This window comes from Aerococcaceae bacterium zg-252 (genome assembly GCA_016237705.1).
Classification (GTDB): domain Bacteria; phylum Bacillota; class Bacilli; order Lactobacillales; family Aerococcaceae; genus Globicatella; species Globicatella yangjingiae.
In genome coordinates, this window is record CP066204.1 from 1,942,672 (window position 1) to 2,058,014 (window position 115,343).

101 protein-coding genes and 3 pseudogenes (1 of these 104 running past the window's edge) are annotated in these 115,343 nt (G+C 35.3%); 18 read left to right on the forward strand and 86 right to left on the reverse strand.

Features of this window, described 5'->3' with window-relative positions; all coding sequences use genetic code 11:
- The 6 genes from JDW14_09135 to rpmG form a co-directional block, all read right to left on the reverse strand.
- On the reverse strand, positions 1 to 732 hold the 5' portion of the coding sequence (locus JDW14_09135) for a lipoate--protein ligase (GenBank protein ID QQD65422.1). 276 nt of this gene lie to the left of the window's left edge; 732 of the gene's 1,008 nt are visible here — the first part of the coding sequence; it begins with the start codon at positions 730 to 732; its stop codon lies beyond the left edge, outside the window.
- Between the two features lie 54 nt (positions 733 to 786).
- A complete protein-coding gene (locus JDW14_09140) occupies positions 787 to 1,530 on the reverse strand; it encodes an MBL fold metallo-hydrolase (GenBank protein ID QQD65423.1) in 744 nt (247 codons plus the stop codon).
- A gap of 10 nt (positions 1,531 to 1,540) precedes the next feature.
- Positions 1,541 to 2,623 carry a M42 family metallopeptidase gene (locus tag JDW14_09145; protein ID QQD66545.1) on the reverse strand — a complete coding sequence of 361 codons (1,083 nt, stop codon included), beginning with the start codon at positions 2,621 to 2,623 and terminating at the stop codon, positions 1,541 to 1,543.
- Positions 2,624 to 3,074: 451 nt separating this feature from the next.
- The gene (locus JDW14_09150; GenBank protein QQD65424.1) at positions 3,075 to 3,194 is read right to left on the reverse strand and encodes a putative metal homeostasis protein; all 120 of its coding nucleotides are present in this window, start codon (positions 3,192 to 3,194) and stop codon (positions 3,075 to 3,077) included.
- 42 nt (positions 3,195 to 3,236) lie between these two features.
- Positions 3,237 to 3,506 (reverse strand): 30S ribosomal protein S14, encoded by a 270-nt coding sequence (rpsN, locus tag JDW14_09155; GenBank protein QQD65425.1) that lies wholly within the window; start codon positions 3,504 to 3,506, stop codon positions 3,237 to 3,239.
- Between the two features lie 114 nt (positions 3,507 to 3,620).
- A complete protein-coding gene (gene rpmG, locus JDW14_09160; protein QQD65426.1) occupies positions 3,621 to 3,773 on the reverse strand; it encodes a 50S ribosomal protein L33 in 153 nt (50 codons plus the stop codon).
- 342 nt (positions 3,774 to 4,115) lie between these two features.
- Here rpmG and JDW14_09165 point away from each other — a divergent pair, with 342 nt between their 5' ends.
- Both JDW14_09165 and JDW14_09170 read left to right on the forward strand, forming a co-directional pair.
- The gene (locus tag JDW14_09165) at positions 4,116 to 4,721 is read left to right on the forward strand and encodes an NAD(P)H-dependent oxidoreductase (protein ID QQD65427.1); all 606 of its coding nucleotides are present in this window, start codon (positions 4,116 to 4,118) and stop codon (positions 4,719 to 4,721) included.
- Positions 4,722 to 4,731: 10 nt separating this feature from the next.
- Positions 4,732 to 5,979, forward strand: coding sequence for an NAD(P)H-dependent oxidoreductase (locus tag JDW14_09170; protein QQD65428.1), 1,248 nt, complete (start codon positions 4,732 to 4,734; stop codon positions 5,977 to 5,979).
- Between the two features lie 143 nt (positions 5,980 to 6,122).
- On the opposite strand, the gene JDW14_09175 is transcribed toward JDW14_09170, so the two are convergent.
- The 13 genes from JDW14_09175 to pgeF all read right to left on the reverse strand — a co-directional run bounded on the left by JDW14_09175 (position 6,123) and on the right by pgeF (position 19,972).
- The gene (locus JDW14_09175; protein ID QQD65429.1) at positions 6,123 to 7,052 is read right to left on the reverse strand and encodes an FAD:protein FMN transferase; all 930 of its coding nucleotides are present in this window, start codon (positions 7,050 to 7,052) and stop codon (positions 6,123 to 6,125) included.
- A gap of 56 nt (positions 7,053 to 7,108) precedes the next feature.
- Positions 7,109 to 7,465, reverse strand: a complete 357-nt coding sequence (locus tag JDW14_09180; protein QQD65430.1) for a YbaN family protein — start codon at positions 7,463 to 7,465, stop codon at positions 7,109 to 7,111.
- A gap of 153 nt (positions 7,466 to 7,618) precedes the next feature.
- On the reverse strand, positions 7,619 to 8,494 hold the full coding sequence (locus JDW14_09185; protein QQD65431.1) for an amidohydrolase family protein: 876 nt from the start codon (positions 8,492 to 8,494) through the stop codon (positions 7,619 to 7,621).
- Positions 8,495 to 8,508: 14 nt separating this feature from the next.
- Positions 8,509 to 9,906: an MFS transporter gene (locus JDW14_09190; GenBank protein ID QQD65432.1), complete on the reverse strand. Its 1,398-nt coding sequence runs from the start codon at positions 9,904 to 9,906 to the stop codon at positions 8,509 to 8,511.
- Between the two features lie 11 nt (positions 9,907 to 9,917).
- A complete protein-coding gene (locus tag JDW14_09195) occupies positions 9,918 to 11,330 on the reverse strand; it encodes a hypothetical protein (protein ID QQD65433.1) in 1,413 nt (470 codons plus the stop codon).
- 123 nt (positions 11,331 to 11,453) lie between these two features.
- Positions 11,454 to 12,146, reverse strand: a complete 693-nt coding sequence (locus JDW14_09200) for a helix-turn-helix transcriptional regulator (GenBank protein QQD65434.1) — start codon at positions 12,144 to 12,146, stop codon at positions 11,454 to 11,456.
- Between the two features lie 82 nt (positions 12,147 to 12,228).
- Positions 12,229 to 12,456 carry a hypothetical protein gene (locus tag JDW14_09205; GenBank protein QQD65435.1) on the reverse strand — a complete coding sequence of 76 codons (228 nt, stop codon included), beginning with the start codon at positions 12,454 to 12,456 and terminating at the stop codon, positions 12,229 to 12,231.
- 311 nt (positions 12,457 to 12,767) lie between these two features.
- On the reverse strand, positions 12,768 to 13,328 hold the full coding sequence (nrdG, locus tag JDW14_09210; protein QQD65436.1) for an anaerobic ribonucleoside-triphosphate reductase activating protein: 561 nt from the start codon (positions 13,326 to 13,328) through the stop codon (positions 12,768 to 12,770).
- 1 nt (position 13,329) lies between these two features.
- Positions 13,330 to 15,480 (reverse strand): anaerobic ribonucleoside-triphosphate reductase, encoded by a 2,151-nt coding sequence (gene nrdD / locus JDW14_09215; GenBank protein QQD65437.1) that lies wholly within the window; start codon positions 15,478 to 15,480, stop codon positions 13,330 to 13,332.
- Between the two features lie 170 nt (positions 15,481 to 15,650).
- Complete coding sequence (locus JDW14_09220) at positions 15,651 to 16,172, reverse strand: hypothetical protein (GenBank protein QQD65438.1); 522 nt, start codon at positions 16,170 to 16,172, stop codon at positions 15,651 to 15,653.
- A 283-nt stretch (positions 16,173 to 16,455) separates the two neighbouring features.
- Positions 16,456 to 18,144, reverse strand: a complete 1,689-nt coding sequence (locus tag JDW14_09225) for a hypothetical protein (GenBank protein ID QQD65439.1) — start codon at positions 18,142 to 18,144, stop codon at positions 16,456 to 16,458.
- Entirely contained in the window at positions 18,144 to 19,103 is a 960-nt protein-coding gene (locus tag JDW14_09230; protein QQD65440.1) for a hypothetical protein, read from the reverse strand. Before JDW14_09230 ends, JDW14_09225 begins: the two co-directional genes overlap by 1 nt.
- Positions 19,104 to 19,291: 188 nt before the next feature.
- Positions 19,292 to 19,972 (reverse strand): peptidoglycan editing factor PgeF, encoded by a 681-nt coding sequence (gene pgeF, locus JDW14_09235; protein ID QQD65441.1) that lies wholly within the window; start codon positions 19,970 to 19,972, stop codon positions 19,292 to 19,294.
- A 196-nt stretch (positions 19,973 to 20,168) separates the two neighbouring features.
- Between pgeF and JDW14_09240 the strand changes: the two genes are divergently transcribed.
- Positions 20,169 to 20,774, forward strand: coding sequence for a CoA pyrophosphatase (locus JDW14_09240; GenBank protein QQD65442.1), 606 nt, complete (start codon positions 20,169 to 20,171; stop codon positions 20,772 to 20,774).
- Between the two features lie 52 nt (positions 20,775 to 20,826).
- Here JDW14_09240 and JDW14_09245 read toward each other — a convergent pair whose 3' ends face one another.
- From JDW14_09245 to JDW14_09265, 5 genes are all read right to left on the reverse strand, one after another.
- A complete protein-coding gene (locus JDW14_09245; protein QQD65443.1) occupies positions 20,827 to 21,876 on the reverse strand; it encodes a DUF871 family protein in 1,050 nt (349 codons plus the stop codon).
- Positions 21,869 to 23,305 (reverse strand): PTS transporter subunit EIIC, encoded by a 1,437-nt coding sequence (locus tag JDW14_09250; protein ID QQD65444.1) that lies wholly within the window; start codon positions 23,303 to 23,305, stop codon positions 21,869 to 21,871. Before JDW14_09250 ends, JDW14_09245 begins: the two co-directional genes overlap by 8 nt.
- Before the next feature lie 21 nt (positions 23,306 to 23,326).
- Positions 23,327 to 24,223 carry an N-acetylmuramic acid 6-phosphate etherase gene (gene murQ, locus JDW14_09255; GenBank protein ID QQD65445.1) on the reverse strand — a complete coding sequence of 299 codons (897 nt, stop codon included), beginning with the start codon at positions 24,221 to 24,223 and terminating at the stop codon, positions 23,327 to 23,329.
- Between the two features lie 198 nt (positions 24,224 to 24,421).
- Positions 24,422 to 25,258 carry a MurR/RpiR family transcriptional regulator gene (locus JDW14_09260; protein ID QQD65446.1) on the reverse strand — a complete coding sequence of 279 codons (837 nt, stop codon included), beginning with the start codon at positions 25,256 to 25,258 and terminating at the stop codon, positions 24,422 to 24,424.
- A 118-nt stretch (positions 25,259 to 25,376) separates the two neighbouring features.
- Positions 25,377 to 26,267 carry a helix-turn-helix domain-containing protein gene (locus tag JDW14_09265; GenBank protein QQD65447.1) on the reverse strand — a complete coding sequence of 297 codons (891 nt, stop codon included), beginning with the start codon at positions 26,265 to 26,267 and terminating at the stop codon, positions 25,377 to 25,379.
- Between the two features lie 227 nt (positions 26,268 to 26,494).
- On the opposite strand from JDW14_09265, the gene JDW14_09270 reads away from it, so the two are divergent.
- The 4 genes from JDW14_09270 (at position 26,495) to JDW14_09285 (ending at position 32,658) form a co-directional block, all read left to right on the forward strand.
- A complete protein-coding gene (locus JDW14_09270; protein QQD65448.1) occupies positions 26,495 to 27,760 on the forward strand; it encodes an extracellular solute-binding protein in 1,266 nt (421 codons plus the stop codon).
- A gap of 108 nt (positions 27,761 to 27,868) precedes the next feature.
- Positions 27,869 to 28,747 (forward strand): sugar ABC transporter permease, encoded by an 879-nt coding sequence (locus JDW14_09275; protein QQD65449.1) that lies wholly within the window; start codon positions 27,869 to 27,871, stop codon positions 28,745 to 28,747.
- Positions 28,734 to 29,555: a carbohydrate ABC transporter permease gene (locus tag JDW14_09280; protein QQD65450.1), complete on the forward strand. Its 822-nt coding sequence runs from the start codon at positions 28,734 to 28,736 to the stop codon at positions 29,553 to 29,555. The genes JDW14_09275 and JDW14_09280 overlap by 14 nt, the downstream gene beginning before the upstream one ends.
- A gap of 121 nt (positions 29,556 to 29,676) precedes the next feature.
- On the forward strand, positions 29,677 to 32,658 hold the full coding sequence (locus JDW14_09285) for a glycoside hydrolase family 2 (GenBank protein ID QQD65451.1): 2,982 nt from the start codon (positions 29,677 to 29,679) through the stop codon (positions 32,656 to 32,658).
- Positions 32,659 to 33,243: 585 nt separating this feature from the next.
- Here the strand turns inward: JDW14_09285 and JDW14_09290 are convergent.
- The 11 genes and pseudogenes from JDW14_09290 to JDW14_09340 form a co-directional block, all read right to left on the reverse strand.
- A pseudogene (locus JDW14_09290) lies at positions 33,244 to 33,339 on the reverse strand (aldo/keto reductase).
- Positions 33,340 to 33,483: 144 nt separating this feature from the next.
- The gene (locus JDW14_09295) at positions 33,484 to 37,161 is read right to left on the reverse strand and encodes an LPXTG cell wall anchor domain-containing protein (protein ID QQD65452.1); all 3,678 of its coding nucleotides are present in this window, start codon (positions 37,159 to 37,161) and stop codon (positions 33,484 to 33,486) included.
- A 94-nt stretch (positions 37,162 to 37,255) separates the two neighbouring features.
- Positions 37,256 to 38,560, reverse strand: a complete 1,305-nt coding sequence (locus JDW14_09300; GenBank protein ID QQD65453.1) for a sugar ABC transporter substrate-binding protein — start codon at positions 38,558 to 38,560, stop codon at positions 37,256 to 37,258.
- A 307-nt stretch (positions 38,561 to 38,867) separates the two neighbouring features.
- Positions 38,868 to 39,698 (reverse strand): carbohydrate ABC transporter permease, encoded by an 831-nt coding sequence (locus JDW14_09305; GenBank protein ID QQD65454.1) that lies wholly within the window; start codon positions 39,696 to 39,698, stop codon positions 38,868 to 38,870.
- Between the two features lie 3 nt (positions 39,699 to 39,701).
- A complete protein-coding gene (locus JDW14_09310) occupies positions 39,702 to 40,634 on the reverse strand; it encodes a sugar ABC transporter permease (GenBank protein QQD65455.1) in 933 nt (310 codons plus the stop codon).
- Positions 40,635 to 40,636: 2 nt separating this feature from the next.
- The gene (gene uxaC, locus JDW14_09315) at positions 40,637 to 42,049 is read right to left on the reverse strand and encodes a glucuronate isomerase (GenBank protein ID QQD65456.1); all 1,413 of its coding nucleotides are present in this window, start codon (positions 42,047 to 42,049) and stop codon (positions 40,637 to 40,639) included.
- Between the two features lie 3 nt (positions 42,050 to 42,052).
- Positions 42,053 to 43,501: a tagaturonate epimerase family protein gene (locus JDW14_09320; protein QQD65457.1), complete on the reverse strand. Its 1,449-nt coding sequence runs from the start codon at positions 43,499 to 43,501 to the stop codon at positions 42,053 to 42,055.
- Positions 43,502 to 43,619: 118 nt separating this feature from the next.
- The gene (locus JDW14_09325) at positions 43,620 to 44,717 is read right to left on the reverse strand and encodes a glycoside hydrolase family 88 protein (GenBank protein ID QQD65458.1); all 1,098 of its coding nucleotides are present in this window, start codon (positions 44,715 to 44,717) and stop codon (positions 43,620 to 43,622) included.
- Positions 44,718 to 44,794: 77 nt separating this feature from the next.
- On the reverse strand, positions 44,795 to 45,634 hold the full coding sequence (locus JDW14_09330) for an SDR family oxidoreductase (protein ID QQD65459.1): 840 nt from the start codon (positions 45,632 to 45,634) through the stop codon (positions 44,795 to 44,797).
- 108 nt (positions 45,635 to 45,742) lie between these two features.
- A complete protein-coding gene (locus JDW14_09335) occupies positions 45,743 to 46,786 on the reverse strand; it encodes a mannonate dehydratase (GenBank protein ID QQD65460.1) in 1,044 nt (347 codons plus the stop codon).
- Between the two features lie 382 nt (positions 46,787 to 47,168).
- Positions 47,169 to 48,533 (reverse strand): MATE family efflux transporter, encoded by a 1,365-nt coding sequence (locus JDW14_09340; protein QQD65461.1) that lies wholly within the window; start codon positions 48,531 to 48,533, stop codon positions 47,169 to 47,171.
- 113 nt (positions 48,534 to 48,646) lie between these two features.
- Between JDW14_09340 and JDW14_09345 the strand changes: the two genes are divergently transcribed.
- Positions 48,647 to 50,884, forward strand: coding sequence for a helix-turn-helix domain-containing protein (locus JDW14_09345; protein QQD65462.1), 2,238 nt, complete (start codon positions 48,647 to 48,649; stop codon positions 50,882 to 50,884).
- Positions 50,885 to 50,932: 48 nt separating this feature from the next.
- Here JDW14_09345 and JDW14_09350 read toward each other — a convergent pair whose 3' ends face one another.
- The 8 genes from JDW14_09350 to JDW14_09385 form a co-directional block, all read right to left on the reverse strand.
- Positions 50,933 to 51,352 (reverse strand): hypothetical protein, encoded by a 420-nt coding sequence (locus tag JDW14_09350; GenBank protein ID QQD65463.1) that lies wholly within the window; start codon positions 51,350 to 51,352, stop codon positions 50,933 to 50,935.
- 23 nt (positions 51,353 to 51,375) lie between these two features.
- Positions 51,376 to 52,320: a pectin esterase gene (locus tag JDW14_09355; GenBank protein QQD65464.1), complete on the reverse strand. Its 945-nt coding sequence runs from the start codon at positions 52,318 to 52,320 to the stop codon at positions 51,376 to 51,378.
- A gap of 243 nt (positions 52,321 to 52,563) precedes the next feature.
- The gene (locus JDW14_09360; protein ID QQD65465.1) at positions 52,564 to 53,352 is read right to left on the reverse strand and encodes an alpha/beta hydrolase; all 789 of its coding nucleotides are present in this window, start codon (positions 53,350 to 53,352) and stop codon (positions 52,564 to 52,566) included.
- A 122-nt stretch (positions 53,353 to 53,474) separates the two neighbouring features.
- Positions 53,475 to 54,977: an extracellular solute-binding protein gene (locus JDW14_09365; protein ID QQD65466.1), complete on the reverse strand. Its 1,503-nt coding sequence runs from the start codon at positions 54,975 to 54,977 to the stop codon at positions 53,475 to 53,477.
- Positions 54,978 to 55,011: 34 nt separating this feature from the next.
- Positions 55,012 to 56,292: a glycoside hydrolase family 28 protein gene (locus JDW14_09370; protein ID QQD65467.1), complete on the reverse strand. Its 1,281-nt coding sequence runs from the start codon at positions 56,290 to 56,292 to the stop codon at positions 55,012 to 55,014.
- A 139-nt stretch (positions 56,293 to 56,431) separates the two neighbouring features.
- Positions 56,432 to 57,931: an extracellular solute-binding protein gene (locus JDW14_09375; protein QQD65468.1), complete on the reverse strand. Its 1,500-nt coding sequence runs from the start codon at positions 57,929 to 57,931 to the stop codon at positions 56,432 to 56,434.
- 15 nt (positions 57,932 to 57,946) lie between these two features.
- Entirely contained in the window at positions 57,947 to 58,597 is a 651-nt protein-coding gene (locus JDW14_09380) for a DUF624 domain-containing protein (GenBank protein QQD65469.1), read from the reverse strand.
- A 32-nt stretch (positions 58,598 to 58,629) separates the two neighbouring features.
- Entirely contained in the window at positions 58,630 to 59,607 is a 978-nt protein-coding gene (locus tag JDW14_09385; GenBank protein ID QQD65470.1) for a sugar ABC transporter permease, read from the reverse strand.
- A gap of 253 nt (positions 59,608 to 59,860) precedes the next feature.
- Here JDW14_09385 and JDW14_09390 point away from each other — a divergent pair, with 253 nt between their 5' ends.
- Both JDW14_09390 and JDW14_09395 read left to right on the forward strand, forming a co-directional pair.
- Positions 59,861 to 60,739 (forward strand): carbohydrate ABC transporter permease, encoded by an 879-nt coding sequence (locus JDW14_09390; protein ID QQD65471.1) that lies wholly within the window; start codon positions 59,861 to 59,863, stop codon positions 60,737 to 60,739.
- 137 nt (positions 60,740 to 60,876) lie between these two features.
- Positions 60,877 to 61,647, forward strand: a complete 771-nt coding sequence (locus JDW14_09395; GenBank protein ID QQD65472.1) for an IclR family transcriptional regulator — start codon at positions 60,877 to 60,879, stop codon at positions 61,645 to 61,647.
- A 99-nt stretch (positions 61,648 to 61,746) separates the two neighbouring features.
- Here JDW14_09395 and JDW14_09400 read toward each other — a convergent pair whose 3' ends face one another.
- The 26 genes and pseudogenes from JDW14_09400 to JDW14_09525 all read right to left on the reverse strand — a co-directional run bounded on the left by JDW14_09400 (position 61,747) and on the right by JDW14_09525 (position 90,107).
- Positions 61,747 to 62,646 (reverse strand): helix-turn-helix domain-containing protein, encoded by a 900-nt coding sequence (locus JDW14_09400; GenBank protein ID QQD65473.1) that lies wholly within the window; start codon positions 62,644 to 62,646, stop codon positions 61,747 to 61,749.
- A 77-nt stretch (positions 62,647 to 62,723) separates the two neighbouring features.
- Positions 62,724 to 64,019 (reverse strand): TRAP transporter large permease, encoded by a 1,296-nt coding sequence (locus JDW14_09405; GenBank protein QQD65474.1) that lies wholly within the window; start codon positions 64,017 to 64,019, stop codon positions 62,724 to 62,726.
- A complete protein-coding gene (locus tag JDW14_09410) occupies positions 64,020 to 64,490 on the reverse strand; it encodes a TRAP transporter small permease (protein ID QQD65475.1) in 471 nt (156 codons plus the stop codon).
- Positions 64,491 to 64,499: 9 nt separating this feature from the next.
- Complete coding sequence (locus JDW14_09415; protein QQD65476.1) at positions 64,500 to 65,492, reverse strand: TRAP transporter substrate-binding protein; 993 nt, start codon at positions 65,490 to 65,492, stop codon at positions 64,500 to 64,502.
- 313 nt (positions 65,493 to 65,805) lie between these two features.
- Complete coding sequence (locus tag JDW14_09420) at positions 65,806 to 66,918, reverse strand: glycoside hydrolase family 88 protein (protein ID QQD65477.1); 1,113 nt, start codon at positions 66,916 to 66,918, stop codon at positions 65,806 to 65,808.
- A gap of 18 nt (positions 66,919 to 66,936) precedes the next feature.
- The gene (gene rhaM / locus JDW14_09425) at positions 66,937 to 67,248 is read right to left on the reverse strand and encodes an L-rhamnose mutarotase (GenBank protein ID QQD65478.1); all 312 of its coding nucleotides are present in this window, start codon (positions 67,246 to 67,248) and stop codon (positions 66,937 to 66,939) included.
- A gap of 80 nt (positions 67,249 to 67,328) precedes the next feature.
- Entirely contained in the window at positions 67,329 to 67,598 is a 270-nt protein-coding gene (locus JDW14_09430) for a hypothetical protein (GenBank protein QQD65479.1), read from the reverse strand.
- Between the two features lie 283 nt (positions 67,599 to 67,881).
- Entirely contained in the window at positions 67,882 to 68,478 is a 597-nt protein-coding gene (locus JDW14_09435) for a hypothetical protein (protein ID QQD66546.1), read from the reverse strand.
- A gap of 216 nt (positions 68,479 to 68,694) precedes the next feature.
- Positions 68,695 to 69,372, reverse strand: a complete 678-nt coding sequence (locus JDW14_09440; GenBank protein ID QQD65480.1) for a rhamnogalacturonan acetylesterase — start codon at positions 69,370 to 69,372, stop codon at positions 68,695 to 68,697.
- 36 nt (positions 69,373 to 69,408) lie between these two features.
- Positions 69,409 to 70,248: a sugar phosphate isomerase/epimerase gene (locus JDW14_09445; protein ID QQD65481.1), complete on the reverse strand. Its 840-nt coding sequence runs from the start codon at positions 70,246 to 70,248 to the stop codon at positions 69,409 to 69,411.
- 119 nt (positions 70,249 to 70,367) lie between these two features.
- Positions 70,368 to 71,147, reverse strand: coding sequence for a 2-dehydro-3-deoxy-D-gluconate 5-dehydrogenase KduD (kduD, locus tag JDW14_09450; GenBank protein QQD65482.1), 780 nt, complete (start codon positions 71,145 to 71,147; stop codon positions 70,368 to 70,370).
- A gap of 258 nt (positions 71,148 to 71,405) precedes the next feature.
- Positions 71,406 to 72,245, reverse strand: a complete 840-nt coding sequence (kduI, locus tag JDW14_09455; GenBank protein ID QQD65483.1) for a 5-dehydro-4-deoxy-D-glucuronate isomerase — start codon at positions 72,243 to 72,245, stop codon at positions 71,406 to 71,408.
- Positions 72,246 to 72,273: 28 nt separating this feature from the next.
- The gene (locus tag JDW14_09460) at positions 72,274 to 73,251 is read right to left on the reverse strand and encodes a sugar kinase (GenBank protein ID QQD65484.1); all 978 of its coding nucleotides are present in this window, start codon (positions 73,249 to 73,251) and stop codon (positions 72,274 to 72,276) included.
- Positions 73,252 to 73,282: 31 nt separating this feature from the next.
- A complete protein-coding gene (locus JDW14_09465) occupies positions 73,283 to 73,918 on the reverse strand; it encodes a bifunctional 2-keto-4-hydroxyglutarate aldolase/2-keto-3-deoxy-6-phosphogluconate aldolase (protein QQD65485.1) in 636 nt (211 codons plus the stop codon).
- A gap of 352 nt (positions 73,919 to 74,270) precedes the next feature.
- Complete coding sequence (locus JDW14_09470; protein QQD65486.1) at positions 74,271 to 76,058, reverse strand: beta-hexosaminidase; 1,788 nt, start codon at positions 76,056 to 76,058, stop codon at positions 74,271 to 74,273.
- Between the two features lie 9 nt (positions 76,059 to 76,067).
- Positions 76,068 to 76,868 carry an HAD family hydrolase gene (locus JDW14_09475; GenBank protein QQD65487.1) on the reverse strand — a complete coding sequence of 267 codons (801 nt, stop codon included), beginning with the start codon at positions 76,866 to 76,868 and terminating at the stop codon, positions 76,068 to 76,070.
- A 188-nt stretch (positions 76,869 to 77,056) separates the two neighbouring features.
- Entirely contained in the window at positions 77,057 to 77,896 is an 840-nt protein-coding gene (locus JDW14_09480; GenBank protein QQD65488.1) for an SDR family oxidoreductase, read from the reverse strand.
- A 130-nt stretch (positions 77,897 to 78,026) separates the two neighbouring features.
- Positions 78,027 to 79,121, reverse strand: coding sequence for a mannonate dehydratase (locus JDW14_09485; protein QQD65489.1), 1,095 nt, complete (start codon positions 79,119 to 79,121; stop codon positions 78,027 to 78,029).
- Between the two features lie 32 nt (positions 79,122 to 79,153).
- Positions 79,154 to 80,548, reverse strand: coding sequence for a glucuronate isomerase (gene uxaC / locus JDW14_09490; protein QQD65490.1), 1,395 nt, complete (start codon positions 80,546 to 80,548; stop codon positions 79,154 to 79,156).
- Positions 80,541 to 81,173 (reverse strand): bifunctional 4-hydroxy-2-oxoglutarate aldolase/2-dehydro-3-deoxy-phosphogluconate aldolase, encoded by a 633-nt coding sequence (eda, locus tag JDW14_09495; protein QQD65491.1) that lies wholly within the window; start codon positions 81,171 to 81,173, stop codon positions 80,541 to 80,543. The genes uxaC (JDW14_09490) and eda overlap by 8 nt, the downstream gene beginning before the upstream one ends.
- 113 nt (positions 81,174 to 81,286) lie before the next feature.
- The gene (locus JDW14_09500) at positions 81,287 to 81,997 is read right to left on the reverse strand and encodes a FadR family transcriptional regulator (protein QQD65492.1); all 711 of its coding nucleotides are present in this window, start codon (positions 81,995 to 81,997) and stop codon (positions 81,287 to 81,289) included.
- 27 nt (positions 81,998 to 82,024) lie between these two features.
- Positions 82,025 to 83,824, reverse strand: coding sequence for a beta-glucuronidase (uidA, locus tag JDW14_09505; protein QQD65493.1), 1,800 nt, complete (start codon positions 83,822 to 83,824; stop codon positions 82,025 to 82,027).
- A 134-nt stretch (positions 83,825 to 83,958) separates the two neighbouring features.
- Positions 83,959 to 84,892 (reverse strand): annotated as a pseudogene (locus JDW14_09510) (sugar kinase).
- 301 nt (positions 84,893 to 85,193) lie between these two features.
- Positions 85,194 to 87,404 carry a hypothetical protein gene (locus JDW14_09515; protein QQD65494.1) on the reverse strand — a complete coding sequence of 737 codons (2,211 nt, stop codon included), beginning with the start codon at positions 87,402 to 87,404 and terminating at the stop codon, positions 85,194 to 85,196.
- A 31-nt stretch (positions 87,405 to 87,435) separates the two neighbouring features.
- Positions 87,436 to 88,725 carry a carboxylesterase family protein gene (locus JDW14_09520; protein QQD65495.1) on the reverse strand — a complete coding sequence of 430 codons (1,290 nt, stop codon included), beginning with the start codon at positions 88,723 to 88,725 and terminating at the stop codon, positions 87,436 to 87,438.
- Positions 88,725 to 90,107 carry an MFS transporter gene (locus JDW14_09525; protein QQD65496.1) on the reverse strand — a complete coding sequence of 461 codons (1,383 nt, stop codon included), beginning with the start codon at positions 90,105 to 90,107 and terminating at the stop codon, positions 88,725 to 88,727. Before JDW14_09525 ends, JDW14_09520 begins: the two co-directional genes overlap by 1 nt.
- 306 nt (positions 90,108 to 90,413) lie before the next feature.
- Between JDW14_09525 and JDW14_09530 the strand changes: the two genes are divergently transcribed.
- Complete coding sequence (locus tag JDW14_09530; GenBank protein ID QQD65497.1) at positions 90,414 to 91,559, forward strand: helix-turn-helix transcriptional regulator; 1,146 nt, start codon at positions 90,414 to 90,416, stop codon at positions 91,557 to 91,559.
- A gap of 104 nt (positions 91,560 to 91,663) precedes the next feature.
- Here the strand turns inward: JDW14_09530 and JDW14_09535 are convergent, their stop codons facing one another.
- Positions 91,664 to 93,214, reverse strand: coding sequence for an MFS transporter (locus tag JDW14_09535; protein QQD65498.1), 1,551 nt, complete (start codon positions 93,212 to 93,214; stop codon positions 91,664 to 91,666).
- A gap of 533 nt (positions 93,215 to 93,747) precedes the next feature.
- On the opposite strand from JDW14_09535, the gene JDW14_09540 reads away from it, so the two are divergent.
- Positions 93,748 to 95,670: a flavocytochrome c gene (locus tag JDW14_09540; protein QQD65499.1), complete on the forward strand. Its 1,923-nt coding sequence runs from the start codon at positions 93,748 to 93,750 to the stop codon at positions 95,668 to 95,670.
- 145 nt (positions 95,671 to 95,815) lie between these two features.
- Here the strand turns inward: JDW14_09540 and tnpA are convergent.
- From tnpA to JDW14_09585, 9 genes and pseudogenes are all read right to left on the reverse strand, one after another.
- Positions 95,816 to 96,280, reverse strand: a pseudogene (gene tnpA, locus JDW14_09545) (IS200/IS605 family transposase).
- Positions 96,281 to 96,495: 215 nt separating this feature from the next.
- Positions 96,496 to 97,971 carry an IMP dehydrogenase gene (guaB, locus tag JDW14_09550; protein ID QQD65500.1) on the reverse strand — a complete coding sequence of 492 codons (1,476 nt, stop codon included), beginning with the start codon at positions 97,969 to 97,971 and terminating at the stop codon, positions 96,496 to 96,498.
- A 241-nt stretch (positions 97,972 to 98,212) separates the two neighbouring features.
- Positions 98,213 to 99,052: a DUF1129 family protein gene (locus JDW14_09555; GenBank protein ID QQD65501.1), complete on the reverse strand. Its 840-nt coding sequence runs from the start codon at positions 99,050 to 99,052 to the stop codon at positions 98,213 to 98,215.
- A gap of 141 nt (positions 99,053 to 99,193) precedes the next feature.
- A complete protein-coding gene (ychF, locus tag JDW14_09560) occupies positions 99,194 to 100,294 on the reverse strand; it encodes a redox-regulated ATPase YchF (protein ID QQD65502.1) in 1,101 nt (366 codons plus the stop codon).
- Positions 100,295 to 100,366: 72 nt separating this feature from the next.
- Positions 100,367 to 100,594 (reverse strand): DUF951 domain-containing protein, encoded by a 228-nt coding sequence (locus tag JDW14_09565; protein QQD65503.1) that lies wholly within the window; start codon positions 100,592 to 100,594, stop codon positions 100,367 to 100,369.
- Between the two features lie 7 nt (positions 100,595 to 100,601).
- Positions 100,602 to 101,486: a ParB/RepB/Spo0J family partition protein gene (locus tag JDW14_09570; protein ID QQD65504.1), complete on the reverse strand. Its 885-nt coding sequence runs from the start codon at positions 101,484 to 101,486 to the stop codon at positions 100,602 to 100,604.
- Complete coding sequence (locus tag JDW14_09575) at positions 101,476 to 102,237, reverse strand: ParA family protein (GenBank protein QQD65505.1); 762 nt, start codon at positions 102,235 to 102,237, stop codon at positions 101,476 to 101,478. Before JDW14_09575 ends, JDW14_09570 begins: the two co-directional genes overlap by 11 nt.
- Before the next feature lie 14 nt (positions 102,238 to 102,251).
- Positions 102,252 to 102,971, reverse strand: a complete 720-nt coding sequence (gene rsmG, locus JDW14_09580) for a 16S rRNA (guanine(527)-N(7))-methyltransferase RsmG (GenBank protein ID QQD65506.1) — start codon at positions 102,969 to 102,971, stop codon at positions 102,252 to 102,254.
- 201 nt (positions 102,972 to 103,172) lie between these two features.
- Positions 103,173 to 103,928 (reverse strand): NADPH-dependent oxidoreductase, encoded by a 756-nt coding sequence (locus tag JDW14_09585; protein QQD65507.1) that lies wholly within the window; start codon positions 103,926 to 103,928, stop codon positions 103,173 to 103,175.
- A 291-nt stretch (positions 103,929 to 104,219) separates the two neighbouring features.
- On the opposite strand from JDW14_09585, the gene JDW14_09590 reads away from it, so the two are divergent.
- From JDW14_09590 to mscL, 3 genes are all read left to right on the forward strand, one after another.
- Positions 104,220 to 104,738, forward strand: a complete 519-nt coding sequence (locus tag JDW14_09590) for a folate family ECF transporter S component (protein ID QQD65508.1) — start codon at positions 104,220 to 104,222, stop codon at positions 104,736 to 104,738.
- A gap of 131 nt (positions 104,739 to 104,869) precedes the next feature.
- A complete protein-coding gene (locus JDW14_09595) occupies positions 104,870 to 105,994 on the forward strand; it encodes an FAD-binding oxidoreductase (protein ID QQD65509.1) in 1,125 nt (374 codons plus the stop codon).
- 92 nt (positions 105,995 to 106,086) lie between these two features.
- Positions 106,087 to 106,467: a large conductance mechanosensitive channel protein MscL gene (gene mscL / locus JDW14_09600; protein ID QQD65510.1), complete on the forward strand. Its 381-nt coding sequence runs from the start codon at positions 106,087 to 106,089 to the stop codon at positions 106,465 to 106,467.
- A gap of 155 nt (positions 106,468 to 106,622) precedes the next feature.
- Here mscL and efp read toward each other — a convergent pair whose 3' ends face one another.
- Positions 106,623 to 107,186 (reverse strand): elongation factor P, encoded by a 564-nt coding sequence (efp, locus tag JDW14_09605; GenBank protein ID QQD66547.1) that lies wholly within the window; start codon positions 107,184 to 107,186, stop codon positions 106,623 to 106,625.
- Positions 107,187 to 107,379: 193 nt separating this feature from the next.
- Between efp and JDW14_09610 the strand changes: the two genes are divergently transcribed.
- Positions 107,380 to 108,543 carry an aminotransferase class I/II-fold pyridoxal phosphate-dependent enzyme gene (locus JDW14_09610; GenBank protein QQD65511.1) on the forward strand — a complete coding sequence of 388 codons (1,164 nt, stop codon included), beginning with the start codon at positions 107,380 to 107,382 and terminating at the stop codon, positions 108,541 to 108,543.
- Between the two features lie 66 nt (positions 108,544 to 108,609).
- Here the strand turns inward: JDW14_09610 and JDW14_09615 are convergent, their stop codons facing one another.
- The 5 genes from JDW14_09615 to JDW14_09635 all read right to left on the reverse strand — a co-directional run bounded on the left by JDW14_09615 (position 108,610) and on the right by JDW14_09635 (position 112,402).
- Entirely contained in the window at positions 108,610 to 108,990 is a 381-nt protein-coding gene (locus JDW14_09615; GenBank protein QQD65512.1) for an ABC transporter permease, read from the reverse strand.
- A gap of 504 nt (positions 108,991 to 109,494) precedes the next feature.
- A complete protein-coding gene (locus tag JDW14_09620; protein QQD65513.1) occupies positions 109,495 to 109,719 on the reverse strand; it encodes a helix-turn-helix transcriptional regulator in 225 nt (74 codons plus the stop codon).
- Between the two features lie 278 nt (positions 109,720 to 109,997).
- On the reverse strand, positions 109,998 to 110,735 hold the full coding sequence (locus tag JDW14_09625) for an ABC transporter permease (protein ID QQD65514.1): 738 nt from the start codon (positions 110,733 to 110,735) through the stop codon (positions 109,998 to 110,000).
- Positions 110,728 to 111,492, reverse strand: a complete 765-nt coding sequence (locus JDW14_09630; protein ID QQD65515.1) for an ABC transporter permease — start codon at positions 111,490 to 111,492, stop codon at positions 110,728 to 110,730. Before JDW14_09630 ends, JDW14_09625 begins: the two co-directional genes overlap by 8 nt.
- A 1-nt stretch (position 111,493) precedes the next feature.
- Positions 111,494 to 112,402: an ABC transporter ATP-binding protein gene (locus tag JDW14_09635; GenBank protein ID QQD65516.1), complete on the reverse strand. Its 909-nt coding sequence runs from the start codon at positions 112,400 to 112,402 to the stop codon at positions 111,494 to 111,496.
- Between the two features lie 270 nt (positions 112,403 to 112,672).
- Between JDW14_09635 and JDW14_09640 the strand changes: the two genes are divergently transcribed.
- Entirely contained in the window at positions 112,673 to 113,371 is a 699-nt protein-coding gene (locus JDW14_09640) for a response regulator transcription factor (protein QQD65517.1), read from the forward strand.
- Positions 113,372 to 113,387: 16 nt separating this feature from the next.
- Complete coding sequence (locus JDW14_09645; protein ID QQD65518.1) at positions 113,388 to 114,743, forward strand: HAMP domain-containing histidine kinase; 1,356 nt, start codon at positions 113,388 to 113,390, stop codon at positions 114,741 to 114,743.
- A 145-nt stretch (positions 114,744 to 114,888) separates the two neighbouring features.
- Here JDW14_09645 and JDW14_09650 read toward each other — a convergent pair whose 3' ends face one another.
- A complete protein-coding gene (locus JDW14_09650) occupies positions 114,889 to 115,332 on the reverse strand; it encodes a YhcH/YjgK/YiaL family protein (GenBank protein QQD65519.1) in 444 nt (147 codons plus the stop codon).
- Positions 115,333 to 115,343 lie beyond the last annotated feature (11 nt).

Below are 115,343 nucleotides of genomic sequence, written 5' to 3' on the forward strand. Positions count from 1 at the left end.
CCAATCCCAATTACCAAAACGTTGCTCACGAATTTCATAAACTTTTTTCCAATCTTCTTCCGTCAACATATATTGTGGTACTTCTTCTTTTGATTGCACACCAAAAATTTCTAACAATAACACATCACGAAATTCTTCGATTGATAATGATTTATATTCATCGTTCACATACGGTGCAATATTCGTTACACGAGAACGAACTGATTTAATCCCTTTAGATTCGATTTTTTCTTTGCGTGGTTTCAAAGCATTATTTACTTCATCTAAATCTGAATTAAATAAAATAGTACCATGGGCTGTCATACGACCGTCTTTTGCATACATCGCATTGCCGGAGAACTTCTTACCGTCAATCAATAAATCATTACGTCCTTGTAATTCAGCACCTGTTGCACCTAATTTATGTAAGGCATCAATCACCGGTTTTGTAAAACTTGCAAAATCACGAAACGAGCCGTCATCATCTTTAATAAAGCAGAATGAGACATTTCCTAAATCATGATAAACCGCACCACCGCCAGACATACGACGTACAACTTGTATACCATGTTCATCTAAATAAGGCTGATTCACTTCTTCAATCGTATTTTGGTTACGCCCAATAATAATTGACGGTTTATTAATATAAAACAATAAAATCGGTTCGTCTACTAATTTATTTTCAACAAGATAAGTTTCTAATGCAATATTGACACTTGCATCATAATTATTTCCATTGTCAACAAAAATCATTTTATACACTCCTTATTCTGATTCGAGCTAAAACGCTCATCGTCGCACTATGTTTTAAAATTCCCATTCGATTCGTGGTAATGCTCTGGATACCTTAATCGTTGCATTCGCCACTTCTTTTACTTCTGCCATAATTTGTTCAGCATCTGCTTGTGGTGGAATATGCGTTACCACCAAGTGTTTCACTTTAGCACGATTAGCTAATGTCGCAACTTCTTCACTCGTCATGTGTAGGACATTTTGCCCAAATGAACGGCTAAAATTCGTATCTACCACTAAAACATCTGCACCCGTTGCAAACTCAACCAAAGAATCTTGCCAGCCCGAATCTGCTGTATAAACTAATACTTTGCCTGTCGACTCTTCTTCTAATCGAATGGCTGCACACTCCACTGGGTGAGTCGTTTGAATAAACTGCACTTTAAAAGGCCCAATCGTCATAGGTTCTTGAATACGATATGGTAACGCTTTTGTACTCGCATCATCCATCATAATCGGCCATAATTTCGAATTTTCGTTCAAATAAATTGGAATCATTCCGTGTTCACTGGCTGGTTTTTTCAAGAAAAACAAATGTTGAAAAATACCAATATCTGCACTATGGTCTGGGTGGTCATGACTTAACCAAACAGCATTTAATTGATTAACTGGCAAATAATGTTCAATCGCCAAGGCTGAGCCACTACCAGCATCAAGTAACAAATGAAACTGTTCGTCCGTTGAAGTAACAACATACGAGGTAGTCCCATTGTCACCCATTGGATAGCCACCAGCTGACCCTATACAATATAATTTCATGTCGTATCACCTACGCATTATCACGAATTTGTTGTACACTCTCATGATTTAAACGTTTAATAATCGCAGTTACCAAACGAATCGTATTTTTATAATCATCTTCATGAATCATTGAAGTATGTGAATGTAAGTAACGCACTGGAATTGTAATCGCAATGGACGGAATACCGTCTAAACTTTGATGTTGTGCCCCTGCATCAGTACCACCACCTGTAATAAACGTATATTGGAATGGAATGTTTTCTTCTTCAGCAATATCAATTACAAATTCACGCAAACCTTTATGTGCAATCATTGAGGCATCATAAATAATCACTTGTGGCCCTTTACCTAATTCACTATCCGCTTCTTTCGGTGTCATGCCTGGAGTATCACCCGCTGTACCTGTATCCAAAGCAATCGTAATATCTGGACGTAATAAATGTGTCGCAGCTTTCGCTCCACGTAAGCCCACTTCTTCTTGAACATTAGCACCAGAAAATAATACAGTGTCATGCCCTGAAACAACTAATTCACGCAATACTTCAATCGCTACGGCTACACCGATACGATTATCCCATGCTTTCCCTAATAAAAATGGCGTGCCGTTTAAACGGCGAGTTTCGATATAAGGTGTAATCATATCGCCTGGACGGATTCCCCACGATAATACTTCTTCTTTCGAGCTAGCACCTAAATCTACAAAAACATCTTGTAAATCTACTGGTTGTTTGCGGGCTTCAGCTGATAATACATGGGGTGGTTTTGAACCTGTTACACCATGGAATGTTTTACCATCACGTGTAGTAATCGTCACTTGTTGTGCTAATACCACTTGGCTCCACCAGCCACCGATTGGTACGAATTTTAAAAATCCTTTGTCAGTAATTTGGCTAACCATAAAACCAACTTCGTCCATGTGCCCTGCAATCATGACACGTGGGCCGTCTGCCTTACCAGTATGTTGTGCAAACACACCACCTAATCCGTCTTCTAAAAATGTTTCAGCAACATCTTTGGTTGCATCTTTAAATAGTTGACGAATTTGACCTTCATTCCCACCAATACCATTGGCTTGAGTTAATTGAACTAATAATTCTTCATTAATCGACACTGTAAAAATCACTCCTTGATATTGTCCATGCAGGAGAGTTATTTCGCTCATTTATCGGATACTCAACGCTTAAACGAAATCCTATCCCCTTGCATTTTCACTTTGACTTGCTGATTTTTATTATACTAAAGTTATATTCGTTTGTCATGAATATTAAAACAACCGAGTCTGTTGAACTTACTTCCATAATAGAATTAATTCATTGCATTTGAAAATTTAAACATATTACTCTAACAAATACCGTCTGTAACTATGGGGATATTGAAATCAAAATCTAGTTCCAACAAAAAAAATCAGGAGCATTCGATGATGCCCCTGAACTAGTGATAGTTGTTATCATTAATATTTTGGAGAGAGAGAGTTTTTGTTTGCTATCACTTTATACTGTAAGTATAATCCCACTACTTAAAATAAACTTAAAAGCACAAAAACTTTTTCACCCAATCTCGACTTATCGAATACCTTTTTTATTACGCTTAGCTTCCTTAATGACACGTCGTGCACGTTTACGTGTTTTTATATTTGGACTATCTAAGTAACGATAAGCATTTGATGTATTCATTGCAGTCATCAACTCACTCCTTTTTAGTCTGATTCGTTAGGATTGATGAAATTACCAGCTAGCTTTTTTAACACCCGGAATTAATCCTTTATGTGCTAACTGTCTGAAATTAACCCGCGATAAGCCAAATTTACGCATATAGCCACGTGGTCTTCCGTCGATTTTATCACGCAACTTCAAGCGATTCGGATTTGAATTTTTCGGTAAAGCAGCTAATCCTGCGTAATCCTTATTTGCTTTTAATTCTTTTCGAATTTCTGCATATTGTTCTACCAATTTCAATTGTTTCTCATATTTTGCGATTTTTGATTTTTTTGCCATTGAGCACTCCTTTTCTAACTCGCTTGAATCAGCTTGTTCCCATTTCAGAAAATTCCTTGTACAACGAGAATCTTCTCAAACAGACCAAACCAAAACACCTTATCATACACTCTATTATTTTTTCACTTCTCTAAAAATTGCACGACGTCTTAATTTTGGAGAATATTTTTTCAACTCTAAACGATCTGGATTATTACGTTTATTTTTACTTGTAATATAGCAACGTTCTCCTGTTTCTGTACATTCCATTAAAATATTTACTCGCATACTTAATACTCCTTTTCTTTTGTTAATCGTAACAATTATCATTATAGAGTAATGATTACGATTTTTCAACTATTTTTATAAAAATGTTTAACTTAGAGAATTTGTCGTGTTCTTGTCATGCTTGATTATAATTGTTATAATAACACTACAGGAAACGGATTCGTTGATATTTAGTCGAACAACATACTACCTACTTCAATCCATTACCTTAAAAGCAGTACCATAAAGTAAGTTGAAGCGAATACCATTGATGCTACTGTTAAGAATGATTGAGCACATCTTTCTTTGCAACATCGCACTTTTTCACTTCATACTAAACACAAGCAGAAAGGATTATATTACATGAAATTAATTGGACTCGTTGGTACAAATTCTTCTAAATCAACCAACCGACAACTATTACAATTTATGTCAAAACATTTTACTGACAAAGTAGAAATCGAAGTACTAGAAATTAGTCACTTACCCTTCTTTGACAAACCGCAATCGATGATTGTACCGGACATTGTGAAAGAATTAGCAGCAAAAATTGAAGAGGCAGACGGTGTTATTATTTCGACACCTGAGTATGATCACGCAGTACCTGCTGCATTAATGAATGCTTTAGCTTGGTTATCATACGGTATTCACCCATTATTGAATAAACCAATCATGATTACTGGTGCATCATATGGAACTCTTGGTTCTTCTCGTGCTCAAGCGCACCTACATCAAATTCTTAACTCCCCTGAAATTAAAGCTCGTGTTATGACCGGATCTGATTATTTATTAGCACACTCTTTACAGGCTTTTGATGCAAATGGCGACATGATTAATGAAGAAAGCAAAGAAAAATTATCGAAAGCACTCGATGATTTCCGTGTCTTTGTAAAAATTACACAACAATTATCAAATACATATGACTTATTAGCAAAAGAAGTCGAAAACTTCGATTGGGAAAAATTATAGGAGGCTGCTCATGAAAATTATTGGACTAGTAGGCACAAATGCTGAACAATCATATAATCGTCAATTATTACAATATATTCAACGTAAATTCAAAAACTTGTTCGAAATGGAAATTATGGAGATAAAAGATTTACCTCTATTTAACCAAGACGAACCAGGAGATGATTTTGCGATTCGTCTATTAGATAATAAAATTAAACGTGCCGACGGTGTCATTATCGCGACACCTGAACATAATCATACCATTCCCACAGCCCTAAAAAGTGCTTTAGAATGGCTATCATTCAAAGTTCATCCTTTAGAAAATAAACCTGTTATGATTGTTGGGGCTTCTTATTACGACCAAGGTTCTTCACGTGCCCAACTACATTTACGCCAAATTCTTGACGCACCGGGTGTTAATGCCTATGTATTACCAGGAAATGAATTTTTATTAGGTAAAGTTAAAGAGGCATTTGACGAAAAAGGTAATTTAAAAGAGCAACGTACGATTGATTTCTTAGAATCATGTTTACAAAACTTTGTTCAATACGTCAATGTAATCGCAGCATTGAGAAAACCACAACCAATTGCTGAAGAAGATTTAACTGTATCTGGTAAAATTGCGACAACCATTGAGGGAGTAGACCCAGATGATCCTGAATGGGTTGAAAAAGCTGCTAAAATTGTTGGGGCTGCTGAGGGTAATGATTATGTCAAATTAGATCGTGGTGTCTTAACAGTAGACCAATTAAATATGTTTATGCGTGCAATGCCGTTTGAATTTACTTATGCTGATGACAACAACCAATTCTTGTACTATAACCGTCAACATCAAGACCCAAGTCAAATGGTTGGCCCACGTGCTCCTGAACAAGCAGGTAATCGTCTATCTACAGTTCACCCACCGCATACTTATAAAAATGTTAGCTGGGTAATCGGAACATTACGTGCAGGTAATCAAGATCATGTGCGTGTAATTGTACCACAACCAAATAAAGAGTTAATTAATGTCCACAACTACCAAGCAGTGTACTACCCAGACGGGTCATATGCCGGTATTAACGAATTAATCTTCAACTTCAAACCATGGTTGGATTGGTATCTTAAAGAAACTGGTCAACGTTTAGTCGGTGGTGCAGGTTCTGTTGATGCAACAAGTAGTGCCAGCCAAAGTGGTGGTGACTATACGCCGGACGCAACAAGTGGTGCAAGCGAAAGCACACCAAATGCCGACGCAACAGCTGTCGATACAACAAGCGGTGCAAGCGAGCATTAATACATAGTGTGAAGTGGCCGCTTGCCAACCCACACGAACCAAAATATACATAGTGCGGCAAAGAGCTGTTTGACATCACTTCCTGTCTACTCTTTTCCACAAAAATTAAAAGCTCTGTACACATTGCGTGCAGAGCCTTTTTGCTATTCAATATATTGAGCCATACCTAATGACTGATGAACACCATATTGCTGGTCAATCACGAGTGCTTCAATATCTGGTTGTAGTGCCACTTCTGCTAAAGCAGCCATAATGCGTTTACCGAATAGTCGAGTCGTCCATATTTCGCCGTCACAAGACAATTTTGATACTATCGTAATACTTGCCATTGCACTATCAATCGGATACCCTGTTTCACTTGAAAAAATATGATGATACGTTTTGCCATTGACTGTCAGTTGTCGCTCGTAAATTCCACTTGTAACAACGGATTGATTTTTAATTTTCAATATCGCCACATGATTCCCCCTTGGCAATGTTGGATTTTGAATTCCTACACGCCAATAGCCGTCAGCTTGATTTGGATTCTCACCAAAAGTCAGCACATTTCCACCTAAATTAATTAAAGCTGCTTGAGCACCTTGCTGCTTCAAATAGTCAACTACTCTGTCTGCAATATATCCCTTTGCTAATGCACCTAAGTCTATTTTCATGCCTTTTTCTTCTAAAAATACAGATTGCTGCTCTGTATCTAACAAAATTTTTTCAGGTTGAATCAAAGATAATACTGCTTTTATTTGTGTATCCTCGGGTAATTTAGCGTCACTGAAACCGATTCGCCACAATTGAACTAGTGGTCCAATCGCAATATTCAATTGACTCTCATACGGAAGTGAATGCTTTTTCCCAATTTGAATTAATTCAAATAATTCGTCATTGACTACTACCGGTTGAACTCCTGCTTGATGATTGATTTCCATTAATTCAGAAGTCGCACTATTGGCAGAAAAACGCTGCTCGTACATTCGCAATAACTGATCTACTTCTTGAGTTTGCTGTTCAGCATTATCTGAAATAATCGTCATGGTAATATTCGTTCCCATTAATCGTAGGGAATGATGTGCTATGCTCATATTCTACTACTCCTTTTCGCTAACTCTTACTTAAGTCACTTATTGTCGTACTATATTTAACGTTTCCAGTACCAATTTAACCCTAAAAGATGTGCTAAATAAATACCAGCTAACATCACTTTAAGCCAATTTTTCGGAACGATTAAAATAGCAATTAGAAAGACGATTGTTAAAGAAAGATACACTCGACGTTTCTTTTCTTGGGTAATGCTCTTTTTCACAAATGGCTCGTGAACATATTCTTGGTAAAACTTAGTTCCAGTCACATAACGATATAATCTATCCGAACTGCGCCCAAAAAAGTATGCTGCTGCTAAATAAAAAATCGTCGTTGGAATACCTGGCACATAAACTGCTACAGTTCCAATCACCAAACTGATACTTCCAAAAATAAAATATATTAGTTTCTTCATAATTGCCTACCTATATTTATGTGTACAATTCATTTTTCATTAAACTAATAATTGCACAACGAAAAATCCTCTTAATTATCATTATCTAATAATTAAGAAGATTTTTCCATTTATTTTTCACACTAATATTTGGTGCCAGATAGCCAATCACTATTAATGCTTAGCTTCAGAACAGAATATGTGTTCAAAATTCTCGAATAAAATTTTATCAACTACTTTTGGTGCCAGATTATTTTCAACAACTAATTCATGCAAATAATCTAAAAGTGGAAAATGTAATTCTTTGCTATAAATATCCGTCCCAAAAAACAATCTATCTTGAAACTCTTCAATAAATTTAATGCCGTATTCTTTATCTCTCATAATCGCATTTCCACCACTATTGGCAGATAAATCACAATAAAGATTCGGATATTTTCGTAGTAATTCTTGTACTCTTCCCTCTTTAATAATACTTCCTTTAGGATATCCGTTTCGTTCTTCCGGTGTGGAATTAAAAGAATGTTCATCCATTTCATACCAAAAAGCCTGAGAATGACCAATCACTATTAATTGAGGAAATTCTTTTAATACTTTCTCTACTCCTGGGAGTTTTTCTTCATCAAACACACCGTAATACGTAGGCAATTGGGTACTAATATGGAAAAGTATCGGCAATTGTAATTTTTCAGCTGCTTTAAACAAAGTAAAATATTCCGCTGAATCAATCGGCTTATTTTCTGTTAATTCTCCAACACCAATAGCACCTAATCTCTTTTCATTCAATAAACGTTCTTCTATGCTATTCATATCTTCTAACTTAATGAAACACATATATTTAAAACGTTCAGGATATCGTTTGATAATTTCTCGGTTCATTTTATTTGAACCTAACTCGTTATCGATCTCTGACTGACTCATTAGCACTGAGCATTTAATCCCACGTTCATTCATTGAATCAACCATTTCCGATGCACTAATAACATCTTGTCCATTAATTTTATACCCTTCTTCATCAGCCACATGTACATGAATATCGTAAATCTTCATCATCTCACCCTTTATTACTTAATTTGAGCTTTGTTTTCTTTTGCAATTTGAATATTTTTTTCACTAGTCAAATTGAAAATAAAATAAACGCCGATAACCTCCATTACGGATGCAATCAAAGGAATAGCAGTTGCGATATAGCGAATATTTGAAACTACTTCAGCTGACTGTGCTTCACCCCCTGCAACAAAACCAATAATTCCTAATAATCCTGTGGCACCAAAAGAAGCAAGTGTCGATCCAATTTTTCTAGAAAAAGTATAAATTGAATATAAAGTTCCGTCTGGTCTAGTACCAAACTTATATTGATGAAATTCGATTGCATCTCCTACAAGAGCCCAAACCAACATAATAAATGACATTTGTCCTAAATTCCCTAAAGAGTTTAATAAGATATATAGCCAAATATTGTGAATTGGCACAAAGAATAATATTCCTGCTATGATTGCATTCCATATTAATATCCCTGTTAAAAATAATCTTTTATCTACTTTTTCTGTTATTTTTGGTACTAAAATAAACATGATAAAAGTGATGGGGATTTGTACATACATTGCGACTGATTGCATTTTAGGTAATTGGAAAAATTCTTTAAATAAGAAACCACCAAATTGTGAGTTACCTGTGATATAAATTAAAGAGCCTACTGATGCGAACATAATACCTAAAAGAGATCTATTTTGAAACGCTTGTTTCACCACATCAAAAAAGCGATACTGATTTTCAACATTATTTTGTACACTATCACCTATTTCAATTCGTGAATAACGTTCTTGTGTTAAGCGGAATAAAATAGTGTAACAAATAATACATAGTACAGCTGCAACAATCGCAACTAGCATATATCCTTTAGGATTCGCATTACCTGCTTTATCCCAAATAAGTGACGGAATGAAACCTAAGAAACCATATCCAACAATTGTTCCACCAATTGCTCTAGCTGCAGATAATTGACTTCTTTCATTTGTATCTCGTGTAATCGCTGACGCCATTGCACCAAAAGGCATCGACGTACCAGTATAACTCATACCGTAAAGAATATACGCTGCAGATACCCAAATTAATTTAAATGATTCACTAATATTCCAAATGGTAATATCAAAAAATCCCATTAAAATCGAAATAGCTAATGGCCACATAGCAATTTTTATCCAGGGTTTAAATTTATCTACTTTACTTAAACGAAATCTGTCTGGCAATGAACCAATAATTGGATCATTAATTGCATCGAATAATCGAGCAAATAAAAACAATCCTGACATAAATTTTGGATTAACTTTTAAAACATACGTTGTAAAAACTAAAAAGAAAGCATCAAACGTTAAATTAACAAAGCTCCCTGCCATATCACCTGCAATATATCCCATTTGGTCTTGGCGGCTAAATGGTCTTATTTCATTTTTCTCTTTCATACTATTCCCCTCTATTTCCAAATATTCATTGCCCATGCACATGCACGTTTGGCATCATTTTGAGTAATTAACCCTTGCTGCACTTGTTTTTCTATATATTCTTCAAATTTTACATAATAATTTTCTTTAGACCCATACAGTTGCTTGATTTCATCTTCAGTGAAAAATATCATCGTTCCATTCGTTGATGCTTTACCGTCATAAGACGCTTGATATTTTGCTTTAGGTACATCAATAAATGGACTGCGCACCCCACCTAAAGTATGTCCAAATTCATCTCTTAAAAATTCTCCTGCTTGATTTTTCATCAATGGCTCAATAATCTCAGGCGCTTCGCCTGTTACTACCCAGTGATGTAATTTATTCAATATCCCATTAATATAATAATCAAATGGTAAATCATTTAAACGATATTCATATTCATTATCTAAAATTCTTGGTGGACATTTTGTTTTAATTATTTCCGAATTAAGTGGAACAAGTGGACTTGCTGCATCGGTATGTGCAGCCCCAGTCATATCATAATATCGTTTCTTATTCGTTGGCGTATTACTATTTTCAATCGGTTTAACTTCGCCCCCAAACATTTTAAATAAATAATAATCATTTTCTGTATTAAACTGAATATATGGATGACTTATCTCTGCATTATGAGGTGCTCTCATCGCCATTGGAATAGTATTATCTGGCTCCTGTCTTAATGAACGTGTCAAACCACCAGATGCTAATGATAAATATCCGTCATAAGGATTACTTTTATTACTGATTTCGTAGTATGGATGCATATAATTAACATAAGTATTTAGATACATACCAGACTGTGATTGTCCTGTTAAATATAAGTACTGTACCTTTTTATTAATGCCTATTGCACTGCTATCCTCTTTAACATAAATTCCTAGCTGATGTAAAATATCCCAAACCAAGCCTTCCTCAGTGCCATCAATCGACATCGTAACAGGGTTAGCAACAGCAGGACTATTCACAACTTTGCCATTTGACCAATTTAATGATTGATAACGTTGATAATCAAAATTCTTTAATGATAATACATTAATAGGCTTTGTTGTGACACCAATATATAAATGATTATTTTCCATAATATGCAAATAACTACGACGCCACAAATCTTCAATATCATAACCATTTGAAGCATTCATAATATCAACATACCCAATACCCGAAAAAATATTATTATCAGCAGGACGTCTGACAATAATGCGAGTAGTATAATCTAAATTTTCTTCAAACACATTTACTTTCTGCTCAATTTCATTCCAATCATAAATATTCGATTGCCCTAAAATAAAATATTCTTCCTCAACAAAATCAAACTCTTTTATCTCAATAACTTTACGTGAATACTGCATCGATGAAAATAGATGTGATGTTGAGGTAACAGGAATAGGACCTGACACTTTCATAACATTAACCTCCTCATAATTAACAGCTCGAAACCTCTTACAGTCTGTATCATATAAAAAAACGCTACCATAATTCGTTCAAAATTATGACAGCATTGTATAAAATAATAACTTGTGTTTTAATTAACAATTTTTTCTATATTCCGTAGGAGAAAAACCACACATTTTCTTAAAGGTCGTTGAAAAGTATTGCGATGTTGAAAAACCTATACTCATCGCAATCTCCAAAATGCTTAAATGCGTATACTGTAAAAGTTTTTTCGCTTCTTGAATGCGTCTAATGGTAATTTTATCATGAATCGTCATACTCTTTTCTTTTTTATAGACTCGCATTAAATACTCTTTATTCATATTAAACTGCTGTGCAATTTGTGAAATAGTAATTTGATTCATAAATTCCTGTTCAATGAAATTATCTACTTTATCGCTTATTTGAACATCATTTTCTTCGATCACTCGATACTTAGAGTCACTATATGTTTCCAGCATCATAATCATAATTTCCTGTAAATCGATAACACTTTGGCTATCTTCAATCATCACGGCAAAGCTTTCAGCCAACCGATGAGCAACCATTATATCTAAATTACCTCTTAAACCAGCCATAAAATACTGTGTGTTATACGATAACATAAAATTTTTTACTGAACGTAATTGATTACTTTCAATGCGATTAATAATACCCAACCTCTTAATTGTTTCATCTTTTTCTAGTTGAAAAAATATTTTTTTAGCCAATTCTGCATTGCATTCTTGAACGGCAACTAACATTTTATCTCTTTCTTTATAGATTAATTGCAGCTCTGTTCGGTTCATATATTCATCTCCAATACAATCAATCATTTTTGCAGATAATATTTAACATTTCGATGTATCTTTACAACGGATTTCCTACTTCCTAAATCTTTTCCTTTTTCTTAGTCAGCCAGTCACGCACATTTAAAAACAACTCACATATCGATACAATGATAGCAATTGGCCCTCCAACTATGAAGAAATAACGCATCGCCGTTGGGTTAGCCCAAGTATATAAGAAGTAAATAGTCCCTAAAATAATAACCATTAGATGAAAAATGCGATTAAGTCGGCGTCTCAATAACCATTCTTTATCACTCATATTTCGCATTACTAGCACTTCCTTTCTATTCTGGCTCCAATATGCTGAAATGACATCCACTTCACAAAATCCCTCTGTGCGCTGCACGCACGCCGGTATTTTGCTCCAGTGGTTCATTTCAAATCGCACATTGTCGCACTATGTTTATTCTGGCTTCAATGTACTGAAATGACATCCACTTCACAAAACACTTCTATACGTCAGCATTCTGTTCTAGTGTACTGAATTCTCTCACAATTAGTCTTATTACTAATATCCTATCAATTTCACAAAAAATACGCAATAGATGTCCATTGAAATCTCTTGCGTATTATCACAGATTATTTTTCGTCACCATAGTACAGCACTACTTGATTTTGGACACGACTTGCTTTCACATCAATAATACGTTGATTCGAACTCCCACGAAAACGTAACGTTAAATCACATTTCGATAAAATAAAGCGTCCATCTACCAATACATCAACCATTGATAACAAGGTTTGTTTATCTTCCGTTTCCTGCATTAACTCCTCCCACGTATAGCCAGACCACACCCAAATATCCTTAGTATCACCATACGTTTGTCGCACACGTTGACATAGTTGAATCAAAATAGCCGTATTCAAAAAAGGCTCGCCACCTAATAAAGTTAGACCTTGGCAATAAGAAGCACCTAAATCATCAATAATTTTATTCTCTAATTCTGCTGTATAATACTGACCATAATTAAAGTTTTGAATAATTTTATTATAACAGCCCTCGCATGCAAAAAGACAACCACTTACATAAAGACTACATCGTACTCCCTCACCGTCAACAAAATTATACGGCTTATAATCTGCCACTTTATGCTGACTCCACTCTTCACTACGCCACTGTTTAGGTTGCATTGCTCTCATGTCAGTTAGCCCTCACATGTTTTTTGCGTGCTGAAATTTCTTTATGGCGTCCTTTCACCATTGGACGCAATTGAGGATTACCGAGATAACCACACGTACGTTTAACGACATCGCAAGTTTCTGGATTACGATTACCACAATGTTGGCATCGGAACCCACGCTCCGTCGGCATGAAATCACCGTCATATCCGCATTCATAACAATGGTCTATCGGTGTATTTGTTCCTAAATACCCAATCTTATCATAAGCAAAATCCCATACTGCCTCTAATGCTTTCGGATTTTGACGCATATTAGGATACTCACAATAATGAATAAAACCACCACTCGTGTACGGTAAATACTCTGCCTCAAATTGAATTTTCTCAAATGGTGTCGGTTGTTTACGCACATCATAATGAAACGAATTGGTATAATATCCCTTATCCGTAATATCTGCAATATCGCCATAATAACTAGTATCCATACGACAAAAACGGTCGGTCAAACTTTCAGACGGTGTAGCGTAAATACTGAAATGATAGCCAGTTTCCTCACCTTTTTTATCAGTATACTCTTTCATATGACGCAAAATATCTACCGTAAACGCTTTGGCTGCTGGATTATTTTCCCACTGCGAACCATAAAATACTGTTGCCACTTCATAAAGTCCGATATACCCCATTGAAATAGTAGCACGACGATTATTAAAGACCTTATCTACGGATTCATCGGCCGATAAACGCATGCCGAAAGCACCATGTTGATACAAGATAGGAGCATTTTCCGGCATCGCCTCTTTAACTCGTTGAATACGATACTCTAGTGCTTCAGCTACTACTGCTAAACGTTCCTCTAATAGTTGCCAGAATACTTGTTTATCGCCTCTCGATTCAATCGCAATTCGTGGCAAATTCAATGTCACCACTCCGAGATTCATTCGCCCCTCATTGACTTCATTACCCTCGTCATCATGCCACCCTTGCAAAAACGAACGACACCCCATTGGCACTTTAAAGCTGCCAGTTAAGTCGACAATTTTATCATACATTAAAACATCGGGATACATTCGTTTTGTCGAACATTCCAATGCGAGTTGCTTAATATCATAATTAGGATCTTCAGCAGAAAAATTAACCCCTTTTTTCAAAGTAAATACCAGTTTTGGAAAAATAGCCGTTCGTTTTTCTTGCCCTAATCCTAAAATACGCACATTGAGAATTGCTTTTTGAATTTCACGAGCATACCAAGAAGTCCCTAGACCAAAACCTAAGGTAGTGAACGGTGTTTGTCCTTGAGAAGTGTACAAAGTATTAATCTCATATTCCAAACTTTGCATCGCATCATAAATATCTTTAGCTGTACGTTCTTTGGCATAGGCATCTTGCTTAGCACTATCATCAATCCATTGCTTAGCAATCATTAGATGTTTTTGATAATTCTTCTCAGCATAATGTTCCAATAATTCGTCCACACGATTAACACTAGTGCCCCCATATTGACTGCTGGCAACATTCGCAATAATTTGTGCCATTTGTGCCGTTGCCGTTTGAATTGATTTAGGACTTTCGACTTGGGCATTCCCAATTTGAAACCCCTCTTCAAACATTGTTTTAAAGTCAATCAGACAGCAATTTGTCATTGGTGCGTACGGGTGATAATCTAAGTCATGATAATGAATTTGCCCTTTTAAATGAGCTTTTCTTACCTTAGGTGGTAACATTTTTAAACCGACTGCTTTCGCAATAACACCGGCACTTAAATCGCGCTGAGTATTGAACACACGACTATCTTTATTCGCATTTTCATTGACGATTGTTTGCTCTTTTTGTGTCAACTGTTGAATTTGATAATTCAAATCACTCGCTTGTGCCTCTAATGTCTGTGAAGTATGTGCATACCGAATATAATTATCTTGCCACGCTTGATGCAATTGCTCATTAACCACAATATCAGAGATGTCCTCTGCCTTAATCCTATTTTGTGTTCGATGTAATAGGGTCATACAAATAGAATCCCAAGTCTTCGTTTCTTCTTCATTCCAACCGGCACGAATTAGACTCCATTTTAATTTATGAGCATTAAACTTTTCTTGACGTCCGTCACGCTTTATGACAATCAATTGATTCAATTGCATAGTTTGCGTATGGACTTTTGACATTTTGTCACTCATAAAAACACCCCTCACACAATATATAGTAACTTAAAACTTATTTTAAACTACATATTGTGTAATGTCTATGGTTTAAATATAAATATTTTATATAGACAGAGATTGCATACGCAAAAAAATTACACCTATTATTAGTTTTACTAACAATAGGCGTCTTAAATTTAACGGTTTTATTGTGCTCTCTCTTCTGTCAATCGCTCGAATTCATTGCCAAATTTATCCACCACATTTTGCTCATCAGCTATTTGCAATTTAAACAATTGAACACCCCGTACTGACACAAACAACTGTCCGTCGACTAAATCATAGCGTGGAAATGCTGAACTTAACGAAATATAAGGATAACCACCTATCTGACTATGACTAAAAGTCATACGCCAAATTTCCTCATCTACTTTGTCTTTCGCTTGATTACCTTTCGTATCAATGACACCAAAAACATCACCTCGCATAAAGCGTGACGCAATCGTTTGCAAAAATGATGAATACTCATCATTCACACCGTCTGTTTGTGCCATATCTAAAACAATCTCGATATAATCTTTATCCAATCGAATACCACGAACTTTAGACTCACCTTTATAAGTATAAGTGTCGTAAAAATCTTCTACCGATTCTTCTGCCTGCACCATTGGGACGATACCCAAACTTAATAACAACACTAACACCAAACTCAACACTGATTTTTTCATATTATTCACCTCCTTTACTCTAGTTCGCTTGTGTTGATAACAAATTTAACTCCTTTTTAGACCGGCTATGGTACAAAATGCAACTGCATACCTACATGAACTTAGCGAAGATTTAACTATTTCTTTTTCTGTCTATATTATAATATATATCAAATTATCTTTGCAAGCGTTTAACTATTAAGTCTAATTTAAAATCATTCGCATAAATATACTATTACTCCATTCTCCCTTATTCAGCGATAGCCAAAAAAGAGCAGACACTCAGTCCACTCTCATTAGATGATTAAAATTCAGCTACAATAGCACCATTAACGTCACGTGCCACAATATGATAGCTCAGTGCAGCTAAATCAGCCGTTAAAACAGCCGTATGCCCCTCGTACTCCCAAGATAAAATAATCTCTTTGCCATTATGTTCCACCGTCACATTAGCGTCACTGTTAAACGCAGGATTGGTTTGACGGAATTGCAATAAACGCAATTGTGCTTGTACAGTTGGATTGTCAAGCATACTTTGTGCATGTTCTAACGAAATATTCGTACGATTGATTTCTTTATGCCCACCCTCACCTGCTCTCGCAACGGCATCATGGTCATTTTTCCCTAAGAATAAATCTAAATACCATACTTGTGGTTTACCCGGCATAAATAATTGTAAAGCTCTCGCCAATAACATTTTTTGGTCATCTTCACCTAAGGCACTGTAATACGTTGCATTCACTTGGTAGTATAAATTCTTTTTGCCATGCAAATTCTTCACATAGCCACCACGACCGACCACAACATTAATCAATTCAGCAATACGTTCTTCTGACAAAATACCTTTCAAATCTAGCAATGGAATGCCGTCATGGCACCCCAACATATTGACCACTTTCATATTTTTATCAATGATATCTTGTGCCCACGTAGCTAGATGTTCACTTTCGCCACTTTCTAATGCATCAATTAATAATCCTGGCAAGAAGAAATCATATGTCAAATACCCTTTATCTGCAATGATTTCATGTGATTTTTCAGCATAACTCGTATGAATTTCAGGTAAAACACTCAAACCATGTGCTGTTGCCATATGTTTAATCTTATCCAATAACTCCCATGTTTCTGGCTCATTCATAAAGTTTTTCTCACCTGGTGCTTTTGGTGCATAAGCAAAAGCATCTAAACGTACAATTTTTGCTCCATAGCTAGCGAGTTTTGCTAAGGTATCTTCGTAAAATTCCCATACTAATGGCGAATTCAAATTCAAATCCATTTGCCCCATATAACGGCGATTGGCTTCTAAATACGCTACAATCTGCCCTTGTTGTGCCTCAAACCCAGTAAAATCAATATCTCTTGGTGCAATACCTGCATCTAATGATTGATTCACACGCTGAGATATCACATCAGCTGCCCAATACTTCAAGTCTGTCCAACGAATCACATCGCTCGGCACTAAGCGTGGATATTGTATTTCATTGTAAAACGTATTCCAATACGGTTGGTCACTACCGTCTGGGAAACGCACCATTAAAATAGGTAACCCTGGTTTACGGAAAAACATTTTATCCAAATACATCGCATCTGGCTGAATATAACCTTGTGGTGTCATTTCACCATAGCCTTTCCAAAACTCATTCCAATTAATAAAGAAATCTTTGTACTTGGATTCATGCCCTTTTTCAATCATATCTTGAAATTGTGGCGATAATACAGATAAATGGTTCAATACAAAATCTAATTTTAAATCTAAACCTAAATCTTTTAACTGCTCTAAATCGGATTGTGTAGCCGTCAACTCATTCAAGCCGTAATCCAATACTGAAAATCCACGATCTAAGTCACTATTAAATACGCTCGGTAAAATATAAAAAGACGAAAATGTATTAGCCATTTGTGGCTCTTGCAATACTTGAATTAATCCTTTCAAATCGCCTCCGACACTATCCGGATAGGCATTTAACATCGGTCCAAAATTTAAGGTTGTCATTATTTACTATCCTCCACTGCACTTAAAACAGTCGCATAATCAATAAATTCACATTGATTGGATACAATTAATTTCGCATTGGCTGCTTGACGTGTTAATTTATCTTGTTCGATTTCGAGTACACGTGTCGTAAATGGACTATCAATTTTACCGTCACGATTACGAGCTAATCGATTTTCTAACGTTTCAGCTGGTGTACTATTTAAAAAGATTGGAATATCAATACCTTTTAATGCTTCATTGCTACCATGTGTCCATTCGATAATAAGAACATTAATATTGCTGAAGTCCATTTTATCAAAATATAACGACGTTTCCGTGCGACCCATACGTTTTAGCCAAATAGACGATTCTCCTGCTTTAAATTGTGCAATCACATTCGATAATTGTGCAAAATTGATTTCATTTTCAGTCCCTAAATAATCCACTAACCCATTAATACCACCTTGAATATAAGAAGACATCCATGGATACTCTGCTACCATTGCCCAATCAGCTTCTGTGTCATTATTTTGGAATTGCAATAACTGTTGTGCATGCTCTGGGCTATAAACATCGTCAGCCAACATTTGTAAAATCCCTTGTTCACGGAAAATTTTTAAGCGTTCAGCATCATTGTATACTGGAATACGTTTTGGATAATTATCTCCCGATAAAGTATAACTACCGATACCCATTTTTTCTAAGAAATAAGTAAATAGTGCAGCAACTCCTGTTTTTCCAACACCGGAACCACCACTTACCGAAATGACCACTTTATTCGAATCCGATGTTGTTAACTGCTCTAGCATCAGTTGCACTAATCTTGGGAAGATTAACGCAGCTTTTTCAATATGTGCCGGTACAATTTGAATTCGATCACCTGGCATATCCCCTTGCTTCATTTGTGGATCAATTTCTGGCAATTCCCAATTCGTTAACTGTTCTTGTAATCTATCAATAAATTGTTGTTTCTCCATGTTTATACCCCTCACACTCAGTAGTTAAACAGCACTACTTAAATGCTATTTGCTCTTATTATACACAAGAATGGATACCGTTTCCATAATTTTTAAAACTCAACTTTAATAAAAATCAGCTCAGCAAAAAATCAGAAATAGCAACTTTTCTATTCCTATTTAGAACTTCTTGCCCACACTTTGTTTAATTAAGGCAATTGAACACATAAAGCATTTAAGTGATAATTTATCCCCTCGTGCCTTGCAGAATGCAAGCGTTCACTAGTATACGTTGATTCTGTGGAATATTCTATCTGTTCATCTTTTAACCCAGCTAATTTTAATAAAGCAACATTCGCTTGAACCATATCCAAATGATATTTCTCGCCCTTTGCCATAAAATATTGCTCTCGATTCCCAATCAGTTCAAATGCCTCATAAACTTCTGCACCGACTTCATAATGCTGAGCATCAATTGACGGACCAACGTAGGCTACCACATCACGCACCTCAGTCTGAAAATGTTGCTGCATCAATTTCAATGCTTCAATACTAATTCGCTGCGCTGTACTTCGCCAACCAGAATGAACAGCTGCTAATACATGATTAACTGGGTCATATAATACAATTGGTGTGCAGTCTGCATGCCGAATTAATAGCGCTACTCCAGATTCGTTGGTAATCAAGCCGTCACAAGCCTCAATCATCGGATAACTTGCAAATGTTGTTGCATGATTATTCATTTGGTTCGACACAATCGCTACGTGATGCCCATGCACTTGATTAGCATGATATAACTGAGTTGGGCGAATGCCCATTTCTTGGAGCAATCGTTCTACTGCTTGTTGATACGAAGAATCTCCTTGTCCTAATTTAAAATTGTACGACATCCCACCAATAGCATGAGGGAGGTGGTGTTGTGTTAATTTTTCTGACGGCTGACTAATCATTGTATCATTCCTTTCTCTTTCGCTAACTAAATTACTTTCATTTTAACATGAGTTTAATATCACTGTCGATTTGACAGGTATCTATTTCATACGCTACTATGACAGATAAGAACGATAACAGAAAGGAACTCACCCCATGCACCGTACTCTGCACCAAATTATTCAACAATATCAACCAAAACCTATGGGCGTATCTAAAGAATACGCAGTTTTGATTCCATTGATTTGGGAAAATAATCAATACACAGTGCTCTATGAAGTCCGTGCCCAACACATTTCACAGCCCGGTGAAGTTTCTTTTCCTGGTGGACACATTGAAAGTGGAGAATCTCGCCAGGGTGCAGCCATTCGTGAAACATGTGAAGAATTAAATATACTACCTAATTCCATTCATTTAATTGGTGAAATTGATTATATGGTGTCCAATAATCGCACTATCTATTGTTTTGTAGCTCAATTAATGATTGATGATTGGCGTCAACTCACACCAAATGAAGAGGTAGAACGTCTATTTACAGTCCCATTAGCTACCTTAATCGCTAACCCACCGACTTATCATCGCCTACCTGTTCACATAAAACCGGACACTCCATTCCCATTTGAACGCATTCCAAATCAAACAAATTATAATTTTTCAAATTTGACACGTCATATTCCATTTTATGATTTGGATGCTGAAAATATATGGGGATTTACAGCACAATTAACACATCGATTAACGCAAATATTAACAAAAAATTAAGAGGAGGTCTTCGATGACCTCCCCTCCACTTTATATAAACCACAATCGCCTACTAATCATGCTCTTTTATAAACTGAACATTTAACCCTCGAATGTCTAATTCAAATATCGGTAAATACGCATCATCAATCCGTCCAATCACATTGACCCGTTCATTAGGCGGCAAACTTTTACCAATTAACTGTATCTCACCTGAATATCGTTTATAATTCACATTATCCAAAGTAATCGAGCCCTTTACACGCTCAGTACAATATCGAGGCATTAATACATCACCTTGCATGGTGCAACGAGCTTCACTCATTCGCAACAATGTACTTGGAGAATCAATCCTAATCTTATATATCTTATCATAAAGCTCATCATACGTTGACTTCAATACAACAGGCAATCGCAAAATTTCATTTTGAATAATCGATTCAATTGCCTTCCATTGACTGTTCGACAACTTTACATCTCCAATAAATACATCATCTATTCCACATCGCAACAATTTTAAGTATGCAAGTACAGGTGGCAAATTGCGTGTCATTTCAATTGTCGGTAATCCACTATACAATGGTCCTCGTAAGCATTCATCTCCTGCAATAAAAGCCATTGTCCGAATACCTACACTTGCAAATTTTTCCACAATCGATTGAACATCTGGACTGTCCAATCCTGTTTCCACCCGTGGATAATAATTAAACTGTGCGAATAATTGATAAGGTGCTTGTTGCGTAATCTTATCCCACTCGTCCAAATGTGCACCTTGTGTTGACGCATTAATGGTCACATCAGTCACTTCTAAAAATTGAGCAACTTCCTGAGTTGAAAAACCGTCGTCTAATCGAATATTATCAATTGGATAGGTAATGACTAATTCCTGCATCGACTGTATTGCCAACTCTTTCAGAACACGTGGATTAATATCCGTAATGATATATGCTCCACGTTCTTTTAACCACTTTAACATTGATAATATCTTCTCAGGCTGCAATTGTTCTTCTGGTATTTGCAATGACGTAAACACTTTTCTTCCCGGACAAAGTACTGTTTCAAGCCATTCCTTTTGTCGCTCAAAATGACTTAAATAGACAGAAATGCCGATTGCATTACGCATTTTGCAAATCCTCTGGTTTCATCATAATGCTTGTCACGATAAAACCACCGATATAAGCAATCACAAGCCCAATGATATAATGAATAATTTTAGTTGGAATCATCAACGGTGTCGCTACCAAACCAGATGGACCCCAAGCCGTAGCTTGTACATTCATCAACATCGCATAAGCACCACCAAAACCTGCTCCTAGACCTGCAGTAATAAATGGTTTACCTAATGGCAATGTAACCCCATAAATCAGTGGCTCACCAATACCTAAGAATCCAGCCGGTAAGGCACCTGCAATCACTTTTTGTAAAGATACATTATGTTGTTTTTTCGCCATTAAATAAATCGCAATCGCTGCTCCAACTTGCCCTGCACCAGCCATTGCCAATACTGGGAATAAAGTCACACCACCCATGGTTTCTAATTGAATCGCATAAATCGGAATCAAACCATGATGCAAACCTAATAATACCATTGGCAAGAAGACTGCTGATAAAATATAGCCAGATAACACACTAATCACTGGATTACTAGATGCAATGAACAGATTTAAAAAGGCAACTAACCAATCTGAAACAAATCCAGATGCTGGCATGACTAAGAAAACCATTACTAAAGCCGTACCTAATAAACTAAGCACTGGTGTAAAAATCAAATCAAGCACATCTGGCATCACACGACGAATCGCTTTTTCAAAGCGAGATAAAATATATACACCTAAAATAACACCAATAATACCACCTTTACCGGTTGTTAAAATTGATTTCAACGGTGTTTCTTCATTATATAAACCTAATAAAGTTGAAAACTCCACAATTTGTGCAGCAATGGACATCGCACCAACCATCCCACCTAATGCTTCGGTTGCCTTAAATTGTTTAGCTGCGTTGATACCTGTATAAATCGCAAAATACCCTAAAAAGCTTGTTCCGATTAAGGCAAAGATAATACGAGTTCCTTCCCAGAAATTTCCAGATAAAGTTCCTTGCTTAATCAATTGACCTAATAAACTACCAAATCCTTGGAAAATACCGGCTGCAATAATTGCTGGAATCAGTGGAATAAAAATATTGGCAATCAATTGTAACCCTTGTTTTACTTTACTTTTTGGTTGATTGGATTTTATTGCTTCTTTATTCAATTGCCAATCTTCTTTAGAATGATTTTCATCAATTGGTGCTCCTTGTGCAAAATTATAAAGAGCAATCATTTCATCTGCTACTTTTTTCGCTTTTCCTGGCCCAACAACAATTTGTACCGTTTCAGCATTAACGACACCTAATACTTCAGGTACAGCTTTTAATGCTTCAAAATTTACTTTTGTTATATCTTTTGGTGTAATCCGCACACGTGTCATACAATTTGTAACAGAATGAATATTTTCTGCACCACCAAAATGCGTGACAATTCCTGTAATTAAAGTCTCATATTTTGACATCTCTTTCTCCTCCTAACAAACTTATTCATTAATAACTTTTCGAATATAGCCATTTGCTTGTGCTAATTGCTCTTTTGCCTCTTCATAAGATAATCCAATCAATAACATAATAATAGCTATTTTGACTTCACCATGACTTGCTGCTAGTGCCTCTTTTACTTGTTCATCAGATGCACCAGTTGCTTCTTGAACAATATTTTCACACCGTTGCTTCAACTTATCATTCGTTGCAATCACATCTACCATGAGATTTTGATACACTTTTCCTTGCTTAATCATTGCAGCTGTTGAAATCATATTAAGAACTAACTTTTGTGCCGTTCCTGCTTTTAAACGAGTCGAACCTGTTAACACTTCCGGACCTGGAATCACCTCAATTCTAATATCGGCAATGTCACCAATTTTACTCTTAGCATTACATGCTAATGACACAGTAGTCGCACCAACCTGTTTCGCATAAGTCAAACCACCAAGAACGTATGGTGTACGTCCACTCGCTGCAATCCCAATCACAACATCTTTATCCGATAAATTCAGAGCCTGTAAATCCGACTGTGCCAATAATGTATTATCTTCAGCCCCTTCAACTGCTCGCATCATCGCTTCCTCGCCACCAGCAATTAAACCTTGCACCATTTCTGGGGATGTCCCAAATGTAGGAACACACTCAACTGCATCTAAAATACCTAAGCGTCCACTCGTCCCAGCACCTATATAAATTAACCGTCCACCTTTTTTAAAAGCAGCATCGACAGCATTAACTGCTAATTCAATGTCAGGGATAACCAAATCAATCGCTGCTGGTACTTTACTATCTTCTTGATTCATCGCCAGCAATATCTCACGAACTGAAAATTGATCTAAATTCATCGTTGCTGAATTACGTGTTTCGGTACTCATCCCCTTTAAATTTTCCATATTTCTACACCTCCTATATTCGATGCACTCAATAATGTCACATCTTACTAACTTCTATTATAATTCTTTGAAATATTAATACTATTAATCGTTTTCATTTAGGAACTTTGTTTCACATATTGGCATTATTATTTTAAATATCATATCGTTACACAAAAATACTGACACCTATTATCCCTAGATGTCAGTTACTTCAACTTATTTTTCAATACGAGTTCGTTCAATCAATAGCATTCCCTCATCATAATGACGCTGCAAATATTTTGAAAATAGAATATCAATGACAGTCATCTGTGCAATTCGTGAGGACATCGCACCACTACGCATACCAGCTTCTTTATCCGGAATCATAAGTGCGAGATGTGCAAGTTGATTAATCGTTGAAGTGCCCTCTTTTGTCAAAGATAAAACCGTTGCTCCCATTGATTTCGCCTCATTGGCACATTTAATCATCTCAGGTGTTTCCCCCGAGTACGAAATAACAAAGGCCAAGTCATGTGCCGTCATATTGCGGGCCATTAATAATTGCGTATGCCAGTCCTCACTCAAATGAACCATGCGATTCACACGTACAAACTTCATTTGGGCATCTTTGGCTACAATCAATGACGCACCTAATCCAAAAAATACAATCTTATCCGCATTTTCGATCGCCGTCACACATTGTTCAATTACATCGGTTACTAATAATAAGTGCAACTCTTGCAATATTTGAACATTATTAATAATCACACTCGCCATTAATTCATCTGTTTCACTTTCTCGTTCAACAAAATTAGCTTGCTGTTGAAAATACGTATCTCGCACTGCTTGTTCATAGACTAATGCTTTCATAAATGATTTATACCCGTCAAAACCAATATTTTTGCATAAGCGGATAATTGATGTTGGTGATGAATAAGTCTTACTCGCTAATTCATGAATACTCATATTCGATACATCTAATGGCGCATTTAAAATATAATCAATTATTGTTTTTTCAGTTTGACTCGCATTGGGACGATGCATTCTTAGTTTCGTAATACTTTGACTCATTCTACACTCTCACAATCTTTCCGTACGTCAAAATAATTAATCGTTTTCATCTATTTTTATTGTATCATTTCCTCCATACTCCCCTCAAATAATACAATAAATTCCAACACACTATTATCTAATTCAATTCATTCGGCCTTAAAATTTGATACGGTGTCTTATCTTTCGATTCTTTATAAGAATCATAGTCATGTTGTGCTCGAAATTTTGACGGACTCTTTCCATAATACTTAGAAAAACTTTTCGAGAAGTAGAGTGCATCTTTAAATCCTACTTTTTCTGCCACTTCAGCCATGCTCAAATCCGTTGTCAACAGTAAAGATGCAGCGATTGTCAAACGTCGGTCAAGTAAAAATTGTTGTGGTGAGAATAAAAATTTTTGCTTAAATAATTTATATAAATAGCTGCGTGAAACCCCAATGTATTCTGCAACATGATTAATGGTAATGTCCTTCATATAATTAGCATAAATATACTCATATGCTGTATCAGCCGCATTTTTTGCAGACAACGCTCGCTGATAATGTTGGGCTGAAAATTCTTTCGTCAATGCCTCAATCAGTAAAAATAATTGCCCCTTATACCAATACATACTTGGTAAATTCGCTTCTTTTTCTAATGTAGTATCGCAAATTGTTTGAATAATTTTTTGCGTTTCGCCTCCATTTTGATACGTAATAACAGAAGCTGTCATAATTTCGGTATTGCCAATATATTTTTCAAAATCATGACCACTAATCCCTACCCAGTAGGTTGTCCATGGATTAGAAAGCTCTGGGTAATATGTCACATACTCAGACGAACGGATAATAAATCCGTCCCCTGCTTTCAAATGATAACGGTGTTGATTAATTTCAAAATAGCCCTCTCCAGATTGAACATAATGTAAAACAAAATGTTGATACGCATTATACGAGTAACTTTCTCTTACACTAAATGCTTGGATACCACATTCATCAATGTTCAAGTCTGAATCTTCATTTTGAAAATAAACCCATAATTTTCGCATATCTTTCCCTCCTGGAAACATTTTTCCATATTTTTTACTGATTATAGCATACACAATTATCAATGACTATACTATAATTGCGTCAAGGAAAACGTTTTCTAATCATTTTTTATTATTGTTTGTCCGATGATAAACAAGACATTTGCGCCTATTAGCTAGGGCGTCAACCTTGTCAATCAAAATTATTTCAGTCCAATATCGTATATTCATATAAAAGGAGAGTTTACATGAAAAAAATATCAAATTTATTGGCATTGGGCGCAATTAGTGCATCCCTCTTTACAATGCCATCAGTAGCTGCAAAAGAAGAAATTTCAGTTTGGGCTTGGGATCCAAAATTTAATATTCGCGCTTTAGAAATTGCAGCTGAGCATTACGCCAAAGAAAATAGTGACGTTTCACTTAAAATTGAAGAAAATGCACAAAATGATATTATTCAAAAACTTAATACTGCAATGAGTGCGGGTGTAACGGATAGTTTACCTAACATTGTCCTAATTGAAGATTATCGTGCACAAAGTTTCTTAGCTGCTTATCCTGATACATTTATTCCACTAAATGAATATATCCATTCAGAAGACTTCGCCCAATATAAAGTAGAAGCAACTTCTGTCGGTGATCAACATTACGGTCTTCCATTTGATACAGGTGTTACTGGTTTATATGTACGCACTGATTTATTAAAAGAAGCAGGCTACTCAACTGATGATTTACAAGATATTACTTGGAATCAATTAGCTGAAATCGGAGCTAAAGTTAAAGAAAAAACTGGTGTTAAATTATTATCAATGGACTTAAATGACCTTGGTATGATTCGTGCTATGATTAATGGTTCTGGTTCTTGGTATACAAAAGATGACGGTGTAACACCAAATATCGCTGATAACGCTGCTTTAAAAGAAGCATTCACAACCTTTAAATCAATGTATGAACAAGACCTAGTGAATGTTCACAATGACTGGGCACAAATGTTAGAAGCTTTCAATACTGGTAAAGTATTCACTGTCCCACAAGGTAACTGGATTACACCGTCTGTCACACAAGCTGAAGATCAAGCAGGTAAATGGGCAGTTGTCCCTTGGCCTAAACAAGAAATTGAAGGCTCTGTTCATGCTTCAAACTTAGGTGGTGCATCATTCTATGTCATCAACAAAAAAGGATCAGAAGCTGCAGCAGATTTCCTAGCTAAAACATTTGGTTCTAGCACAGAATTTTATAGCGATTTAATCACTGAAATTGGTGCATTAGGAACATACTTACCAGTACAAAAAACAGATGTTTATAATACAAATGTTGACTACTTCGGAGGACAAGCAATCTATAAAGATTTTGCGACTTGGTCTGCGGAAATCCCGTCATTAAATTATGGTATCCACACTTATGCAATTGAAGATATCATGAAAGCTGCCTTACAACAATACTTAGCAGGTGGCGATTTAGACCAAGTGTTCAATGACGCTCAAGCACAAGCTGAAAGTCAGTTAAACCATTAATTTTAGTACATAGGGATTGGGCAATATTTGCATTTGTAAGTGGTTGCCCATTCCTTTCTTATTTTCTTAACCATTGAAATAATTATTTTACTTTGTGAGGTGTAAATTATGAACGTATTTCAACGACGAAAACTATTAGGATGGGCTTTTATCTTTATTCCCATCAGTTTAATTTTATTATTTTATTTTTATCCGATGATTGAAGCATTTAAAATGTCTCTGCAATCTGGTCATGGAGCGAATTTGGAGTATGTTGGATTAACAAATTATAAACGATTATTATCCGATCCTGTATTTATCGAATCATTAAAAAATACGCTCATATTTTTACTATTCCAAGTACCGATTATGATTGTATTAGCTATTTTCTTTTCAGTCATATTAAATAATAAAACACTGAAATTCAAAGGCTTTTTTAGAACGATTGTCTTTTTACCATCTGTAACTTCTCTCGTTGCATATTCATTAATCTTTAAATATATTTTTTCTAATAATGGGATTTTAAATCAATTATTATTATCAATTCATGCAATTGAGCAACCGATTTTATGGCTAGCACATCCGTTTTGGGCAAAATTCGTAATTATTTTAGCTATTACTTGGCGTTGGACTGGATATAATATGATCTTTTTCTTATCTGCTTTACAAAACATCGATCAAGAAATTTATGAAGCAGCAGATATTGATGGGGCTTCGGCTATACATCAATTTTTCAAAATTACTTTACCTTTACTAAAACCCGTTGTGTTATTCACATCGATTACATCAACTATTGGAACATTGCAATTATTCGATGAAACGATGAACATTACAAATGGTGGACCAGGAAATGCTACATTAACCATTTCTCAATATATTTATAACTTATCATTTAAATATACACCTGATTTTGGTTACGCAGCTGCTGTTTCTTACGCTATCGTTATTTTAGTTATATTCTTCTCTATTATTCAAATGAAAGTGGGGGCTAACAATGAAAAAAAATAATCTCTTTACCTATATCTTTTTAATTTTAATGTCCATTGTCTTTGCATTTCCCTTTTATTTTATGATTGTTTCAGCAACGAATGCGAGTGTCGATGTTACGAAAGGATCATTATTACCTGGAAATCAATTAATCGAAAACTTTAAAAATTTATTGAGCCAAACCGATATGCTCGTTGCCTTAAAAAACTCTGCAATCATCGCATTATCGCAAACAGCACTTGCATTATTAATTAGTTCAATTGCAGGTTACGCATTTGAAATTTATCGTTCTAAAGCAACAGATTTTATTTTCAATGTTATCTTAACCTCAATGATGATTCCATTCGCAGCACTGATGATTCCATTATTCCGCTTATTCGGAAAATTTTCTGCAATCCATCCTGCGATTGGTTTTAACTCATATGCATCTGCTTATTTACCATATATCGCAACAGCATTTTTAATCTTTTATTTTCGTCAAAACACCAAAATGTTCCAACAAGAACTATTGGAAGCCGGACGCATTGACGGCCTATCAGAAATTGGGCTTTTCATAAAAATTTATATGCCTACTATGAAAAACACTTATGCAGCAGCCGCAATTATTACATTTATGAGTGCATGGAATAACTATTTATGGCCTCTCGTTTCATTACAGACAAATGAAGTCAAGACAGTACCATTATTATTATCTAATCTAGGCTCTAGTTATGCACCTGACTTTGGCTTAATGATGATTGCTATTTTAGTCGCAACTATTCCAACTATTGCAATTTTCTTTATTTTACAAAAATATTTTGTTGCAGGTATGTTGGGTGCTGTCAAATAAAACTAACTTTACCGAAAACATATTGTACGCTCGAATATTCTGACTTTATCTAATTTGTAACGTAAACCTTGCAAATTAGATTTCAAGTCAGAATAAGCGTACTAGAATGAGGAGAGAAAATATGATAATTCCAAACTATTTTGAAGATTTAAAAACATTGCATATCAATACATTACCACGAAAAAACTACTATATTCCGTATGATAATCCAAATAATTTTAAGCGTTTACCTAATCGTTCGGATAGCGCTTACTTTCACTCGTTAAATGGCACATGGGATTTCCATTATTTTAATAATGTTCGCTCAATTGATAAAGCATATTGGCAAGATAATACATCATTATCCTATGATAAAATTCCTGTTCCAAGTTGTTGGCAATTACATGGTTATGATCAAATTATGTATTCGAATACGGAGTTCCCTATTCCATTCGATCCACCTTATGTGCCATTCGACAATCCTGCCGGATTATATCATCGTGTGATAGAGTTAGATAAAAAGGAAGATAAAACTTATCATCTAATTTTTGAAGGAGTCGATTCTGCTTTTTATGTTTGGCTAAATGGTGAATTTGTTGGCTATAGCCAAATTTCACATGCAACACATGAATTTGATATTGAACCTTACTTAATAAACGGTGAAAATCATCTGCATGTGCTAGTCTTAAAATGGTCGGATGCAACCTATTTAGAAGACCAAGATAAATTCCGTTATAGTGGTATTTTCCGTGATGTGTATTATTTAGAGCGTGACAAAAAACGAATCGAAGATTTTCGCATTACACAACAATTTAACGCAGATTTATCCCATGCAACAATCAATATTAAGCTAAATAAAACAGATGCTGATTTACCGATTACTGTAAAATTATTAGCACCTGACGACCAGCTACTTGCTGAACAAACAACGCTCGACCACCAAATTCAGCTTTCAGTACCACAGCCTCAGCTATGGAGTGCAGAAACACCCCTATTATATTCCATTATATTGTCAGCAGGGCATGAACACATTCAACAATTAGTCGGTTTGCGACTCATTGAAATGCGTGATAATCAATTTTGGGTAAATCATCGCTCAGTTAAATTAATTGGAGTCAATCATCACGATACGCATCCAAATACAGGAGCTACGGTTACTTATGAAAATCAATTACGTGATCTTGAACTCATCAAACAATTTAATTTTAACGCATTGCGTACAGCACATTATCCTAAAACAGGACAATTTTATGAATTAACCGATGCATTAGGGCTATACGTTTTAAGCGAAGCTGATTTAGAAGGGCATGGTGTTGTTGACTTATACGGTTTAGGTGGTAATGACAATTATAATGCCTTAGCAGAAAATCCAGATTTTGAACAAGCATTTGTCGACCGAATGGACGCTTCAATGCAGCACCACTTAAACTCAACATCAATTGTTATGTGGTCTGCTGGTAATGAAACTGGATATGGCCCAAATGTAGAAGCGATGCTTAAATACGCTCGAAGTATTGATTCATCACGTCCATTGCACTATGAAGCATATTATTACTATGATCGCAATAAAACCTATGATACGCAATATATGGACAGTTGGAGTCGTATGTATGCTTCTCCAACCGAAATTAAAGCCGATTACCTCGATATTCCCAATATTGAAAAACCGTTTATGTTATGCGAGTATGCTCACGCAATGGGAAATAGTTCCGGAGATTTACTCGAGTATTATGAATTATTCCAACAATATCCTGAATTTATTGGATTATTTGTGTGGGAATGGGCAGATCATGCAGTCAATATTAATCGCAATCAAACCGATGCAACACCTCTTTATCGTTATGGTGGTGACTTTGGTGAGTTTCCACATGCTGGTAATTTCTGTATGGATGGCTTAGTTTATCCTGATCGTAAACCGCATGTATTATTGCAAGAACATGCACAATTATATCGCCCCGTACGTTTAGTTGAAACTAATCATTTAAAACATCAGTATACATTCTTTAACACATTGGATTTTGTACATGCTGAAACACTTTTATCGCTACACGTTGAATTATATGCAATCAATGGACATTTATTAAAAACTATCTCTACGTCATTACCGTCTATCGCACCAAAACAGTCAAATGTACTAGACTTATCTGAATTATTAGAATCTGAGCTAGCATTATCCTACATTAAGTTTGTCTACTACGACCATGACGGAAACACACGTGGTTTTGATGTGCATCACATTGCACCGATTGCTGTACCTGAAATTTCAGCACCTCAACAAGCATTCACATTTAATGAAACAAGTGAAGTTTACAGCATTGAATCAACAAATATGATTATTCATATCAGCAAGGCAAATGCTGCTATTCAAAATATTTGGCTTAATGGTGAACCACAATTAGTAGCACCTAGCAAATGGTCAATTTGGCGTGCGCCGACTGATAATGACCGTAATATTAAAGCAGAATGGTATAAGGCACATTATCATCACGCAATGACACGTGTTCATCACGCTCTTGCAGAAGAAACAGATGCTGGATACACAATTTCATTAAAAGGTGTAATTAATGCACCCGCACGACAAACAATACTCGATTTTGAAGTAGATTATACTATTACGAATGAAGGTATCATTACAATCAATGGTCGTACTGTATTTAATCCGGTCATGCCTTATTTACCACGATTTGGTTTAACTTTACCACTTGATGTTTCTTACGAAAACGTACAATATAAAGGTCATGGACCATTTGAAAATTATCGTGACAAACACCACGCTTCACACGAAGGATATTTTGAAGATACAGTTACGGCTATGCATGAGCCTTATGTGACACCTCAAGAAAATGGTAATCGCAGCAATGTTCAGTATCTACTATTAGCTAACACACATCATAAGCTAACTGTTGCAACAAATGATACGTTAAATTTCAATGTTCAACACTATTCAATGGAACAATTAACAAATGTGATGCATCGTGATGAACTTCAAGTAGAAAATGTTACTTACTTACAATTAGATCCTCAACAATCTGGAATTGGTACAAATTCCTGTGGTCCAGAATTGTTTGAACACTATCGTTTAAATCATGATTTTGAGTTTGAGTTTGAGTTATTGTGGCAATAGAGGAAGATTAAACCGACCAGTGGCATAAGTGCCACTGGTCGGTTTTAAGGTGGATGCTGGGTAGTCATACTAATAATTTCCTCAAATAAACGAATGTACTTTTTCTTGATAAATGCTTTCTAGTGTATTAACATTTTTCAGAAAACGGTGCAGCAAATTATGAACTAAGATTATCTCAAAACTGTTCAACAATTTTAAATCCTGGAATCACTATGGTTGCTGCATAATCCATTTTAAAGCTACTTGCGACAAAGCTTCACCCACTAATTCTATTGCTTTATCAAAAGATAGTTTTCTAAAGGTTTCGAAGTCATTAATCTATTATAGTGACGATGCTCATCCTCTCTAAGCATACTGTTAATATTGTATTTTCTAGATAATAATCCGCTCTCAAGAGGCACATGAGCAATAATCCCAACCTCATGTTCTTTTGCTACTTTAAACGCTCTGATATTCCAAAAATTAAACCTTCTTTGATTCTCTCAAAAGTTGGGCAATAGATTTGGTATAAATCAATTGCTTCTTTTTGTAGATTTTTCAAACTATCCTCACAATATTGGCGTAGCCTCTCATAAGAATAGATACTTAAATCTGAAAAATCATCCGCCCGTTTTTTAGAAACTGACTTAATAGCATCTCACTCTTACCCATTCCATATACATCTGCTGTATCAAAAAATTGACGCTCTCATCAATCGCAGCATTTATTACCCGGATTACTTCATCAAGGGCAACATCTCCCAACTACTACCTAAAGCACATGTTCCAAAACTTAACTCACTAATGTATAAATCTGTATTACCCCTTCGTTTATATTTCATATACCCTATTCTTCAACTTCATCTTCGGATTTTTTCTTAAACCACAAAATAAAAGAACTACACAATGCTAATACAGCTGCCATCAATGAATTTATCTGACTCTCTCCTGTCGCTGGTAATACAGGTGTTGATTTCGCTGCTTTAATATATATATTAGTTTCTTTTTTATCTACCATTGCAACATCTTCTTTTTTAGTTTCTACTTCGTTAGAATTAATCTCCTCAGTTTCACCTTGTCCCTTGTCTTTTTGTGTAGAATCAACAGAGTTATCTAACTCATTGTCTTCGAGAAACTCCGAGGTTTTGCTATCCAAATTCTCCTCTTGCATTTCTGAAGAATCCCCTTGATTCGCATTCTCATTGTCGGAAGCATTCACAATTGGTACATTATTATCTTTCTCTTCACCTTGACCATTATTGTTAACGTCATCTATATCCGTTTCTTTTTTATCTACTGTTGCAACATTTCCTTTTTTAGTTTCTACTTCGTTAACATTAACCTTCCCAGTTTCACCTTGTTCCCTATCGTTTTGTGTGCAATCAACAAAGTTATCTAACTCATTATCTTCGTGAGACTCTGAGGTTTTGCTATCCAAATTCTCCTCTTGCGTTTCTGAAGAATTCCCTTGATTCACATCTTCATTGTCGGAAGCATTCACAATTGGTACATTATTATCTTTCTCTTCACCTTGACCATTATTGTTAACGTCATCTATATCGGTTTCTTTTTTATCTACCATTGTAACATCTTCTTTTCTAGTTTCTACTTCGTTAGAATTAATCTCCTCAGTTTCATCTTGTCCCTTGTCTTTTTGTGTAGAATCAACAGAGTTATCTAACTCATTGTCTTCGGGAAACTCCGAGGTTTTGCTATCCAAATTCTCCTCTTGCATTTCTGAAGAATTCCCTTGATTCGCATTCTCATTGTCGGAAGTATTCACAATTGGTACCTTATTATCTTTCTCTTCACCTTGACCATTATTGTTAACGTCATCCCCTGGTGCAATTGGTGATACGTGTTCATTCGTATTTGGTAAATCATCTGTTTCACCAGGCAATCTAAAGGCTGGTAATAATACTTTACTTATGACAGGACGAATACCAAATTCGCCTACTTGACCTTTCGTTAAGACAAATAATCCATTCAAATTAATACTGCCATCTTCATTACGAAGAGGAACTCGAGACGTATCAGTATGGACGAACCAATCATCTAAAACTTTTTCTCCTTTAGGGTTAACACCATTAATATAATTGCGTTCACCAGCTAACACTTCATCATTACCATAAACATCTTTCTTACCGGCATCTAATGTAATTAACCCATTAACTTTTGAAGTGACGGTAGCTTTACCTTTTCCGTATAAACTTAAATTGGTTCCTTTATTTTTAACAGAAATTGTATTATAAACATTAACTGCAGGGTTACTATTACTTGTGACACCATCTGCATCATTATCAAATGATAAAGAATGACGTAGTATATGTGGGACAGCAATGCCATCGCCACCTAATTTAAAGCCATTACCATCCGCTTGAACCGTTCCTTCTAAGTTAGAACCATTACGATAGGCAATACTATCTTCAATTGTCACAACACCAATAACACCATTTTCTAATTTTGCAAATAAGTCCCAGCCATCATCAATGTTATTGTATGCCATGTCTCCACGGAAAATATTTCCTTCACCAACCGTAATTTTTGCGGCAAAACCATCCGCATTGTTATGACCTGAGTCCACATTGTTATACGATGTACTATTTTCTACAATATTATGTGACGGCCAAAAATCAGAATGTTCACTCGCTGAACCAGAAATTTGAATACCTGTGTCACCGTTATTATACGCTTCTACTCGCTGAATTAAATTATGATGTCCACCAATAGTCATCCCCTTCGTATTATCTGGAGTATTACGAACATGAATATTATCAATTTGCCAGTGATTACCATTCACATTAAAAGAGCCGCCTTTTGAAAAATCAAAAATAGCTGGTTCTTTACTCATGGTTCCCAGTGATTTTTTCAATGTTTCAGTCCCATCGTTACCACGTTGAATCGTAACGCTACGCTCCATTTCATAGACGCCGCTTTTTAATTCAATCATCTGTCCAGGTTGCAAGTAGTCAATTGCTGTTAAAATGTCTAACGGATTTTCTACCGTTCCATCACCTTCTGCAGTACCTGTCGGTGATACATTTAAGTAAGTTCCGATGTTATCTTTATAATAACCTTCATAGGTTTTATGGTGAATAACAGAAGTTTGAGTAATCGGTGTCGCATCAGTCACAGTTTCCGGATTTTGTGGTGTGAAAACTGCACGATAATGATTATCTCCTTTAGTCAACTCTATCGGAACGAATTTTGCATAATTCGCTTCTAAGTCTACCTCTGCTACTTGATTATTATTTATATCATAAACTTTTGCTGTTCCCGGAACATTTGATTCTAACTCCAATTGATAATTTTTATTCCCTGTTCGATTATAATTTTTAATATTAAAGGCTGGTTCAATTAATGCAACAGGTTCTTTTTCCGCAGGTGCATCTGTTTTAGGATCTGTAACCGTTAACTTCATATCTGATACTGTAACAACCACTCCACGCGCAGCAGCTACTCCTAAGTAAACTTTTTCAGTATCTAATTGCAACAATTTATCAACGCCGTACAAGATGTTTTCATACGTTTTACCATTATGTGTATAACTCGCATGATAACCTGTGTTAGTTTTTTTCAAATTAAATGTATATTTTTCACCTTGCTTAACAGGGAGGGGTATATCTTCTATAAATTTCGGTTGAGTATTTTTACCATTGGCTGCCATTGCAGTTGCTCCTTCTGCAATCACTTCTGGCGTCAAACCTGTAACGAATCGACTAGTTACACCTGGTTTTAAATCAACTTTTTTTCCTTCAGCATCAGTCATTCGAACTCTCATTGCCATTGTTCCCGCTGAATTTGATGGAAATTGTTGATCACCTGATGCAATTTCACCCACACTGTCACGGACAATCACTCCAAAACCTTCTTGGCCATCTGCATTAGGATTCAAATAATCAACATTAAATGTTGCACTGAAATCAAAATTCTCTGTCTTAGCATCAATAGTTGTATAATAATATGAAATACCATCATGATAAGCAGTAAATTTCCCACCTTTATCTTTAATCAATTTTGTATCTGGATCAAAATTGGCTGCTTTTAAGGTGACCGAACCATCTTCATTTACGGTCACACTATTTTTATTTGCATTCGTTGATTCGCCGAAGTATGTTCCTTGCCAATCATGTTGCTCTGTCACATTATTTGTTTCGATTACGGTAGATTTCACTGCTTCAGCACCTATATTTTCTTTTTCATTTTCTCTAGCTACTATTTCCTCTTTATCGTTCATACCATTAGTTTCCTGCGCTGCTAATTGAGCGGGTTCAGGGGCATCCGATTTTGATTGTTTTTCTAGATTCATTTCGTCTCCTACTAGTTCAGCGGTTTCTGATATCAAATCGCTTTGTCCCAATTGTTCCACCGGTTCGGATTGATCATTATTCTGCATTTCCATCGCTTCGATAGTTGAATTATCCATATCGTTCGCTGCTTCTTCTGCTGATACATTGATTGAATTTAATAACGCCACACAACTCAAAATAGTAATACCACATACTGTTATATCATTACGTTTCATGTAGAATCTCCTTACTTTTAAAAAAGCGCTGTCAATTTCTGCTTCAAGTAGAGGCTAGAATCGCAATGCGCTACTAGCCCCATCTATTATTTAATTAATCTTTAAATACTTCTTTGTACTTAGCATTTGATTTTTCTAGTGCAGATGCCCATTCGTCTAAGAAATCATCAACTGACATATCGCCTGCTAATAATTTTTGAATGTTCGGATCTACTAAGTTATCTAAAGTAGAACGATAATCTGGTAGATAAAATGGCGGTTGGTATAATTTAGTTTCTGGATTGTTATACACATCAAAAGCAACAGAAATGTGTTGTGCATTTTGAATCCACTCATCATCTAATGTGTCTTTATGTGTTGGAATTTGACCTACTGCCTCGTTCCAATGACTTTGACTTTCTTCACTCGCTAAAAATTCTAATAAACGGAATGCTTCTTTTGGATGTTTTGTATTTTTGAAAATAGATAAACCAATCGCATTACCACCTTCTAAAACATAGTTACCTTTCAATGACGCTGGTAATGGTACGGCTTCAAATTGTTCTGGTTTTAGCGCTTCGCTATGCTCACCAAATGATCCAATATTGTGATGAACAATCGCAGCTAATCCAGAGTCAAATGTTGCGACCATTTCTTTATAACCATTTGAAATATCACTTTGCGGTGTATTAACATTGTATAATGCGATATAACGCTCTAAAAATTCTTTGTGCAATGGATCGTTAATCGTAATTTTCCCATCTTCAGTAATATATTCTTCAATACCAGAATACGCATACATTAAGCGTTGCAAGTGCAAAGCACCACCAGCACCACCACGTAAAGTATATCCATACATATCATCTTTAGTAAGTAATTCAATATCTTTAAAGAAATCATCCCAAGATTTTGGTGCTTCTAAATTATTTTTAGCAAAAATATCTGAACGAATCCAAAGCACATCCAGATTTTGTGTATAAGGAATTCCGTATAGCATTCCATCTTGAACAATTGATTGATTAAACTCCATTGCTTGCTCATTAATTTTATCTTTTAAAACTGAAGCTTCATACATATCATTTAATGGCAATAATGCACCACGAATTGAAAACTCAGGTAACCATGTTGACTGTAAGGAAGCAACATCCGGTGCATCATTAGCAGCAATCGCTGCATCAATTTTTGCTTTCGCTTCATTTTTTGGTAATCCAACATATTCTACATCAATGTCTGGGTTTTCTTTTTCAAAGCGTTCAATTAATTCTTCCCACAATGGTGTCCGTTGTGGACCAGCATTTTCATCCCAAAATGTTAATTTTACTTTTTCTTGGGCGAAAACATTTGCCGTTAAACTTGGTGACGCTACCCCAAATAACAATAAGGCTGCACTTGCTGCGCCGATAAATCTTTTCATATTCATAGTTATTATCTCTCCTTTTTTCAGTTGGCCTGGGTTAACTTGACGTCCACTTCACATAGCACTTGAAATATTTTTTATACCTCTACTATTTCACTTTAGTGATTTAAATCAAAGCACCCTCATTCACATTATTTTTATCAACTGATGATGATTATATTGACAGGATAATTTAACTGCCACTCACACATTTCACTTAACATCAACTTCCAACATATTCATTATGTCTTTTGATAAAAATTCAGTCATCCTGCTATATACACTCCATTGACTAAAACAGCTTCTACACTCACTTAACAATAATTTCTTTCTACCCTTTAACGGCACCTCCCATACCATTAACTAATTGTTTCTGAGCAATCGCAAATAAGATAATTGATGGAATTAACGCAATAATACTTCCAGCAGCCAATGCCCCATAATTAACATTAAATTCGCCCATCATGAAGCTTAGCCCTACTGGTAATGTAAATTTCGCTTGATTATTCGTTAACATAAGTGCTAACAAAAATTCGTTCCATGCATAAACAAAAATATTAATCGATGTAGCCACAATACCCGGTAGCAATAACGGTAAAATCACTTTAAATAGTACTTGATATTGTTTTGCACCATCAATTGATGCTGATTCCTCTAACTCTTTTGGAATGTTGCTAATAAATCCACTCATTAAAATTGCAGCAAAAGGTATCTGAACCGTTGAATAAATCAAAATTAACGATAAAGGATTACTAATCAAACCTAATTTACTAAAAATTACGAATAATGGGATAATCAACATCGAACGTGGGATGAACTGAGTCATAAGTAAAATTAGCATAAATACATTTTTCCCTTTAAATTGATAACGTCCAAGTGCATACCCAGCTAACAACGAGACTAAAGTTGTTAATAGCACTGTGAAAATAGACACAAAAATACTATTCCCAAAATAGGTATCAAAACCTACATCCTTCCATGCATTGATATAATTTTCCAATGTGATATTGTGCGGAATATATTGGATAGTCCGTTGCACAACATCTCCTTCAGGCTTTAATGATGTATTCAATGTCCAATAGAGTGGAAACACAGTCCATAACATCATCAATGCGACAGGGATATAAAATAAAAATGTTTGGTTCTTTTTACTTGATGCCATGTATTATGCCTCCTCATTATATTTTGAAAATTTTAAATATAAAAATGCAACAACCGTTAAAATCATGAATCCTATTGCCGTTAATGCTGACCCATAACCAAAATTGGATCCTTTAACGGCAGTTTTTGCAATATACATTGCATAAGTCATTGTTGAGTTAGCTGGCCCTCCGCCAGTTAAGTTGTACAGCAAGTCCACATTATTAAATTCCCATACAATACGAAGTAATGTTGTCAACACAATTGTATTTTTTAATTGTGGCAATGTAATGCTTTTTAACTCATCCAAACGTGTCGCACCATCCACTTTGGCCGCTTCATATAATTCTTCCGGAATATTTTGCAAACCAGCCAATAATGTCACAGCAAAAAACGGAATACCACGCCATAATTCCGCAATAATAACTGACATAAAGGCTTGATTGGTACTCGACAAGAACGAGATATTTTTCTCAATTAATCCTACACGCATCAAAATATCATTAAATACACCAATATGTTCATTGTACATTAACATCCACATAACAGATGTCAGCACCCCTGAAATTGCCCACGGTAAAAAAGTAATCGTCCGTGCTAATCCTCTAAAACGGAATTTTTCATTTAGTAATAGCGCAAACATTAATCCAATAATTAATTGCAAACCAACCTCTGAGATAACCCATTTAAATGTATTCAATAAACTAGAGTAAAACAACTTATCTTTTGTAAAAATATCAACATAGTTAGAAATTCCAGCAAAACCATCATAAAATGGCGCAGAAATATCATAGTGTTGAAAACTATAGTAAAACACCGTCGCCATCGGATAAAATAAGAATGCAACGATCATAATGATACTCGGCAACAGCAATAAATAAGGTGTTGCCTTTCTCATACGATTTTTTCGATGTTGCCTTTTAAGTTGTGGCGTTGGTGCAGCAATTGCTTTTTCCATTCCTACACCCCTTTAGTGAAATATCGCTCTGCATTTTTATAACAAATGTTCTCAATCAACTCTTTTAGCAACCCTTCATCATTCGGAATCTTACCATTATCTACCTCTTCACCAATAAATTGACATAACACGCGACGGAAATATTCATGCCGTGGATACGATAAGAAACTTCTAGAGTCCGTTAACATCCCTACAAAGTTCATCAATAACCCTTGATCAGCCAACGCTTTCATTTGCGCAAGCATTCCTCTCTCTGTATCATTAAACCACCAACCTGAACCTAGCTGGATTTTAGATTTAATTCCTTCTTCATTCGATTGAAAATTCGTTGCAGCACATGCAATCACGTCAAATTGAGTCGGATTTAATGGATATAAAATCATTTTTGGTAGTGTTTGCGCTGAATATAAATGATTAAGAAATTGATTTAAAGCAACTGCATCATTACCCACATCACGAATACTATCAAAACCAGTATCTGGACCTAACTTATCATACCAATATTGATTATTATTACGAAGAGCTCCAAAATGCAGTTGCATTACCCAGCCCTTTTCATGATAATACGATGCCAAATCTAATAGCACTCGAGTCATATAAGCACGCACTTCTCTCTCAGTTAAAACTTCTTCATTCAACCTTTTCTCGAAAATAGATTCTATTTCATCATCACTTACAATTTCATAAACGATGGTCTCTAAAGCATGGTCAGAGGCTACTGTTCCACGCTCATCGAAATAGTCAATGCGTTGTTTTAGCACTTCGAGAAAATGAGCATAAGTTGAAATACTTTTTCCCACTATCGCTTCCAGTGATTTTATCAAATCAATAAAGCGGGATTGATGAATATGCGTAGCGGCATCTGGTCTAAATGATGGTACAACTTTAGTATTGAACCCGTTATCTGCTGCAATCGCTTCATGATAACGCAAATCATCTTCCGGATTATCCGTTGTTCCAATTAAAGCAACATTTGATTGTTTAATTAAAGACTGAGTCGAAATAGCTTCTGCTTTTATTTTTTCGTTTGCCGTTTCATAGATTTCATTCCAATTATCTTCTGATAATATATCCTCTATATCAAAATAGCGTTTTAACTCTAGCGCTGTCCAATGGAATAATGGATTACCAACAGTTGATTTTACGGTTTTAGCCCATTCGCTAAATTTTTCTTCATCAGAAGCTACACCTGTAATCTTCTCTTCTGAAACACCATTCGCACGCATAGCACGCCATTTATAATGGTCTCCATGCAACCAGATTTCAGTAATATTATCAAAATGATAATCTTCAGCAATTAATTGTGGTGATAAATGACAATGATAATCAAAAATAGGTTGATGTTTTGCATATTCATGATATATATGTCGAGCTGTCTTACTCGTTAATAAAAAATCATCGTGAATAAAAGCCATAATTTACTCCTCCGGTACATCTAGTTTGCTTAAATGTTTTCCAATATGATCTGCTAGCAATGCTGCATAATCTTCTAAGTGTTCATGCATCAATTGATAGAATCGATTTTTAAATACATAATTGCCTTCAACATCTTTTTCAGTTAATAACAAGCCATAGGTGACATGTAATAATTGACGTGCATTATCGTCATTTAAGTATTCAGGCAATTCTTCATCACCCACCGTGTCAATAGGTTTAATTTTTGATAAATCAGGTGTAATATGATAATATTTCTGCGCTTCGGGAAAATGTTCATCTGCAAAAGCATACATTTCTCTAAAGAATTTTGGATCTTTTTGTGCAACTAAGCGCACTGCTTCTAACCAATTTGTTCCAGCTGTTTTAACATGGAACAGTCCATTTGTACATTTTGCTACTACGGGAAACACACTGAATTTATCGCTTCCAGAATGAACACTTACCTTATAGCCAAAATGTCGTGCAATACGTGCATGTGCATCAAAATCTGTTTCAAATGCTTCTACTTCTCCAATATAGTCAATTCCTTTTTGAAACTCACCTACAAACCGTGGTGCTAAACTTGTTACAACTACATCATGGTGATGCAATTCGTTCGCTACAAAGAAATGTGACTCTGGGGAGGTAACAGTCATTGTTTCATCAATTGAAATTTCAAAGTCAATCGCACGATCAACTGTTTTAACATATGTATTATAGACATGAATCATATACTCGATAGCACGATGATATTGAACAGCGTTATACAATAACGCTTCACGGCTAAATTCAATAACTTGTCCTTCTACATCAAATATTCGATTCAAATACGTTTCTTCATAATGCTGACGTATTGCTTCATCAACTAACTCTACGTATTTTTCTTCTAACATCTCTAATGAATACTCAGGCACTTCATTATCGATGTAATCTGAGCAATCTAATGTTAACATTGACATGCCGACTCCAATGGCGTATTCAATATCTTTTTCCAATTTTAAATGGTCACCATCCGCACCGAATCCTTTAGTATAACCTGCTTGGTAAACCGCAAATGCTGCTGCATCTAATACATCCTCAAACTTACGTTCAGTTAAATCAAGTTCGCGAATACTTTGTTGGGCTAAAATTGGACGTATTTTTAAATCAGATACTGCTTGTAATTGACCAAAACCAGCTAATCCAAGACGGTCGCCTAAACCTATCGTTGAAATACTTGTCCCAAACGCACGAGGATTTGTGTAGTCGAAATAACGATTCAATACTAAGCGATTGGCATGATTGGTTGGTGCTATTTTTCGTCCTGGCTCAATATCTTCTCCTTCAAACTCATCGTAAACAGCACCTTCACCGGTCACTTCTAAAAAAATACCCTCTTTCGTTAACACTGTTACAATTTCAACTTCTTCAACCTTATTTCGTGATTGTTCAAAATACTTAATAATTTCCATTCCATTCTTCTCCTTCTTCTGACTCGCTGAGGATTAACCTTATCTTACCTCTACAGAGCACTTAGAGTGTCATACTACTTCGGCGAGACAAGAGTTAATAGGCTTACTCACTCTTTACTTATTCTTCAATTTGCAAATGGTAACACGCCATAAGAGCAAATAAATAGGTCCCTACACCATGCAAATCATCTTCTGATTGTGGGCGGTTTACGTAGTAATCATATACCCCGGCAGACGTTCCGATACAAATTCCATTCAAATGTGCAATAACCTCTTCTTCGACAATAAATTCTTTAATCATTCCTGTTAAAGCGTCGTCTAACACTGATTCAAATTCCGTGCTAATATAGCCTTTGCTGATTGCTTTGGCGATTGTATAGATATACAGTGCTGTTGATGAACTCTCAATCCAGTTATCTTCTCGTTCACCTTTATCAACAATTTGATACCAAACATGCTTTTGTGAATCTTTAAATGCTAGAATACTTTCAACATACTCTCGAATACTTTGTTCCAAATGATGTTGACCGTATTCTCCACCTTCCAATTCTGTTAAAATATCATGCAACGCAGCACCGTACCAACCAACAGAACGACCCCAAAATTCTGGGGAACAACCTGTTTCTTCATTCGCCCATGGTTGTTGTCGTTTTTCATCCCAAGCATGATACGGTAACCCTGTTGTCGAATCAAACATATGTTTGCGCATTAGACGCTCTTGATATAACACTTGTTGGATTAATTCAGGTCGATGAAAAAACTTAGCAGCTCGTAGCATAAACGGTCCTGCCATAAATAATCCATCTAGCCACATTTGGTACGGATACTTATCCTTATGCCAAAATCCGTATTCTGTTGTCATGTTTAATGTGTCAATCATTGCTGCTAATTTTTTGAGTGCAATCACATAACGTTGGTCTTGTGTAATTTCAAACAAGTCAAATAATAAAAAGCCCACTTGCAGTGTGTCTAATTCTTCGCGACGATATTCAAAATTACCATTCTCATCAATAATGTTATTGAAATAAGCAATGATATATTCTAAGTATTCCTGTTTTTTTGTTATTTTATATACGTCATATGCCCCCATCAAAAAGACGCTTTGATGATAATGGAAACGTCCAGCAGGCGGCAATTCTTGCGGCGTAAATTTTTGCATAATCGCTCGAACCGATTTTTCTGCTAATGACAATATTCTTTCTTTATCTTTTAACATATCTTACTCCTCGTTTAATTAACATTAATATTAGGGCACATTTCACCGCATGCCCTAATATCTTCCTTCTTAACTAACTACACGCCCGAATATGCGGAGAAACCACCATCAATAGGAATAACTACCCCATTAACAAAACTCGCTAAGTTTTCATCTGCTAAGAAGAACATTCCACCTACTAATTCTTCCGCTTCCCCAAAACGCCCCATCGGTGTATTATTCAAAATTTTATTTGCGCGTGCTGTTGGATTCCCCTCTTCATCAAATAACAGTGAGCGGTTTTGATTTGTCACTAAAAATCCAGGTGCAATCGCATTACAACGAATTCCTACTTTTGAAAAATGTACAGCTAACCATTGAGTAAAGTTACTAATCGCTGCTTTGGCTCCAGAATATGCTGGAATCTTTGTTAACGGCATATAAGCATTCATACTTGAGATATTGATAATATTTGCACCTGGGCGTCCTACCATATCGCGTGCAAATACTTGAGTTGGTAATAAGGTGCCTAAATAATTCAAGTTAAAAACAAATTCAATACCTGCTTTATCTAGCTCAAAGAAGCTCTTCGTTCCTTCTGGTAATTCAACTTCATGGAATTCATTATCTGTGGTAGCCTTAGGATTATTGCCACCTGCTCCATTAATTAATATATCAGTTGCTCCTAAATCAGCTAAAACAGCCTGTCTTACTTCTTCTAAATTTTCCTTTTCTAGCACATTTACTTTATACGCTTTAGCGATACCACCAGCTTGTATAATTTCGTCTGCTTGTGCCTGAGCTGCTTCCTCATTTAAGTCCAATAACGCTACTTTTGCGCCGGCTTTAGCAAATTCTCTTGCTAAAAAACCACATAACACACCGCCTGCTCCTGTAACAACCACTACTTTATCTTTGAATTGAGTTAACTTTGTCATTGTCTCTGCCCCTTTCAGCTTTTTCTTATATTTAATAAGGCTAACATTGACAACAGTTTGGTTTCTGCTGTCAATATCATTACCTTATTTGAAGGTTATTTAAGCCAATTAACTTAGCTTATCAATCGCTTCCCACAATCCAGATAAATACGTTGCCCCTAAAGCTCGATCATATAAACCGTATCCGGGACGTCCTGTTTCTCCCCAAATCATTCTTCCGTGATCTGGGCGAATTGCGCCTTGCCAGTTATAATCATGTAACGCTTTTACTACTTCAAACATGTCAATAGAGCCGTATTCTGAAGGGTGCGCTGTCTCTTTAAATGATTTACCTTCTTCTAATTTTATATTACGAGCATGCATAAAATTCACGCGATTACGTCCTAAAGCATAACGTAAAATATCGAGCGCATCATTTTCAGGTGTGGAAGCGTATGAACCAACACATAAAGTTACACCATTATACTCACTATCGTATAAATCTAAAAATCGTGCGACAGCCTCTTTACCAGTAATAATCCGTGGTAAACCAAAAATTGAGTACGGCGGATCATCGGGATGAATTGCTAATTTTACTTTTACTTCTTCAGCCACTGGTATTACTCGCTGAATAAAGTAATTTAAGTTTTCCCATAATGTTTCTTCATCAATAGTTGCATATGCATCCATTACAGCTTTCATACCTTCTTTTGTATAGGAAGCATCCCAGCCTGGCAATGACAATTCGCCATTTACAGGGTCCATCTTTTTGGATACTTCTTCATCAAAAATAAGCGCTGTGGAACCATCTGGATAGCGATAGGCCAAATCTGTCCGTGTCCAATCAAACACAGGCATAAAGTTATAACATACTGTGTATACACCTTCTGCTGCTAAATTACGGATGGTTTGAATATAATTAGCAATTAATTTATCTCTTGTATTACGACCTAACTTAATATCTTCATGCACCGGTACACTTTCAATGACTGATAATTCTAATCCATTAGCTTCAATCGTATCTTTTAATTGTCTAATTCTTTCTCTAGACCACACTTCACCAACCGGCACATCATAAATAGCAGAGACAATCCCACGCATAGTTGGAATTTGTCGGATGTTTTCTAACGTAACTGGATCATCTTCTCCGTACCATCTAAATGTCATTTTCATAAAATCTTCCTCCTAATTCATACAGCGTTATGTAAATCCTTACGTTTTGTCAAAATGACTTATTAATAAAATTTACGTTCGCACTAATTTGTAACTTCATAATATCGAATGGATTTTGCAAAATAAAGCGTTTTCTGCTGTTTGATAATATAGTGATTATCCTTCGAATTCTAAAATTCAGTACAAATAACCCAGTATAAGAAAATGATTATTTACTGTATTGGATGATTATTTACCAGAAACAGCTGCATTTTGATTCCCAAATGCGTCTTATGAGTATTTAGTAGGTACGCTCCTGTCTATCCATAACAAAAAACCTTCATTGACATCAGCCACAATGAAGGTTAATGAATATCAAAAAAACGTTGTTTAGCAACTCTATTTATTTAATTACTCTATTCGAATCTTTAAATTTTTGTTGCAATACCATCAAGTAGAGTAAAACAATTACAGTAGCTGCTAAACCATTACTGAAGACCACACTATACCAAACAACACGAATACTCTTTCCGAATATCAAACTGTATAGCTTCAATGAAATAATCCGAAAAATCCAAATTCGACATATGTCTACTATTACTGAATATACTGGTTTAGATACACCATTAAATACTGCCATCGTAGTATTATAAAAACCATTGGCAAAACAATATAGCGCCAAAATACGAACATAGTCTATAGCTAATTGTAAGGTCGCATTGTCTTGAATAAAGATTGCGGATACCCAATGCGTTACTGGCTGCCACGCTAATATCAAGCCCATAACCAGTAAATAAGCTACTGAAAAAAACATTGCCTGTCGATAAGCCTTTTTTATTCGTCCAAAATATCCTGCACCAAAATTTTGACCGACAATAATTGTTAAAGCATTACCAATTGAGTTGGATGGTATAGTAACTAGACTACTAATCCGATTTCCGATTCCATATGCTGCCATCGCAACATTTCCATATTGAATCACTTCACGTCCCATTACCATAAATCCCAATTGAATTGTCGCACCTCCTAAAGAAAGTGGGAATGCTATTTTAAGAATATCTTTTACACGTTTCCAAGATAAACGCCAGTTTGAAAACTGAATATAAAAACGATTAGTATGCTTAAATAATCTTGGAATAAACAGCAAGCCTGGTATTAAGCGTGCAATTAATGAAGCAGCGCCCGCCCCCACAACCGATAAATTCAATTGGACAATCAAAATTGGTGAAATAATCAAATTAATAAACAATCCAATTACATTTGCATAAAATGATATTTTGGCATTTCCCATCGAATTTTGTAATGCAACGTATATATTCGTCACAAAGTGAATTTCAATTCCAATAAAAACTATTAATAAATAGTGCATTGACAATTGTATGATATCTCCTGTAGCACCCAATAAAACCAAGATTGGCTTTATAAAAATACCTACCAATAATAAAATACTTCCACATCCAACTACAATTAAAATAAACACATGATTCAAAATACTTTTTACCTGTATTTCATCTTTACGTCCAATGGCCTGAGAAATTAATATACTTGTTGCAGTACTTAATCCCATTCCAATATTAACCAACATTTGTACGATTGGATTCGATAAGGTTACAGCTGCTAACTCTAATGACCCTAATTTCCCGAGCCAATAAACGTCCACCAATCCATATAATGTTTGTGCAATATTTCCAACAACAATCGGCAAAGATAGTTTAAACAGAGCATTAAATATCGACTCTGTTAATATATTTACACTATTACGTTTCAAATACTCTCCCTCCATTTTTTCTATTTTTCTACCTTTCATGTACAAAATTATGATATAATTATACTTGCAAACGATTTATATTGTTCAAATATTAGAAAGGTAGTTTGTCTATCATGAGAAAAAACCGCTTATTTTATCAAATATTTATTCCTATTTTAACACTGGCATCGATATCCATCATTATCATTTCCACCTTTTTCTCGTTCCGTTCTTCACAAAGAATGCAACAAATTTTAGATTTATCGCTTCGAGATAATTTACAACAACTCATTTATAACATTGAAAATGATTTAACATTATTAGAGAGTACATTAACAGCTTTTAGTACATCCAGTAGCTACAATCAAATTGTTTCTAATCCGTTATTACCAAGTAATGTGACAGATTATAAATCTATGCTCGACCAAATTCAGTATTTAGAAGCGTTAAATGGAGACAATAATGTAACTTACAGCATCACCAGTCTTGACGGCAAATGGAGTATTCAAAATGGTTCATTGCGTCAACTAAACGATAATCAATTATCTAATTTTAAAACACAAGTAGATGCTATAAACTTATCCACACGCCAAATAAAATGGCAAAATGAAAATGGCAAAATTACATTTACTGCCTATTTACCTTATTTTTCTCGAAATAAAAATTCAATCGCTCAAGGTAGTATTAATGAACGCACATTACTACAATCTGTTGACCCAGACTCAATCGATAATCTCGCAATACTAAACAAATCTGGAGAATGGCTATTAACACTTGAAAACTTCCCAATGAGTTCAACTGAATTGCTAAAAACCATTCAAGAAACTAATCGGTCATTTGGAATACTTAATATTGGAAAGCATAATTATTATTTCTCACAAAACAAATCCAATAATCGTTATTATGTTATCCAATACGACACACTAGTTACTCAGATAAGAAATGAAAATAACCCATTATTATTGCTGCTATTCAGTGGTTTGGCAATTTTATTGATTAGTATTACTTCATTCTCAGTAGCTAAAAGTGTCGCTACCCCTATCACCCGATTAACTAATTCAATTGCTAATTTGTCCATCGGCAAAGACATTACTAATCAAGATGATTTGAAATACTTATCTGACTCATTTGAGGCTCTTATTTCAGAGCAGCAACAATTTTCAGAATTTTATGAAAATGATAAAGCTATCTTAAAAAATCAATTTATTATTAAATTACTAAACAACCAAGTATCCAGCCATGCATTACAAAATCGCTTAAGTCTCTTCGAATACGAAACACAGCAACATATGATGTATTATGTTTTAATCTCAAAATTAGATTATTTGCGTAATAGTGATAATCCTTCAGTTGACTTATGGTACTTTGGTATTAATAAATTAATCGAAGAAACAATTGACCCACAATTTATATTCGAAACTACCTTACTCAATAATGAAACACAAGTGACCATTCTTAATATTGATACGAATACTTTCGAAAATTCTAAAACAAAAGCCTTAGCTATTGCTCAAGATATTATGGCTAAAGTTTCTGAATTATTGAAATTACAAGTGAGTATCGGCATGAGTAGAGGGTATAACTCCCTTGACCAGTCGCACATTGCATACAAGGAAGCACAACAAGCTTTACAACAAAAACAAAATTTTGATGACAGTACGGTTGTAACCATCGAAGATGTAGCACCTAAGGGCTCTGACTTACTCTTATCATTTTATCCAGAAGATGTCGAAGAACGTATTCAAGAAGAAATTCTAGTTGGAAATTTGGATAAAGCAAAAGATTCGCTGAATCACTTCTTTAATCGTCTACAAGAATATGCTACAAATTCCGTAACCGTTGAGATAGCTTCTATTCGACTGATAAACAATTTGTTTATGCTGAATCAACAACTAGGACTCAATCGCGTCAAAGAAATTCAAGCACAAAAAAATAGTAGTATTTATCAGCGTATCACTGAATTTCCTAATATAAAATATATCAAGTTATTAATCGAAAAAGAATTAATTTCACCAATTATTATGGAAAACCAAGAAAATACAGATACTATCTTTAAAACATTATCTAACGAAATAAAGGATACAATTAAACAAAATTATGATTTAGATATTACGCTTGAGTCTATCGCTGATGAGTTACACTATAACCCTAACTATTTAAGTAACATCTTTAAAAAAGAAGTGGGCGTATCTTTTACTGATTATTTAAACAACTATCGCTTAAAAATGGCAAAAAAACTATTAGTAGAAACCGATATGCCAATTAAAGATATTGCCGAAAAACTTCGCTACACAAATTCACAAAACTTTATTCGTTTCTTTAAAAAGAACGAAGGAACCACTCCAGGTGCTTATCGTCAAGGCAATAAATAACAGTACAATAAGACACGCAACAATAATTTATGGTTGCGTGTCTTATTATTATTTTTCAACATCTTCCAACTGAATATTGCGCCGATACAAACAAAAGCCCATCGACATCCAGAAAAATAATGCATTGATTGATAAAATCCCTTGTGTTCCAATAAAGGTAATAACACCACATAATAAAAATGCACTCATCGCTACAAGTAAATAACGGTCGCGACTCAATAGATAATTGCCAATCATTAGGAAAATTAATGTCAGTATGAGAGCAATAGCAAAAGTGACTGCCATCGCTTTCACCGATTCAAAACTTTCTTTTAAAGTTAAGGTTTCGTTGATTTGGTTAAAAAATGGAAACAATGTTTTTTCATACGTCTCAATCGTTTGCTGATTAAAGATGCTCGCTACGCTTCCAATCAAAATCAGCATAATCGTCCAATTAATAATATTACCCCAGAAAAAAAATCGTTTCATTCTTTACTCCTCCATCTTTTTGCTTAAAATCGGTGTTCAATCAGTTCTGATAAAGTCCATTGTCTTGATTCAACTACTACCCATCGTGGTCGTATGTATGCTACCTGTTTTATCCATTGTGAATCACTATATGTCTCCCGATAACGTACTTCATCAACAGTAGGTGTATGTTGCGGCCAATCTGACCAGCCTTGATAATTGATATGGTCATCAAATGAACAATCAATCATTTCTGTAAATGCATATTGCCGCCACGGTCTACCCAAATAGACATTTTGAGCTCCTTCTTCTTTTGTAAACCAACATTGATAAAAGGTAAAGCCATACGCTTTGTCCTTCGGCGTCGAAGCAGCAGTAACATATCCTACATCTTGTGGATTGATACGAGCCAAACTTTTAATTTCACATTGATGGAATATCGCATTGCCGCCGCCAAAAATATAGTCTATCGTCCCCTCAATATAGCATTGATTAAATAATACACGATATTGTTCAAAATATCTTCTACTATTTTTTCTCGGAAAATCTTTCCCACTTGCTTGTTTAGCCGGTAAAGGCCCAATACACAACGTATCTTGATAGCCACAAAATCGACAGTTCTCAAATAATACATTATCTGCATGAACAAACACCGTAACTGCCTGTCCTACTAATTCTCCTGGCCCCGCGTTATTAACAAATGTAATATTTTCAAATCGTGCATTTTCACTTTCAATATAAACTGTAGGTGTAGCAAATGTCCCAATCATATCCCCATTTTCATCTAATTCTTGTGCATATCTTCCCGCAACTATTTGAACATTTCCTATTCCAATCATCGACAAATTATCTATTTGAATAACTAAACGTTCTTCATAGGTTCCTTCTAAAAGAATTAATTCTCTTTTCACTTTTGGATTTTCACCAAAGTATGCCAATGCTTCAGTAATTGTCCTAAAGTCAGCTATACCGCTCAATCCCACAATCATCTTCAATTCTCCTTATTTAGCTCCAACTCTTTAAAATGCATTCACTTCGACAATCGCCTATGTGTGCTCTGCAGATGCCATTGACTTTTTATTCCATGTCACTCTTAAGGCTGCCACAACGCCTACTTCGCAAATAGCTTGTAGTATTAGATCCCTTCGTTTTTTTACTTCAGCAGGTTGAGGCATATTACCAATGTTTGCAGAATGATTCCAGTGATTCATTTCAAAACGATCGTTGTCGCACTATGTTTTATTATTTCCTATTTGATGCTTAACAAATTCAATCCATTTCTTTCGCATTCCTGGAGTTTCTTCATGTCCCCCAGCATCAATAAATGTATCCCAATTTTGAATTGCTTGTTCGTTGGCATAAATTCTTTCTAAATATTGATGTAGAAAATGAACTCCCTCTATCGGACAATTACCATCTTGATTCCCTACTAACGTTAAACGTGCTCTGGGGACAATTTTTGCTTGGATTTGTTCAGTTGTAAAATATCTCAACAATCGTGGTACATAATAATAATGTCCGTGCTTGTTCAATTTTTTCTGTTCAACTAATGTTTCCAAATGGAGCTGGGAACCTATGTCCACCACCCATTCAATACGTTCATCAATTGCAGCAAGCCACCAACTCATTAAGCCTCCCATGGACATCCCCAGAGCCCCAATCTGAGACGGATTTATTAAATCCATCACTTGAATAAAGTCTAATAAATATTGTAAATCATATAACATCAGACCCCACAACGTTTGCCCGTAAAGGAGCGCTTCTTTAACCAACTCCGATTCTGTGAATTGGTGACGTGTACCAAATCCTCGTGCATCAATTGAAATCGTTGCACAACCTAATTTGGATAATTCTTCCGCGTAACTCTTCGGTTGTAAATAATGATTGCTTTCGATTATTTCACGCTTACCTAATGTATAATTTCCACCATGCGAATGTTGACATAGAACTAATGGTATCGAAGCTGTTAAATCTTTGAAAATTGGCATTGTTAGCTGTACAATTACATCTTCATTATTCAATAAATTCACTCGAAAATAATAGATGTCATAATTACTTATTCTGTTTTGACTTATCAAAGAATAGGAGAAATCACCCTTATTAGGGCGATCCCCTAATAAGTCATTCAATGTTAGAACTGAATTCATTGTTCTGATGATTGAGCCAACTTATAAGCTTCTTCATATTCTGAGATAATTTGTGTACCACCTTGGTCTCTCCAACGTTTTACAGCTTCTTGGAAACCGTCTTTGTCGATTTCTCCCATAATATATTGTACCGTCGCATCTTCGATTATTTTAGTTAATTCTGAACCACGTTCATTCATTGTCGCTGAATCTAATGGCACAGATGGGTCCATCACTGCAAATTTATCGTTTTCTCGTATCATTTCATCGGATAATCGTTTCCCTTCATATCCTGATTTTAACGTAATATCAATTTCATTTGGTCGTGAACCTGAGTATGGTTGTACTTCTTGTCCCCATAAGTCGGAATCAATAATTTTATAAACACCTTCATCATCAAACTCATAGTGTTTTCCTTCAATTCCTCCAGTCATTAACATATACGCTTCTTCATCCATTAAATCATTGACGAATTTTAATAATACACGTAAATCTTCTTCTGTCTTCACATTGGTCACCGGGAACGCTAATACTCCGTTTACACCATTTCCTTCTGACCAAATGTGGTAATTGCCATCACCCACACCGTCAATTTTATTAACCGGAATAAGTTCAAAGTTACCTTCACCCAATGCTGCTGCCATCTTATTACGGTGTCCATTAATACTTACAATACCGGTATACGCACCTGTTTTCCCATTGACAAATTGGTCATCTTGGTCTGCTTTACTTGTTACTGCAAAATCTTGTTGTAATATTCCCTCTTTATATAAACGATGTGAGAAATCCATAGTTTTCATATATTCTTCCGTTTCAAACTCAGGGATAAATTTACCCTCATCGGTTACTTTCCAACCATTCGGTGCTCCAAAGTATGAGGCAAATGTTTTAAAACTACTGTAACGTAAATCATTTCGGTCACCTAAACCAACGGTATCATCTTTCCCATTTCCATCTGGATCATCAAATGTGAACGCACGTAATACTTCGTATAATTCATCCATGGTTTTTGGTACTTCTAATCCCAAATTGTCCAACCAATCTTTACGTAAAGTCATTCCTCCACGTGCATAAGCTTTTTGGAAAGGAATACCATATAGCTTGCCTTCAATTGAAGCGGCTTTAATACGGTCTTCCGAAATTTTTGCTAAATTAGGGTAATCTTTTAAGTAAGGTTTAACATCCCAAAACATTCCTGATTTCATTGCGTTACGTACGGATGAATTTTTCATTAGTGTGATGGTAACGATATCTGCTAAATCGTTCGACGCTAAGGCTGTTGTTAATCGTTCTTCTTTCGATGCATCTGGTATCCACGTAATATCTAAGTTCGTTTTGGTATACTCTTCTAGTAATTCCTCAATCACATTGTTTGGTGGCGATGCGGTATGCAACATATTCATCCAGGTAATTGTTGGACGTTCTTCTGCTGCTAATACATTTTGTATATTAAACAATGGACCTGCAATTAATGTACTTAATGCTAACGCCATCGTTGCTTTTCTAAATTTTGATGCCATTTTCTCTTTTCTCCTCTATTATGATTATTGATAGTTACTGCACTGGCAAATTCACCTTTTCAGTATCAAATAGTTGATATGCTTCACCTTTTACATTGATTAAATTAACACCACTTAAATCGATATGTTTCGCATTTCCTACCCAAAATCCAACTTGCGACATCTTCGGCAAATCGGTCATCATCGCAGGAAAATCCGGTGTCCCCTCAGTCATCATCGTAATTTCAACATTTGAAAACTGAATGTTTTCTATGACACTTTCTGGCAGTCCATAAATAAATCCTGCCGCTGCAGTCGCATTAATCGCCTTAACATTGGAAACGGTAATATTCTGAATGCTAGGTGTTTCTTCTGTAACTGGATATGGATTTTTATCCCACACATATTTTTCTTTTCCACCCGGACCACAGAAATAATATAAATTCATAACAATCGGACACATGACACCGTCCATAATGATATTATTAAAAATAATATTCTTAATCGTACCACCACGTCCGCGACGTGTTTTCAATCTAATACCACGGTCTGTTTGATTAAATACACAGTTTGAAACGACAACATTTTTTACATCGCCACTCATTTCTGAACCAATCACAATACCGCCGTGTCCATGTAGCATGTTACAATTCTCAATCGTAATATTTTCACAAGAAATACGCTGTAAGGCACCCTCTGTTCCAGCCTTTATTGCAATACAATCATCTCCAACATCAATATAGCAATTTGAAATGCGAACATTTTTACATGATTCTGGATTTATCCCATCTGTATTAGGCGAATTGTTTGGATTAATGATTGATACACCATTTACAGAAACATTATTAGATTTTAACGGATGCACTGTCCAACTAGGGGAATTGTTAATTGTAATTCCCTCAATCTTCACTTTATCGCACTGGTTAAAACAAATTGTTGTTGGTCGAGGATATTTTAATTCTGTTGACTTCTCTCTAAAAACTTTCCACCAATCATGTCCATTTCCTTCAATTGTTCCTGTACCGATAATTGAGATATTTTCAGCGTGTTCTGCATATAATAATGAGCGATAAACCGCGCAATCAACACCTTCCCATCGGGCGTTTACCACAGGATAATCAAAACTATTAGTTTCAAAAAATAGCGTCGCTCCTGGAGAAATATAAAATTCAATGTTTGACTTTAATTCCAGAGATGTTACCTTAAACTTGCCTGCAGGAACTTCAATTCGTCCCCCACCTTCTTGACTAATTTTCGTAATCAAATCATTTATTGCAGCTGTATTGATTTCATGTGAATGCTTTGTAGAAGCGCCGAAATCAGTTATTTTTACCATAATTGCGATTCCTTTCCAATATACTAAAACATTATTTAAACAAGATAGGCAAAGAGGTGCTGACAGATTTGTTTGTTAACATCTACTACTCAGCACCCATTCCTGGCCTATCATCTATTTACTTTTCTTCTATTGATATTTACTCAGTTTCTTGTGATAACTTATAAGCTTCTTCATATTCTGAGATAATTTGTGTACCACCTTGGTCTCTCCAACGTTTTACAGCTTCTTGGAAACCGTCTTTGTCGATTTCTCCCATAATATATTGTACCGTCGCATCTTCGATTATTTTAGTTAATTCTGAACCACGTTCATTCATTGTCGCTGAATCTAATGGCACAGATGGGTCCATCACTGCAAATTTATCGTTTTCTCGTATCATTTCATCGGATAATCGTTTCCCTTCATATCCTGATTTTAACGTAATATCAATTTCATTTGGTCGTGAACCTGAGTATGGTTGTACTTCTTGTCCCCATAAGTCGGAATCAATAATTTTATAAACACCTTCATCATCAAACTCATAGTGTTTTCCTTCAATTCCTCCAGTCATTAACATATACGCTTCTTCATCCATTAAATCATTGACGAATTTTAATAATACACGTAAATCTTCTTCTGTCTTCACATTGGTCACCGGGAACGCTAATACTCCATTTACACCATTTCCTTCTGACCAAATGTGGTAATTGCCATCACCCACACCGTCAATTTTATTAACCGGAATAAGTTCAAAGTTACCTTCACCCAATGCTGCTGCCATCTTATTACGGTGTCCATTAATACTTACAATACCGGTATACGCACCTGTTTTCCCATTGACAAATTGGTCATCTTGGTCTGCTTTACTTGTTACTGCAAAATCTTGTTGTAATATTCCCTCTTTATATAAACGATGTGAGAAATCCATAGTTTTCATATATTCTTCCGTTTCAAACTCAGGGATAAATTTACCCTCATCGGTTACTTTCCAACCATTCGGTGCTCCAAAGTATGAGGCAAATGTTTTAAAACTACTGTAACGTAAATCATTTCGGTCACCTAAACCAACGGTATCATCTTTCCCATTTCCATCTGGATCATCAAATGTGAACGCACGTAATACTTCGTATAATTCATCCATGGTTTTTGGTACTTCTAATCCCAAATTGTCCAACCAATCTTTACGTAAAGTCATTCCTCCACGTGCATAAGCTTTTTGGAAAGGAATACCATATAGCTTGCCTTCAATTGAAGCGGCTTTAATACGGTCTTCCGAAATTTTTGCTAAATTAGGGTAATCTTTTAAGTAAGGTTTAACATCCCAAAACATTCCTGATTTCATTGCGTTACGTACGGATGAATTTTTCATTAGTGTGATGGTAACGATATCTGCTAAATCGTTCGACGCTAAGGCTGTTGTTAATCGTTCTTCTTTCGATGCATCTGGTATCCACGTAATATCTAAGTTCGTTTTGGTATACTCTTCTAGTAATTCCTCAATCACATTGTTTGGTGGCGATGCGGTATGCAACATATTCATCCAGGTAATTGTTGGACGTTCTTCTGCTGCTAATACATTTTGTATATTAAACAATGGACCTGCAATTAATGTACTTAATGCTAACGCCATCGTTGCTTTTCTAAATTTTGATGCCATTTTCTCTTTTCTCCTCTATCCTTTTTTATCTAGTACTTGTTCGACCGTTTCGCCCAATAATATATCCGCCTCCTCTTGCGAAACGTCCCATACTTGTTCCTTTATATAAATATTTTTTAAAAACATCATAATAATCCATTGGATACTTGAATATCCAATTAAGATAAAATAAGCCGGTAGCCATCGTAACATTACAGCTCCGTATGCTGCTAATGTAATACACATTACTATAAACAATAAAATATATCGTAAAAACAGCTGAAAGATTAAATGTATTTTTTCTTTAACATTTTCAACATTAAAATGTGCACTCACTGGATAATAAAGTAAAATAACCGGACTTGCTACAAAAATTGCTAAAAATATCCCGACACGAAATCCCCAATTTTTTACGAACAACAAATCAACCGTTACAATCATAATAAACAGAGTAATCATTATCCCACTTATTATGTTCTCCTTAAGATTTTGACGAAGATTTGCCATATATGTTTTTACAGGAGTTGATGATTCACCTATTTTTACCCATTGCCGTATAGTAGCACTCACTGCATAACTAGCCGGACCAATTCCAAAAATAACAAGACCCAAGATGATTGTTCCTAACCACAAACAATTCAAAATAATTAAGTGTAATATCCATGTGCAAAATTGATTCCATTTCATTCCTAGCATCTTGGATTCCTTTCTTTCATAAATTAATACACGCCATCTTCACCTAACATATTTGCTATCTTATTAGTAATTGAAACCATTATGAAGCCAACAACACCTTTGAACAATCCCATTGCTGTCGAAAAACTTAATTGTCCGTTTTTTAATCCCGCTGTATAAATATAAGTATCAAATATTTCAGTTCGTTCTCGGTTAAGCGGATTCACTAATAAATACATGTGTTCGAAGCCTAAATTTAAGATATTTCCGACTTTTAAGATTAATAAAGTCACGATTACTGGACGTATAGCCGGCAATGTAACATGCCACATTTTTTGTAATAGCGTTGCGCCGTCGATATCTGCCGCTTCATATAGTTGAGTATCCACCGCTGTAATAGCTGCTAAATAGATAATCGTCGACCAGCCTAACTCTTTCCAAATAATTTGTGCTGTATAAACGACACCAGCCCAATTCGCTGAAGTTAAAAATGGAATTTTATTAAGTCCCAAATAGGTTAAAGCTTCATTAATCATTCCACCGTCCATTGATAATAATACAAAACTGATAGAAACAATAATTACCCATGACATAAAATGCGGAATATAAATAATTGTTTGCACTATCTTTTTGAACGCTTTATGCCTAACTTCATTCAATAATAATGCTAATACAATTGGCAGCGGAAAGAAGAAGACAATATTCAACACAAAGAAATACAATGTATTCACAAGTAATGTTCTAAATGTTGGTTCTGTAAACAGACGAATAAAGTGCTTCATTCCTACCCATTGACTACCTTTAATCCCCAAGAATGGTTGATAATCTTGAAACGCAATAATGATTCCACCCATCGGAACATATTTAAATATGATAAAATATAATACCCCTGGCAAAATCATTAGATAAAGAGCTGCATTAGTCAAAACAGATTTTCTTTTTCTCAGTTTTAACTCTTTATCTAGTTGCTTTAGCTTTGCTTTTGATAACGGAGCAAAGGGTTGTGTTATAGAATTTTCCATAACTTGTATACCTCCTTGTAATTTTGAATTTAGTATAGCAAGCGTTTTCTATTTTGTTAATAATCATTTCATTGGATACATTGAAAACCCTTTAATATCAGCGTTTATATATGAAATTTTTTTACGGTGGTCATTTAAAAACTTTTGAATCTTCCGTCACCTCTCCTTTTATATCCACAAAATGATTGTTTCTGTAACGGCTTCCACTTGCTAAAATATAAGTATAAGAAAATAATTATGAGGAGGAATTCCTATGAACAATCGTTCAAACCAAAGTACTGGATATAAAATATTTACAGTATGCAATTATATATTTTTAACATTATTAGCCGCAGCGTGTCTATTTCCATTTTTAAATATTATCGCTAGTTCATTTGCTACGCCAGCTGAAATGGCTCGGAAAAAGTTTATACTATTTCCTGAAACATTTTCAATAGATGCTTATCGGTATATTTTATCAACACCAACTATTTTTAGATCACTGGCTGTTTCAATTGGAATTACCTTTTTCGGGACACTCACAAGTATGATTGTTACAAGTTTAATGGCTTACGGTTTATCCAGAAAATATTTATACGGTCGCAGTTTCTTCAACTTTATGATTGTTTTTTCTATGCTATTTAGCGGTGGTATGATTCCACATTTTTTAGTTGTTAAAAGTTTAGGATTATTAAACTCATATCTAGCATTAATTTTGCCTGTCACTGTCAATGCATTCAATTTAATTATCATGCGTAACTTCTTCCAAGCATTACCTGATAGCTTAGAAGAATCAGCTAAAATTGATGGTGCATCGCATTGGACTATATTTTCTAAAATTATGGTTCCTTTAGCATTACCATCCATTGCAACCATTTCATTATTCTACGCTGTTTCATACTGGAATACTTATATGCAAGCAATTCTATATATTAACGATTCCAAAAAATGGCCAATTCAAGTCTTATTACGTCAAATCGTCATTGTTTCAAGTGGCTTACAAGTCGATGGAAGTATGTTTGAGGTGGTACCACCCGCACAATCTGTAAAGATGGCAGTCATTGTTATCGCAACCTTACCAATGCTCATCGTTTATCCTTTCATTCAAAAATATTTTGTCAAAGGGGCCCTTGTCGGCTCGGTTAAGGGATAATAATTTTAGGGTCACGTAAAGAATTTAATTATATCTTTACATGACCCTTTTCTATTTTGATTTTTGACTGAAATGAAATCTCTGCCTATAATAGAAGTTGGAGCATTTTATACACGCAGTGTTATGGAGGAATAATTATGGCGAACGAAACCCCTGTTTACGGAACAGTATTATTAAAAGCATCAAATATCATCAATGTTATAGCTAAGTCATCTGAACCTCTAGCATTAAATACAATTGCTCAAGAATGTGGATACACTGTCAGCACCACATCTAAAATCCTTGATACCTTACAATTAATTGAATATGTACAGCGTAACCCTGTTGACAAAAAATTTTCACTAGGCATTGCACTCATTCAGTATTCAAACGCCGCCTTAATGCAGTTTGATATTATTCGCGATTCTTATTTTGCCTTAAAAGCATTATTTGACGAATTTCATGAAACTGTACACCTCGGGATGTTAAAAGATAATCAAATGCTCTATATTAACAAATTTAGCTCTCCAGAAAATAATAAGCAAATGCTCTCGCAAATCGGTGGTACAAGAGAATTGTATTGTTCTGCAATGGGAAAAGCAATTCTTAGTACATTCTCAATTGAAAGACAAAAGGCTTATATTGATACGATTCATCTAACGCCGTTTACAAATCAAACGATTACTGATAAATCGATACTTACACAAGAAATTCAGATTGTAAGACAACAAGGTTTCGCAACGGACAATCGTGAAATTGAAAATCATTTATATTGCATTGGCGCTGCCATCCATACAGCAAATGAACCAACTGCTCAGTATGCTTTTAGTGTCACTATCCCTTATTATCGCTTAACCGATGAACTAAAACAAACTCTTATTAACCGTGTTTTGGAGACAAAAGAATTAATCGAAAAGATGGTACTATAAAGAGAAGAAGGCCAACATTAGTACCATTCAAGGCATCATTTATAACTAGATGATAGTTCCAAGTGATGCCCCTAATTCTTATTACACCAGAAGAATTTTTTACATATGATTGATACGAATCATATCGTTTACGCTTTGTTTTAAAAACTCTTTTGGTGTCATACTAAATTCTTTTTTAAATGCTCGTAAAAAATTAGTGTAGGAAGCAAATCCACATTCTGAAAATACCTCTATAGCGGATGGATTCTTTAATAACAACTGTTTTGAAAGTAATAATCGTCTTTTTAAAACATATTGATAAAAGGATAGTCCTGTATATTTTTTAAATTCTCTAATAATATGATATTTATTTATAAAAAAATGAGATTCCATATCCTCTAAGGTCAATGAAGGTGAAATTAAATTTTCTGAAACATAATTAATCATTCCTTCCATTTCGCTATCTCTCTTACCGTTTATCTCCTCAACATTTTCCTGATCATTCACCCATCGATTAATCTCAACTATATAATCAACCACCCGATTTTCTAATGAAATTTCAGAGCCAAATTCTTGTTTATTCGCATTATTAGATGTTTCAGTAACAAAATGTAGTTGTTCTTTTAGCACTTCCAATGACACTTTAATCACTTTACTTCTATGATTATTCGATATTGAAGGCTTAAAAGCATTTTCTAAATTGCTCAATATCGTTGAATGTTTTTCTAAAAAATATGGTGTCACAAAAATATATACTCGCTCAAAATAATCTGAGTTTTGCTTTAAAATTCGATGCAAATCATTCGAATGTATTAATAGTATAGTTCCTGGCGATATAGTAAAAATTTCACCCTCAATAAAAAATTCTGCCGTCCCGGTAAGAGTAGCATGTATTTCATAGTAGTCATGATAATGATATATCGCTTTTTCGTTGGTCACTTCATCTTCAACATGCCATATTTCAAATTGATCAGAAATCATCGTATTAATCCTAGAACCTCTGATTTTTGTCATTTTCATACACTCCTCCTATCCTCTACAAAAAAAGTGAGACTACATTAACGATATAGCCCCACCCTCCTAAATATATTATACTACTACCCTGCCAAATTTGGTAACCACATGACAATGCTTGGGAAATATGTTATCAATAGCAATACTGTTAAGATTGCAACAAAAAATGGCACCAGTGGTTTTAACATTTGCTCTGGTTTCACTGAGCCAACGCTCGAACCAACATATAGTCCAGTTCCAACTGGAGGTGTGATTGATCCTGCACATAAATTCATAATCGCGAACAAACCAAAGTGAACAGGATCGACGCCAACACTTCTTACCACTGGTAAAAAGATAGGTGTGAAAATCATGATAGCTGGACCAACATCCATAAACATACCCACTAGTAGTAACACCAAATTTACAAGTAATAAAATTAAAAATTTATTTGTCGTTAGACCTAAAATAAAAGCACTGATTGCTTGAGGAATGCCAGTAAACGCCATGGCGAATGACATCATTGAAGATGTTGCTAACAAAAATGCTATTGTACCAGTTGTTAATACCGCTTCCCTTAACATTTTAGGTAAGTCATTTAATTTTACTGTCTTATAATAAAACATTGAAATTAGTAAAGAATAAGCTACCGCAATGGCAGATGCTTCTATAGCAGTAAAGATCCCTGTTAATATCCCCCCAATAATGATAACAATTAACATCACGCTAGGCAGTGCTTCTTTAATAATTGTCCATGCTTCTCCACGGTTAATTTTTGCTGTCACTGCGTAATTATTTTTCTTAGCATAGATATAAGCAACAATCATTATTGAAACTGCCCATAACGCTCCTACAAGATACCCACCTAAAAATAATGATGAAATGGATGCACCAGAAGCAACTAATGAATACATAATAAATGCTGAACTAGGTGGTATTACCATACCAGTTGGTGCTGAAGCAATATTCACAGCAGTAGCAAATTTACGATCGTATCCAGCGGCTACTTGTTGTGGTACCAATACTCCTCCAATAGCTGTTGAAGCAGCGATTGCTGAACTAGACATTGATCCAAATAAGGCATTTCCAAGTACATTCGTATGTGCTAATCCCCCTGGAATACGTCCAACAAATAGCATTGCAAATTTCACCAATTTATCTGCTATTCCTCCATTATTCATTATAATTCCAGATAGTACAAAGAAAGGTATAGCAACCAACGAAAAGCTATTTAAACTAGCTACCATCTTTTGTGCTGATGCAAATAATGAAATATCAAATGGAACTACTAATAATAGAGCAGCTATTGAAGATGCCGCTATCCCTATTGCTATTGGCATTCCTAAAACCAATAAAATTGCAAAGATTGCAAATAATATAATACCTGCCTGTAATGCCATTTACTTTGCCCCCTTAAGTACATCAGATAAATTTATCAAAGTGTATAAGAAAATTAAACATCCAGCTACTGGAACAGCTAAATAAACGTACCCCATCGGCAACCCTAGGGAAGGAGAGTACTGTACTAATGTAACAGATACAGATTTTAACCCCCCATAAACCATTATAAGTAATGAGAATACTAGAAATAGTATTTGAACTATTAAATCCAAGATTTTTCTATTTTGTAAATTCAACTTATCGCTGAGTAACGTTACTGCTAAATGGCTTCTCTTTCCAACAACATAAGCAGCTGAAAGCATTGATAACCACACCAGACTAAAACGTACAATTTCTTCTGTCACAGTATTCGGATTATTTAATACTACACGTGTAAATATTTGAAATAATACGATTAATACCATCACAGTTAAGATAACAGAGCATAGCACTTCTAAAATCTTATCTAGTAAATTTCTGAATTGTTCCATAATATCCTCCTATTTTGCTAATTCTCGAATCTTTTGATATAATCCACTGTATTTTTCATTATTTTTGAATTTATTGTGTAATGGTTGAACTGCTTCTTGAAATTCTTTACTATCAGCTTCATTATATTCAATATTATATTTTTCTGTTGCCGCTTTTTTCTCTGCTTCTACCGCTTCCTTAAAAATGGCTTTTTCAAATTGAGTTGACTCATAAGCTGCTTCTATTACCGCTTGAAACTGTTCTTCAGTCAATTGCTCTTTAACAGAATTACTCATCACAACAATATCAGGAATACGGGTATGTTCATCATATGAATAATATTTAGCGACTGCTCCGTGTCCAGCTGTAAATAATACAAACTCATTATTTTCAGCTCCATCAATTAAACCTGCTTGCAATGAAGTAAAAACCTCATTACTCCCCATTGGTACCGCCGAGCCACCTAATAACTCAATCATCTTAATGGCAGTTTCACTTTGCATCACTCGAATTTTTTTCCCTTTAATATCATCTAATGATGTTACAGGACCATTCTTCATGTAAAAACTTCTTTGTCCTGAATCATAATATGTGAGTCCTTGAAAACCTAAATTTTTAGTAGAAGCATATATCGGATTCATTATTTCTTCGTTTTCCATCACTTTAAAATAATGCTCCTCATTATCAAATAAATATGGAATCCCAAAGATTGAATAATCTTTGGAAAATCCTTCTAAAGCTGAGGCACTAACTTTAGTAAAATCAATAGCCCCCGTTTGTGTTAATTCTATTAACTCAACTTCCCCGCCTAATTGAGCATCTGGAAAATAAGCAACACTAACCTCACCATTTGTTTTTTCCTCTACCAGTCTACCAAACTCTTTCATAGACTCGATAACTGGTTGACTATTACTTGCATAAGCAAAACGTAATACTTTTTTACCTGAAGCATCCGCTTGTCCGCACCCACTTAAAAAAAGTGTAAATAATAACAAGACACTCAATATATATTTGTTTTTCATAATGTTCTCCTTCTGTACCTTATATGTATTACCAAACAAACATTAACTTTGTTACATAATAACTATCAATTGACTTAAAGCGATTTCATTAACAGATATTATGATAGCACTTTCTAGTAACCATTTGTATACTATTTATTGCTTAAAAGCTATCAATAATTGCGGTTTTCTATGCTGAATTTTTTCTGTGCTGATAAAATTCTAAAATTATTTATATTTTTTTACTGTAATTCAAAAAAAGATTGCAAAGATTGCAATCTTAATAATTGTAGCTCTATTGTAATCCTGTTGATTATTTACTCACTCTCAAATATTACACAAACGTATATAGATATTCTGTTAAAGCTAAAACTGACAGTGATTGACCGTAGGGCATTGCAGTTTTTGCTATATTTCGATAAAAGTCTAAGTCAGGTCCCATTCCTGTTCCTACAGATACATTTTGTACTTCACCTTTTTCATCAATCTGACTAATTAGCGCTTGTACTGCTTTTTCAGCTTTATCTAGGTATTGTTCAGAAACGTAACCTTTTCTTATCGATTTAAGGATACCATAAGTAAAACCGGCAGTAGCTGAACTCTCTAAATAACTATTTGGATCGTCTAATAAAGTCGTCCACAATCCTGACTCATGTTGACACTCCATTAATGTTTCTACTTGTCGATTTAGAGTTTCTAATAAAAATAGGCGTAAACCGTCATTAGGACTCAATTCTAAAATATCAATAATTTCTGGTATTGCAATTGTAATCCAGCAATTTCCTCGTGCCCATAACGCTTCTGCGAAATTATGATTTCCCTCAAACGTCCATCCATGGAACCATAAACCTGTCTTGCGATCTTGTAAATACTTAGCATGAATCATAAATTGTCGTTTAGCTTCTTCAATATATGCTTGATTATTAAATAGCATACCAATTTTAGCTAATGGCAAGACTGTCATCATTAATGTGTCATCCCACATCTGTTCTACATTTTCCGGACCATATGTTAAGTGTTCAAATCCTCCTTCTTTCGTTCTAGGCAACTTATTCATTGCCCAATCTGCCCACAATTCCAAATATGGTAAATATCGAGAATCTCTCGTTTCCTCATATAAATAGGCCATTACTAATAAAGGCGCCATTGTATTTATATTTTTGGGGGGTGCTCCAATTTCAAATTGTTTTTCAAACCAATCGGTAACAATTGTTAACGCTTTTTTATCATTTGTCAGTTGATAGTATTTAAAAATACCGAACAACCCCACACCTTGAGGCCAATTCCATACATTCCAGCTTTTATCATCAACCACTACTTCATCAAAATGTAGTAAAAATTCCCCCGAATCCTTTATTGTAGTTAAATTATCCATCATTAATTGAATTTTTTCTAATACAATCTTTTTTTCAACTAAATGTTCAACAATATTATGATCTCTCTGCATTATCTATGCTCCTTCTCATTATAAATAAAATACTTCTCGCAATGACTGTGTCTGCGGACTATTATCTTCGTTAGTCTCCATAATGTCTTTCATAAAAGCCCACCACTTTTTACATGCATCTGTCTTACTTATCTGAGCATATATTTTTATATCTTCAACTTCAAGATAGGCAAATAACTGTCCTGTTGATTCGTGTAAAAATATTGAATAGTTATGTACTCCATGTTTTTTTAATTCATCCACTAACTCTGGCCAAATTAAATCATGACGTCGTTTATATTCTTCATATTTATCTTCATAAACTTTCATTACCAATGCTAATCTCTGCATAAATCTTGTCTCCTCTTTACTCTCGCTCACTTCGGTTATCTTTACGACCATTCTGAAATATTGCCAGGCATGAGTACAAGTTAAACACTTCCACCATATTTTTTGGTTATTTTTATTAATTCATGGGTGAAAATTAAACCGCGCACACCCCATTCACTCATTATCATTAGATAAATACCCTTTAATCCCATTCCGAAATATACACCCACTAAATATCCCATTCCGATTCGATATAACCACATCGAGCTCAGTGAAATCATTGTAGTAAATGAGCCTTTTCCTATCACACGTAATGCATTCGAGACAATGAAACTCATCCCCAAAAAATACAATGGAATAATATCGCCCATAAATATATTTCATGAGCATTGTCAATGGCACTTTCTGACAAATTAAACAGCCACACTATTTTGCGAAAAAATGGTGAAATACATAAATCTGATAACAAAATAATAGCGGAACAAAGTCCTATAAATAATAATGTTTTATTTTTCTAATATTATACCAATCATCTTGACCTACTAAACGTCCAATAAAAGGTACAGTAGCAGACGAAAGCTCAATAGGAATAATGTAAGACAATTCCAATAATCGCATTTGCAGCGATTACTTGAGCCTCAAACTCAACAATCATTAATTGAATAATAATTTTGCCCCCATTAAAAATAAACCTTCTAGGGCAAACGAGACAAATGCTAATAAAATCGTTTTCCAGTCAACTAATGATAACATGTGTAATTGAGTTCTTGAAAGTCTAAAAAATTGACTAAATTTTCTGGAAATAAAAAACGTCATTATTAACCCCAAAATTCTTGAAAGCATTAAAGAAAAACAAAGTCCTATTACAGCAAAATTCAATATCCGAATGAAAATAATATTACCGACGACGTACATCGCATTAATTAATAATGATATCTTTAACGTCATCTTCGCTTGAGCAATTCCACGTAAACTACCATTTATTGCATCAATAATCGCTTGAAAGGGACAGCTCAGTATTGTACCGATAAAAAATATCTCCGCATAATAATAAACTTTTTCTCCTGCTGAATTTGCCATAATTGACACTATATTTCCTCTAAATAGTGATAAAAGTACCAATAAAACGAAACCAATTGTTATTGCCATTACTATTACATTTACAAAAATGCGGCGCATCGATGTAAAATTTTGCTGTTCTAAAGACCGAGCTATCATAACGGTTGCCGCGAAACTTAATGCCGCGAAAATTTGTGAAAAAAAACATTTAAAGTTCCAATTATATTTACCGCACTTATAGCATCTGCTCCTGCATCACTAATCATATATATATTAATAAAATTGAATGCCACCAAAAAACTGATTCACTACAATTGGAATAATGACGGTTACCATCTCTTTAAATGAAATTGTTTAAATTGAAAACCTTTTTCGTAAACCTACCAGCACTTGCCACTTCCTTCGTTATTAATAAGGTAGATATATATCCTTACCTAATTCTGTTTGTTTTAATAGTTTTGCAATTTCATATGCGTAAGTCCACGCTCCTAATGGCGAAAAATGCGTATTATCTTCAATTCCCTCTGGATAATTTGGATGTTCACCCGCTTTAATATGCAAATGTAATTTTTTTGACTCTTGGTCACCTATTTTTTTTAATAAAGCTTCTGAAAAACGATTGATATCCAATAATAGAACATCTTCATCTTGAGCTACTTTCCTCATAACATTTGGATAGGGACCAATATTATTTTCTACTAAAGTCCCATTTTCAAACATTCTTCTTGATATTGATGTTAATAGAATCGGCGTTGCGTTATGCTTTCTAGCCATATTAATGTACTTCACTAAATTTTCAGGGTATTCACTTGTTGGATCGGTATATCTCATTTCGTCATCTATTTTACCGTCATTATGACCAAATTGAATCAATAAATAATCGCCCGCTTCAATTTCTTTATCAATTTTGTCGAATAAACCGTCTGTAATAAACGATTTAGTACTCCGCCCATTGACAGCATAATCTCTCAATTCAATTCTATTCGATAACATAAAGCGAAAGGCCTCTCCCCATCCAGTCTCAGGATAAGCTTGTTTTTCCTTTATAGATGCTGTCGAATCTCCTGCTATAAATATTTTTCTCATATCTATCCACCTCAGTTTCTTGCTATTTTTACTCAATTAAACTTTTTCATACTCAGATTGGATATATTTCAAACTCTCGACCAAGTTAACTTCTTTTGTTTCTTCCATACTAATTTGAATCAGCGGACGTTGATATTTCGCATAAGCCAAAATTGGTTTAATGTCCATAATACCTTGTCCTAATGGGACAAATTTCACTTTATCATCTTCAATGACATAATCTTTTAAATGAAATACCGCTACACGATTTCCTAACTTTTCAATAGCTTCATTAGTTATTAAAACTTGATTTTGATGTGTCTTAGTTGTCAGCAGATTTACCGGATCTAAAATAAGTTGTAAATGTTGCGATGGGATACTCTTTAACAATTTTTCTGTTTTTTCAATATTATGCAAGGGATGATTGACTCCAGGCTCAATACCAACAGTTATTCCCCATTTTTCAGCTTCATTGACCATGCGTTTAACCGATGCCAACATACGTTCAAACGATTCCTCTTTATAATTTTCTAATGTATAACCATTACCCACTGAGCCAGTTTCTGTTCCAACCAATGTAGCACCAAAATTTTTTGCTAATCTTAATGCAGTAAAATACTTAGATAATTCTTCTTCCTTAATTTCATCGTCCAAGTGAACTATATTGATATAACAACCCAATACAGAAATATCTACTTCATTACGTTCTAATTGATGTCGTATATGATTTGCAAAGCCCGGTGACAACGAATTATGATTTTTTAATTCAGTTCCAAACTGTTTAAATGGAGCTAATTGCGCATGTTTTAATCCGTATCCTCGCATCATTTTTACTACTGTTTCAAATTCCCCATCTCTCATATCATGTGCTCTAATACCTAAATTTAATGGAAACATTTTACATCCTCCTCAAATTATAATTAAAGAGAGGCTGTCCACTTTTTCAGCCTCTCTTTTCACTCATTCGAAATAGCTAGAATAAGTCACTATTTGTAATCTTTCTTTACAGCATCCTACTAACGAACTAACCAACCGCCATCAACAGCTAAAATGTGACCATTCACGTAATCTGACGCACGACTTGCTAAGAATACAATAGCTCCCATTAATTCATGCGGTTCTGCCCAATGCCCTGCTGGAATACGGTCTAAGATTTCTTTATTACGTACTACATTCTCACGAATTGGAGCTGTATTAGCTGTCTTAATATAACCTGGTGCAATAGCATTTACTTGAATATTTAATGCACCTAATTCATTCGCAAAAGCTTTTGTAATTCCTGCTACTGCATGTTTACTTGCTGTATACGGTGGAACAAATTTTCCTCCTTGGAACGCTAACATAGAAGCCACATTAATAATTTTACCTGATTTTTGTTCAGCCATTACTTTTGCTACTGCATGGCTTAAATAGTAAGATGCATTCAAGTTAATATCCATTACGGCACGCCAATCTTCATCTTTATATTCTAATAATGGTGCACGACGGATAGTCCCTGCGTTATTTACTAATACATCAATTTTTCCATATACATCTAAACATTCTTTAACCACAGCATCTGCAGCACCTTCAGCGGTTAAATCAATTTGGAAAAAGTGTACTTTACGCCCTTTTGCCTCAATTAATTCACGAGTAGTCTCCCAATCTTTATCATAAGTTGTAATGAATAAATCGGCTCCTGACTCCGCAAATGCAACAGCATACGCTTGTCCTAGTCCAGTGTTGCCTCCTGTTACGATAATTACTTTACCGTCTAAATCAAAAAAGTTTCTAGAATATTGATTTAATTCTGACATATTTTTCCTCTCCTTATTCTGGTTCGTTTGGGCTGCCTCACCTCCACTTCGCAAAATCCCTCTGTGTGTTTCACACACGTCTGGATTTCGCTCCAGTGGTCCGAGGCAAATCACCCGCACTCACACCATGTTTTATTCTGGTTCGTTTGGGCTGCCTCACCTCCACTTCACAAAATCCCTCTGTGTATTTCACACACGATTAGATTTTTCCCAGTGGTTCGAAGCAGAACCCCACCCTAACACTATATTTTATAGTAACTATTTCAAATCCTTCATATCAACAAAGTCCATATCATCATAGGTGATATTTTCACCACACATAGCCCAAATAAAACTATAATTACTTGTCGCAACCCCTGAATGAATTGACCAACTTGGACTTATTGCTGCTTGCTCAGAAGACATTACTAAATGCTTGGTTTCGTCTGGTTTACCCATAAAATGGAATACACGAGTATCTTCCGCCATATCAAAGTATAAATATGTCTCCATACGACGTTCATGAGTATGACAAGGCATTGTATTCCATGAACTTCCTTCTTGTAAAATTGTATATCCCATTTGTAATTGACAACTTTCACAAATATTTGGGTGAATGTATTGGAATATTTTACGTTTATTTAATGTGATATCTTCTCCTGTTTCACGTGGTGTAATATCATCAATTGAGATTTTTACATTTGGATGTTTATGATGCGCTGGTACAGAAACCACATAAAACTTAGCCGGTTTTTTTACATCAGCAGACTCAAATACAACATTTTTTGTTTCTTTACCAATATAATATCCATCTTGCTTCTTCATCGATTCTTTTTGACCGTCAATAGTAATATAACCATCACCGCCGATATTAATCACACCTAATTCACGACGTTCTAGGAAGTAAGAAACACCTAATTCAGCAGATAAAATAATTTCTAAAGGTTCATTTGTCGGTGTTACCCCTCCAAAAATTTGTCGGTCATCATGCGTGTAAGTTAATTTCACTTCTCCGGGGACAAAAATTTCCTCTACTAAAAATTCACGACGTAATGCTTCCGTTGAATAATGACGAATATCCTCTGGTGAATGTGAATAACGTGTCTCATAAGTTGTCATAAAAAATCTCTCCTCTTTTATTAATATATTACCGAACAATATTCCCGCCGCTTGAACGGATAAATTGTTCAATTTGTTGCTCAGAAAAACGGTTGACATCTCCAAAAACAGTATGTTTTAATACAGAAGCTCCAACAGCAAAATCTACTAACACTTGGGCCGGACGACCTTTAATAATGCCATCCAGTATGGCAGCTGCGTAAGCATCTCCCGCACCTATACGATCATTAGCAAATTGAATTTTATATTGTTTGGAATGCGTCAATTCCAGTTGTTTTGCATCATAATAAAAGCCCGTTAAATCATATTGATTGGGCGTAATCGATATCCGATTAGTGCCATAAATCACCTTAACATTTGGATACTTTTGCGCTATTTGTGCCAAAAATGCTTCTGGATGACTATGTGTTTCAATATCAATGTCCATAAAATAGTTTGCATCTAAGCGATTGGCAGATAATATATCCACATACGGCAACACTTTTTGAAAGACAGCTTTAGCCTCAGCTTGCGTCCATAATTTCTGACGATAATTCATGTCAAAACTTACTATAATGCCTTTTTTATGTGCATACTGTATTAATTTAACTAAATACTCATGCCAAAACTTGCTTAATCCTAGAGTAATCCCTGTCGTATGAAAATGTGTGACACCCTTAAACAATGCCTCCATATCCCATATTGGTTCATCTAATATCGCAATAGCAGAAAATGCACGGTCATACAATACTGAGCTCGCACGTAAATCTGACCCTACTTCCACAAAATAACTTCCTAAACGACCTGTCTCAGTTTGTTTAATTTGTGAAGTATCAACACCAAAACTACGCATTTGCAAATAAATATTTTCTGCTAATTCATTATTAGGAATGACGGTTGCATAGCGAACATCATGATCTAGTTGGCTTAAATTGACAGCAACATTGGCTTCAGCGCCGCCAAATGTCACATCAAGACGGTTCAAAAAACGTAAACGTTCACTACTTGTTGTGGATAACCGTAACAAACTCTCTCCCAGTGATAAGACTTTGGTCAAATTATTCACCTCTAATTTCTTTTAATCTATCCATATATTGTTTAGCTAAAGCAGTTAGACCATCAAAATCGTCGCCTTCAACTTTGCTTAATGCGCCGCCAACACCTACCGCCACGGCTCCTGCTTTTAGCCATTTATCCATGTTTTCTAAATTAACACCACCTGTCGGCATCACATTTACTTGCGGTAATGGCGCTTTCACTGCTTTAATATAATCCGGTCCTACCAAACTGCCTGGGAATACCTTGATAATATCTACACCATATTGTAATGCAATCGTCATTTCTGTCATTGAAACACAGCCTGGTAAATACGGGATACGGTATAAATTACATAATTTAGCAGTCTCAACATCAAACGCAGGACTGACAATAAAATCTGCCCCTGCCAAAATTGCAATGCGTGCTGAAATTGCATCTAAAACAGTCCCAACACCTAATAGAGTATCTGGTAATTCTATCTTCAATTGACGTAGTACTTGATCAACATTTGGCGTGGAGAACGTCAATTCAATGGCCTCTACCCCGCCTTTTATAATCGCATGCACCATTTTATTTGCTAATATTTCATTTTCAGCTCGTAAAACAGCGATGACACCTGCTTGCATTAATCGTGATAATGTTTTTTCTTTACTCATATATTACTAACCTTTCTTATTTGGAAAATAACTTTCTAAAAGAGAAATATTTGTCTTTAGTATACTTCAACGAAAGCGTTATTTCAAGATATTCACCAATTATCCTAATAATCATTTTCTCATTATCTTCCCTGCACTCGATTTATTTACTATTGCTTACACGAATGTTGGTTAATAATAATCAACGTCAACCGATTAATAAATCTGGATTTTGACAATGAGCATTCAATTCAACTAATTCCAACGTATTGCATAAAATTTAAACAGACTAACATACCCACCATAAAAAAATAAAACTAAACAGCTTTATCAACTGTCTAGTCTTAAAAAATAGTATCCTTTTACGAAACGATTACTTACGCCAAATATGTGTATCAATCAAGCCACAGTAAGCATCAACTGGTGATACACCTGTAAATTCTGAGCGCCCAGCTAATTTTTCTACTAATGCAGCCATCGTACTCGGCATACCATCATAGGCATTAATATACGTCCCTACTTGTGGCATATCCGCTAATGCAAATGGATGGTTTACGGATACAACGATGGTTGGCACTTCATGAACATAAAACGGTTGGTCTGGAGTCCCTTTTGCCGCTGGCCAAATAATTCGTTGCGTTGTCCCACCAGAGTTAACATCGACTAGGTTGATAATTAAATCGTAACTATCAGTAATTTGAGCGATTGGACGCTTGGAAGCATAAACATTTTGAATTGCACGAGGACGTTCTTCCTCCGGCAGTTTTTTAATGCGCTCCTCTGTGTTCTCCCAAATTGATACTTCATGTCCTGCTTGTTCTAATAACTCTTTTAAGGTATCAGCCGCGCGTTTCTTACCTGAATTAATCATCGCACCAAATCCACCCTTATAGCCTTCTACTTCTACTAATAAGATACGTTTGTAGCGTTCTGGTGTCACCGGGAAGATGCCTTCTTGTTTTGCTTTAACCAATGTAATGGCTGTATCTGCAACTTCAGCTGCAACTACTTTTGCTTCTTCTGTGCCAATTAATTTCAGTGCTTCTTCTTTTGGTAACATTATTTCTTCGCGACGACCTTCGAATTGGTGAAGTCCAAGTTTAGCTTTTAAACCGAGTGTCCGACGCAATGCGTCATGCAGACGTTCATCAGATAGTAAGCCTTTTTCATACCCTTCTTTCATCCAATTCAAGTCTTCATCTGGATCATTGAAGAATAAGAAGAGGTCACATCCTGCTTCGATGGCTGTCGGTAATAATTCACGCCGTGGTAATGAAGCGGTCATTGCCACCATATGGGAAGCGTCCGTTACAATCGCTCCATTATAACCTAGCTCGCCACGTAATAACTCATCCAATAGTGTTTTGTTTAATGAAGCTGGTAGCATATCATCCAGTTCACGTTCAGGATGCATTTCTTTTTCAACATTAGGTAAATGAATATGACCAGCCATAATCCCTGGTAGACCCGCCTTCGCCATTTCACCATATATACGGCCAAAACTTTCCATCCATTCTTCCTTATTCATTGGATTTGATGCGTAAGAAAGATGATGGTCGCGTTCGTCAATCCCATCACCTGGAAAATGTTTCGCAAATGGCACGATGCCATGCTCCATGATACCACGCATATATTCCTTAGATAGATTTAAGACTTGCTCAACGTCAGCTCCCCAAGTACGGTTGGCAATAATTGGGTTGCGCCAATTACGACTAAGGTCCATAATCGGTGCAAATGACGCATTACATCCTACTGCAGATGCTTCAATTCCAGCTAAACGACCTAATTCATAGGCATACTTAGGATTATTGGTTGCTGCAATTTTAACTTCATCGCCAATTTTCGTTCCATCGGTCACAGCACCATTACCACCTGATTCAGTGTTTGCTGCAATAATCAATGGAATCTTAGACTTAGTCTGTAAAATATAGTTCTGTTCCCACACATCAGCAGCAGGTCCCGGAGCATAGCGAACCGCACCAATTTTGTAATCATTCAATACACCCGTTAAGTATTCTTCCGTACGTTGACTGCCCATATTAACAAATAACTGTCCAATTTTTTCATCTAAAGTCATATTTGCAATTGTCTCTTCAACCCATGCAATCGCTTTGTCATCCAAGTTATAGGGTGTTTTTCTTAAATCAACTAAATGTGCCATCTCATTCCCTCACAATTCTAAATTATTCCAAAATGCCGTTACTAATATTTCTTGATTGGTTTTAGTAAAAGTTTCATTTACAAATTTCTCAGCGACTGTTTCACGTAAATCTGTCCAAGACTCTACTTCTCGATTCACTAAAATTGGATAAAATGCCGTCCCATTTTGTTTTGCAGCATCGAAATCTCCCGGTGAATCACCTACCATCATAATGCGCTCTGGCGCATATCCGTTATGAATCAGTTCTGCGATTACATCTTCTTTCTTACCTTTATCTTGACAATACATTTCATCAATGTGATTGTACAATCCTTGTTCTACCCACTCTTCTTCGACAGCTTCCCGATTGGCTGAACTAACGACATAGACTCTTCCCAATTCATGTAGGGTTTTTAATCCTTCTAATACACCTGAAAACGCTAGGCTATCCCCTGTATAACCTTTAATCTGGCGATTCACTTCGTTGGACCAATCCAACGCTTTTTGTAAATCATCAGCCGGATGTTCTGCCAAAGCTTTTTCTAATGAAACATTTGACAAAGAAGTTGTCGTCTCAACCCATTGCTTAAGGTTATCAATTCCCTGAATTCCTGCAAAATCAAGGCACATCACTAACGCGACAAAACGGTTAACACCACGAGTTTTAGAGTATAAATTCACACGATTCCACTCCGTAAGGAAAATCTCTTTATCTGTTATTTCAAAAACATCTGCTGCAATCGGACCAAAAAACAACTCGTGCTTATAGGTCATCGTGTCCATTGCACACCCATCTGAGTCCACACAGAATACAAATTCATTATTTAGCATCGGAGTCTCCTCCCTAAAATCATCTGATGATTTAATTATATAAAAGCGATTTACATTTGTCAATCTATATTATATCCATAATTCATCTGATGTAATGTTTTCTCATAATTTATCTTTCTGCCATTCGCCAATACAAAAAAGGCTGGCAATGACTCACCAACCTTAACTGTTTTTGTTAATAGCGACGATTAAACACCTGAATAAGCTGAGAAGCCACCATCAATTGGTAACACCACTCCATTAACGAAACTTGCTAAATTTTCATCCGCAAGGAAGAATAGTCCACCTACCAATTCTTCTGCTTCACCAAAACGTCCCATCGGTGTATTGCGTAAAATTTTCTCCGCACGAGCTGATGGACTACCATCTTCATTGAACAACAACGCACGGTTTTGATTACTCACTAAGAAACCAGGTGCAATCGCATTACAACGAATACCTACTTGTGAAAAATGAACTGCTAACCATTGGGTAAAGTTAGAAATTGCTGCTTTTGCTCCAGAATAAGCTGGAATTTTCGTCAATGGTGTATAAGCATTCATTGATGAAATATTAATAATATTCGCACCAGTACGACCAATCATGTCTTTAGCAAAGACTTGTGTTGGTAATAATGTGCCTAAATAGTTAAGATTGAACACAAACTCGATACCTGATTTATCCAAGTCAAAGAATGTTTTGGTCTCTTCAGGAAGATTAGTTTCATGGAACTCATTATCTGTTGTCGCTTTAGGATTATTTCCTCCCGCTCCATTGACCAAGATATCTGTAGGACCAAGGTCTGCCAATACTGCTTGACGTACTTCTTCTAAATTATCTTTCTCAAGCACATTTGCTTTATATGCTTTAGCAATACAGCCTGCTGCTACAATCTCATCAGCAAACTGTTGCGCTGCTTCTTCGTTTAAATCTAACAAAGCTACTTTTGCGCCCGCTTTAGCAAATTCTTTGGCGAAAAAACCACAGAGTACCCCTCCTGCGCCTGTAATTACGACTACTTTATCTTTAAATTCTATTGTTTTTGACATGTTAAACCTCCGTATTCTGGTGTGCTCAGGCTGACTCGGCGTCCACTTTAAAAACTTCTTCTGTGCGTTATCCGCACGTCGTCAGCTTCCTCCAGTGGCTCAAGAAAGATCAACCTCGCCCTCACTATTACTATTCGTTACCTACCGTTTTTTCTTTTGTGCCAAAATTTGGTTCTTTTCCTGCTGCTCGCATATTTGCTTCATAAAGACCATTAAAATATGTTGCCCCAAGCGCACGGTCATACAGCCCATAACCTGGTGTTTTTGTTTGGTCCCCCCAAATACGGCGTCCATGATCTGGGCGTAAGCTACCTTGCCAATCATACTCAACCAACAATTTAATGACAGCATTCATATCAATATCTCCTGCTTCAGATAAATGTGCAGTCTCTTGGAAGCCCCAATCACCCACCGTCACATTACGGGTATGCATGAAATTAATCCGATGACGTTTCAGCGCATATTCAGTAAGCGCCAGCACATCATTTTTAGGGTCAGATGCATATGAACCCACACACATTGTAATTCCATTATATTCAGAATCATAAATATTTAAGAAACGTTCAACCGCTTCTTGACCAGTAATAATACGTGGTAATCCAAAGATTCCATATGGCGGATCATCAGGATGAATCGCCATCTTCACTCCAGCTGCCTCAGCTGTCGGCATAATTGCTTTAATGAAATATTCTAAGTTCTCCCATAAATCTTCTTCTGAAATATTTTCACGATAATTTTCGATAATTGCTTTCATTTCCTCTTTTGAATAAGATGAATCCCATCCTGGCAAGTTCAAATCATCCGCAACAGGATCAACCCCTTCTAAATCCGACTTAAGAAATGCCAGCGAGGTTGTTCCATCAGGTAATGAACGATTTAAGTCTGAACGCGTCCAATCAAATACCGGCATAAAATTATAACAAACAACCGGAATTCCTGCTTTACCCACATTGGTAATGGATGTTTTATAATTTTCAATCAACTCATCACGATTAGGTTTACCTTGTTTGATGTCCTCGTGAACAGGAATTGACTCAATAACAGTGATTTCTAATCCTGCTGATTCAACCATCTTTTTCAACTCAAGTATATTTTCTAACGGCCATGCTTGCCCCACCGGAACATCGTAAACAGCCGTAACAATTCCTTGCATACCAGGAATAGCTTTAATTTCTTCTAAACTGACGGGATCCTTTTTCCCGTACCAGCGAAATGACATTTTCATAAATTTAATACCATACTTTCTTATTTTTTTATTTAATTAAAATAGCGGACGGCATTACCATACGAGATAGCTTTAGCTACTGCACCAAGTGCATCATAATCTTCTGGAACTTCACCATCAACCATCCATTGACCGAGATAATTCGCTAAGATTCTACGGAAATAATCGTGTCGTTGATAAGACAAAAAACTACGCGAATCCGTTAGCATCCCAATAAAGTTCGCTAAAATACCTTGCTCTGCCAGTGCGTTCATCTGACTAATCATACCGAGTTTGGTATCAGCAAACCACCAGCCTGCACCAAATTGTAGATAGCCGGCGATACCTGCATCATTCGCTTGGAAGTTTTGCAATGTATTCGCAACTACAATATTATAAGCCGGATTGAGATTGTACCAAACCATTTTAGGTAAGCTATCTTTTTGCACCAGATTATCTAAAAGTCGGTTCATATTGATGGCTAAGCGAGTTTGGTCACCCATTGAATCAATACCAATATCCGCTCCAAGTTGTTGATATAATATCGAGTGATTGTTCCGCAACGCACCAAAATGCACTTGTGTCACAAAACCATATTGTTTATATAATCGACATAGTTCAGCAAATACAGCTGTTTGCCATTGATTTATTTCTTGTTGATTCGGCTCATATCCTTCAATTACTTTATTTAACAATTCATCCAATAATGCTTTATCCACTTGTTCAAACACAATTTCTGTAAAACTAATATCTGACGCCTTACACCCATGTTTAGCAAAATAGGCAATACGTTGTTCAAGCGCAGACATAAAATCAGTAAAATCAGTCACTTTTTTGCCAGTCACTGCTGATAAACGGGTCATAAAGTTTTTGAAATTAACATGTTCAATAAAGGCTTCATCTGGTCTAAACGTCGGTGCCACCACCGTTTCAAAGCTGTTATCTGCCGCTAACTTTTCATGCCATTCAAGACTATCCAATGGAGAATCTGTTGTGCCGATAAATGCAACTTTACTCGCCTTAATTAATTTACGCGGACTAATTTGGTACTCCACTAAATATGCATTAAGTTGGTGGTATAATTCTTCAGCATTTGCTGCCGTTAACGGTTCCTCTATACCAAAAACATTTTTCAACTCCATCGCAGACCAATGATAAACGGGATTACCGTAAGATTTCTCAAGTGTTCGAGCAAATGCCTTAAACTTATCCAACTTTGATGCGGAACCAGTTATTTCATTTTCAGCTATACCATTGGCACGCATCAAACGCCATTTATAATGGTCGCCGCCTAACCACAAATCTACAATGTTATCATATACCTCATCTTCAAAAATCTCTTGAGGGTTTAAATGGCAATGATAATCAAAGATTGGTTCTTCTTTAATCTGCTCATACAATTTCTTTGCCGGCTCATTATTGAGCATAAAGTTTTTATCATTAAACATTTGGTTCATCTCCTGCTGCTTTGACAAATGCTTCAGCTATTTCAGTGACACTATTATATCCATCAGTCGCTACTTTACTTGCTAAAGCTGAACCGATACCCACTGCGCATGCTCCTGCCTTTTTCCATGCTGCAACATTGTCTAACGATACGCCACCTGACGGCATCAAATTCACTTCTGGGATTGGACCATGAATATCTTTTATAAATCCTGGTCCCAAAACTCCTCCTGGAAACAGTTTAATAACAGGACACCCTGCCTCACTAGCCGTCACGATTTCCGTTGCCGTTGCACACCCAGGGAAGTACAAATTTTCGTGCACTTTAGCCACTATTTGTATATCTTGTGAAAAATGCGGACTCACCAAAAATTTCGCCCCCGCTGCTATCGCTTGTTCAGCCAATTCTGTATTCATCACGGTTCCAGCGCCGATAACAACTGATGAATCATCTGCAAATTCTTCTGACAACTGCGCTATCACCTTCGTCGCATTCGGTGTTGAAAATGTAATCTCAATATTTCGAATACCACCTTTAATCGCGTGACGAGCGATTTCTATCGCATCTTGCTCATCTTTTCCGCGAATGACTGCAAAGAAATAATTTTTTTGTAACTGTTCTAACATATCCATCCTCCATCAGTAAGCGTCATCATTTTATTTTATTATACAATTCATCTGATGAATTGTCAATGGTATTGCACTGAAAAAACAGGACTGTTTCGCCCTGTTTTTAATTATTATTTTCGTAATCCATGCGTTGGAATGTGTTTATTCGACCAGTCTGCAATAACTGTCTGTCTAACTTCAAGCACATGCCCCAACATACTATCATAAGCTGCAATTGGATGACGGTTTTGTACTGCATAAAGAATATTTCGATGTGCCTTCAAACTCGACTCAGTCATCCGATGACTCGCATAATCTTCATTAATCAGACGAATCGAGTCATTAATGATTGGCGCTAAGCTGGTCATAGCAATATTGCCACTCATCTCAGCAAGCATCGTATGAAATTTCACATCAAGTTCTTGGTGTTTGCCATCATTTAACTCAAATGATTTTTCAATTGCAATCACAACTTCTTCTAATTTTTCAATATCTTCATCTGTCGCAAATTGCGCAGCTCTCTCAGCAATACGCGGCTCCAATAGATAACGTAATTCAAATAAATCAGTAGTTAATTTAAGGCGATCTTTTACTAATGTAAAGCCGAGCGGATCTTCTGCAATCCCCTTCTTACTACTAATATACGTACCTGAACCTTGACGGACTTCTAAAATATTTCTACCTGCTAAAATTCTTACTGCTTCCCGAACTGTTGAACGTCCTACTTCCAAAACCTCAGCCAAATCGTATTCATTAGGTAGTTTTTCGCCAACTTCCATATTATTATCAATAATATATTGCCAAAGACGCTCCGCAGCTTGCTCAACACGTGGTTTTGCCATAGTAACCTCCGATTCTACTCGCTTCGATTATTTTGTTTTATAATTATAATGTGGTATCTCTGTCCAGCGCTTCTTGATTTCTCTAACAATCTGTTTTGGTTCCCGGCTACGTGAAAATAGTCCTTTATGATTACCTTTAACACGAATTAGCGCAACATTTGTTTCAAAATCTGCAAAATTCCATACTTGTTCACCGACAAGGTTTGAAATACTATCAAACACTTTATGATTCATATCATAATAATCAACTTGATACTCTTCTGTATATGGAATATCCCACATAGAGTGATAGCCTGGTAACGTGTCCGCACCATATTCAGTGATTAAAATCGGTTTTTCTGGATACAATGATTGCCATGTCTCTAATTCCTTACGCAATTCTTTTTCTGCCGCATCTAATTCACCATGAGATACATACCATCCATAATAACGGTTCAGACTGATAACGTCAACTAGATCCATAACTTCATCTTTATCAGGTGTTGCATGCATAATATTAACTAAAGTGACTGGTCGTTTTTGAGGATCGCGGTCACGCATGCGTTGAATCAGTGGTTCAAAGTATGCACGAGCACCTTTTTCATGTCCAGCAGGTTCATTAGCAACCACCCACATCACCACTGATGGATGGTTTTTATCACGTTGAATCAATTCATCAATGACTAACTCGTGTGCATCTTTTGTTTCCATAACTTCCCAGGTATTTTTAACTTCTCCTTCTTGCATTGTTATATTGAGTGCTGCAGTAAATAACTGAAAGAGTCCTACTGCTGGCACCTCATCAATAACCACTACGCCTAAGCGATCAGCCAAACGCATCATTTCTTCCGAGTATGGATAGTGTGATGTACGGAAGGAGTTTGCACCGATTTCTTTCAACAGATTCAAGTCCATCAAGTTTGCTGCTTCATTAAATCCACGCCCATTGATAAATGTATCTTCGTGTTTACCAAAGCCTTTAAAGTAAACAGGCTTATTGTTAATTAAAAATTGTCCATTTTCTACAGCTACTTTGCGAATACCGAATGTTTCAATATAGATATCGATAACTTTATCATCTTTAAGCAGTTCCACTTTCGCTGTATATAGATACGCATCTAACACTTCCCATAAACGAGGCGAATCAATCGTCATTTGACCGGCATCGAGTGTACCTAGTGTTTCTCCATCTTGATTAAAAATGGTAATTCGTGTATCTAATCCATCACCTACCACTTCAACGCTCACTGAAACGTGCGCTTTTGATAAATCATCGGATAATTCACTGACAATAACGATATCTTTAATGTGTGTTTTAGGACGTTTATAGAGATGGACATTGCGCTGGATACCGGCATAGTTGAAGAAATCAAAGTTTTCCTTAACCACTTTTTTCACTGAGCCATCTGCTTGTACTTCTTCAAAATAATTTCCAACTGGTAAGGTTGAATAATTTAATTCGTTATTTGCACAAACTGTTAAACGGAAACTTTCAGCTTGGTACAGTGTTTCTGGCACTAAACATTCAAACGGTGTAAAGCCTCCTTTATGCTCACCGATTAATTGCCCATCTGCGTATACTTTTGCTTGATGCGTAACAGACCCAAAGCGCACAACTAATTCTTCCTCTGAACTGATTTGTGGTAAAGAAACCGTTGTTTCATACCAGTTATCACCAATGAAAAGGCGTTTATCATTGTCAACAACGAGGTCGTTAAACGAACTCGGTACAACCATCACTTCATCCGTATCTAAAACAGACTCGACATCATTTTCCCCTTGATAAAAACTCCAAATACCATTTAAAGAATATACAGAGCGTGTTTTTGTTTGAATTGGGTATAACATAATCTTCCTCCTAGTAATTGCTTTCGGCTCGCTCGGGTTGACTTGACGTACACGTAGAACGTTCGAATCAGAGCCCCTTGCTCGCACTATCGTTTTATATCCATTTTTCCTTTATTCATTAATTGTTCCATATCCTATTTTACGATGATATTAATATCACCTTCAATGATGTGTTTAAATTTAAAGCAGGCTATCGCAATACCTAAGAATTCCTGCAAGTTTTTCTCTTCTAACAATACATATATGACACCAATATTATAAGCGTCTTCCGATTCTACACTTTAATTGATTCTAGATTCATCTGGTACAAAAGATAGTTGTTTCCGCCATAGAGATAAGTTTTTTATCGATATTCATCAGTCGCACCAATTTTTCTCTCAGTAAAAACAATTGTCTGTAAATTATTATGCTATGCTGTTTCACATAACACGCTCAACAACACCACAAAATATATATACGGTCTTAGTCCTCTCGACTTTGCCACTAACGAGAACGCCTTTAATCCCATACAGACATCTGCTAATGCACCCAGCTTGGATAAAGCATCATGAACTTGTTGAAAGAATTGTTAAAAATTTTCGCGCTAATTCAAATCAAAAGAAATCAGAATATCTTTTTCCTTTGCAATATTGTACATTTCTGGATTAATCACCACCATCATCCCACTAATATGAAGCCTGTCCACCTCTTCACAAATCACATCAATACCATAGTCTTCCAACTTATATTCATAAAATGTCGAATACTTTCGGTCATAGAGTACGTGACTCAAACGTGGCGAGAATCTTTTTGGTAATAATAAATCCTTAGCCATTCACCCACTTTCACCACATTTTCTTATTCATTTTGCTGTACAAACAAGAATGATTCCATCATTATATCTAAATCATTATCTAGAATCGCTGAAACGAGCAAAATAGAATAACCCAGTTGTCCTAAAGTTTACAAAATATTTAAATCAGAACCACCGAATGAACAATCAAAGGACTACGTCTGAATCATCTTTTAATGGTGAGATGGTGTTAATCGAACTCCGATTTCTCCGAAGTAACAATTTTCAAATAGCACCTCCTTTTCAAAAGTGGTTTATATTATTGATTATAAAATTCATCAGATGATTTGTCAAACGTTTAAGATTTTTCCTGAAATCATCTGATGTCGGATGCTTATTTCTATTATTTTAATCCCCACAGATACTGATAAAGCTGGGAATTACACTTGTTTTTAGTAAAACCTTACTCCCGCAAAAGATATCTAATGACTTTTAGGCAGGTAGTCTTTCCATATGCACAAAAACAGCAGAGAGGCATTTATGTTAAAAAAATACTTCTCTACTATGTAAACCATTTATTCTAATTAAAATCACTTGTCAATACTTTTTAATCTCATTTAATGCACTGTTAATAACTTGAACATCATCTTCTGTATAAGAACCTTTTAAATAATAGATGATTCTATGAAGTGGCAAGTTGCCACCACGTTTTTGCATATCAAGTAAATGTTCCGGCATATATTTTGCTAAAACGGATATTGTAGCTTCATTGTCCAGTAAAATCGATATTGAATCCATAATAGAATACGCATCTTCAGGAAAAAGTCTAGCCTTTTCCTCTTCGTTTTCAAACCAATTCTGGACATTGACACCTGGATTAGCATCTCGATAGATATATGTGGTCGGCAATTTTTTGACCCTATAAAAAACCGCTCTGTCTTCTAGCATTTTGCATCGAACCGAAACTTCAATTTGCAAATCAGTAAATGGAACTTCCAATTTAAAGACTCCATTATCTGAATTGATTAAGTAATGATTATCTCCAATAATAAATTCCACAGTAGACTGATTAGAATATGCTTTGAGACTTAATACATCTTCTATTCGACTAGCATAATTTTTTTCAGCAAGATGAACAAACGGAATAGATGACCACTGAGCTTTATAATAGTAAAAAGCATCTTTTTTTAATTTGCGATCATAAGTTACTAAGCCCTTCAAATTACGATGCTTAATGCCTCCTTCATCACGATGACTGCTAGAAAAATCAAACATATTCCAGATAAAACTACCCCAAAGAAAGTCTCTGCTTTGTATTTGTGGATAAACCGTCTCATGGAATAACGCTTGAAATTCCTCAGAATAATCTCTCACTTTAGGTTCTGAACTATGGAACGCAATATTTGCATCTACACCGTACTCAGACACACCCAAAGCTATTTCAGGTGATTTTTCATGACAATCATCCAGGAAATTGCCATAATCTTCCATTTTTCCGTAATACCATCCAAAATAGATATTATAACCAACCATTTTTGTTGTCTGATTAAGTGGACTTTCTGGTTTCACAGTAAAAAGATTTGCAACGGTATAAATTCGTGTAGCATCAATTGATTCTGCATACTGTTTTACTTCCTCAATAAAAGGAGCAGCCAAGATATCCTCTGTATAAATCGCCACCTCATTTTGTACACCCCAAAAACAAATACTTGGATTATGACAATTTTGCAAAAGCAACTCAGCCATTTGTGATTTTATATTCGCTTTAGCAGTTTCTGTAAAAGAAATTTTTAATAATGGAATCTCTGCCCAGACTACATAACCACGCCGATCTGCTTCCTCATATAATTCTTTAGAATGCTGATAGTGAGACAAACGTAGCGCATTAGCACCTATTTCTTCAATTAATTCCCAATCTTTTTCTAATTCCTCCTGAGTAAGTGCAGAATAAACATTCGCACTATCATTATGTCTTGCTATACCATTAATTTTCATTGATTGCCCATTAAGATAGAACCCAGTATTTTCAGACATTTGGATATGACGAAAACCTATTTCTCGATGAACCCGATCAAATATCTGTGTCTTATCTCGGTATAATACCTCTAGTGTATAGAGATAGGGATTTTCTTTTCCCTGCCATAACATTGGGTTTGAAACAATTGCATCTAAGTTTTTGTCAAACTGCCACGAAACAACACGATTCTGTTCAGTATCAAATAAATTAGCTTCAAAGAATGAATTATTATTCATATTCCCTTTTATTTGCGGTTCAATTGTCAGATGACCTGTAGTGAAATTAGCGTTTAACATGGTTCTAGCAATGACTCCATCTGTACCGAAATAGGTCACATCAAAGTGCTGTTCACTGTCAAAACTGATGAGCTCTACCTCTCTATGGATACCCCCGAAGATTGTAAAATCACCAGCAGAAGGAGAAATTTCATCCGATACAATATTAGATACAAAAACTTCTAATATATTTTCATCACGTAATAATTCAGTGGGTAAAGAAACAGTAAAAGCTGAATATCCTCCTTCATGATGTCCTATTTGTTTCCCATTGAAATATACAGTTGCAATTAAACTAACTGCTTGAAATCGTACGTAATGAAAGCCTGTTAGCAATTCATTGTCTGATAAACATTTAGAATAGTATCCATACCCAGAATTATCTTCTGCACCTTCACGATACCAAGTATGCGGAATTTTTACAGTTTCTAATTGAATAGAATTTTGTCCAGCATTATATTGAAATTTACTTAATCTTCCAAAGTTCCAATCATCTAATATTTTCGTTTTTCTCATTTTTACCACCTATCGAAATAGCAAACCAATGCTACATCATCTCTAATCTAGAATATATCATTTTATCATCTGTTATAATAAGACATTTTTCGTCTTCTGTCCCCCAATACTCTAAACCCTCGTGATTCGGATTCCCCGTTTTTACAAATTGAATAATATATGACTGTAGCATATTTGAGATAGTTTTATCCCAATTTGTAAATGGTCGCCAACACTTTTCAAAATTCCCTATCGTATACCATAAATCACTGGAATGCCATGCACCAACTTCATCACCAGGGAGATTGCGTGCAAAATAAAATTGAAATGCTGATTCTGGAAGTATCTTATTGCGTCGCTTACGCCATTTTGTTGCCATATCAAATAGCACATCAGTCAACATGTCATCCTTTGTTGTTCCTAAAAGATATGGAATATTTGGTTCCTCTATAGATTCCATCAGATTTTCATAAGTTACGGATAAAAGTATCCCATCAATACACGGAGAAAGATAATCAAGAGAGTTGGAAAAATTTCGCAGCTGTTCATAAACTTCTTTAAATAGCTCTTCACACGAAATATTTTTCCAATCTTTACCTTTTTCTGCCAGTTTTTGACGAAAGTTTTCCCAAAACGGAGCAACTAATTGAATCGGTTGAGGTTTAGCAAATTTTTCATTAATTCCACCACCACTTGTCATAATAGCCTTCGAAACATACGGCTTCACTAATTCAGAAGTCACCAATTGTTGAATACTCATCGCACCTGCAGATTGTCCCATTAGAGTAATGTTATTCGGATCCCCACCAAAATCATGAATATTTCTATGAAGCCATTTTAAAGCTGCTAATTGATCATAAAGTCCCAAATTAGCTATAGTTTTGCCTTCTAAAATTTGACTAGCAAAACCTAATGGCCCCAAACGATAATTACATGTAGCAAATATAATTCCCTTTTGAGCAAAGTGCTTCCCATCAAAAGGTAATTCATTCCCCGCTCCTCCTTGGAATGCTCCACCATGAATATATAAAATAACCGGAGCATTTTTTACGCCTTTTGGTGTCCAAATATTAAGATAATGACAATCTTCACTATAAGTAAATTCACACTCTCTCCGAAATTCTTTAAAGTAAAATGAATCTTCCGATTCCGGAGTAAAAGTTCTCCGCTGAATGCAAGCCGAACCATGTCTAGTCGCATGATATACTCCATCCCATTTTGTCACTAGCGAAGGCAATTCAAACCGATTCGCATTTGCATACTTAATGCCTAAATATGAATGATAATCCTTTCCATCTATTCCCTCGATAATCCCACACGAAGTTTTTAGTTGAATATTCATTACATTACCTCTCTACCCGCTTTTCTATTAGTCAATTCTTCTTGGATTGCCTCTGTCTTTTCACGACTAAGATTATAAACCAATCCCATCCCAATCAATTGAACGATACATGCTAAAACCGGAGCCAATGTCACCAAAGTACGGATACCTTCACCTACCCCAGGAGCCTGTTCTTGAACACCAGACACGAAGCCAATCACGCCAAGTAAAAATGTCATCAAAGTACTCGATAGAGAACTTCCTACCTTACGACTAAATGTATAAATTGAATATAATGTGCCATCTGCACGACGACCAGTTTTATACTCCTGATAATCGATAATATCTGTGACAAATGCCCATGTCAAAATCATAAATACCAAGGCCCCCGCAGAAGAAATATTCGATAGAATTAAATAAGTCATCGGATTTCCGATCGGAAAAATATATAAACAAAGTGAAAAAATCAAATTGTAGCACAATCCACCGATTACAACATTTTTTTTGCCATATTTTTTCGCTAATTTTGGAACAGCGAAGAAACAGATCAAAGTAATAGGTAAGCTAATTATCGAACTCATTGACATAATTCTTGGGTTTTGATAATACTCTCGATAAAGATACATTGACAATGTCCCCGCTGCTGAGGCACCAATCAATCCACCAATTGTCGTCAACATAATACCTAATAGCGGTCGATTATGTAAAGCATCTTTCATTACTTCACGAAAACTATAATCATCTGAAATTTTTTCCTTCTCAATATTTGTAGTTTTAATCCGTTCCGTACTAGTTGCTAGCATTATTGTATAGAAAAGTAATGATCCCAGCGCAGCAAAAATTGCCACCAAAAAGTAATTTTTTACATTAGGTGTCCGATCAGAATTCCATACAAGCATATTGATAATTGGCATAAAGAAAAGACCGACCGCTATACCACCAAAACTTCTGGCACGCGATAGCTTCATTCGTTCCTCTGGGTTATCAGTAATTACTGAAGCCATAGCGCCATAAGGCATAGATGTTCCCGTATAAGATAAATCATAAATTAAATAAGCAAATGCAACCCAAATTTGTTTAGCCGTCATCGCCCAACCAGATACATTCGCAAAACATATTAGCACAGAAAGCGCCAAAGGCCCCATCGCTAATTTTATGTACGGCTTAAATCTATCTCCGGATTTTCCTATCATATATCTATCAGGAATAGAACCAATCAATGGATCATTGACAGCATCCCAAAACTTAGCAAATAAAAACAAACCCGCCATATATTGCGGACTCAGCCCTAATACATAGGTACAAAATGTTAAGAAAAACATTCCAACGTAGGTGGTTACCATACTACCGGCTAAGTCACCAAAAACATAACCAACCTGATCCTTGACACCAAACTCTTTCATTTGAATAATCTCCTTTATTTCGGCTTGCCTGGATTAGCTCACTGCCATCTCAGAAGTCAACTCTGTGCGCTTCTCTCACTCCAGTGACTTACTATTGTGGCTCGAGCTGGGGTACCCATGCTCACACTATGTTTTAATATCCTCTACCTTGCAATCGATTACATTAAAAGTATACGTTTCTTCTCTCTTTAATTCTATATAATATTTAGCTGAAAATTTGTTAGGTATTACAAACAATAAATAATCATAAAATATTACTGTTGAACAGTAATATTTTATGGTATGCTATTCTAAAAGAGGTGCACTATGGTAGAAAATTTAACCTATTTCAAAAAAACATTACAGACACTTAAAATCCCATATCATCATTATTCGCTACAAATGGAGAATATCGAAACCATAGACAATGGGTTTCGAAAACATTATCTAAACTCAAAGGGATACGAACGATTCGTTGTCATCCTGCAGCGCTTTATTAAACCCACAGAATTAGTTCGTATTACAGACAATCATGATCTCACCTACTATTTATTTTATTACTTAACAGAGAATGATTCCTATATTACAATCGGACCACTTCTGACCAACTATACAGAAAATAATAAAAAAACTTTGCTTTACAAAGAGTTCTATGACAACCAAATAATTTTTAAAGATTTAAATCATTTAGATTATCTACTCGTTAGCTTGATAAATACGTTTAGTGAACGTGATATTCGTCTTAAAGTTCTACCAAATAAATATTTAGAAGAACCAAAAGCACATCAACACTTATCACAATACAGCGATACAATCGAGGACTATTATGCTTTAGAAAATAAAATTTTACTAGCAATTACGAATGCAAACGCCGAAGAAGCAATTTTTCTAAAGGATTATCAAGCAACATTATCATTTAATTCCCGGTCGAATGACCCCTTATCTGAAAAAAAACTGCGTTATAGTACATTTAATACACTCTGTCGAAAAGCTGTTGAAAAGAATCATATTCCACCTTTTTATATTGACAAATTGTCTTCACAAATTGCAAATACTATCATTCGAGAAACATCTATTGATAGGCTAGCAGATTACGATCATACGATTATTTACTTTTATTGTGACTTAGTACAACGTTATAGAACAATTTCGCAGTATGCACCACTGATACAAAAAGCACTCATGTACATTGAAGAACATTATCAAACGGATATATCTCTATATAAATTGGCAGAACATTGCCATATATCCAAAAACTATCTCAGTGCTTTGTTTCACAGAGAAGTTAAACAATCTTTATCCGATTATTTACAGCAATTTCGAATCGAAAAATCTTGCGAATTACTTGCCAATAAGAATTTAACTATAGCTGAAATATCAGAAAAATGTGGCTTTCAATCTAGTGATTATTTTTCTAAAGTCTTTAAACGAATTAAACAAGAAACACCTACTCAATATCGGCTAAAACTCTGAATTATACCCCGCAGGAGAAACAGGATACTTTGGCAAATAAGCTATTCATATAGAAAAATAAACCTATTAAAAGGATAGAATACTTTTAATAGGTTTATTTTTTATTATTCGTTTTCTTTAATTGGATATTGCGTTACATCAACATAATCCATGTCCGATAATAGTACATTTTTAGCAATATCTTGCGCACGACCTGCATCTTTAGCAGCTTTCATCACTTGAATTTTTTCTTGAATTTGAATCATTGTTTCACTATCAAGTTTATAAAACTTCATCAAACCAAGTGCAATGAGTGATGCAATTACTGGAATAATCGCAAATAATAAAATTGTTACGGTTTTTAATTCAGGACTTAGAGGGGTGTCAGCTGTTGGATATGCTTTCGCAAAACCAATTGCTGCAAGTACCCAACCAACTACCATTGGTGCAAATGACGAAGCAAGTGAATCAGTTAATGAGAAAATGGTTCCAATCATTCCTGAAACATAGCGACCTGAAACTGAAGTTTCATAGTCTGAAATATCTGCCCCCATCGTTAAAGCAAGACCTGAAGGTGTTGTTGAAAAATAGCGACCTACTGCATATAATACAAGAAATGCAATTGTATAAGGGCCAAATTGTCTTAAATTAAGACTACCAATATTACCAAAGTATAACAAACCCGCTATTAATAGCATAGCAATTGTCCCAATTTGCAAGGACATAATGTACGCACGGCGTAACCCTGATTTGCGAGCCACATTTGCATTGAATGTTGTAACTAAAATATTGGGAATAACCATCATCCCAGCAATAATACCAGATAATGCGTAATCACCAAATAAAATACCAAATAACATAACTGTTACGACTGAATCACCTAACAATGTAGCATTAAATTTTACGAACGCCGCAGAAAGAGAAAGAACTTGCAGTGGTTGATTACCTTTAATAATTTTCCAATAATCTTTAAAACTTGTCTTTTTCGTTTTTTCTTCTCCAAGACCAAAATATTTTTTATTATCTTTTTGCCAAATACCAATAACAGCTAACAACCCCAATACTGCTGAAATACTTATTACTAATGTAATCAATTCAATAAAGAAATTTTCAGTAAAACCACCATGCTTTGGTACAAGAATTCCAGAGATAACGATTTGGCTGCCCGAAAATAAAATAGCTGACATGATTCCATCAAAAATATTAAATAATGGACGTTGTTTTGGATCATTTGTCAAAGCAGTTTGTGCAGCTTTTGTAATCGTTTGTTGTAATGAATAACCAATTTTATGTACAATCAAAGCTATTACAAATAGCGGCATTGTCATCGCTTTCCCAAAATGATGAATATTGAATAGGAATACGAATGAAAGAGCTGTAATAAGATTACCTAAAATAAGAATTGGGCGATATTTCCCAAATTTAGTATCAGTCTTATCAATCAATACTCCAATTGCTGGGTCAATAAAACCATCAAAGATACGAATATACCCCATCAACTGACTAACAAAAATTGCAGCTAAGCCTAAAATACCTGTAGAGAAGTAAGTAACAAAACTAAAAGCTACCAAATAAATATTAGTCGATGAATTATTCGTCGAGAATAAAATTATTTGCCACAATTTCGCTCTATTATACGTAACATCTTCTATACGTTGATCAATTTGTTTCTCCATGAGAAAACCTCCTTTAAGTAAACCGCTTTCGCATTAATATTAATTACAATATATTATTCATCTGATGATTTGTCAATATTTTTCTACAATTTTTTTTAAATTAAGTGTTTTTTGTACGAAAGGTAAGATGATTTTTGTTTTGAGTATTTTTCATTCAACACTTTGTTGATGTCCTAAAGGGACACAAGGATACCATACCAATAAGGAGACTATCATTTTGCTCAGCCCACCATTTTATCTAATCTCTCTCATCATTTACTCTTTTGAATCTACTCAAGCATGCCTCATCTTAGCAATCCCAATCATCCATATATATACATCCATTATATTTATAACAAAACAACTAATCATGATTGTCACCGCATAAACATCTGTCGAATTAATATTATAATGCTTATAAATAATAATATATTAATCACATCATATACTTAATTTCATACTATTCATATAAAAATTTTAAAAAAATTATTGATTTTTATAATAGAAGTCGCTATAATAACATTGTGAAAAATGTATCAAAGGAGAGAAAATTTATGAAAAAATATTTTTTCACAGCTGTTACCGCCATACTATTGATTATGGCAAATATGTTAGTGCCTCTAGTTCAACCTACTCTAGCTGCTTATGCTCAAGAGCTCACATATACTCCCGGAACCTACGAAGCAGAAGTTGACGGCTTTCATGGAGAGGTCAAAGTAATCGTGACAGTTGATGAACATAGTATTAAATCGATTGAAGTAACTCAATCTGAAACAGAGGGGTTAGGTAAAGAAGCCGTTGAAGAAATTATTTCACGTGTTCAAGCCTCTCAATCTTTAAATATCGATGCTGTTTCTGGTGCAACATATTCTTCCAATGCTATTTTAGCAGCCCTTGAAGAAGCTCTTAAACAGTCAGGTGTTGATATTGAGGCGTTAAAAGCTGTTGAAACTGAAACATTTTCAGAAGAATTACAAGACCAAGAAACAGAAGTACTAGTTATCGGCGGTGGAGGTGCCGGTTTAGCAGCTGCTATTTCTGCACATCAAAATGGTGCAAAAGTTATTGTTATCGAAAAAATGCCACGTTTAGGTGGAAATACTATTATTTCAGGCTCTGCATATAATGCTGCCGATTCAAGTCGCCAACAATTAATGGAAATGACTGATTTAGAAAAAGAAACAATTGAAGGCTTAATCAACGAAGAGCAAGAAGACGAAATCGTTAAAGAATGGCAACAAACATTAAAAGAAGAATGGGAAGCCTATAAAGCGTCTGGCGAAACCTATTTATTCGACTCACCAACATTACACAAACTACAGACATATAATGGTGGAAGTAAGAAAGGTAATCCAAAATTAATTGACCGTCTAGCAGAAAATGCCTATCCAGCAATCCAATGGCTAGAAGAAAATGGTATGGTATTCAAAGACTATATTTTTACTGTATTAGGTGGTTTATGGTCACGAGCTCATAAACCTGAATTGCCATTAGGAACAGGTTATATTCAAACATATACTCATTATATCGAAGAACATTCAGAAGATATTTCTGTTTATACTGATACAAAAGCTAATAAATTAATTGTAAAAGACGGACGTGTTGTTGGTGTTGAAGCTGAAAACAATGGTAAAACTGTTACTTTTACAGCAACAAAAGGTGTTATTTTAGCAACTGGTGGTTTTGGAGCAAACGTGGAAATGCGCGACCAATACAATACTATTTGGCCAAGTTTAACAAACATTAAAACAACAAATCATACCGGTGCAACAGGTGATGGAATTAATCTAGCAAAAGATGCAGGTGCTCAATTATTTGGTCTAGAAGATATTCAATTATTACCAATGGGAGACCCTGAAACAGGTAGTCTAAGTGGAAACATTGAGCAAGGTGTACAAAATCGTTTATTTGTAAATAAAGAAGGTAAACGTTTTGTTGACGAAGGTCAACGTCGTGATGTCATGACCAAGGCTTTAATGGAACAAACAGATGCTTCAATGTGGGTTATCGTTGACCAACACTCTTATCCAACAGGTGACACTCTTAATAACTTCAATGAATCAATTGATTCTTTAGTTGAACATGGGCGTGCTTTTAAGGCAGATACTCTAGAAGAACTAGCCGAACAAATTGGGGTTGACCCTGAAGCATTTGTAGCCTCTGTCGAAGAATTTAACAAAGCAGTAGACGGTGAAATTTCTGATCCATTTGGTCGTACCTTATTCGATAAAAAAATTGATACTGCACCATTCTATGCTGGTGCACGTGTACCAACCGTTCATCACACTATGGGTGGGGTGGTAATCAATGAAAATGCAGAAGTTCTTGATACTAATGGTAATATTATTCCAGGCTTCTTCGCTGCAGGTGAAGTAACAGGTGGTATCCACGGAACTAACCGCTTAGGTGGTAACGCATTAGCTGATATTACTGTTTTTGGTCGTATAGCTGGTGAAAATGCTGCAAAAGCTGAGTAATAAATCATAACCACCCGTCTAACGGGTGGTTTGAACAGGGGCTATAAGCCCAAAAAGCCAGCCAGCGCCTAAAGACGCTGGCTTTCACTTTGTTCAAGCCTTATTGCTCTTGACCCGTCACTCGCCTCTCAAAGAGGCGTTTGTATTACTTACCACTATCCCTAAAGGGATTTTCATATTCCTTCACACTCAATTTATCCAAGGCTATATTATGTTTCTCTTGCTCTTGAATATATTTCTTTATCGTGGCTTCATTTAATCCCACCGTACTCACATAATATCCTTCTGCCTAAAAATGTCGATTCCCAAATTTATATTTCAAATTTGCGTGTTTATCAAACATCATTAACGCACTCTTACCTTTTAAATATCCCATAAAACTCGATACGCTTATTCTTGGTGGAATACTGACCAACATATGTACATGGTCCGGCATCAGATGTCCTTCTATAATTTCGACTCCTTTGTAACTGCATAATCGTCGAAATATTTCTCCTAAACTACTGCGATATTGATTATAGATGATTTTTCGTCTATACTTTGGAGTAAACACAATGTGGTATTTACACATCCACTTTGTATGCGATAAACTATGTGCCTTTTGTGCCATGCGTTTTCTCCTTTCACTTTACAGTTGGCTTGAACACCACTATTGTAGCGCGTTTGGAGTTTTTTTGGTATAACCGTCGTTGCGCACCCGCATAGCGGGTGGTTTATTTGTCACTCACCTTACGGTGCGTGACGGACTAAAGTCACAAATTAAAAAGGAGTTGAGGAAAGCCTCACTCCTTTATTTATTTTATAGCAAAATAATTTTTATATTGTTTAACGTGAATAATTCGGAGCTTCTTTTGTAATATGAACATCGTGTGGATGAGATTCGATTAATCCAGCACCACTCATACGAATAAATTGTGCTTCTTCACGCAAAGCCTTTAAATTTTTAGAGCCTGTATAGCCCATTCCTGAACGTAAGCCCCCTAATAATTGAAAGACAATATCAGCTACACTACCCTTATAGGCTACTCGTCCTTCAATACCTTCTGGCACTAATTTATTAGCTTCATTTTTAGATTGGAAATAACGGTCACTTGAGCCTTTTTCCATTGCAGCCAAACTTCCCATACCACGATATGATTTAAAGCGACGACCTTGATAAATTTCAAATTCACCCGGTGATTCATCAGTTCCTGCTAACATACTTCCTAACATTACAGCATGTCCTCCAGCAGCAATTGCTTTCACAATATCACCAGAATACTTAATACCACCGTCTGCGATAATTGCTTTATCATACTCACGTGCAACTGACGCACATTCATAGATTGCTGTTAATTGTGGTACTCCAACACCAGCCACTACACGTGTCGTACAAATTGAACCTGGGCCAATCCCAACTTTAACAATATCGACACCCACTTCAAATAAATCACGTGTTGCTTCTGCTGTCGCCACATTTCCCGCAATAATCGTCACATTTGGAAACGCATCACGAATTTCCTTGATTTTACGAATAACACCTGCACTATGCCCATGGGCTGTATCAATTACCAATGCATCAACTTGTTCGTTAATTAATGCTTGTGCACGTTCAAATGTATCGCTCGTTACGCCAACTGCAGCTGCTACAAGCAAACGACCATGTTTATCTTTTGCAGCATTAGGAAACTCAATGACTTTTTCAATATCTTTAATGGTAATCAGTCCGGATAATTTCCCTTCCTTATCCACAATCGGCAATTTTTCAATTCGATGTTGATATAAAATCTTTTCTGCTTCTTGTAATGAAGTACCAACTTCAGCTGTTACCAAATTTTCAGCGGTCATAAAATTAGCAATCTTTTGCTGATAATCACTAATAAAACGCATATCTCGATTGGTAATAATACCAACCAATGTCAAATCTTGTTCACTTTTTACAATTGGCACACCACTAATACGATAATGCGACATCAAATTTTCAGCATCTTGAACTAGGTGTTCAGGAGTTAAATAAAAAGGGTCTAAAATCACTCCATTTTCCGAACGTTTCACTTTCTGTACTTCATGTGCTTGTTCGTCAATACTCATATTTTTATGAATGACACCCAATCCACCTTGTCGTGCCATTGCAATCGCCATATTCGCATCGGTGACGGTATCCATACTCGCACTAATAATTGGAATATTCAATTTTAAATTCGGTGCTAATTGCACAGTTAAATCAACATCATTCGGCAAAACTTCACTGCGTGCCGGCACTAATAAAACATCATCAAATGTATATCCTTCACGTTGAAATTTAGATTCCCATTTATTCATTCTTCGCATTTCCTTTCCTTTTTATCCTTAACTGAATAAGATTAATTGTTTAATAGAGTACCATTTGTATCATAAAATTTCAATCATTTTATTTAAAGAAAACGAATTTTAATTATACTTTAATATATAGCATTCGTGATTTTCTCGGGTTGGCTTAATGTCCACTTCGCACACTTGTGATAACAGGATAAATATAAAATAAAAGGGCAAGCTGACACCTACCCTTTACTTTCATATTAAATTAAAAGACGCCACCACGAATATTTAAGCGACGTTTCAAATAGAAACGTGCCACAATCGTTACTAAACCAATGACTAATAATACCATTGGTGGCAAGACTGGATTAATGACTTTCGGTACAAACGCTGTTACTAAACTAACGGCTGCAACCCAAGCAATCATCGCTAATGATGACATTCCAAAATAACGTAAATAACCTCTTTGCCCTTTGGGAGCATCTGGTTTCGGCAAATTCCGAGCAATCATTAACATCGCAAATCCAGCCACAATATAGTTGACAATCAATGTAATCAAGCCAATTGTATTTTGAACTTTATTAGACGCATTTAATAAAGAAAATCCTGTCATAATCGTATAGATTGAACCTAATAATAAAGCTCCGTCTAGAGCAATTTTCCATGGTTCAGACGGTTCTAAATCTTCTTTAGGCTCTGTTGGAAAATGCTGTTCCTTAATAATGGCTGCACATTCTGTTGGAGTACCATATAATTGTTTAGCTGTTTGACCTGTCTTTTGCCCTTGAATTAAGGTATCAGCAATTTCTGCAAATACAGCTTGATAGGCTGATTGTGCCAATTTTTCACTTTCTAAATGCTTATCCACTGCCATTAAATATTGTTGATTTTTTTTCGTTAAACGATTAAATACATCAGTTGTCACAGCTTTCAATACAGACTCAGTTTGACTTGGCACTACATAGACATCTGCTTCTTTCGCATCATGACTATCGCTTTCTGCTGTTTCGACAACTTTCTCTGTCGCATCAGAAGTAGCAAGGTCTTCCAATACCTCAACATCAACTTCAACTGCTTCAACGGTTTCTTTTGATTTATCTGTCATATTCTCACTCTTCCTTATTCAAGTACTATTATCCTATGCTGACTTCAATGAACTGAAATGCCCCTACTTTGCAACACTCTAAATATTCCTATGCTCCGTTAATTCATTTCAACTCATTCATCGTCGCACTCCGTTTTATTACTAGACATTAAATCTGAATAACATAATGTCGCCGTCTTGTACTTCGTATTCTTTCCCTTCAGAACGATAGCGTCCTGCTTCTTTTGCTTTTGTCATACTTTGATAAGTCATTAAATCATCATACGACACCGTTTCTGCACGAATAAATCCACGTTCAAAATCAGAGTGAATCACTCCAGCCGCTTGTGGTGCTTTCATTCCTAATCGGAACGTCCACGCACGTACTTCTTGCTCTCCAGCCGTAAAGTAAGTGGCTAATCCTAATAATGAATATGCCTTTTGAATTAAACGATCTAAACCAGATTCTGTTAAACCATAATCTTCTAAAAAGACAGCTTTTTCTTCGTCATCCAATTCAGCAATTTCTTCTTCCAAACGTGCACAAACTGGTACAACTTCTGCCCCTTGCTCTTTAGCCAACGCTTCAACTTGTGCTAAATAAGGATTCCCTGTTGGATCAGATACTTCATCTTCGCCAATATTCGCAACATAAAGCATTTTTTTACGTGTTAGTAAAAATAAGTTACGGACGAACGGTAATTGTTCATCATAAAATTCAACCGAATTGGCTAATTGATTATTTTCTAATGCCTCTTTCAGTTTTTCAAGCACTTCCATTTCAATCATTGCATCTTTATCTTTTGACTTAGCTAATTTCGCTACACGTGCAATACGTTTATCAACTGTTTCTAAGTCAGCAAAAATTAATTCTAAATTAATCGTTTCAATATCTGAAATCGGGTCAACCGTTCCAGACACATGGGTAATATTCCCGTCATCAAAACAACGCACTACATGACAAATAGCATCCACTTGTCGAATATGACTTAAAAACTTATTCCCTAATCCTTCTCCACGACTAGCACCTTTTACAATACCAGCAATATCCGTAAATTCAAAGGTTGTCGGTACTGTTTTTTTCGGTTTAATTAATTGAGTAATATCAAATAATCGGTGGTCTGGCACCTCCACAATTCCTACATTTGGTTCAATAGTCGCAAATGGATAATTAGCTGCCTCCACCCCTGCTTTCGTTATTGCATTAAATAATGTCGATTTACCTACGTTTGGTAATCCTACAATCCCTGCTGTTAATGCCATGCTTTCACTCTCTTTCATTCTTACTATGCGTTAAATAAAGACTTGATACCTTTTTCAATTGTATCCTAACCTTTATTCCGCATTATTTTCTTCATATTTCTTTAAAATTTTCTTGATTTTCTTATCAAAATCTCGACGCGTCATGGTAACAATATGTCCACAATATTCGCATTTAATTTTGATGTCCATTCCCATTCGAATCACTTGCCAACGATTTGTTTGGCACGCATGTGGTTTACGCATTTCAACTATATCTAATTTATCATAGGGTTTGCGTTCCATTATTACCTCACCTCTCATTGCTCCATTATAAATGGATATTTAATAAATCTAAAATACGAATTAAATCGGATTGCGATAAAAATTCAATTTCAATTTTACCTTTTTCACCTTTTTGCTGAACAACAGCATGTGTGCCAAAATATTCTTGCATGCGATTTTCAATCGCTTTTAAATACGCTGGCTTTTCAATTGTTTTATCTTTTTCGCTAGTCGGCTTTTGTATTTCCGGTGTTTCGCTTAAAGATTGTACCAATTCTTCTAACTGACGAACAGTTAATTGCTCTTCAATCACTTTTTTCGCAATTTCGATTTGTTTATCTTTATTTTTAATCGACAACAATGTACGAGCTAACCCCATTGATAAGTCACCATTATTTACCCACTGCTTAATTTGTTCAGGCAAACTCAATAATCGTAAATAGTTCGCAATATACGGACGACTTTTTCCCATGCGTTCAGCCACTTCATTTTGAGTTAAATTTAATTTAACCATTAAAACATTGTAGGCTTCAGCCTCTTCCATAGGGCTTAAATCTTCACGTTGTAAATTTTCTAAAACAGCAATTTCAATCATTTGCTCTTCATCAATTTGACGAACAATGGCTGGGATTGTTTCTTTCCCTGCTAATCGACTCGCACGAACTCGACGTTCGCCTGCAATTAATTCATACCCTTTAACAGACGATTGTCTAACAATAATCGGTTGAAAGACACCGGATTGTTTAATCGAGTTAGCTAGTTCTTGTAAAGCTGCTTCTTCAAATTTTTTACGAGGTTGATAGGGATTGCTGCGAATCTCAGATAATGCTAATTCTTCGACGATTTCATTATCATTGAGCTGGTCATCATAATTAGAAAACAAGGCATCCATGCCTCGACCTAATCCACCTTTTTTATTTTTATTCGCCATTTGCTAGCACCTCCCTAGCTAAATCCATATACATTTCAGCTCCACGAGATTTTGGATCATAATCAATAATGGACTGCCCGTATGACGGTGCAACAGATAAGCTGACAGTTCTTGAAATAACTGTACGATACACTTTTTCTTGGAAATATTTGCGTACTTCTTCCACCACTTCACGTCCAAGATTCGTACGTGTCAACATCGTTAACAACACACCTTCAATACGGAATGTCCGATTATAACGGCGTTGAATCAAACGAATTGTATTCAATAATTGACTTAATCCCTCTAAAGCATAATATTCAGCTTGTACCGGAATCAATATCGTATCACTTGCCGTAAAGGCATTTATTGATAATTGCCCTAAAGACGGTGGACAATCTACTAAAATATAATCAAAATCATCACGAATAGGAGCAACGGCATTTTTTAAACGCAGCTCACGATTTTCAATATTCGCTAACTCTACTTCAGCTGCTGCTAATTGAATCGTTGCTGGAACAATATAAAGTCCTTCTCTTGATGTCGGTAATATACAGGGTGCCATTGGAATCTCATCTACTAATATTTCATATAAACTATTGATAACATTGACACGCTCAATACCCAAACCACTGGTTGCATTACCTTGAGAATCCGAATCAATAATCAAAACTTTTTTACCTAGAGCTGCTAAGGCAGCTCCTAAATTGACGGTTGTCGTTGTTTTACCTACGCCACCTTTTTGGTTACCTACCGCAATCATTTTTCCCATATCGATGCTCCTTTCTATTTAATTGGTTGTTTTATTGGTTTTCCTGCTTTACGGGGATATTTTTTTTGTGTTTCTAATGTCTTACGAATTTTAATAAAAGTTCGTTCACTGTCTTCGACAGGCAATAAAGCCACTTTTACTTCTTCTAATTTAGCACCTAGTACATGAATCGCTTTTTGAGCATCATCTAATTCCTCTTGACCTTTGGCTGCTTTAAGTGCTAAGAAATAGCCCCCTTTACGCACCAATGGTAAACAAAATTCTGATAATACATTCAATGACGCTACGGCTCTGGCTGTTGCAATATCAAATTGTTCACGGTATACAGGATTTTGCCCCGCATCTTCTGCTCGAGCATGAATCGCTTGCACATTGTCTAATTGTAATTCTTCACTAACAATATTTAGAAAATTAATACGCTTATTTAACGAATCAATAATCGTTATCTCCAACTCTGGTTTAACAATCTTTAACGGAATACTTGGAAATCCAGCTCCCGCCCCCACATCAACCAATCGCTGTTGATAATGCTCAAGTGGTAATTCCCATAAAAGCATAATACTATCGAAGAAATGCTTTAAATACACCTCGTCTTTTTCGGTAATCGCAGTTAAATTAATCTTTTCATTCCATTCAATTAACAGCTCATAATAGCGTTCAAATTGCTGAATTTGATAATTTGATAACTCAATTCCATGCTTACGCAATTCTATAATAAATTGTTCAATATTCATCTTATGAGCCTCCTCTATTTTGTGAAACAAAAATGTTTCACACTATACTACTTTACCCCAAATACCTTGAAATAGCAACTTTTTTTCGCAATTCCGTACGACTATTCCTAGCACTATTTTGATAACTTTCCACAACAAATAATAAATACGCCTAGACGATTTTTAACGACTAAGCGTATCGCTCATTTTATTTAAAATAAACTAATCCTTTAAGTTCAAATCGAATCCTTGTGCTTCAATCACTCTCATAATTTGCGACCGTAATACAGGGGCGATTTCAAATTTTTGTGTAACTTGGTCAGTAAACGCAAGCGATTTTTGATTTGATTGACGTGAATCATAATAATTTGCCATTTCATCATCGTATGCCGCTAAATCTGCCATAATATCTTCATGATATGGATAGGTATTTTCACCGATTTTATAGCTAAATGGCATACGTGGTTTTAATTCTGGTTGGTCAGCTGGATACCCAAAACCAATCCCTAAAATAGGAAAGGTCAATTCTGGTAATCCTAATATGTTAATAATCGCTTGACTATCATTTAAAATGCTCCCAAAATAGACAGCTCCCATACCCAATGACTCGATTGCATTCGTTACATTTTGTGCTGCTAAATAGGCATCTGCTGCTCCTTGGAAGAAGAAGTCCATTGAACGATAATTAGTGCCTGTATATCCTTTCTGCTGCGCAATCGTTTTATTACGATAGCTATCCACAATAAAAATAAGCAGTTCTGGTGCCGTAACAACATAAGGTTGCTTACAAATTTCTGCAATGGCACGACGTTTTTCTAAATCTGTGATACGAATAACCGAATAGGATTGCAAGCCATTACTCGTTGCCGTTCGATTCATCACTGCAAATAATTGCTCTAATACATCATTTGAGACTGCTTGTTCTTTAAAAAATCGAATAGTACGATGATTTAATTGATGCTTTATCGTTTCGTTCATATTGAATTCTCCTTACACTTGATTACTTTATTAGTTTAACGGCTACACATTAAATTTTCAAATAATTCATCTATCTTCCTATATTGATTCATGCTACAATATAGCCGTTAGTCAACACTATTATGACAGAGTAGAGAAATTGCGTTAAGTGTTAATGGATGGAATGTTGCCATTAAACGAAGAAATCAATCTTTCGCGATAATTTCTCGCATTCGCTGCATTTATTGTAGCTCTCTGCACAACACGCAGTGCGAGTAAGGACGTCACGCACTAGAATAAGGAGAGTATTTTATGAAAAAGAAATTAACTACGATTCAATTATCGTTATTAGGCATTATTTTAGGAATTCGCATCGCAATGAGTTTTATTCCATCATTTAAAGTTGGAACCTTTGTAGAACTTGGGGTTGGATTCATTGGCACTGCCCTTTCAGGTGCTCTATTTGGGCCGTTTTATGCAATGGTTATCGGTGTGATTAATGATATTATTACAGCATTAATACATGGCAAATCATTCTTTTTTGGTTATACACTGAGTGCTGCCATTGCTGGACTTATTTATGGTTTTGGATTATGGCGAAAAAATCATTCTCTTAAACGAATTTTTAGTACTGTACTACTTATCACCATAGTAGTAAATTTAGGTTTAGGTTCCATTTGGGTTAAAATGATGACAGGTAAAGCATGGGAAGTCTTTATGGGTATTCGTATTATTAAGAATATCTTTTCATTATTTTTGAACACTTTTATTTTATACGTTTTATTTAATCACCCAACTATTAAACGTTACATCGACCGCTATAAATTTTAATTAATTTCATGACTAACAATTGAAACATTCACCTTTCGGAGCGTTTTTCGCTCCTTTTTTTATTAGTCTTTCAAGTGGTACTGTGATAAACTATTTTTATAATTAAACTCATGTAGAAAGCGAGTCTTTAAATGACAAAAGAATCAATAGCAATTATCGGCGGTGGTATCGTTGGCTCTACTGCAGCTTATTACCTCGCCAAAGCCGGATATACTGTTACCTTATTTGACGAAGGAACCGGACAAGCAACTTCAGCGGCTGCAGGCATCATTTGTCCTTGGTTTACCCTACGCCGTAATAAACCGTGGTATTTTTTAGTTTCTCAAGGAGCAGAATTTTATCGCCAACTAATGCGTGACCTAACTGATGACGGCTTTGAAACCACTCATATTTTCAAAGAACAAGGTGCATTAATCATTCGTAAAAATCAAAAAAGTTTAGATCGTGATATCGACGCTAGTACATTGAAAAAAGAAACAGCTCCGTCTATACAAACTGTCAAGACTTTATCACCTCAAGAATCAAATGAACTTTTTCCAATGTTAGAAACAGATTATAGTGCAACACATGTACAAGGTGGTGGACGAGTAGACGGTGCGGCATTAATTAAGACATTAAAACAAGCATTTACAATGCATGGTGGGCAACTAATCAATAAAGCAGCTATGTTAACTAACGAACATTTAATACAATATCAGCAACAGGAACCACAGTCCTTTGATAAAATCTTACTCGCTGCTGGAGCATGGCTCCCTAACCTTTTAGAGCCACTCAACTATACTGTCGATATTCGCCCGCAAAAAGGACAACTCTTTAGTATTCAAACAGACTACCAAGACACTGGTAACTGGCCTGTCATCATGCCCCCTGGTAAAGTAGATATCATTCCAAACGCTAATGGCGAAATCGTGATTGGCGCAACACACGAAGATGATATGGGATACGATTTAACTATTGATAATAATAAATTAGAAGAATTATTCGAAACAGCTAAAAATTGGATTCCGTCAATTACTAACTATTCAATCCACAATACAAGAGTTGGTATTCGTGCCTACACTTCCGACTATACGGTATTAGTCGGAAAAGTGCCACAAACCACTAATATTTGGGCTGTGAGTGGTCTAGGGTCATCAGGATTAACAAGTGGGCCTTATCTAGGGTACCAATGGGCACAACTCGTTCAAACAGGAAAATGGACTATTAGCGAAACGGACTTCCCCATTAATAAATTTATACAAAAAACTAACTCATAATTAAATTTCATAAAGAAAATGACGCTAATGCTTACTTTTATAGCAGAGTTATGATATATTATATGTATATTCAAGTAAGGGAGGAAAAAATAATGTGGAAAGAATTTAAGGCTTTTATCGCAAATGATAACATTTTACAATTAGCTACTGCCGTAGTTATGGGTTCAGCTTTTACAGCAATCGTTAATAGTTTAGTTAATGATATCTTCATGCCAATTATTGTTGCTATTACAGGACAAGCAGATGTATCAGGAATCTCACTACAACTAGGAAACACAACAATTGGAATTGGAATGTTTTTACAAGCAATTATTAATTTCTTATTAATCGCTGCAATGTTATTTACTATCATTAAAGCATTAGAAAAAGTTAAACGTCCAGCTCCAGCTCCAGCTGCAGCTGAAGAAGTTCCTGCTGGTCCAAGCGAAACTGAATTATTACAAGAAATCTTAACTGAATTACGTAATAAATAATAAAAAATGCCCCCTAAGTAATGCTTAGGGGGTTTTTTATTTGAATAAAATAAAATTAAAAAAAGAGCCAAACAATCAAGCATTCGCCCAATCATTTAACTCTCCTCAGTATTTATAATCTATCAGCAATAGGAGTTAGCACTCCCCACTAACAATTATTTTTGTGCACGACGCATATAAGTTCCTTCACTTGTATTGATTTCTAAAGATTCTCCTGCTTCGATAAAGTCTGGAACGTTAACTACCAAACCAGTTTCCATTGTAGCTGGTTTACCAGAACCTGTAACAGTCGCACCTTTAATTGACGGTTGAGTTTCAGCAACAGTTAATACTACCGTACTTGGTAATTCAACCCCAATTACTTCAGTACCGAAGAATTGAATTTTAGCTTCCATATTTTCCAATAAGAATTTCAATTCACGTTCAATTGAATCAACTGGTAATTCATATTGCTCATATGTTTCTAAATCCATAAATGATGCAACATCACCCATACTATATAAATATTGAACTGTTTTAGTTTCAATAAATGCACGTTCAAATTTTTCATCTGGACGGAATGTAGTGTCGTAAGTAGCTCCTGTTCTAACATCACGTAATTTCATACGCATGATTGTATTACCTTTACCTGGTTTATGGTGGCTCGCTTCTAATACGCGAATTAATTTTCCGTCTTGTACAATTGTCATACCTGCTCTTAAATCTACTGCAGAAATCATAATCATTATGTCCCCTTTATTCATTTTTTCACTGATTCATTATAACACAACCATTAGAACGGATACAAATGTTAATTTTATCTACTGGCATGCCCTAACGCTTTCAAAGTGAAAAATATCTTAAATACAATCTTTATGGATATAGAAAAACTATGGTATAATGACGGTAAAAATTTTACATGAGGTGGTCACTATGTCATTATTAGCCAATTGCTTTAGCCATAATGTTACGAGTATCGGTATCTCGGCTATTCGTGAGTTTGATGAATTTTGCAATCAAATTAATGGTATCATCAAATTAACACTTGGAGAACCGGATTTCACAACTCCAGAACATATTAAAAGTGCCGGTATCCAGGCAATTGAACAGAATGTGACACGCTATACACACGCTTCTGGTATTTTGGCATTACGTCAAGCAGCAACAGAATGGCTCGCTGATCGATATGATTTACACTATACAGCCGATGAAACAATTGTCACACATGGTGCCACAGAGGGATTAGCCATTGCCTTACATGCGATTATCAATCCGGGTGACAAAATTTTACTACCCTCACCATTTTTTACACTCTATCAGTCCATGATAAAAATTAATGGTGGCATTCCAGTGATGATTGATACGTCCGATAATCACTTCATTCTATCGCCTGAAATGTTAACAGCTGCCTTACAAGAACATGGTGAGGCTGTCAAAGGAATTGTATTGAATTATCCAACGAATCCAACAGGTATTACATGGAATGCTCAAGAAGCTGAGGCAATAGCAAATGTCTTACGAGATAAACCTATTTTTGTTATTAGCGATGAAGTTTACAGTGAATTTGTCTATGACGGCGACCACGTTTCGATTGCTAGTTTCTTACCTGAACAAACTATTGTTGTGCAATCGTTATCCAAATCACACTCCATGACAGGTTGGAGAGCAGGTTTTAATTTTGCACCGCAATATATTACTGATGAAATGAATAAAGTTCATCAAAATTATGTCACAAATGCCACGAGTATTTCTCAAATCGCTGCACTAGAAGCCGTCTTAAATGGACGAGAAGATGCACAGATAATGCGAGAATCCTATATTCGTCGTCGTGATTATATTCATGAGCGTATGACTAAAATGGGCTTTGACATCATTAAACCAAATGGTGCCTTTTATATTTTTGCTAAAATACCTGAACCATTTGAACAAGACAGTAGTAAATTTGTCATAGAAGTGGCACAAAAAGCACGTGTAGCACTCATACCCGGTAGCGGCTTTGGTATCGGTGGTACAAATTATGTTCGTCTAAGCTATGCAGCTAGCGATGATGTCATTACTGAAGCAATGAATCGATTAGAAGCCTTTATGAAAAGTTAAACAATTAAAACAGTGGAACTAAGCAAACAATTCCACTGTTTTTCCTATTTCATGATTTTCTTTCTGTCAATTGATAGAAGAATAAACTACCAAATACAATATTTGTAAAGGTAAAACGATTCCTATTAAAGCAATTATTTTACCAGCTACAAGTTTATACATAGAAATGCGGTTTGCTCGAAGCATGTTAAGTGTTTTTCTTTCGAATTCTGGTAAAAACGACATACCAATAAAAATCGATAATAAGGGAGGAAATAATAAACTACTATTATACAAAGTTAACTGTCCCCACAATACTCGTCCCTCACTACCTAAAATTATATTATTATGGTAATAATAGTAATTAAACAACGCGACAAAGGTAGAAATAAATAAAAATAGTAAACCTATAAAAAACATTGATGTTTTTTTCATTTTTTTCCACTCAGCTATAGTAAAACTAATCATTGTATCCTCCTTTCTTTTTTATCATGATAGTAACTATATAACAATTTAAAATAACAAAAATTATATTCTAAGAATGAGATTTTGAGTCGGTAGAAATTCATAAACGCCACTGGTATTAACACCAATAAAACGATATGGTGCCAAATAAGAGGAACCTATCCACGGACATACAAAGCTCCAGATAAAAGAGGAAAACTTCATTAGGACTATACCTATGATTATTCCAAAACTTTTCCTCCTGATAACGTGTTACTCTATAATTTCCTCCGTGGGTATGACTAGTTAAATCATGCATGGGCATCTCACCCGCTGTCCTTTTACGCTGGCAGCCTGAACGTTCAGAAGTATCATTGTCCTTATTTGTGGTCATGGCAGATAGAGAACCACTCTATTTTATAGCTAATAATCTTCTATCCTATCACAGCGTATCTCACTAAATTGCTCGACAAATAAGAAAGTCCCACCTCGGTTTATTCAATTGTCAATGAACAAATCAAGGAGAGACTATTTTATTTTATGTTTTATCCTATCTGGACAATCTGTTAACCCTAATAGGTAATCTGTACTAACGTTATAGAGTTTAGAAAGTTGCACTAGAACATTTGCCGTTAAGGCAACCTCTCCTCTCTCAATTTTTGCATAATTTGTATGAGAGAAGGAAAGTAAATTTGCAACAAACTTTTGAGTGAAATCGTGATCTTCCCTCAAATCCCTTATCCGTTGGTACATCTAGCTTTCTCCTAAGAAAAGTATATGTTACTTTCAGAAAAAAGCTGGGAAATTGTCATAATATGACAGTAATTATTGCGTCATTCCTATATTATGATAATAGCCCATGCAAATTCATCATTTAAATTTGCAAGAAAGTTATTGTTCTATTCTTTATGTAAATCAGACTTACTATCATTTCAAGGACAAATCGAAAATCAGCATAGCGATTATTTTATGAATCTGAGTTTCATTTTATCTACTATGTTGAAGAACTACACAAAAAATTTATCATCACGTTATTCATTATTCTCCAATTTCTTAACAGTTAACCAATAAAAAATGAAACTAAACAAGGAGTTTACTGTAATAAATAACATAAACTCTAAAAATGACATATCATTCAATACCCTACTTCGTAAACCAATCATCGGCTGAGAATATGGAAATAATTGATTAATAAAACCACCTAGCATAATAAAAATAAAACCTGAGAAGGAACCAATTGCTGCAACTCCAACCGATTTAGCAAAATTCTTAGTTTTTGCCATAAGATAACTGTGAATCATCAAAACAGAACTTGAACCAATAACTGATAATATTGTAGCTCTCAAAAATAATAATAAATCTTCTATTTGAAATGGAATTTGACTAAGATAAAGAGTTAATAAATAGATAGCAAACAGCACTGCTTGAATTACAGATACCAAAAACAAAGCTAATAAAAACTTACTTAGTACCATCTTCTTAACTGATACTTGATTAGATCGTAGCATTTCAAGTGTTTTTCGTTCAAATTCAGGAAGGATAATTAGACCTGAGAATATAGCTAACATAGCTGGAAAAAGTAACTGCCCGTTATAAAAAGTCAGCTGTCCCCAAAGAACCCTACTCATCTGTTCTTCAATCAACACATCGTAGTTCAAGAAAAAATTAGCTAATCCAATAAAACTGGATAAAGCAAGAAAAATAAGACCAATAGCTAAAATAACGACTTTACGACTCTTAATCCACTCAGCTTTAAAATAATCAATCATAATTTTCCTCCTTCTTTTTAACCAATAAGTACTTAATAATAAAATAGACAAATATACAATAAAATAGATAGATAAGATAGTTGAGTGGTACACTCTTGTCCCAAACAAATATGTAATCTAATTTATCTCCATAATGTAAAACTTTTATGCGATAAAGTGCAAGGAAACTTGAACCCCCGAAAGGAAAGATTAGATTTAACCATTTAGATGCTTCGGATAGAACCATCCCTAAAAAACCTGATACAAATCCAATTCCTAAAACCATACCATGTTTTTCTAATATCATAGATAGAAATAGAAAAAAAGTAATTAAAGTAAAACTAGCCATCGTCAAACCTACAACTTGTAATAGTAAATTTGAAACAGCAACATCTATACCGTATCTAACAGCATTTAAATATACAATCAATACTTGTACTACATTCAATAATAGAAAAACAGTATTCGTAAAAATAAGCTTTCGTTTGAAAATGGTTATAAGATTTATATTATTCGCTTCTTGTAGTTTAAATGTATTTCCTTCTTTTTCGTTACTAACAATTCGGGATACAAAAAGACTAATCGCAATTGGTAAAAAAATAGGAGTAGCTTGTAAATTATTGAAAAATAATCCAATTGTCCTTAACTTTGGTACATCTATGCTTCTTGATGCTGCTAGTAATGACCAAGTTACTGCTACAAACATCATCAAAAACGATATCATAAATGACTTTGTTCGTTTACTCTTCAATAATTCGATTTGTAATACCTTTATCATTTTAAGCCTCCTTCGTTAACGAAAGGAAAATATCTTCTAGGGTCTCACTTTCTCTAACCACTCGGAAAATACGGTATCCGTTTTCTGTCAAATAGCTCACCACATTAGCTAATTGATTATTATCAATATTACTTAATTTTACATGACTTGCGGAGGCACTCAAAATTTCTACAGTTCCTAGTTCAACTAAAGTGTGAACAATATTACTCTGTGAAAAATCACCACCAATCTCAATCCAAGTATTTGATTTAATAGCTTCAATTTCTCCTTCATAAACTAGACGACCATGATTGATAATACCCACTCGATCTGCAATATGTTCAATTTCTGAAAGAATATGACTAGAAATAAAGACTGTCAGACCTTTTTCTTTGGCTAACTCAACAATCAATTCACGAATTTCATGAATACCTGCTGGATCAAGACCATTAGTAGGCTCATCTAATAATAAGATTTTAGGCTTTTTTACTAATGCAAATGCTAAAGAAAGACGTTGTTTCATACCTAGAGAATAGGCCTTAACTAATTTTTTTCGATTTTTTTCATCAGCTAATCCAACAAGTTCCAATGTTGGCCAGATATTATTTTTATCAAATCCTACCATTTTTTGAAATACTAATAAATTTTCGTAACCCGTTAAATTAGGATAATATGAAGGCTCTTCTATCATAGATCCAATCTGACTTAAGTAATTTTTGTCTTTTCGAATGTCTTTTTTATTAACAAAAATCTCACCTGAAGTCGGATCTACAAGGGATAGAATCATTTTCATCGTTGTCGTTTTCCCAGCACCATTTGGACCTAGAAAACCATAAATCTCTCCCTCCCGTACAGTAATTTTTTCAATATCTACAGTAGTAATATCTTTGTAGACTTTTGATAATTGGCGTAATTCAATCATATTTTTCATCACAATTTCCTCTTTCTATTTAAAATTCTTGGTTACAAGTTCATCTTACATCGCCGTCCTTAAGACAAAATAAAGACAACCTAAATTTAACTTTAAGATTATAGAATCTAAATATTTCACTTCTTATAGAATACAAACTAAAATCCACGCTCATTGAAAAACGCTACTGTATCCTTGTTTTTTGTACTATATTGCTCTAAAATGATAACGTATAGACGGCATTTTTACTCAATGGCAAATTTATTTATATATAATTTTGGAGGGAAAAAGATGAACTTTGAAACACAATTATTAAACAAACATCTATTAATTGTAGATGACGACAAAGCATTAAGCGAATCGATTAAAGAAGTACTGATAAGTCGTGGATTTAAAAATATTAGTTGTGCTTACAGTATTAGTGAGGGAATTGATGTTTTTTCAGTATCCCACATCGATTTAATTATTCTAGATGTCATGCTCCCAGACGGAGACGGTTACTTGCTTTCTAAATATGTGAGAAAATCTTCTGATGTACCAATTTTATTTTTAACTGCTAAAAATAATCCTGACGATGAAATTAAAGGACTAGATTCAGGTGGAGATGACTATGTTACCAAACCTTTTTTACCTAAATCTCTAACTTATCGTATTCTTGCATTATTGAGGAGAGCTTACAAAGATGAATCGGAACTCATTGAACTAACCGACTGTATCATTGATTTGAATAATGCTCTCGTTAAAAAAAGTGGTCAACCTTTGTCACTTACTCCCACAGAAATCCAGATTCTTCGAAAATTATATGCTAATAAAAATTATATTGTTTCGACTGAAACGATTTGTGATACTATTTGGGGACTTGAAAGTTTTGGATATGAAAAATCGCTAATGGTACATATTCGTAATATCAGAGAAAAAATAGAGCTTACTCCCTCTAAACCCAATCATCTCATCACTGTTAAAGGTCTTGGCTATAAACTTGTTATATAAATAATTGAGGGCACCTATGAATATTTTCAAAAAAAATATACTAAAATTTATTTTATCTTTTATGCTTATTATCTTAGTTAATATAGTACTATTAATTGCTGCAGGAAATTATATTCGCAGCCAACAGTCTGCAACAAAAGTCATCGAAACCGTATCATCTGAAATTGTTTTATCTAACGGAGATTATATTGTCAGTCCAAAAGCCAAACATTTAATTGATGAACATAAGTTATGGCTGATGATTATTGATAAGAATAATGGCAAAGAGAAATTCAACATTGATAAACCTAAAGATATAAACAATCAATTTAATTTCGCAGATGTTGTGCGTTTCTCTAGATTTTATTTAAAAGATTATCCAATCTTTACTCAAATAAAAGACGAAGATAATGATATCTATATTATTGCCTTTCCAAAAGATAGTATTATTAGATACAACAATAATTATTTTGAATTGAACCGAATACAAATTTTCCCAATTATTATTGTATCCATTATTTTAGCTAATATATTATTTTGTCTATTTATCTATCTTTATAGTATCACTTTCCTCAATCGAAACATTAACCCGATTATTAATGCCATTCTAAAACTACCACATGGTGTAAACACACAAGTGAAATCTGTACAAGAATTAAATAAATTAACCCTTGCCATTAACTCAGCTAACCAAAAACTTCGTGAAAATGAAGTGTTTAAGGAAAATTGGATTTCTGGAATTGCACATGATATCAAAACACCACTTTCAGTTATTGTATCCAATACATCTCTAGCAATTGAAAAAACTGACAATGAAACTTTACTAAATTACCTAAAGCCCACTCTAGTTGAAAGCCATTATATCCAAAATCTTCTTAATGATTTAAATATATTTGCTCGATTAACAAATGAGAATCTGATTTTACAACGAGAAATTGTATATATTGTTCCATTTTTTAAAGAAGTTATTATTCAAATTATTAACCAAGAGATTTGGCATGATTTCAATTTTGAATTCACTGCTGACGAAAGTCTGTATAACAAAAAAATGTATGTCGAAAAATCGTTAATTTCTAGAATTATTCATAATTTGATTTATAACTCTATCCTTCACAATCCGTCTGGGTGCGATATTCAAATTATCCTTAAACATCTACCAAATAATAAATTTTCGATTACCATATGTGATAATGGCATTGGAACTTCTCCCGATAGACTGAATAATATTAATAAAATTGAAGAATTTAACTTTGATATTTCTGGAGTTCGTAGAAGTGGTATGGGATTAAAAATTTCGAAACAAATTGTTGATTTACATAGTGGTGAAATGTTTATCGACAGCCAATTAGGTGAGTACTTCCTGACAACCATAACATTGGACAGTATTAATTAAGCACAAAAAAGAACTGAGCAAAAGCCATACGCTACAATCACTTCATTCATGAAACTTTGTAGCATTTGAACTTTTGCCCAGTCCCTTATTTTTAAGGGAGTTGAGTTACAGTAGCTTTATTACTTTGGATACTTATATACAAAAATTAAGATACCTTTATCTTAACAACTGCTTTTTTATATGCATTTGACTGTTCAATATGACTGCTCGGCAAATGTGCATCTTCAGGAAACACAAGATAAAACATACCTTCTTTAATTGTAACGCATTCACCATTTCCTTCTAAAAATCCTATATCTTTTGACGCATCATACGGTATTTTTTCCTTTAACTGATGAACATTTTGCCATTGCATCACTTCTTGACCGCTCAACACAATTTGAATATCTAAATAATTTTGATGATATTCAAACATTCCCTCTTCCATTGGTAATGTTTCACCTTCCATGACATTGATAAAGTCAACATCTGTTAAATCTGTTCTACCAAGTGGCAATTTTGCTACTTCCATTATTGTTTGTGAAAATTGTTCAAAACGTGGAATAATAGCAGCGTATCGTGGTAAATTTGTTAAATAATCTAAAATCATTTTGGTCACTC

What these genes read in the sequence shown, in the direction of transcription:
- JDW14_09140 (QQD65423.1), bottom strand. Translation starts at nt 1,530, where the DNA reads ATGAAATTATATTGTATAGGGTCAGCTGGTGGCTATCCAATGGGTGAC.
- JDW14_09150 (QQD65424.1), bottom strand. Translation starts at nt 3,194, where the DNA reads ATGACTGCAATGAATACATCAAATGCTTATCGTTACTTAGATAGTCCA.
- rpsN (QQD65425.1), bottom strand. Translation starts at nt 3,506, where the DNA reads ATGGCAAAAAAATCAAAAATCGCAAAATATGAGAAACAATTGAAATTG.
- rpmG (QQD65426.1), bottom strand. Translation starts at nt 3,773, where the DNA reads ATGCGAGTAAATATTTTAATGGAATGTACAGAAACAGGAGAACGTTGC.
- JDW14_09165 (QQD65427.1), top strand. Translation starts at nt 4,116, where the DNA reads ATGAAATTAATTGGACTCGTTGGTACAAATTCTTCTAAATCAACCAAC.
- JDW14_09170 (QQD65428.1), top strand. Translation starts at nt 4,732, where the DNA reads ATGAAAATTATTGGACTAGTAGGCACAAATGCTGAACAATCATATAAT.
- JDW14_09175 (QQD65429.1), bottom strand. Translation starts at nt 7,052, where the DNA reads ATGAGCATAGCACATCATTCCCTACGATTAATGGGAACGAATATTACC.
- JDW14_09180 (QQD65430.1), bottom strand. Translation starts at nt 7,465, where the DNA reads ATGAAGAAACTAATATATTTTATTTTTGGAAGTATCAGTTTGGTGATT.
- JDW14_09185 (QQD65431.1), bottom strand. Translation starts at nt 8,494, where the DNA reads ATGAAGATTTACGATATTCATGTACATGTGGCTGATGAAGAAGGGTAT.
- JDW14_09190 (QQD65432.1), bottom strand. Translation starts at nt 9,906, where the DNA reads ATGAAAGAGAAAAATGAAATAAGACCATTTAGCCGCCAAGACCAAATG.
- JDW14_09195 (QQD65433.1), bottom strand. Translation starts at nt 11,330, where the DNA reads ATGAAAGTGTCAGGTCCTATTCCTGTTACCTCAACATCACATCTATTT.
- JDW14_09200 (QQD65434.1), bottom strand. Translation starts at nt 12,146, where the DNA reads ATGAACCGAACAGAGCTGCAATTAATCTATAAAGAAAGAGATAAAATG.
- JDW14_09205 (QQD65435.1), bottom strand. Translation starts at nt 12,456, where the DNA reads ATGCGAAATATGAGTGATAAAGAATGGTTATTGAGACGCCGACTTAAT.
- nrdG (QQD65436.1), bottom strand. Translation starts at nt 13,328, where the DNA reads ATGAGAGCAATGCAACCTAAACAGTGGCGTAGTGAAGAGTGGAGTCAG.
- nrdD (QQD65437.1), bottom strand. Translation starts at nt 15,480, where the DNA reads ATGAGTGACAAAATGTCAAAAGTCCATACGCAAACTATGCAATTGAAT.
- JDW14_09220 (QQD65438.1), bottom strand. Translation starts at nt 16,172, where the DNA reads ATGAAAAAATCAGTGTTGAGTTTGGTGTTAGTGTTGTTATTAAGTTTG.
- JDW14_09225 (QQD65439.1), bottom strand. Translation starts at nt 18,144, where the DNA reads ATGACAACCTTAAATTTTGGACCGATGTTAAATGCCTATCCGGATAGT.
- JDW14_09230 (QQD65440.1), bottom strand. Translation starts at nt 19,103, where the DNA reads ATGGAGAAACAACAATTTATTGATAGATTACAAGAACAGTTAACGAAT.
- pgeF (QQD65441.1), bottom strand. Translation starts at nt 19,972, where the DNA reads ATGTCGTACAATTTTAAATTAGGACAAGGAGATTCTTCGTATCAACAA.
- JDW14_09240 (QQD65442.1), top strand. Translation starts at nt 20,169, where the DNA reads ATGCACCGTACTCTGCACCAAATTATTCAACAATATCAACCAAAACCT.
- JDW14_09245 (QQD65443.1), bottom strand. Translation starts at nt 21,876, where the DNA reads ATGCGTAATGCAATCGGCATTTCTGTCTATTTAAGTCATTTTGAGCGA.
- JDW14_09250 (QQD65444.1), bottom strand. Translation starts at nt 23,305, where the DNA reads ATGTCAAAATATGAGACTTTAATTACAGGAATTGTCACGCATTTTGGT.
- murQ (QQD65445.1), bottom strand. Translation starts at nt 24,223, where the DNA reads ATGGAAAATTTAAAGGGGATGAGTACCGAAACACGTAATTCAGCAACG.
- JDW14_09260 (QQD65446.1), bottom strand. Translation starts at nt 25,258, where the DNA reads ATGAGTCAAAGTATTACGAAACTAAGAATGCATCGTCCCAATGCGAGT.
- JDW14_09265 (QQD65447.1), bottom strand. Translation starts at nt 26,267, where the DNA reads ATGCGAAAATTATGGGTTTATTTTCAAAATGAAGATTCAGACTTGAAC.
- JDW14_09270 (QQD65448.1), top strand. Translation starts at nt 26,495, where the DNA reads ATGAAAAAAATATCAAATTTATTGGCATTGGGCGCAATTAGTGCATCC.
- JDW14_09275 (QQD65449.1), top strand. Translation starts at nt 27,869, where the DNA reads ATGAACGTATTTCAACGACGAAAACTATTAGGATGGGCTTTTATCTTT.
- JDW14_09280 (QQD65450.1), top strand. Translation starts at nt 28,734, where the DNA reads ATGAAAAAAAATAATCTCTTTACCTATATCTTTTTAATTTTAATGTCC.
- JDW14_09285 (QQD65451.1), top strand. Translation starts at nt 29,677, where the DNA reads ATGATAATTCCAAACTATTTTGAAGATTTAAAAACATTGCATATCAAT.
- JDW14_09295 (QQD65452.1), bottom strand. Translation starts at nt 37,161, where the DNA reads ATGAAACGTAATGATATAACAGTATGTGGTATTACTATTTTGAGTTGT.
- JDW14_09300 (QQD65453.1), bottom strand. Translation starts at nt 38,560, where the DNA reads ATGAATATGAAAAGATTTATCGGCGCAGCAAGTGCAGCCTTATTGTTA.
- JDW14_09305 (QQD65454.1), bottom strand. Translation starts at nt 39,698, where the DNA reads ATGGCATCAAGTAAAAAGAACCAAACATTTTTATTTTATATCCCTGTC.
- JDW14_09310 (QQD65455.1), bottom strand. Translation starts at nt 40,634, where the DNA reads ATGGAAAAAGCAATTGCTGCACCAACGCCACAACTTAAAAGGCAACAT.
- uxaC (QQD65456.1), bottom strand. Translation starts at nt 42,049, where the DNA reads ATGGCTTTTATTCACGATGATTTTTTATTAACGAGTAAGACAGCTCGA.
- JDW14_09320 (QQD65457.1), bottom strand. Translation starts at nt 43,501, where the DNA reads ATGGAAATTATTAAGTATTTTGAACAATCACGAAATAAGGTTGAAGAA.
- JDW14_09325 (QQD65458.1), bottom strand. Translation starts at nt 44,717, where the DNA reads ATGTTAAAAGATAAAGAAAGAATATTGTCATTAGCAGAAAAATCGGTT.
- JDW14_09330 (QQD65459.1), bottom strand. Translation starts at nt 45,634, where the DNA reads ATGACAAAGTTAACTCAATTCAAAGATAAAGTAGTGGTTGTTACAGGA.
- JDW14_09335 (QQD65460.1), bottom strand. Translation starts at nt 46,786, where the DNA reads ATGAAAATGACATTTAGATGGTACGGAGAAGATGATCCAGTTACGTTA.
- JDW14_09345 (QQD65462.1), top strand. Translation starts at nt 48,647, where the DNA reads ATGAGAAAAAACCGCTTATTTTATCAAATATTTATTCCTATTTTAACA.
- JDW14_09350 (QQD65463.1), bottom strand. Translation starts at nt 51,352, where the DNA reads ATGAAACGATTTTTTTTCTGGGGTAATATTATTAATTGGACGATTATG.
- JDW14_09355 (QQD65464.1), bottom strand. Translation starts at nt 52,320, where the DNA reads ATGATTGTGGGATTGAGCGGTATAGCTGACTTTAGGACAATTACTGAA.
- JDW14_09365 (QQD65466.1), bottom strand. Translation starts at nt 54,977, where the DNA reads ATGGCATCAAAATTTAGAAAAGCAACGATGGCGTTAGCATTAAGTACA.
- JDW14_09370 (QQD65467.1), bottom strand. Translation starts at nt 56,292, where the DNA reads ATGGTAAAAATAACTGATTTCGGCGCTTCTACAAAGCATTCACATGAA.
- JDW14_09375 (QQD65468.1), bottom strand. Translation starts at nt 57,931, where the DNA reads ATGGCATCAAAATTTAGAAAAGCAACGATGGCGTTAGCATTAAGTACA.
- JDW14_09380 (QQD65469.1), bottom strand. Translation starts at nt 58,597, where the DNA reads ATGAAATGGAATCAATTTTGCACATGGATATTACACTTAATTATTTTG.
- JDW14_09385 (QQD65470.1), bottom strand. Translation starts at nt 59,607, where the DNA reads ATGGAAAATTCTATAACACAACCCTTTGCTCCGTTATCAAAAGCAAAG.
- JDW14_09390 (QQD65471.1), top strand. Translation starts at nt 59,861, where the DNA reads ATGAACAATCGTTCAAACCAAAGTACTGGATATAAAATATTTACAGTA.
- JDW14_09395 (QQD65472.1), top strand. Translation starts at nt 60,877, where the DNA reads ATGGCGAACGAAACCCCTGTTTACGGAACAGTATTATTAAAAGCATCA.
- JDW14_09400 (QQD65473.1), bottom strand. Translation starts at nt 62,646, where the DNA reads ATGAAAATGACAAAAATCAGAGGTTCTAGGATTAATACGATGATTTCT.
- JDW14_09405 (QQD65474.1), bottom strand. Translation starts at nt 64,019, where the DNA reads ATGGCATTACAGGCAGGTATTATATTATTTGCAATCTTTGCAATTTTA.
- JDW14_09410 (QQD65475.1), bottom strand. Translation starts at nt 64,490, where the DNA reads ATGGAACAATTCAGAAATTTACTAGATAAGATTTTAGAAGTGCTATGC.
- JDW14_09415 (QQD65476.1), bottom strand. Translation starts at nt 65,492, where the DNA reads ATGAAAAACAAATATATATTGAGTGTCTTGTTATTATTTACACTTTTT.
- JDW14_09420 (QQD65477.1), bottom strand. Translation starts at nt 66,918, where the DNA reads ATGCAGAGAGATCATAATATTGTTGAACATTTAGTTGAAAAAAAGATT.
- rhaM (QQD65478.1), bottom strand. Translation starts at nt 67,248, where the DNA reads ATGCAGAGATTAGCATTGGTAATGAAAGTTTATGAAGATAAATATGAA.
- JDW14_09430 (QQD65479.1), bottom strand. Translation starts at nt 67,598, where the DNA reads ATGGGCGATATTATTCCATTGTATTTTTTGGGGATGAGTTTCATTGTC.
- JDW14_09440 (QQD65480.1), bottom strand. Translation starts at nt 69,372, where the DNA reads ATGAGAAAAATATTTATAGCAGGAGATTCGACAGCATCTATAAAGGAA.
- JDW14_09445 (QQD65481.1), bottom strand. Translation starts at nt 70,248, where the DNA reads ATGTTTCCATTAAATTTAGGTATTAGAGCACATGATATGAGAGATGGG.
- kduD (QQD65482.1), bottom strand. Translation starts at nt 71,147, where the DNA reads ATGTCAGAATTAAATCAATATTCTAGAAACTTTTTTGATTTAGACGGT.
- kduI (QQD65483.1), bottom strand. Translation starts at nt 72,245, where the DNA reads ATGACAACTTATGAGACACGTTATTCACATTCACCAGAGGATATTCGT.
- JDW14_09465 (QQD65485.1), bottom strand. Translation starts at nt 73,918, where the DNA reads ATGAGTAAAGAAAAAACATTATCACGATTAATGCAAGCAGGTGTCATC.
- JDW14_09470 (QQD65486.1), bottom strand. Translation starts at nt 76,058, where the DNA reads ATGGCACATTTAGTTGATTTAAGAAAAACACCCTATAACTTGGATGAC.
- JDW14_09475 (QQD65487.1), bottom strand. Translation starts at nt 76,868, where the DNA reads ATGCTAAATAATGAATTTGTATTCTGTGTGGACTCAGATGGGTGTGCA.
- JDW14_09480 (QQD65488.1), bottom strand. Translation starts at nt 77,896, where the DNA reads ATGTCAAAAACAATAGAATTTAAAGATAAAGTAGTCGTAATTACAGGC.
- JDW14_09485 (QQD65489.1), bottom strand. Translation starts at nt 79,121, where the DNA reads ATGAAAATGTCATTTCGCTGGTACGGGAAAAAGGATCCCGTCAGTTTA.
- uxaC (QQD65490.1), bottom strand. Translation starts at nt 80,548, where the DNA reads ATGTTTAATGATAAAAACTTTATGCTCAATAATGAGCCGGCAAAGAAA.
- eda (QQD65491.1), bottom strand. Translation starts at nt 81,173, where the DNA reads ATGTTAGAACAGTTACAAAAAAATTATTTCTTTGCAGTCATTCGCGGA.
- JDW14_09500 (QQD65492.1), bottom strand. Translation starts at nt 81,997, where the DNA reads ATGGCAAAACCACGTGTTGAGCAAGCTGCGGAGCGTCTTTGGCAATAT.
- uidA (QQD65493.1), bottom strand. Translation starts at nt 83,824, where the DNA reads ATGTTATACCCAATTCAAACAAAAACACGCTCTGTATATTCTTTAAAT.
- JDW14_09515 (QQD65494.1), bottom strand. Translation starts at nt 87,404, where the DNA reads ATGAGAAAAACGAAAATATTAGATGATTGGAACTTTGGAAGATTAAGT.
- JDW14_09520 (QQD65495.1), bottom strand. Translation starts at nt 88,725, where the DNA reads ATGAATATTCAACTAAAAACTTCGTGTGGGATTATCGAGGGAATAGAT.
- JDW14_09525 (QQD65496.1), bottom strand. Translation starts at nt 90,107, where the DNA reads ATGAAAGAGTTTGGTGTCAAGGATCAGGTTGGTTATGTTTTTGGTGAC.
- JDW14_09530 (QQD65497.1), top strand. Translation starts at nt 90,414, where the DNA reads ATGGTAGAAAATTTAACCTATTTCAAAAAAACATTACAGACACTTAAA.
- JDW14_09535 (QQD65498.1), bottom strand. Translation starts at nt 93,214, where the DNA reads ATGGAGAAACAAATTGATCAACGTATAGAAGATGTTACGTATAATAGA.
- JDW14_09540 (QQD65499.1), top strand. Translation starts at nt 93,748, where the DNA reads ATGAAAAAATATTTTTTCACAGCTGTTACCGCCATACTATTGATTATG.
- guaB (QQD65500.1), bottom strand. Translation starts at nt 97,971, where the DNA reads ATGAATAAATGGGAATCTAAATTTCAACGTGAAGGATATACATTTGAT.
- JDW14_09555 (QQD65501.1), bottom strand. Translation starts at nt 99,052, where the DNA reads ATGACAGATAAATCAAAAGAAACCGTTGAAGCAGTTGAAGTTGATGTT.
- ychF (QQD65502.1), bottom strand. Translation starts at nt 100,294, where the DNA reads ATGGCATTAACAGCAGGGATTGTAGGATTACCAAACGTAGGTAAATCG.
- JDW14_09565 (QQD65503.1), bottom strand. Translation starts at nt 100,594, where the DNA reads ATGAGAGGTGAGGTAATAATGGAACGCAAACCCTATGATAAATTAGAT.
- JDW14_09570 (QQD65504.1), bottom strand. Translation starts at nt 101,486, where the DNA reads ATGGCGAATAAAAATAAAAAAGGTGGATTAGGTCGAGGCATGGATGCC.
- JDW14_09575 (QQD65505.1), bottom strand. Translation starts at nt 102,237, where the DNA reads ATGGGAAAAATGATTGCGGTAGGTAACCAAAAAGGTGGCGTAGGTAAA.
- rsmG (QQD65506.1), bottom strand. Translation starts at nt 102,971, where the DNA reads ATGAATATTGAACAATTTATTATAGAATTGCGTAAGCATGGAATTGAG.
- JDW14_09585 (QQD65507.1), bottom strand. Translation starts at nt 103,928, where the DNA reads ATGAACGAAACGATAAAGCATCAATTAAATCATCGTACTATTCGATTT.
- JDW14_09590 (QQD65508.1), top strand. Translation starts at nt 104,220, where the DNA reads ATGAAAAAGAAATTAACTACGATTCAATTATCGTTATTAGGCATTATT.
- JDW14_09595 (QQD65509.1), top strand. Translation starts at nt 104,870, where the DNA reads ATGACAAAAGAATCAATAGCAATTATCGGCGGTGGTATCGTTGGCTCT.
- mscL (QQD65510.1), top strand. Translation starts at nt 106,087, where the DNA reads ATGTGGAAAGAATTTAAGGCTTTTATCGCAAATGATAACATTTTACAA.
- efp (QQD66547.1), bottom strand. Translation starts at nt 107,186, where the DNA reads ATGATTTCTGCAGTAGATTTAAGAGCAGGTATGACAATTGTACAAGAC.
- JDW14_09610 (QQD65511.1), top strand. Translation starts at nt 107,380, where the DNA reads ATGTCATTATTAGCCAATTGCTTTAGCCATAATGTTACGAGTATCGGT.
- JDW14_09615 (QQD65512.1), bottom strand. Translation starts at nt 108,990, where the DNA reads ATGATTAGTTTTACTATAGCTGAGTGGAAAAAAATGAAAAAAACATCA.
- JDW14_09620 (QQD65513.1), bottom strand. Translation starts at nt 109,719, where the DNA reads ATGTACCAACGGATAAGGGATTTGAGGGAAGATCACGATTTCACTCAA.
- JDW14_09625 (QQD65514.1), bottom strand. Translation starts at nt 110,735, where the DNA reads ATGATTGATTATTTTAAAGCTGAGTGGATTAAGAGTCGTAAAGTCGTT.
- JDW14_09630 (QQD65515.1), bottom strand. Translation starts at nt 111,492, where the DNA reads ATGATAAAGGTATTACAAATCGAATTATTGAAGAGTAAACGAACAAAG.
- JDW14_09635 (QQD65516.1), bottom strand. Translation starts at nt 112,402, where the DNA reads ATGAAAAATATGATTGAATTACGCCAATTATCAAAAGTCTACAAAGAT.
- JDW14_09640 (QQD65517.1), top strand. Translation starts at nt 112,673, where the DNA reads ATGAACTTTGAAACACAATTATTAAACAAACATCTATTAATTGTAGAT.
- JDW14_09645 (QQD65518.1), top strand. Translation starts at nt 113,388, where the DNA reads ATGAATATTTTCAAAAAAAATATACTAAAATTTATTTTATCTTTTATG.
- JDW14_09650 (QQD65519.1), bottom strand. Translation starts at nt 115,332, where the DNA reads ATGATTTTAGATTATTTAACAAATTTACCACGATACGCTGCTATTATT.